Here is a 115,343-nt window from a genome sequence, read left to right as displayed (position 1 = left end):
GGACGGATCTTGCTCCAGCGCTTGTTGGCCACGTCGCCGGCGATCAGCAGCGTGGAATGCTCCTCGGGGCTGCGCGACAGCTGGCCGAGCCGGCCCAGCACCACGTCCATCTGCTCCTTGCTGCCGGTGAGGAAGATCCAGTTGGGATCGTCCGCGCCCTGCTTGCGCGCATAGGCCTTGAGCGCCTGCGGCGAATCGTTCTGCGGGTCGCTGGTCAGCGAGATGAAGTGCACCCGCCCGGCATCCTCGCCCAGGGCCTCGCGCACCTCGCGCAGCTTGCGGGTGATCAGCGGACAGGCGTCCTCGCAGCTGGTGAAGATGACGTTGAGCAGCACCACCCGCCCCTGCAGCACATCGCTGTAGAAGCGCACCTGGCGGCCATCCTGGTCGAGCAGCGGGGTATCGGTGAAATAGCTGCGCGCATCCAGGGTGCCGCCGCCCTTCACCTCCTGCGCCACCGGGCCGGCGGCGGGCGGCGCCTGGTGGCCGGCGTGCTCCTCGTGGGCCTGCAGCAGGCCAGAGCCCAGGCAGGCGGCCAGCGCCAGGGCGATCCGGCGGCGCCGGCTCATGGCCGCTCTCCCTTGACCATGAAGCTCTGGTGCCCCTCATGCCCCTCATGCCCCTCATGCCCCTCATGCCCCTCGTGGCCCTGCCGCTGGGCGCTCAGCTCCTCGACCTTGGCCAGCAGCACCGCCGGATCGGTGAAGCCGTAGAAGCGCGTCCACTGCCCGCTGCGCGCGTCGCCGACGAGGATCACCGGCGTGTGGTTCTCGAAGTCGGCGCTCCAGGTGCCCAGCCCCTTGAGGGTGTCGTTGACCGCCGGCACCGGGCCGGTCAGCCAGGTCCAGCCCGGCCCGGCCTTGTAGAGGCTGGCGTACTCGCGCAGGCGCGCCGGCGTGTCGCGCAGCGGGTCGACGCTGATCGACACCAGCTGCACCTCGCGCCCGGCCCGTTCGCCCAGCTGCATCTGGACCTTCTGCATGATCGCCGACACCACCGGGCAGACCGTGGTGCAGCTGGTGTAGACGAAGCCCATCACCACGATGCGGTCGTCCACCACCTCGTCCCCGAGGCGTACCTGGCGCTCGTGCTGGTCGGTCAGCAGCACGTCGGCGAAGCGCACCCGGGTGTCTTCCGGCGGCGTCGGCGCGGCGGCATGGCGGGCATGCCCCGCGTGGCCCTGATGCCCGGCATGTTCTTCCGGCGAGTGGGCCTGGGCCGGCGCGGCGGCGAGGCCGAGGCTGCACAGGGCGATGGCCAGGGCCAGTTGCAGTCGTTGGAGTCTTTGCATGTTGTTGTTCTCCGCTGTACCCGGGCGGCTGCCGCCCGGGATCATGGTTGTGTCCCGGTGGCCCTGGTGGCGCGCAGGCTGACGTAGGGCTGGTCGCCGTACTTCATCCCCAGCGAGTCCGAGCCCACGTGCAGGTACCAGGCCCCGACCTCCGGCACGTCCACCGTGACCTCGTAGACGCCCTCGCCGACCTCGCTGGCCGCCACCTCGCGCGGGCGCGAGGCCGGGGCGAGGAAGTAGCGCACGCGCAGATCCTGTATCCCGGTCCGCGGCTGGCTGGGGCTGCCCTGGACGACGCGGAAGCGCGCCTTCACCTGCGAGCCGGCGCGCACTGTCGGGCTGTCGAGGAGGAACTCCACCCGCGGCGCGCCCAACTGGCGCTGCAGCTCGGGGTTGGCCTCCACCTCGGTGGCGAAGCAGTGGGTGATCTGCGGCTGGTTGAGCAGGAAGGCGACGTCGAAGCGGCCGGCCGCCGGCAACTGGACCCGCGCGCCGAACACGCCGGGCTCCAGCTCGCGCAGGCTGCGATCGACCACCGTGGCCGCCCGCGAGGTATGCCCGCGGTTGAGGTAGCCGGACATCGGCGCGTTCATGCCCTCCATGTAGAAATAGGTGGTGTTGTCCACCGGGTTGACCACGAACACCGCGGCATCGTCGCGCGCCGCGGCGATGCCCGAGGCCAGCGGCAGGTCGCCGGCCAGCTTGGGCGCGGCCGGACCGGCGTCGAAGCCCAGCACGCCGGGCTGGCGGTCCTTGCCCAGCGAGGCCAGGTCGACCATGGTCACCTTCGGCGAGGCCAGCCCGCGGATGTAGGCGAAGCCGCGGGTGAAGGCGATCTGCCAGGGCTCGGCGGCGACCTCCAGGGTGTGCAGGACCTCGTCGCTGGCGGCGTCGAACACCGTGGCGGTGTTCTCCAGGGTGTTGAGGACGAAGCCGTAGCGGCCGTCCGGGGTGAAGCGCAGCGGGCCGATGCCCTGCTTCGCCTGGATGGTCTTGCGCAGCTTCAGGCTGCCGGCGTCGATCACGCTGATGGTGCCGGCCTTGCCGTCGGCCACGTAGACGGCCCCGGACAGCGGCGAGAAGGCCACCGCCAGCGGCATGGGGCCGGTGCGGATCTCGCGCACCGTCTTCAGGCTGGCCACGTCGAACACCGTCAGGGTGCCGGCATCGCGGCTGCCGACGAAGGCATGGCGCGAGGCGGTGTCGAAGGCGATCTCGTGGTGGCCCTTGCCGGTGGCGGCGCTCAGTACCGGCTTGAGGGTCTGGGTGTCGATCACCGTCACCCCGCTGTCGCCCTCGCGGCGCGCGTTGTTGCCGACCCACAGGTAGCGGCCGTCGGGCTGCAGGGCGAGGCGCACCGGGTCGTGGCCGGCCTTGAGGTTGTCGATCACCTTGAAGCTCTCGGTATCGACCACCGCCACCTCGCCGGCATCCGGCATGGACACGAACAGGCGCTTGCCGTCGGCGCTGGCGACCCAGTCCATGGGCGCGCGCCTGAGCTGGATGCGCCCGAGCGTGCTGGTGATGCCGCCCACCGAGGTCTGCGGGTCGATCACCGAGATGCTGGGGTCCTTGTTGAGGATCAGCAGGTAATAGCTGTTGAGGTCGAGCATCGGGCGCATGCCCGGCGTGCCCTTGAGGAACAGGCCGACCTTGGCCCGGCACGACATCGCCTCGCGCTTGTCCCCGGCGACGGCGGCCAGGTCCAGCCAGGCACCCGGCGTCTGGCCGGTCAGCGGCTGCCCGCTGTTGGCATCGGTCAGCCGGAAGCGGATGTCGGCGAACCCACCTTCGAGCAGCCGGGCGGTATCGACCGGCCTGGCCTCGAACTCTATCGCCACGCCGTTGCGCACCAGGCGGTTGGGATTGCCCGGTTGCGCCGCCGCGCCGGCGCCGGGCTCGGCAGCCAGGCTGGCGGAGGCCGCCAGGCCGAGTGCGGATAACAGCAAGAGAACGCCAAATCCATTTCTGCCTACGGGTTTCACGATCGTCGCCCCCATTCGCTCCTGCAAGCGGCCGGCCTGGCTGACAGCTCCAGGCCGGCCGAACGCACCGTGTTGTTGTTATGCGTTATGCGGTCAGCGCCTCCGTGGGGTGGTAGTGGTGGTCGTCGTGGCGCTCTGCTGGTTGATCACCCGCAGCAGCCCCCACATCCCGCCGGTATTGCCGAACACCGCGAAGTCCCGGTACAGGTAGTCCCCCGGTATTGCGTTCATCCCCCCTGCGCTCGGATACACGAAGTTGAAGTGCGCGGCCGGCAGCACGCTTTCCTGGGTGCCGCTCCAGCGCGACAGCGGGTTGTTGCCGATGCGTACCGAACCGATGCCCGCATACTTCAGAGGGTAGCCACTGGCGTCGTTTTTTTCCGACTGATACGGCTCCTGCGGGTGAATATGCCCATCCAGCTGCCAGGTCGCCCCGCGACTGCCGCCCGCCGGCATGGTCACGTGGGTGCGGAACGGCTGGCCCGGCGCCACCGTCAGGATCGGCGTGACCGGGTCGCCGCCCACCAAGGCGTTGCTGTAGGCCATGTGGGCATTGGGGATGTCGCCCCAGCCGGTATGCCCGAAGGGCGCGTCGGGTGCCTTGGCGAAGCGGTACCACAGGGGTTCGCTCTTGTAGTTGACCGCCATGGCCGAGTTGTCCTTCGGATCGTTGGGCACGCCTATGCCTTCGGTCGACATGCTCTCCACCGGCCGCCCGTTGGCCCAGCGCATGTTCAGCCCCTTCTGCCAGATCAGCGAGAAGTCGCGGAACGTCGTCTGCCCCGGCGCCTGCACCGTGGCCGCGGCACGCATGCCGGGGTCCTCGGTCCAGGTGGAGCCGACCGGCAGGATCGACATGGCGCCGGACAGACCCTTCTGCGCCTGCTTGATCGGGTCCGCCGGCAGCAGGTTCAGGCCGCCGAACTCGATGGGCGTGGCGTTGATGTTGTCGACGTTGCGCACCACCTGCGACACCGGCTTGCCTTCGCGCTCCAGGTGCCCGGCGTAGAACTGGTAGCTGCGGGTCGGCCAGGCGCTCTGGCCGGCGGCGCGCGGCGGCACCGTCTGCACCGGGTTGATGCCGACGTTGACGCCGTCCGACCTGGTGATGTCGTACGACAGCAACTGGGCATGGAAGCCGGCATGGCTGGATGGGCGCATCAGGTTGTTGTTGAAGGTCGTCGAGCCTTGCGGGCCGTTGCGGTCGCGCTTCACCACGCCCTGCATGATGGCGTAGGTCGGCAGGTCCGGCATGGCTTCCGGCAGACGGTTCTCCAGGGTCACGGTGATGCAGTCGCCGGCCGCGGCGCGCAGGATCAGCGGCTCGACCGGGGCGCCGGCCTTGAGCTTGCCGGTAGCCGGATCGAGGTCGTCCTTGCGCACGTAGAGCACCGCGGTCGGGTCGTGCAGCGGGCCGCTCTGGCCGCCGACGGTGGTCACCTGGCCGGTCTCGTCATCCACCACGCTGACCTGCGGGATGCTCACCTGCCGCGGGTTGAACACCAGGGTGCCGCCGTTGGCCTTGAGCGGGCCGCCAACATGGTCGGCCGCGCCCTGCGGATCGCCGATGGTCAGCCCCAGCGGGTTGTCGAGAATGTCGTTGGCCAGGGCCACCACCACCTCGATGTTGCGCTTGGGTGTCGGCCGGGTACCGCTGCCGGTCGGGTTGGGGCTGTAGCGCGGGCACACGCCGTCGAAGGCCACGGTATTGCGCGCGGCCACCGGACGCGGGTTGTTCGGCAGGGCGAACAGGTCGTTGCGGCTGGTCGAGTAGTTGCGCATCACCCCCCACATGCCGCTCCAGTAGCCCTCCAGGGAGGCGTCCATGGAGTACAGGTAGTCGGCGGTCTCGGCGGCGGCGCTGGACATCATCGCCACCGGGGCGACGAAGCCGAACTGCTCGGAGATGCCGACCATCTGCGAGGCCTTCCAGCCCGAGTTGGAGCTGGTGCCGTAGCCGGTGCCGTTCTGCAGCCACTTGACGCCGTGGATGGTGACGTTGTGTTCCTCCTCGTGGCCGCCGGCGTGCATGCGTACCCGCACGTTGTCGCCGGTGTAGGTGCGCAGCAGCGGCGTGAAGGGGTCGCCCGGCTGGTCGCCGGCCGCGTTGATGTGCGGCGGGAAGGTGGTGGTGCCACCGGTCGGTCCGACCGCCTGGGTGACCGCGCTGGGCGCCAGGTTGAGCGCCGCGATGGCCCGGTCGGTACGGCTCTGCAGGGCATAGGCCAGGTCGCCGGCCAGGCCGGCCGCCTGCATGCCCGGCTTGCCGTCGGGCGCGATGCGCTGCGGGTCGAAGATCCGCAGGCCCACCGGTTCATGCCGGTAGTTGACCACGAAGATCCCCGGGTCGTCGGCCGAGATGGCCTGCGGGCACGGGCGGGTCGGGCAGCCGATCACCTGGCCGCCGGCCACTTCCACCATCGACTCCAGCAGCCGGGCGGAGTTCTTGCGCATCGGCGGGTTGACCGCGTAGCGGAAGCTGTTGGCGGTCGCCGGGTAGGCCGTCGGGTTGGGCACCCCGTCCGGGCCGGCGCCGACATACACGCCCGCCTCGTAGGCATGCTGGAAGTCGCTGTACTCCATGAAAAACTCGCGGAAGCTGTCGTTCTTGCCGTCGCCCTCCAGGTCGCCGGTGGCGATCACCGCCTGCCAGGAGGTCGGGCCGCCATCCTGGCGGGTGTACAGCGGCGTGCCGGTCTCGGCATGGAACCACTGCGAACCGGCCGGCTCGGTCAGCACGGTGGCGTAGAGGCCGACCTGCTGGTGGGTGGACGGGCCGAAGTGGTCGTGGGTGAAGATGTTGCCCAGGCCACGGTCGACGTTCCAGCGGTTGACCACCGGGTCGGCGAACCAGCGCTGCATGGTGGTGCGGGCGCCCAGCCAGTCGGCCCGGTTGTAGCGGCCGAAGTACGGGTGCTGCTTGGCCACCGGGCAGTCCGCGGTGCCTTCGCGGGGATCGTTGGCCGTGCAGTCGTTGTACTCCCGGATGGCGCGGATGCGCTCGACCACGGCGACCGGCGAGAGCACGCCGTCCTCGTAGTTCCAGCCGTTGCCGGAGCCGTCGGCGGAGGTCAGGTCCCACTTGGGCAGGTGGATGTGCTGGCCGATGATGTCGGTCGGCGTACGCACCTGGTAGTCGTCCAGCTCGTAGAACGCCGGCACCAGGTTGGTGTGGTGGTACATGGTGCAGTCGAAGGTGTTCATCCGCATCACCAGCGGCTCCGGCGGCTTCTGCTTGTCGATCACCGGGACCGCGTCCTCCCACAGGGTGAGGATGCGCGCCTGCGGGAAGTGATAGCCGACCTTGTTGAACACGGCGTCGAACTGGATGTTGGCCGCCTTGTAGACCCGCGGCCGGTCCGCGGTGAAGGTCGAGGAGCCGGTGAACGACAGGCCGCTGCCGCCGAAGAACTGCCCGGCGCCCGCCGAGGAGGTCAGGCGTACGCCGCGGTCGTCCATGCACGGCTCGAAGAACGGCGCCCCGCCCACCGGCAGCGCGCCGTTGGTGCGGAAGTTCTTCGCCACCACGCTGCGATCGGGCATCACCGCGAAGCTGGGATGCTCGGGCTTGGCGTGGAAGGCCATGGCGGCCTGCTCGACCTCGGTGCCCTCTTCGGGGAAGTAGATCGGCTTGGCCTTCTCGATGATCTTGGAGAAGTCCAGGGCGCTGGTGGTCACCTCGGCTTCGCCGCCGGCCGACCAGCCGTCCAGCGAGTGCCGCGGCAGGCCGCCGTCCCAGCCGCCGGCCTGCGTCGGGTCGAGGTTGGCCCACAGGGCCTTGCCGCTGTCCCTGAGCACCTGGGCCTTGACCGGATCGAGCATGTCCAGCGGCGGGGTCGGCGGACGCTGGCCGACGCTGCTTTCCATGCCGCCGATCCAGAACGGGAAGCCCGGGTTCTTCAGGGTGCCGTCGGCGTTGCGGTTGGTCTCGCTGCGGTCGACCCTGGCCAGCGAACCGACGATCCGCCCGTCGTCATCCTCGCCGCCCTGGGCGATCTTCGGCACCACGGTGACCTTGCCCGGCATCGGCGGCAGCGCCTTGCCCGGCAGCGGCACGATGGCCGGGATCGGCGTGCCGGCGACGATCTCGCCGTCCGGCAGCGCACGGGCGCCGGGCGCCGGCAGGCCGCTGCGCAGGGCGAACGGCTGCTCGTGGAAGCCGTCGTCGCCCTCCTCGGACACCGCCAGGCGGGTGCCCTCCTCGAACACGTCATGGACCCGCCACATGTTCCACATGCCCTGGGCGAAGTGCGGGTAGAAGTGGCAGTGGTAGATGGCATCGCCGGCGGTGCGGTTGCGGTTGCCCGAGCCGCCGTAGGCGATCTCGTAGGTGTAGCCCGCACCCGGGCCGATGCCCTGGGCGTCCATATAGTCGGAGTTGTCGTCGTTGGGGTTGTACAGCCACTGGTGACCGTGCAGGTGGAAGACGTGCTGCTCGTGGCCCACGTGGGTGTTGCGGATCTTCACGAAGTCGCCGGTATAGCTGTGGTTCACGTTCGACGGCTCGGACGGGTACAGGGCCATGGAGGCCTTGATCCCGGTCGCCTCCGGCGGCGGCACCTGCCCCGGCGCCAGGCCTTCCAGGCCGACGTTGGCCGGCACGTCCACCAGCATGGCGGCGTCGCCGACCGTGTGCGCACTGAGGAAGAACTCCTCGTAGGCACAGGACAGGCAGTCGTGCATCGGCCCGACGCCCAGGCGGTTGGCGATCACCTCCGCACCCACGCCGTTGGCCCCGTAGTTGATCATGAAGGCATCGCGCACCGGCTGCAGCACGTGCGCGAACACCGGGTCGCGCCAGTAGCCGGGGAAGGCCTGGGCCGCGACGGCCTCGTCCTGGAAGCTGGCGGAGAAGTCGCGGAACGCCTCCAGGCGGTTGGGCAGCGCCGGGTTGCGCTGGCCCATGCGCTCCAGCGGATAGGTGCTGGCCGGGAAGCTGCCGTCGGCGTTGGGGCCCATGACGATCGCATCGGTCTCGCTGGAGACGATCTGGCTGCCGTCGACCATGGCGACGATCGGTGCCCCGGCCTTGCCCTCGCTGATCCACGGTTCGCGCATCGGGTAGCGCGCCTCGTAGTCGATGATCGGCTGGCCGGCCTGGGTACGGCCGGTGGTGGCCAGGCGCATCTCCTCCTCGGTCAGGGTGTTGCGATAGGTCTTGCCGCCCTTGGGCACCACCACGATCTGGCCGAACAGGCCGTTGGAGATGTTGCCGGCGGTGCCCTCGCCACCGAAGGTCGCGCCGTCGCTGATGGCGACGAACACCCCTTCCTTCTCGGCGTACAGCTTGTAGCTGCGGCTGGCGCCGGGCGCCAGCAGGAAGTTGCCGTTCTTGCCGGTGTTGGCGGAAATGTCGGCGATGGAGTTGACCGCCTGCATGCCGGTGACCTTGAAGCCGATGTGGCGGTCGGTCACCTGGTCGTCGATCTGCAGCTCAGGCACCACCTCGCCCTTGCGCGGGTTGGCCCGGGTGGCCAGCAGGTTCTGCAGGTTGACGGTCAGGCAGTCGCCCTCGGCGACCCGCAGCACCAGCGGCTTGGGCCGCTTGTCCGGGCGCAGCAGGACCCGCCCCGGCAGCGCGCGGCCGCCCTTGTGCAGCGGCCTGTCGTCCTCGTCGATCACGTCGCGGCGCAGCGCGAACATCATGCCGTTGACGTTCTGCGCGCCGAGGCGGTTGAACATCAGCGGCTGGTCGATCGCCACCACGTCGGCCACCAGATTGCGCTGGCAACTGATGGCCGCCTGGACGGAGCCGGCCATCGCCAGCAGGACGCCACCGAGCAGCAGCGCCGCATAACCTGCCCGATGCCCGGGCCTGCGCCCCGGACTTCCACCCGGCGATTGTTCGAAAGAGTCGTTGGTGTTCATTGCTCTGCCTCCGCTCACCCTGGGCACGGGACAAATGCCTCGTCACCGCACGCGATAACAGCCAGTTGAGATACGGCAAGAGCCGTGCCAGCGCGCCGGCCCGCGATTTGTCGAAGGTTGCGGTGATGGCAGGATGAAATCGGGGAAATTGCCCCACCCGATCCCCCACTGTTTCCCCCAATGGCGGGGCAAATCGCAGGGGGCGGGACAGGGACGGCCGCGCGGGCGTCTAGCGTCCGCTCGCCTGCAGCCGGTTGAAGTGCTCGATGACCCTGGGCACGTAGCTGCGGGTCTCGGCATAGGGAGGAATGGTGCGGCCGCGGCTGAGCACCGCGCCGGGACCGGCGTTGTAGGCGGCCAGGGCGAGCTGCAGGTCGTTGTCGAACATCGCCAGCAGCCGCTTGAGATAGCGCGCCCCGCCGCGGATGTTGGCGGCCGGGTCCCAGGGATCGGCCACCCCCAGCTCGCGGGCGGTGTCCGGCATCAGTTGCATCAGGCCGATGGCGCCGCGCCCGGAAATCGCCCGCGGATCGTAGTTCGACTCGGTACGGATCACCGCATGCAACAGGGCCTCCGGCAACTCGTGCTCGGCCGCCGCCGCCGCGACCTGCGCGGCGTAGGGCAGCTTGCCGGACAGGGCCTGAGCCTGCGGCGAGCGGGCGGCGGCGACCGGCCTGGCCCTGGCCGGCGGCGGCTTCGGCGTGCTGCGGATGCGCACGTAGTTGTGCCCGCGCCGGTAGACGTTGGTGAGGATCACCGTGCCGTCCGCCGACACCCCCCGGTAGATGTCCGCCCGCACCGGCAGCGCCGCAAGGGCAGCCAGGATGCCCAGACAGATCCACGTCAGTCGCCGCATGTTCGTCGCGCCTCCTGCCTGTTCCGATCCGGAGGAAAACCCTCTCGGCGAAGCAAGCGGCATGCCGGCCTCCCGTGATGCGGGTCGCGTTTGACGCTCCTCCGATCCTGACCTTAGCTGACAGCTAATCGCCGCACAGGGAGATCGGAGCGATGAACACTCGCCTGCATGTTCAACGGCACGGACGCGGCTTCACGCTGCTCGAACTGCTGGTCGTACTGGTGGTGCTGGGCCTGCTGGCCGGCATCGTGGGGCCGAAATACTTCTCCCAGCTGGGCAAGTCGGAGGCGAAGGTGGCCCGGGCGCAGATCGAGGGCCTGGCCAAGGCGCTCGACCTGTACCGCCTCGACGTCGGCCGCTACCCGACCTCCGAGCAGGGCCTGATGGCACTGGTCGCCCGCCCGAGCGACGAGCCCAAGTGGGATGGCCCCTACCTGCAGAAGGGCGTGCCCCTCGACCCCTGGAGCCGCGAGTACCTGTACCGCTCGCCGGGGGAGAACGGCGAATACGACCTGCTGTCGATGGGCAAGGATGGCCAGCCCGGCGGCGACGGGGAAAACGCCGAAATCGCCAACTGGCAGTGAGCGGGGCCGAACGCCATGCGCTTTCAGGTCAAGGGAGTGGACAAGCAGTCGGCGGTGGTTTCGCTGCGGCTGGATGCGCCGAGCGCCAGCGACGCCCGCCGCCTCGCCGAGCATCAGGGCCTGCGCGTGCTGACCCTGCGCGCCGAGCGGCGCTGGGCGGCGCTGCCCTGGCGCTCGCGCGAGGTCTTCCCGCTGGTGCTGTTCAGCCAGGAGCTGACCACCCTGCTGGGCGCCGGCCTGGCGCTGATCGACGCCCTCGAGAGTCTGGCCGAGAAGGAAGCCGATCCGCAGGCGCGCAAAGTGCTGTCCGACGTCGTGCGCCTGCTCTACGAGGGCAAGTCGTTCTCCCAGGCGCTCGGCCAGTTTCCCGAGGTGTTCCCGGCGCTCTATGTGGCGCTGGTGCAGTCCAGCGAGAAGACCGGCGCGGTGGGCGATGCGCTGGGCCGCTACGTGGCCTACCGCAAGCGGCTGGACGAGGTGCGCCAGAAGATCGTCAGCGCCGCGGTCTACCCGGCGCTGCTGTTCGTGGTCGGCTGCGGCGTGCTGCTGTTCCTGATCGGCTACGTGGTGCCGCGCTTCAGCCTGGTGTTCGAGGGCGTCGGCGCCGAACTGCCGTGGCTGTCGCGCGTGCTGCTGACGGTCGGGCAATTCCTGCATGCCCACCAGGCCGCGGTGTTCGGCGGCCTGGCGCTGGGCCTGCTGGGCGCCGCCCTGCTGCTGCGCCAGGGCGCCGTGCGCCGCGCCCTCGGCCGGCTGATCGAGCGGGTGCCGACCATCCACGAGCGCCTGTTCATCTACGAACTGGCGCGCTTCTACCGCTCGCTGGGCATCCTGCTGCAGGGCGGCATCCCGATCCTCGGTGCCATCGCCATGGTCCGCGGCCTGCTCGGGGTGAACAGCCGTGCGCGCCTCGACCGCGCCGCCGAGCGCATCCGCGAGGGCCACTCGCTGTCCCAGGCGCTGGAGGAAAACCAGCTCGCCACCCCGGTCTCCCTGCGCATGCTGCGCGCCGGCGAACAGTCCGGCAATCTCGGCGCGATGATGGAACGCACCGCCGATTTCTACGATGAGGAAACCGGCCGCTGGGTCGAGTGGTTCGTGCGTCTCTTCGAGCCGCTGCTGATGGTGTTCATCGGCCTGATCATCGGCGTCATCGTGATCCTGATGTACATCCCGATCTTCGAACTGGCCTCCAGCATCCAGTAGGTCGCAACTCCCCTTCCCTCACGGTTACCCAAGGTTCCACCGCCCGCTTGCGCAGGCGGTGGAACCTGTCGTTCGTCATGGTGCACCGCAGGCCTCCCGGCATTGCGTACCTCGCCCCCCCACTCCCCACCGGAAATCCCCCACTTGTGGGGACTGACCCCCACTTTCCGGGCCTTGCCGCGCCGCCACAAATCTTCCGCAAGCCATTGTTCTGCAATGGATTTTCCGATCTCGCCGGGGCCTGCGAACGGTGGTACGGATATTGCCATTCATGCTTAGCAGCAAATCCGTGACGCAAGCACGGCACAACCCGAGACGACGTCCATCTGCAAGAAAGGGCAAAATCATGCACAAACCATCATCGAAAATGGCGGCCTTGCTCGGACTCGGGCTACTGGCCGGCTCTGTCCAGGCGGCGCTGAATGCCGTGGATCCCGGTCCCTATACCGCGGCTACCGCCGGCTATCCAGCCTGGTTCCAGGACACCCACGGTCGGGCTCTGGACCTGTGCCTGTCCAAGGCGGTCAGCTCCCGCGTGGCAGGAACACCGGATGCGCCCAGCTACATGTGCTCGCTGCTCCCGGAGCCGGGGCTCGATCTCAGCCAGCCATTGGTACTGCCGGGCAACTTCCCCGGCGAAACCTTCTGGTTCACCGGCGACGCCTTCATCCAGGACGCCGCCACCGGTATCGACCTCGGCTACATCTCGGCCCTGGAAGCCGCATTCGCGGCCGAAGAGCCCATCGACGGCGATCAGGTCGGCTTCGCGCGCATCCGCATCCGCGTGGATGTGCCGGTGGCCGGCACCTACATCGTCACCCACCCCTACGGGGTCGAGGTGTTCAACGTCGACGCCCCCGGCACCCGCGCCATCAACATGACCCGCGACATCGGCATCGGCGCTCCAGGCGTGTTCACCGGCGCCCTGAAGGGCGACATCGGCCCCTTCCTGCGCAGCGTCAACGGCCCCTACACCGAGACCAACCCGGACACCGGCGCCAGCGAAACCTTCATCGGCGACCCCAACCTGGAAGAGGAGGTCACCGGCAGCCCGTTCGGCACCAACTACGTACGCATCCAGGGCCCGAACGGCATCGACCTGCGCACCAACCTGTTCGCCGTCTCCGGCAAGCTGTCCAGCGTGCAGCTGCCGACCCCGCTGCTGGTCAACCGCAGCACCTATGCCCGCAGCGGCAGCGTGGTGCAGCAGGACGTGTTCGTCCAGGCGCCGCCGCCGCCCGGCAAGGCCAGCTTCGTCGACACCGCCGGCGCCCCCGCGGTGGAGATGAGCGAAGCCACCGCCACCGGCAACTGGTACGGCCAGTCGACCAGCACCCCGACCCCCGGCGCCAACGTCAGCATCACCGCCGACAACAGTGTGGCCATCGCCACCAGCACGCCGACCACCAGGGTTTCGCCGCTGGTCGACCACGTGTCCATCAGCCGCGCCGAGTACAGCCTGTCGTCCGGCCAGCTGGTCATCGAGGCCCGCTCCAGCGACGAAACCGTCCTGCCTTCCCTCAACGCAACGGCCACCAGCAGCGGCGCAGCCATCGGCGCCCTGGGTGGCGCGGGGGTGGTCAAGTCGCTGTCGGCCAGCATCTCGCCGATCCCGCCGGCCAAGGTCACCGTGACCTCGGCCAGCGGCGGCAGCGACACCGAAGAAGTGGTCATTCTCCCCTGAGGCAGCAACACCCGAGACAAGCTCACTCGAATTCGAGCCTGGAGGCATCATGAACAAGCAGCTAGGAATAGCAGTGACCGCTCTGGGGCTGTTCGCCTTGACCGGCACTGCGCAAGCGGTACTCAAGGCCGTCGACCCCGGCCCCTACACGGGGGCGACCGGCGGATTTCCCCTCTGGTACCAGGACAACAACGATCTCCAGCTGGAACTGTGCCGCTCCAAGGCGGTGCTCGGCGGTCCCGGCAACTACCTGTGCACGCTGATCCCCGAACCGGGCGTGTTCGACGACACCCAGCCGCTGATCTTCCCGGCCAACTGGCCGTCAGAACTGTTCTGGTTCCTGGCCGAGACCACCATTCCTGCCGGCGCCGTCGCCGGCTACTCGCTGGATGCCTACGTCGCCGGCATCGAGGCAGCCTTCGGCCAGGAACTGCCGCAGGAAGGCGACCAGGTGAGCTTCAGCCGCATCCGCATCCGCGCCTCGGTGCCGGTGGCCGGCACCTACACCATCACCCACCCGTATGGCGTGGACACCGTGGTGGTGACCACCCCCGGTCGGCGGGCGATCAACATGACCCGCGACATCGGCATCGGCGCTCCGGGCGTGTTCACCGGCGCCATGACCGGCGATGTCGGCCCCTTCCTGACCCGGGTCGGCGGGCCGATCACCGCCACCAACCCGGAAACCGGCGAGACCGAAACCTTCATCGGCAACCCCAACCTGCCGGAGCAGGTGACCGGCGGCCTGAACGGCGTCAACTTCGTGCGCATCCAGGGCCCGGCGGGCACGCTGCAGACCAACCTGTTCACCCTGTCGGGCAAGGTCGCCGACACGCGGGCGCCGACCCAGGTGGAGGTCGAGCGCAGCACCTACAACCGCACCAGCGCCGGCACCCGCATCTCGGTGTTCGCCAAGACCCCGCCGGCCAACGCCAGCACCAACGTCTGCTACCGCGAAACCCTGGCGCTGGTCCCCGGCACCACCCCCTCGCCGTGCCTGTTCAACCTGACCAGCAACAACAACGGCTACTTCTTCGCCAACAACCCGCCGCAGCAGGCGCTGCCGCCCTTCCTGGTGGTCACCGCGACCGCCCCTAACGGCACGACCCGACCGACCGCGCTGTCGAGCCGGCTCACCGACGTGGTGAAGATCGGCACCGCCCGCTTCTCCTGGGCCAACCGCACCCTGACCATCGAGGCCCGATCGAGCGACGAAGTGGTGGTGCCGGACATGGCCGCGGACGGCTACGGCCGCCTGAGCAAGTCGGGAACCCTGCAGACCCTGACCGTGACCAACCTCGAGCAGCCGCCGGCCAGCGTCACCGTGAAGTCGGCGGCCGGCGGCTCGGACACCGAAATGGTGACGGTGGTCGGCAGCGCTCCGGTGGTCGGCGCCAACCAGCTGCCGCTGGCCGTGGCCGACTCGGCCTCCACCACCGCCGGGGTGCCGGTGACCATCAACCCGCTGGCCAACGACAGCGATCCCGACAACGACACGCCGCTCACCTTGATCGACCTTTCGGCCCTGGCGCCGGCCCCGGCGCGCGGCAGCATCACGCGCAGCGGCAACTCGGTGGTCTACACCCCGCCGACCGTGGTCAACGGCGCACCGCTGGTGGAAACCTTCACCTACCGCGTGCAGGACGCCCGTGGCGGCCAGTCGACTCCGGCCACCGTCACCGTCACCGTGGCGGCCAACCGGGCGCCGACGGCGAACAACGACACCGCCGCCGCCTCGACGGCACCGGTGACCATCGCCGTGCTGAACAACGACACCGACCCGGAAGGCAACGTGCCGCTCAGCGTGGTCAACCTCTCCGCGGTGACCGGCGGAGGCACCGTCAGCACCGACGGCACCACGGTGACCTACACGCCGCCGGCCACGGTGACCACCGCCTTCAACGCGACCTTTACCTACCAGGCCCGCGACTCGCTCGGCGCCGTCTCGGCGACTCCGGCGACCGTGACCGTGGCGGTCACCCCGCCGCCGGCCGTGGCCGAGAACCTGACCGTGGCGACGGCCACCGTGACCCGCCGCACCGGCAACCGCTTCCGCTGGGATCTGAGTGGGCAGACCTCGCGGGCCAACGGCAACACCATCACGGTCAGCGTCTCCACCACCGCCGGGCCGCTGAACCTCGGCACCGCCACCCTGACCGCCGCCGGTCGCTGGCGGTTGTCGGTGGAAACCACCGGGGCCGGGCCGTCGGCCAACCCCACCGCCACCGTTCGTTCGGCCTTCGGCCGGGTGGTGACAGTACCGCTGCAGGTCCGCTGAGCCCTGCACCAGCCTCCCGCTCCTCAGGTCGCCCGGTAAGCGCCTGAGTCGGGAGGCCGGTTCGGCTTCTCGAGGCTGAGAAGCCACACGACATCGAATCCGGACAGATGGTCACGTCCGGGTGGTGAAAGGACGGTGAAAGGATATTGCCATGCCACCGCTTACCCGCTTTGACAGGCGTTGCTTCGCGGCCCTGCTCGCCCTCTGCCTCGGCAGCACGGCCGTGCAGGCTGCAGACCTGATGGAGAACTTCGATCTGGCAGGCAATGCCGATCTGTTCGAGCAGTTCAACCTTCCCGCTTTCCTGCCGCCCGGCCAACAGGCCGTGGTGCGGCAGCAGGGCGAGGCCAACCGGGCCACGCTGACCCAGAACGGCCAATCCCTGCTGGGCCAGATCGTTCAGGACGGCAGCGCCCAGGAAGCCTTCATCCTCCAGCAAGGCACGGACCAGTTCGCCCTGATCAGTCAGCAGGGCACGGGCAATCGCGCCGCCATCGTGCAGAACGGGTCCGACAACCAGGCGCTCATCGTGCAGAACGGCGCCTACAACTCCGCTCGCATCGAGCAGTCCGGAGCAGGGCTGCACAGCAGCATCGCGCAATACGGCAACAACCAGAGCGTGCTGATCCACCAGTACCGCTGAGGTCGGTGACTCTCTCGTCATGCGTCAACAAAAGGCATACCAGGAGGCAACACCATGTTCCAGTTCAAACCCCTCGCCGCAGCAGTACTGGCCGTCATCAGTGTCCAGGCCATGGCCGACGACAGCACGTCCAGCCAGAGCCAGAGCGGCAACTACAACCTCGCCGACGTGATGCAGAGTTCGGCCAGCTACAGCACCGCCGAGCAGAGCCAGAACGGCAGCCACAACGGCGCCGCCATCTGGCAGAGCTACACCACCAGCACCGCGACCCAGACGCAGAAGGGCAGCACCAACACCGGCTTCATCGAGCAGGACGGCGACTGGATGAGCCTGACCGAGCAGAAGCAGAACGGCTCCGGCAACGATGCCGCCAGCAGCCAGATCTTCGGCACCCTGGAGAGCCTCTCCAGGCAGGTGCAGCGCGGCCCGGACAACGGCGCCTACACCTGGCAGGAAGGCACCCTCTACAACGAGGCGGTCATCCACCAGGAGGGCCATGCCGTCGGCGGCAACACCGCCAATATCGACCAGATCGGCGGCATGGACAACGTCGCCCACATCCGCCAGGAGGGCGACCTGAACCGGGCAGCGACCCTGCAGGACGGCAACGCCCTGGCCAGCCAGATCGAGGTGAAGCAGTACGGCGAAGGCAACGATGCCTATGTCGAGCAGATGGGCGGCGAGGACAACTACGCGCGCACCAACCAGAAGGGCTACAACAACTACGCGACAACCTGGCAGGAGAACCAGTACCAGAGCGACGCCTCCATCCGCCAGGACGGCAGCCTCAGCGAGGCGGTGATCGACCAGACCGACGGCGCCTGGAACCAGGCCTCGGTGGTGCAGCTCGGCGACGAGAACGCCGTGCAGGTGGAGCAGTACGACGCCCTCGGCATGCGCGCGGAAGTCTTCCAGAGCGGCATCGGCAACCTCGGCTACGTCTACCAGGAAGGCAGCGACCACATCCTCACCGCCTCCTCCCGCGGCAATGGCAACCAGATCTACGCCGGCACCTCGCTGGATCCGAACAACGGCGGCCAGTACGGCAGCTACCAGTACGCCTCGCTGCGCCAGAAGGGCAGCGACAACGTCATCAGCATGCGCCAGGACGGCAGCGACCAGACCCTCGACCTGAGCCAGCGCGGCAACGGCAACCAGGCCACGGTGGCCCAGACCGACAGCTACAACGAGCTGTATTTCGAGCAGGAAGGCAGCGGCAACATGCTGGTGGTCAACCAGAGCGGCAGCTACAACTATGCCGGCGGCACCAGCAGCGGCACCGACAACATGGTCGAGCTGGATCAGTCGGGCAGCGGCAACGTCGCCGAGGTCGCCCAGCTGTACGGCGACAACAACCTCGCCAGCATCGTGCAGAGCGACAGCGGCAACTATGCCATCGTCACCCAGGGCGGCTCGGGCAACGAGGCCTACGTGAACCAGGTGAACTTCGGCCACACCGCCTACGTCAGCCAGTTCGGCACCGGCAACGTCGCCAACGTCAACCAGAACTGAGCCTGCCGTCCTTGCCTGCCGCCCCTCGCGGGCGGCATTTTTCTGTCCAGCGGAGGTAGGCACGCATGCCGCTTCTCAGCCTGACCGGGTTGCTGCTGGCCGCGACCGGCAGTGTCGCCGTCGACTTCGAACTGCGCCAGCCGGCGCCCCGCCAAGCCGCGGTACACCTGTGCTTCCGCGGCACGGGCCAGCAGGTCCGCTACGAACTGGAGGTACTCGCCCAGGGGCCGGCGGGACGCAGCCGCTCGCGCCAGGCGGGCCGGCTCGAAGCGGGCGAGGAGGCGCGCTGCCCGCTGGCCGACGGCGTGCGGATGGCCGGCGCCAGCCGGATCGAGGGCCGCTTGCTCTGGTGGGTGGATGGACTGGAGCAGCCCGCCGAAACCCGCGAGCTGCGACTCGAATAGCCGCAGCCCACGGGCCGGCCATGGGCGTCTGGGCGCTACTGCGCGGCGGCGGTGGCCTGCCCGTGGGTCATGTACTTGGGCAACGAGGTATTCTCGAAGGTGCCGGCATCCGCGGCCTGCCACAGGCGCCGCTCGATGCCCTGGGCCACCAGGTGGGCGACCGCCGCCTCGATGGCCGACAGCACGCACAGCTGCGCCGGCTCGTTGGTGGTGTAGCCGGCCTCGGCCTCGAGCAGCTCCTGGAACTCGATGAACTTGAACACCCCGGCGCTGCGGCTGACCGAGTAGATGGTCTTGCTGGTCATCACGTTGGCCAGCACCTGGCCGCTGCGCACGTCCACCGCCCGCAGGTTGACCGACACCTGGTCCACGCGGTACTCGGCGGACAGGCCGATGCCCAGGTAGCGGGCACCCTCGCCACCGCTGCGCACGTTGGTGTCGTAGGCGACTATGCCGCCCTCCAGCAGGATGTTGGCCGCCTGCAGCGAAGGCAGGTTGGCCTGGATGTTGGCCGGGGTGTCCGGCTTGCTCTGCGAGGCGCGGATGATCTTGCGCTCGGTGAGGACGTTCTGCAGGCCCTCGCGCTCCAGCACCACGAACCAGCCGCTGGCCTGCAGCGCATCCACCAGCATGCTGGCGCCGCCCTGGGTCACGCTGGTGGAGAAGGAGCTGGCCGGGGTCGGCTTGTACTGGCCGGTCTGGTCGCGGAAGCCGTACACGGCGGCCACCAGGCGCCCCTTGGGACGCGGCAGGGCGAGCAGGTCGTAGTAGGTGGAAGCCCGTGGGGTGAGGGTCGGAATCTCCGGCTCCTTCTCGGCGGGCATCGGCTCGCGCAGGGCGCACCCCTGCACGGCGGCTAGCAGCACTGCCATCGCGATGATCTTGTTCATGGTCCTGAGCTTCCTGCTTCTATGCCAGCGGCGGTCGATTGATGGGCTAGAGTCCGTCGACGATGACCTCGGCGACCTCCCCCGTCAGCCGGTCGGTGATCACGATCGTCAGGGAACCGTCGACATCCACGATATCGATGAGGAAGGAGTCGGTGGTCAGGCTGCCGGTATTGCCGTTCTGGATGTTGGTGAGCAGTTGCGAAAGCAGGCGCGACTCCAGCTGGCTGGTGAAGCGCTGCAGGGCCGTGGTGCCGGTCCCCGTGCCCCCCAGGTCCGGGTCCTTGTGGTCGTTCTGCGCCTGGGCGTTGGCCAGCAGCCAGGGGCCGTTCAGCGGGTTGCCGCCGAAGGCCGGGTTGACCGGGGTGTAGACCAGTTCGGTGGCCTGCACCGGCGCCAGCAAGCAGACACCGGTGAGCCCGAGACAGGCCGCGAGAGGGCGTTTTTTCATGGTCATAGCTCATCCTTGTCCAAGTCGTAGGTGTCTTGCAGCAGGCTCTCCAGCTTCTGGCGCGTGACGGCTTCCTGGATCAGGTCGGCGGCCTCGTAGGCCACCGGCTGCACTTCGGAAACGTTCGGCGCCAGAAAGCGCCGGTACAGCGTGCGGCCCTCGTACTCGACCCATACCAGGCTCCCCCAACGCGCCGAAGGCCGTTCCCTGACCACCAGGTTGAAGTCCAGCCGGCTGGTGTCGCGCAGTCGCTCGGAGAAGTAGCGGTAGAACTCGTGGCCGATGTGGGAAATGCTGTTGTCGACGATGAAGCCACGGATCTCGTCCTCTTCTTCAGCCGCCTGCAGGGGCGCCTGCAGGGGCGCCGCCAGCAGCGCGCAGGCCAGACCGAAGGCGCGGAAAAGCGCTGGCCTGCGCAGCAGGCAGGCCAACACGCAACCAGACGAATCCCCCGTTGATGGTCTTTGAGTTTCCATGGCGTTTCCCGCCTGTTTTTTGTTTCCCCATTTCGAGCGTAGTCCATCGCCCCTGATGCGCCAGTAGCAAAAAACTGCTGGTCGGGCCGACTCGCGCCCTGCGCCAGGCGGACTATGCTCAACCCTGGAAGAAGACCTGCGGGGGACGGCGCCGCCCTGCGCCGTGCAGCAGACACGGAAAGCCATCATGTACAAGCAGCATTTCGGCCTCACCGAGACGCCCTTCTCGATCTCGCCCGACCCGCGCTATCTGTTCATGAGCGCGCGGCACCGCGAGGCGCTCGCCCATCTGCTCTACGGCCTGCGCATCGACGGCGGCTTCGTGCTGCTCACCGGCGAGGTCGGCACCGGCAAGACCACCCTGTGCCGCTGCCTGCTGGAGCAGGTGCCGGAACACTGCGACATCGCCTTCATCTTCAATCCCAAGGTGAACGTGCTGGAGCTGCTGCGCACCCTGTGCGACGAACTGCATATCGAACTGCCCGCCAACCTGCGCGGCCTCAAGGCGCTGGTCGACCGCCTCAATGCCCACCTGCTGGCCAGCCACGCCCGCGGGCGCAAGACGGTGCTGATCGTCGACGAGGCGCAGAACCTGTCCAACGACGTGCTGGAGCTGCTGCGCCTGCTGACCAACCTGGAGACCAGCCAGCGCAAGCTGCTGCAGATCATCCTGCTCGGCCAGCCGGAACTGCGCGAGCGCCTGGCGCAGCCGCAGATGCGCCAGCTGGCCCAGCGCATAGTCGCGCGCTACCACCTGGAGCCGCTGTCGAGCCAGGAGGTCAGTACCTACGTGCAGCACCGCCTGGCGGTGGCCGGCGCGCGCGCCACCCTGTTTCCGCCGCGCGTGCTGCAACGCCTCTACCACCTGAGCGGCGGCACGCCGCGGCTGATCAACCTGATCTGCGACCGCGCCCTGCTCGGCGCCTACGTCAGGGGCCGGCAGGCCGTGGACAGCGCCACCCTGAAGCGCGCCGCCCGCGAGGTGCTGGGCGAACCCGTCGGCAGACCGCCGGCACGCCTGCCGCCGACGCTGACCACGGCCCTCGCCGTGGCCGTGCTCGCCGGGCTGGCCGTGGCCATACAGCACGGCCTGCCCGTCCCGCAGCTGCCGCGCCCCGCGCCCCCGGTGCAGATCGAGCAGCGCAGCGAAGCGACCGCGCCGGTGGCCGCGGACCGCCCCGCCCCGCCGCTTGCCGTCGTCCCGGCAGCGGACCGCGGACCTGCGTCGGCAGAGCAGGAGACGCCGCCGCTGGCGGCCAGCGACAGCGCTCCCGCGCCGGCCACTGCCGAGCCGCTCGCCAGTAGCGGGCCTGCCGCCGACACGGCAGAGCCCGCGCCGCCCGCAGAGCGGCAACCCGCCAGCAGCGAGAGTTCTGCCGGCATCATCGCCGCCCCGGGCCGCGAGGAGCACTGGCTGCACGAGGCCATGGCGGTACGCAGCCTGTTCGCCCAGTGGCAGATCGAGGTCGCCGAACCGACCGCCCTGGAGGACGCCTGCCGGCGCGCCGGCCAGGTGGACCTGCACTGCCTGCCGATGAACGACGGCCTCGCCTCGCTGCGCAGCTTCAACAGCCCGGCCATCGTCGAACTGCGCCAGGCCGACGGTCCCGACTTCCTCGCCACCCTGCTTGAGCTGGGGCCGGAGCAGGTCCGCCTGGCCGTGGCCGGCAAGATTCAGGAAGTGCCGCTGGACAGCCTGATGCGCCAGTGGACCGGCCGCTACACCCTGCTCTGGCGCGCCCCCGAGGGCTGGGGCCGCGGGCTGGGCATCGGCGCCCGCGATCCGGCGGTAGCCTGGATCGACCAGCGCCTGGCGCGCTGGGAAGGTACGCCCCCGCGCGGCAGCGCCGGCAACCTGTTCACCGAGGAACTGGCCCGGCGGGTGCGTGACTTCCAGCGTGCCCACGGCCTCAAGGCCGACGGCCTGGTCGGCCGGATGACCCTGGCCCGCCTCGCCGCCCTCACCGACGCCGAAGCGCCGGTTCTGGCCCAGCAGGACCACTAGCCATGTCCTACATACTCGAAGCCCTGAAGAAGTCCGAATACGCCCGCCAGCAAGGCCGGGTGCCGGATCTCGCCACCCTGCCCGCCGCGGAGGCGCCGGCCACCCTGCCGTTCGCCGCCAATCGCCTGCCACTGCTGACCGGCGGCGCCCTGCTGCTGGCGGTGGCGGTGACCGGCTGGTGGCGCCCCTGGCAGTCGCCGCCGCCCGAGGCGACCGTTGCCCCGGCCGCCTCGCCCGTCGCCGCCATGCCGGCTCCAGTGGCCAGCGCCGCGCCGGTCGCGGCGGCGCCCGTCGAGCCACCGGCCGGGACGACGAGCGCCCCGGCGGTGCAGACGCTGGTCGCTGCGCCGCCGCCGAGCGCTCCCGCCGCGCAGCCAGCCATTGCGCCAGCCGCGGAGCCGCTGCCGGCTCCGGCGCAGGTCGCGCTGCCGGTCCAGCCGGCACCGGCGCCCAGAACCGTGCTCCCCGCTCAGGAACCCACGCCCATCGCCGCCAGGTCCCTGCCCGCCGCCCCGCCCCCGGCACAGCCGGCGCCGGCCGCCGCGCTCCCCGCCCCACCCAACCGGGTGCTGGCCTTCTACGAGCTGCCGCCGACGGTGCGCGAGCGCATCCCGCCGCTGTCCGTGTCCGGATTTTCCTACGCCGAACAGCCGGACCTGCGCATGGCGGTGATCAACGACAAGGTGCTGCGCCAGGGCGAAAGCGCCGCGCCGGGCATCACCCTGGAGCGCATCGCCAGCGACGGCGTGGTGCTGAGCTTCAGCGGCTACCGCTTCCGTCCGCAGCGCTGAGGGCGGGGAAACCCAGCTCGAAGCGGGTCAGTCCGTCGGCCGAGGTGCAGCGGATGCTGCCGCGGTGGGCCTCGACGATGGAGCGGGTGATCGCCAGCCCCAGCCCGGCGTGGCCGCCCTCGCGGCGCGCCGGGTCGACCCGGTAGAAGCGGTCGAACAGCCGCCCCAGATGCTCGGCGGGAATCGTCGGCCCGGGATTCTCCACCTCCAGCAGCACCTGCCCGCCGCGCTGCCCGATGCTCACGCGGATGCAGCCGCCGGCCGGCGTGTAGCGCAGGGCATTGCCCAGCAGGTTGGACAGCGCACGGCGCAGCATCCCGGGCTCCCCCTCGATCCAGCCCTCGCCTCCCTGCGCCAGCTCGACCCCGGCCTCCTCGGCCAGCAGACGGTAGTAGTCGAGCAGCTGCTCGACCAGCTCGTGCAGCGCCAGCGGCCGTCGTTCGGGGGCGATCAGGCCGTTGTCGGCCTTGGCCAGGAACAGCATGTCGTCGATCATCCGCGCCATGCGCTTGAGGTCGTCGAGGTTGCCGTACAGCGCCTCCCGGTATTCCTCCAGGCTGCGCGCGCGGCCGAGCACCACCTCGGTGTGGGTCATCAGCTGGGTCAGCGGCGTGCGCAGCTCGTGGGCGATGTCGGCGGAGAAGTTGGACAGCCGCACGAAGGACTCTTCCAGGCGCTCGAGCATGCCGTTGAACGAGGACACCAGCGGACGCAGCTCCACCGGCAGCGTCTGCTCGGGGATGCGCTCCTTGAGCGAGCGCGCCGACACGCCGGCGGCCACCTGGGTCACCTCGCGCAGCGGGCGCAGGCCGCTGCGCGCCACCAGCCAGCCGAGCCCGGCGCTGAGCAGGGCGCACACCCCCAGGGCGATCCACAGCCAGCGCTGCAGCGCCGCGAAGAAGTCCTCGTGGTGGGTCACGTCCAGCGCCAGCAGCAGGGTCAGCGACTGCCCCGGCTCGGCCAGCGCCACCTCGGCGGTCATCCCGCGCAGCAGACGCTCGCCCTCCCACCACTCCCACAGCCCGTCGAGCCGGGTGCGAAAACGCGCGGGAATTGCCGCCTCGGAGGGCTCGGCGAACAACACCCGGCCGTCGCCGGAGAGGATCTGCGCGCGCAGGTCCTGGTGCGCGCCGAGCAGCGTGTGCAGCTGCGGGCCCAGGGCCTCCAGCCGGTCCGCGCGGCCCAGGCTGCCCAGCAGGCGCCGGCTGGCCTGCAGCTTGTCGTGCAGGGCGTGGCGATCGAGGTCGAGGAAGTGCTCGCGGCTCAGGAGGTTGACCGTCAGCCCGGCGGCCAGCAGCACGCCGGTGAGGGCCAGCATGAACAGCAGGCCGAGGCGCGCGGTGAGCGACAGGCGGGCGATCACTCGGACACATCCAGCACGTAGCCCATGCCGCGCACGGTGTGGATCAGCCGGGGCTCGAAGCCGTCGTCGATCTTGGCCCGCAGGCGGCGGATGGCCACCTCGATGACGTTGGTGTCGCTGTCGAAGTTCATGTCCCACACCTGCGAGGCGATCAGCGACTTGGGCAGCACCTCCCCCTGGCGGCGCAGCAGCAGTTCGAGCAGGGCGAACTCCTTGGCGGTCAGGTCGATGCGCTGGCCCGCGCGGCTGGCGCGGCGCTTGAGCAGGTCCACCTCCAGGTCGGCGACCTGCAGGCGGGTCGGCGCCGCACTGGCCTGGCCGCGGCGCAGCAGGGTGCGCACCCGCGCCAGCAGCTCGGCGAAGGCGAACGGCTTGACCAGGTAGTCGTCGGCGCCCATCTCCAGCCCCCTGACCCGGTCCTCGATGCCGTCGCGCGCGGTGAGAAACAGCACCGGCTCGCCCTGCCCGGCGCCGCGCAGGCGGCGCAGCACCTCCCAGCCGTCGAGGCCGGGCATCATCACGTCGAGGATCAGCAGGTCGTAGCGCTCGCCCAGCGCACGGTGCAGCGCTTCGGACCCATCCGCGACCCCGTCGACGGCGAACCCCGCCTCGCTCAGGCCCTGCCGCAGGTAGGCACCGATCTTCGGATCGTCCTCGGCCACCAGGATCTTCATCGCGCTACTCTCCACAAGTTCCGGCCACAAGTTCCGGCCAAAAGTGCTGGCCATCAGTGCCAGGCGAATTGTGCAACCGGCCGCCCGCGACAGCCAGAAGCTGACGCGAATGTAATCTGCCCGCCCCGGGTCGCTGCACCATCGCGGAGCACAGATCATTGGCATGAGCGCTCCCCCCTGAATATGATGCGGGCCGAATCACCCCGGCACCCGGGGCTGGAAGTTCCACCGAGCGGGACGCCGATGCACGCGACAGACCACGACACCCCGACCGGTGCGTCACTCTTCACGCCTCCGGGCAGCCGGCGGCATTACCTCTGGAAGGTGCTCGCCCTCACCGGTCTCTACCTGCTGACCGGCATCGTCGGCGTCCTGCTGAGCCAGTCCACCGGCTATGCCTCGCCGATCTGGCCGGCGACCGGCATGGCCACGGCGGGACTGCTGGTCTGGGGTTGGCGCTGCTGGCCCGGCGTGTTCCTCGGCGACCTGCTGATCGACCTGTCGCGCGACGCGTCGCTGCAAGGCATCGGCCTGGCCAGCCTCACCGCCGCAGCCGCGACCATCCAGACGCTGCTCTGCGTCTGGCTGGTGCAGCGCTACCTGCAGGGACGCTGGCAGGTCGCCCGCGACCGCCGGCTGGTGTCCATCCTGTTCGCCGCCGGCCCGCTGACCTGCCTGATCGCGCCGACCCTCGGCAGCGCCGTGCTGGTCGCCGGCGGCAGGATCGCCAGCGACGACCTGTTCAACGAGTGGCTGCGCTGGTGGGCCGGCGACACCCTCGGCGTGCTGCTGTTCGCGCCGCTGGCGCTGCTGCTGTGGCCGGGCCGCCGGACCCTGCGCGGCGGCGAGGGCAACCACCGCTTCGCCCTGCCGCTGGTGGTCACCCTCACCCTGCTGATCGTCGGCCACCTCGGTCTGTCGCAACTGGAGGACCTGCGCGCCCGCAGCGAGGCGCGCACGCTGATGGAGGTGATCGGCGACAGCATCACCCAGGACGTCGCGGAAACCCTGCTGCCGCTGGAAGGCCTGGCGCACTTCATCGCCACCAGCCCGGAGGTCACCCGCGAGGAGTTCCGCAAGTACACCCAGAGCTTCGTCCAGCGCCCCGCCATCCTCTGGGTGGACTGGGCGCCGCGGGTCGGCGCCCGGCAGCGGGCCGGCTTCGAGGCCGCCGTCGCGGCCAGCGGCTTCCCCGGCTATCGCATCGTCGAGCTGGACAGCCGCGGCCGGCTGCAGCCGGCCGCCGAGCGCGCCGAATACTTTCCCGTCCTGTACAGCGAGCCGCTGGCGCTGGGGCGCACGGTGCTGGGCCTCGACCACGGCTCGGAGCCGATGCGCCACACGGCGATGAGGCAGGCCTTCGACCACGGCAAGTCCATCGCCTCCGACCGCATCCGGCTGGTCCGCAGCGCACGCCAGGCATCGCTGCTCTTCGTGCCGGTGCACAGGCTCGACGCCGCTGCGCAACAAGCGCCGGTCGGCTACGTGGTCGGCGCCCTGGACATCCAGCAGCTGTTCGCCCCGCTGCGGCGCAAGGCGGAGGAGCGCCAGTTCGCCCTGCGCATCTCGGACGTCACCGCCGGCATGCCCCGGCGCATCCTGAGCGACTCGCTGCCGGCCGGGGCCGAGCCCGACTGGCATCGCGACGTCCACGCCAGCGGGCGCGTCTGGCGCCTGGAAATGTACCCAAAGCTCCCGCTGTGGCGGCCCGGCTCGACGGCGGAGGAGCGCCTGTTCCTCGGTTTCGCCGTGCTCACCGCCTTTCTCGCCACCTTCGCGACCCTGGGCAGTGCCGGACGGCATGCGCTGGTCTCGCGCGTAGTCGCCGAGCGCACCGCCCAGCTCGCCGAGCTGAACAGCCAGTTGCAGCAGCGCATCGAGGAGCGCGGCCAGGCCCTGACCGACCTGCACGCCAAGGAGGCGGAGATCCACGCGGTGCTCGACCACCTGCTCGAGTGCGTGATCACCATCGACAGCCGCGGCATCGTGCAGAGCGTCAATCCGGCCATCGAACCGCTGCTCGGCTACCGTCCCGAGGAGCTGGTCGGTCGCAACATCTCCTGCCTGATGGCCTCGCCGTTGCGCGAGCACCACGACGACTACATCGCGCGCTATCTGCAGACCGGCGAGCGGCACATCGTCGGCTCCAGCCGCGAGGTCAGCGGCCGGCACAAGGACGGCCAGCCGATCGCCCTCGAACTCAGCGTCTCCGAGTACCGCGTGCACGGGCAGCGCTTCTTCATCGGCACCCTGCGCGACATCCGCGAGCTCAAGGCGCTGATCGCCAGCCTGACCCAGGCCCGCGAGGAGGCCGAACAGGCCAGCCGCGCCAAGTCGGCCTTCCTCGCCACCATGAGCCACGAGATCCGCACGCCGATGAACGGCGTGGTCGGCCTGATCGACGTGCTCACCCAGGACCAGCTGCCGCCCCACCAGGCCGACCTGGTCCGCACCATCCGCGAATCATCGGGCACCCTGCTGGGGGTGATCGACGACATCCTCGACTTCTCCAGGATCGAGGCCGGACGGCTGGAGATCGAGCATGCGCCGCTGAACCTGGTCGAGCTGCTCGATAACCTGTGCGATACCCTGCGCCCGCTGGCCGTCACGCACGGGGTGCGTCTCGACGCGGAGATCGCCGCCGGGGTGCCGCCCTGGATCCGCTCCGACGCCATGCGCCTGCGGCAGATCCTCTTCAACCTGATCGGCAACGCCATCAAGTTCTCCGGAGGCCGCGACGAGCAACCCGGCCGGGTCGTGGTGGGCGTGCGTCCGGCCGCGGACGACCCGCAGCGCCTGCTCATCGATGTGACGGACAACGGCATCGGCATCGCCGCCGAGCATCTCGGCCAGCTGTTCCAGCCCTTCAGCCAGGCGGAGTCCTCGACCACCCGCCGCTTCGGCGGCAGTGGCCTGGGCCTGGCCATCTGCCGGCGCCTGGTCGAGCTGCTGGGCGGCGAGATCGCCGTCGCCAGCACCCCGGGGCACGGCACCCGCTTCACCGTCAGCCTGCCGCTGACCCTGGCCAGCGCGCCGCAGCCGGCCGCCGAGCCAGCGGCACCGGCCGCACCGGTCGCCGGGGCCCCCGCCAGCCGGCGCCTGCTGGTGGTCGAGGACGACGCGGTGAACCGCAAGGTCATCCGCCAGCAGCTCGCCCTGCTCGGCTACGACTTCACGCTGGCCAGCCAGGGCAGCGAGGCCCTGAGCCTGTGGCGCCAGGGCGGCTTCGACCTGATCCTCAGCGACCTGCACATGCCGGAAATGGACGGCTACCAGTTGGCCAGGCGGATCCGCGCCGAGGAAGCCGGCCAGCGCCGCATCCCGATCCTCGCGCTGACCGCCAACGCCATGCGCGGCGAAGCCGCACGGGCGGTGGAGGCCGGCATGGACGAGTACCTGACCAAGCCGATCCGCCTGGCCACCCTGCAGACCGCCCTGGCGCGCTGGCTGCCCCAGCAGGCCCGCCCGGCGCCGGCTGACGCCGGGCCGGGGCCGGACGACCAGCCGCTGGTCGACGCGACAGTCCTCGCGGCACTGGTCGGCACGGACCGCGAGATGATCCGCGAGATTCTCGGCGACTACGCCGAGTCGCTGCGCAGCCTGGCGCCGCAATTGCTGCAGGCCTTCGCCCGCAACGACTGCGACAGCATCGACGCCATCGCCCACCGCCTCAAGTCGTCGTCCCGCGCGGTCGGCGCGGTGCGCCTGGGCCAGCTGTGCACGGCACTCGAACAGGCCATCAAGGACAGCGACAGTGCCGCGCTGGCCCACGGCATGGCCGAGTTCCATCCCCTTCATCACGCCACGGCAGCATGGATCGACCGGTTGCTGAAAGAAGGCAACCCAGTCTGAGCAGGAGGCAATTCCGATGAGAATCCTGGTGGTCGACGACGACCCGTTCATCCGCAAGCTGCTGGTCCGCCAGTTGAAGACCCTCGGCTACCAGCAGGTACTCGCCTGCGAGCGGGCCCAGGCCGCGGTCGAGCACCTGGAGCGGCAGCCCGACGGCACCGATCTGATTCTCTGCGATCTGCAGATGCCGGGGATGGACGGCATCGAGTTCATCCGCCACCTGGTGCGCCTGGGCTACCCCGGCGCCCTGGTGCTGGTCAGCGGCGAGGACGAGCGCATCCTGCAGAGCGCCGAGCGCCTGGCCCGCGGTCACCGCCTGCGGGTCGCGGGCGCGCTGTACAAGCCGGTCTCCAGCGAGCAGCTGCAGCGCCTCCTGCAGGCGTTGCCCGGCGGCGATGCCCCACGGACCGGCGAGGCACGCAGCTACGGCGCCGAGGAGCTGGCCAACGGCATCCGCGCCGGCCAGCTGGTCAACCACTACCAGCCCAAGGTCGACTTCGCCAGCGGGCAGGTCAGCGGGGTCGAGACCCTGGTGCGCTGGCAGCACCCCGAGGACGGCCTGGTCTACCCAGACCGCTTCGTCACCCTCGCCGAGGAGCACGGCCTGATCGACGCGCTGATGCTCGACGTGCTGCGCAACGCCCTGGCCGATGCGCGGCAGTGGCGCGCCCGGGGCATCGAGCTGCAGGTGGCGGTCAACGTGTCGATGGACAATCTGGTGGGGCTGGACTTCCCCGACCTGGTCGAGCAGGAAGCACTGGCCGCCGGCGCGCCACTGACCAGCCTGGTGCTGGAAGTCACCGAGAGCCACCTGATGAAGAACCGCCAGGCCGCCCTCGACATCCTCACCCGCCTGCGCCTCAAGCGCATCGGCCTGTCGATCGACGACTTCGGCACCGGCCACTCCTCGCTGGTGCAGCTGCGCGACATCCCCTTCAACGAGCTGAAGATCGACCGCAGCTTCGTGCACGGCGCCTGGCGCGACAAGTCGCTGGACGGCATTCTCGGCGCCAGCCTGGAGATGGCCCGCCGGCTGGGCATGCGCACCGTGGCCGAAGGCATCGAGGACCGCACCGACTGGGATCACCTGCGCAGCGCCGGCTGCGACGTCGCCCAGGGCTGGTTCATCGCCAAGGCGATGCCCGCCGAACGCCTGCCGGCCTGGCTGGAAGGCTGGGAAGCACGGCGCAGCGAGCTGGTCTGAACCACCCCGCATGCCCACCCGGGCGATGCGGCTGCTCAGGGCTTGGGTTTGGCCAGCATCTCGCGGTGCGCACGCAACTGCTCGAGCATCTGCTCCATGTGCTGGATGCGCAGATCCACCTGCTCGACCGTATCCATGCTCGCCCAGCCGCCGCCCATGCCCGGCGCCATACCCTGGCCCATGCCCATCCCCATGCCATGGCCACCGCCCATGCAGCCGCCCATGCTCTGCATGCCGCGGCCCATGGCCTGCCAGTGCTGCTCCATCAGCTTCTGGCGCTCCTCGGGCGTCTTGCCGGCCATCCAGTTCTGGTGAAGCGTGCGCATCTCGGTGATGTGCTGCTGCCACTGCTGCTCGGGCGGCGCCGCCTGCTCTTCTGCCCAGGCGCTACCCGCTGCAGCCAGCAGCAGGATGGCGCCACAAAGAATCGTCCGGTTCATGTGCAAGCCCTCTCGAAGGCTGGTTGGGAATTTCACTCTAGCCCCGGGCGCCGGACGCTGCGGGTAGCTGACGGAAATGTAATCCGCCGCTCAGCCTTCCGTAAGCAAGGGCCGTCTAGCATGACGATGCAAGTATTTCTGTCTGGCATTGCCCCTTCGGACAATCGGCGTCCACTGGACGCCGTTTCTTTCAGGAGATCCCACCATGCATCCAGGCCACGCCCCGGGCGAACCGTCCCGCTCATTCTGGCGCAGCAAGCCCGGCATCGTGCTGGGCATGCTCGCCGTCATCGCCCTGTTCTACCTGGCGCGCGAACACTACGCCCACGCCGCCGGGCTGCTGCCCTACCTGATCCTGCTGCTCTGCCCGCTGATGCACCTGTTCGGCCACTCCCACAGTGGCCACACCCATCGCTCCGCGCAGCGTGACGATCCGGAGCGGAAAAGGAACTAGCGCATGACCTCATCGTCTCCCCACCCGCACGACCACGCCGGCCATCATGAGCATGCGCACGCGGCGCCCTCGCCCACGGCGGCCCAGGCTGCAGCCGGCAGCGAATACACCTGCCCGATGCACCCGGAGGTGCGCCAGATCGGTCCAGGCACCTGCCCCAAGTGCGGCATGGCCCTGGAGCCGGTGATCCCCGAGCTGGAAGAGGAGGAAAACCCCGAGCTCAAGGACTTCCGCCGGCGCTTCTGGTGGAGCCTGCCGCTGACCGTGGTCGTCACCGTGCTGGCGATGGCCGGCCACCAGCTGATGCTGTTCCATGGCGCTACGCAGAACTGGGTGGAGCTGGCACTGGCCACCCCGGTGGTGCTGTGGGCCGGCTGGCCGTTCTACGTGCGCGGCGTAAAGTCGGTGCTCAACCGCAGCCCCAACATGTGGACGCTGATCGGCCTGGGCACCGCCGCCGCCTGGCTGTACAGCGTCGCCGCCACCCTGGCACCCGGCGTGTTCCCGGCCAATTTCGTGATGGACGGGCGCATCGGCGTGTACTTCGAGGCCGCGGCGGTGATCATCTCGCTGACCCTGCTCGGCCAGATCCTCGAACTCAAGGCGCGCTCGCAGACCTCGGCGGCAATCAAGGCGCTGCTTGGGCTGGCGCCGAAGACCGCGCGGCGGATCAATGCCGACGGCTCGGAAGAAGACATCCCGCTGAGCCACGTACACAGCGGCGACAAGCTGCGCGTGCGCCCCGGCGAGAAGGTGCCGGTCGACGGCCGCGTGCTGGAAGGCGAAAGCGCAGTGGACGAGTCGATGCTGACCGGCGAACCGCTGCCGGTGACCAAGCGCGCCGGCGACACGCTGATCGGCGCCACCCTCAATCGCCACGGCAGCCTGGTGATGGAAGCCCAGAAGGTCGGCAGCGCGACCATGCTCGCGCAGATCGTGCAGATGGTCGCTCAGGCCCAGCGCTCCAAGGCGCCGCTGCAACGCCTGGCCGACGTGATCGCCGGGTATTTCGTGCTGGTGGTGATCGCCATCGCCGTGCTGACCTTCCTCGGCTGGGGCCTGTGGGGACCGCAGCCGAGCTGGGTGTTCGGCCTGATCAACGCGGTGGCGGTGCTGATCATCGCCTGCCCCTGCGCCCTCGGCCTGGCCACACCGATGTCGGTGATGGTCGCCACCGGCAAGGCCGCCACCAGCGGCGTGCTGTTCCGCGACGCCGCGGCCATCGAGCACCTGCGCCGGATCGACACCCTGATCGTCGACAAGACCGGTACCCTCACCGAGGGCCGCCCGGCCTTCCACAGCGCCCTCGCCGCCCCCGGCTTCAGCGACGACGAAGTGCTGCGCCTGGCCGCCAGCCTCGACCAGGGCAGCGAGCATCCGCTGGCCCATGCCATCGTCGAGCAGGCCCGCGCCCAGGGCTTGGCGCTGAGCACGCCGCAGACCTTCGAGTCCGCCTCCGGCATCGGCGTGCGCGGCCAGGTCGACGGCCGTCCCTTGCTGCTCGGCAACACCACATTGCTGGAGGACGCCGGCGTTACCACCGCGCCCCTGCAGCCCCAGGCCGAAGCGCTGCGCGGCGAGGGCGCCAGCATCATGTACCTGGCGGTGGACGGTGCGCTGGCGGGCCTGCTGGCGGTGGCCGACCCGATCAAGCCGACCTCCAAGCTGGCGGTCGAGCGTCTGCAGGCGGCTGGCGTGAACGTCATCATGGCCACCGGCGATGGCCTCACCACCGCCCGTTCGGTGGCCCGCCAGCTGGGCATCGAGGAAGTGCACGGCGAGGTCAAGCCGCAGGACAAGGAGCGCCTGGCCGCCCGCCTGCAACAGGAAGGCCGCCGCGTGGCGATGGCCGGCGACGGCATCAACGACGCCCCGGCGCTGGCCCGCGCCGACGTCGGCATCGCCATGGGCACCGGCACCGACGTGGCGATGAGCAGCGCCCAGATCACCCTGGTCAAGGGCGACCTGCTCGGCATCCTGCGTGCACGCAGCCTGTCGGTGGCCACGGTGAAGAACATGCACCAGAACCTGACCTTCGCCTTCCTCTACAACGCCATGGGCATCCCGCTGGCCGCCGGCCTGTTCTACCCGCTGACCGGCCACCTGCTGTCGCCGCTGATCGCCGCCCTGGCGATGAGCGTCAGCTCGGCCTCGGTGGTGTTCAACGCCCTGCGCCTGCGCCAGGCTCGGATCGACTGAAGAAAAACCCTTGACCTTGCCACGAGGTCAAGGTCGAAGATGATGGCAAGGCCGGAATCGCCGGCCACCATGAGAGGAGTTCCACGATGAGCAGCATCGAACTGAACGTCCAGGACATGACCTGTGGTTCCTGCGTCAAGCACGTCACCCAGGCCCTGAGCCCGCTGCCCGGTGTCGAGGCGGTGGAAGTCGACCTGCAGGCCGGTCGCGTGCTCGTCAGCGGCAGCGCCGACGGCGCCGCCCTGATCGCCGCCCTGGATGACGCCGGCTACCCGGCGCAACTGGCCGGCCCGGCCAGCGCACCGGCAGCCGCCAAGACCGGCGGCTGCGGCGTCGGTTGCGGCTGTCACGGTTAACCAACGGAGGATTCTCATGCACGCCAAACTGCGTATCGCCACCCTCGCCGCCCTGCTGATGAGCGGCGCCGTCCAGGCCGCCGACGCCCTGACCATCGACGTCCACCGCGACGCCAACTGCGGCTGCTGCAAGGACTGGATCAAGCACCTGGAGGCCAACGGCTTCAGCGTGCGCGACCACGTCGAGCCGGACATGAGCGCGGTCAAGCAGCGCCTCGGCGTGGCGCCGCGGCTGGCCTCATGCCATACGGGGGTGATCGACGGCAAGTTCGTCGAGGGCCACGTGCCGGCGGCGCAGATCCTCGAACTGCGCCAGCGCCCCGACCTGCTCGGCCTCGCCGTGCCGGGCATGCCGGCCGGTTCGCCGGGCATGGAATACGGCGACCGCCGGGACGCCTACCAGGTGATCGGCCTGACCAGGGACGGCACCGACGAGGTGGTGGCCGACTACCCGGCCAAGTGACCGGCTGCGCGGCTGCCGGCCGAGCCGTGTAGGCCCCGGCAACCGGCCAGGCTCAGGCCAGCAGGCTGCGGTCAAAGACGAACACCTCGCCCTTCGGCGGGCAGTGCTCGTAGATGACCTGCGGCCGGCCCATCGGCGGCCGGTTCTTCTCGCCGGTGTCGCGAATCCAGCCCTGGCTCTTCATCTTCTCCAGCCGCCCGCGCAGGGTGGTGTGCTGCACCGCCTGGCCGAGGCAGGCCTCGAAGGCGGTCAGCGCCTCGCCGACGGTGAAGCGTGGGCCGAGCAGGTACAGCGGCAGCGCGGTGTACACCGACTTGCCGGCCAGCCGCTCGGCCACCCGGCGTACCAGCTGGGCGTGGTCGAACGGCAAGGGGAAGCTGCCGTCGAGGATCTGCCCGAGCGGCACGAAGCGCAGGTCGGCCTCCTGGAGCGTGGGCTGCGGCGCCAGCAATGCCAGATAGAAGGTGGTGATCGACCAGCCGCGCGGGTCGCGCACGTCGTTGCCCTCGGTGCCGACCTGCTCCAGGTAGGCCGGCTCGATATGCGCCTTGAAGGTCAGTGCCCGCACCACCGCATCCTCGAGGGTGCGGTCACTCTGCAGACCGTTGATCAGCACGCCCGGCAGCGCCCATTTGCCGGGATAGGGGATCTCCGTGCTGTCCGCACGCAGGCGGAGCAGCACCTCCAGGCCCTCCCCGCCCAGGCGCAGCGCCACTATGTCCACGCTCGCCAGAATTTCCGCCGAATTCATCCATCCTCCCGAACCGTCGATGCCATCTGTTTGTATTCTGCCACTTTTTACGCAAGAAGAAATAAATCCATTGCCGCGCATCGCCGACGCAAGTGGCTGTAGGGGCGAATTCATTCGCCTGACAGGGCCGAGCTGGCGAATAAATTCGCCCCTACAGGTTGATCAGGTGCTACTCGCGGGGAAAGCCCAGAAGCCGCGATCTCGAGCAACGCTTGACTACTTATTTCATTAGGTGAAATATATATAGCCACACCCCAAGCCGAGACCCCGGTCATGCGCATAGCCAGCTTCGATGTCGATGCCCAGAAAGGCTTCACCCCGCTCTGCCCCGACGAGCTGCCGGTGCCCGGCGGCGACCAGATCGCCCCGGCGCTCAACCACCTGGCGAGCAAGGCGCATCTGCGCCTGGGCAGCAAGGACGCCCACAGCCCGGCGGCGGCCTGGCAGGTCGCCAGCCACGCGGAGATGCTGCAGCCGCTGGCGCTGGCCAACGCCGACCTGACCTGGGTCAGCCACTGCGTGACCGGCACGCCCGGCTTCGAGCTGCTCGACACGCTGCCGGCGCCACTGGACTACGACTACTTTGTCTGGAAAGGCATCGAGCCGGACCTGCACCCCTACGGCGCCTGCTACCACGATCTGGCCGAGCGGCGCAGCACCGGCGCCATCGAGTTCCTCCGCCAGCAGGCGGTCGAGCTGGTGCTGGTCGGCGGCCTGGCGCTGGACTACTGCGTGCGCACCACCGCCCTGCAGCTGCGCCGCGCCGGCTTCGCGGTCGGCGTCTACCTGCCGGCCTGCCGCGCGCTGGCTGAGGACAGCGCGCGCATCGCCCTCGCCGAGCTGGAAGCCGCCGGCGTCGCCCTCTACCCCACCGCGCAGGCGCTGGACGCCGCCTTCGCCACCGCCCGGGAGCACTGAGATGGCCGAGAGCGTATTCGCCGAACGCATCGTGCAGAGCCTGCTCGACACCGACTTCTACAAGCTGACCATGATGCAGGCGGTGCTGCACAACTATCCCAACGCCGAGGTGGAGTGGGAGTTCCGCTGCCGCAGCGACGAGGATCTCAGCCCCTATCTCGCCGAGATCCGCCATCAGATCGGACGCCTCGAGGAACTGTCCATGAGCGCCGACCAACTGGCTTTCCTCGAGCGCATCCCGTTCCTCAAGGCCGATTTCCTGCGTTTCCTCGGCCTGTTCCGCTTCAACCTGCGCTACGTGCACACCGCCATCGAGGATGGCCAGCTGGCGATCCGCGTGCGCGGCCCCTGGCTGCACGTGATCCTCTTCGAGGTGCCGTTGCTGGCCATCGTCAGCGAGGTGCGCAACCGCTACCGCTATCGCGAGGTGGTCCTCGAGCAGGTCGCCGAACGCCTCTACGCCAAGCTCGACGCGCTGCGCCGCGAGGCCACCCCCTCCGAGCTGGCCGGTTTCCAGCTGGCCGACTTCGGCACCCGCCGGCGCTTCTCCTACCGCACCCAGGAAGAGGTGGTGAACATCCTGCGCCACGACTTCCCCGGCCACTTCGTCGGCACCAGCAACGTGCACCTGGCGCGCGAGTACGGCCTCAAGCCCATCGGCACCATGGCCCACGAGTGGCTGATGGCCCACCAGCAGCTCGGCCCGCGGCTGATCGACAGCCAGCGCGCCGCGCTGGACTGCTGGGTGCGCGAGTACCGCGGCCTGCTCGGCATCGCCCTGACCGACTGCATCACCATGGATGCCTTCCTCGCCGACTTCGACCTGTACTTCGCCAAGCTCTTCGACGGCCTGCGCCACGACTCCGGCGACCCGCTGGCCTGGGCGGAGAAGGCCATCGCCCATTACGAGAAACTCGGCATCGACCCGCGCGGCAAGACCCTGGTGTTCTCCGACGGCCTCGACTTCCCGCGCGCGCTGGCCCTGTACCGCCAGCTGCGCGGGCGGATCAACGTCAGCTTCGGCATCGGCACCAACCTGACCTGCGACATTCCGGGGGTGACGCCGACCAACATGGTGATCAAGATGACGGCTTGCAACGGCGAGCCGGTGGCTAAGATCTCCGACGCCCCCGGCAAGACCCAGTGCCGCGACCCGAACTTCGTCGCCTACCTCAAACACGTGTTCCGTGTCCCCAGCGCCACAGAAGGAGCCTGAGATGAACGAGCTGCAACAACGGATCGCCGCCGAGCTGGCGGTGGTGCCCCCCTTCGCCGATGCCGCCGCCGAACTGGCGGAAATCGACCGGCGCAAGGCCTTCATCAAGAACTGCCTGCGCGAGACCGGCCTCAAGGTGCTGGTGCTCGGCATCAGCGGCGGGGTCGACTCGTCGACCGCCGGGCGCCTGGCCCAGCTCGCTGTCGAGGAGCTGCGCGCGGAAACCGACGATGCCGACTACCGATTCATCGCCGTGCGCCTGCCCCACGACACCCAGCACGACGAGGCCGATGCCCAGGCCGCCATGCGCTTCATCCGCACCGACGAGGAACAGACGGTGAACATCGGCGGCGCCGTGCGCGGGCTGGTCGACCAGGTCGCCGAACTCGATCCGCTGACGCCCGGACGCCGCGACTTCGTGGTCGGCAACGTCAAGGCGCGGGTGCGCATGGTCGCCCAGTACGCCATCGCCAACGCGCGCAACGGCCTGGTGATCGGTACCGACCACGCCGCCGAGGCAGTGATGGGCTTCTTCACCAAGTTCGGCGACGGCGCCTGCGACCTGGCACCGCTGACCGGGCTGGTCAAGCACCAGGTGCGCGCCCTCGCCGCCCGCCTCGGCGCGCCGGCCGAGCTGGTGCACAAGGTGCCGACCGCCGACCTCGAGGAACTGCGCCCCGGCCGGCCCGACGAGGAAGCCCACGGCGTCAGCTACGCCGAGATCGACGCCTTCCTGCACGGCCAGCCGGTATCCGAGCGCGCCGCGGACATCATCCGGCGCACCTGGGCGGCCACCACCCACAAGCGCGCGCTGCCCAGGGTGCCGTGACACCGCGCCGAGCGGTCAATCGCTCCAGACCAGGCGCAGGCTCTCGAACTGCTCGAACATGTGCCGGTCCATCAGGCGGACCAGCTCGGGGTCGAACTGCCGCCCCGACTGCTCGCGGATGTAGAGCTGCGCCTCCTTCACGGTCCACGCCGGCCTGAACGGCCGCGGGGTGCGCAGCACGTCGTACACGTCGCAGAGCGCGACGATGCGCGCGGACAGGGGGATGGCCTCGCCCTTGAGCCCCGCAGGGTAACCGCTGCCATCCCAGCGCTCGTGATGGTGCAGCGCGACCTCCGCGGCGAGCTGCAGCAGCGGATTGGCCGCGGAGTCGCTGAGGAACTGGTGGCCCAGCTGCGCATGCCGGCGCATCACCTGCGTCTCCGCCTCGTCGAGCGGGCCGGGCTTGAGCAGGATGTAGTCGGGAATGCCAACCATGCCGACATCGTGCATGGTCGCGGCCACCCGCAGCTGGCCGACCCACTCCTCCCGGCAGCCGCAGGCACGCGCCAGCAGGGCGACGCTCTCGCCGATGCGCATCATGTGGTGGCCATTCTGGTTGTCGCGGTATTCGGTGACGCGCACCAGACAGCGGACGATGGTTTCCGTGGCCTTCTCGAGCTCGCGGCCGTGCTCCTCGACGCGCTGCTCGAGCCAGCGCCGCTCCTGGTCCAGCTCGAGACGGGTGAACCAGAGGTTGAGGTGGTTGCGCAGACGCAGGAGCATCTCCCGGTGGTCGACCGGCTTGCACAGATAGTCGCTGACGCCCAGGTCGAGGGCGCGGTGGCGGCTCTCCACGTCGTTGCGGCAGGAAACCGCGAGTATCGGCTGGTTTTCCGGCAGGTACTTGCGCAGCAGCCGCAGGATCTCGAAACCACCCGGGCGGGACATGTCGAGATCGAGCAGCAGCAGATCCCAGGTGTTTTCCAGCAGCCAGGCCAGACCGTTCGCGGGATCGGCCAATACCCGCGTGTTCTTCAGGCCGGCCGCCTCGAGGGCATCCTGCAGCAGGCTCAAGCTGCCGGCGCTACTCTCCAGCAAAGCGATGCTGGCCTGGCGCAGGTGTTCGGGAATGTTCGGCATGAGCTTCCGTCCTTTGAAATCGAGCGCCTGAGCCCCGAAGATCCCGGATCTGACGGGATGGGGTCAAGCTGCGAAGTCCCTGGCGCCGAGGCGCTCGAAAGGATGTCCGGACAGCGGCGCTGTTCAAGCCGCCATCTGCAGCCAGTATGGCACATGGCTGCGGCCGGCAAGGCCGGGGCGCCCGCTCCTGATCGGCAACCTGACAAAAGCGTAATCTTCGTCTCAGCTTCCCGACAGCTTGCGCCGGCTATGGTGTGACCATATCGAGGGAATTCCGCCGCAGGCGGATCAGCCCGGGAGCGCCGCTGCGCGCCCCCGAAAAGACGGGACAGGAACAGCATGCCATCTCTGACTTCACGACGAACCTTCCTCAAGGGCCTGGCTGCCGGCGGCGTGCTCGCCGGCCTCGGCCTGTGGCGCCAGCCGGTGTGGGCGCTGGACCGGCCCGGCCAGCCGGGCGTGCTGGCCGGCACCCAGTTCGACCTGACCATCGACGAGCTGCCGGTCGACTTCACCGGCAAGGCGCGCACCGCCGTGGCGGTCAACGGCAGCCTGCCGGCGCCGCTGCTGCGCTGGCGCGAGGGCGACGTGGTGACCCTGCGGGTGCGCAACCGCCTCAAGGAGGACACCTCGATCCACTGGCACGGCATCCTGCTGCCGGCCAACATGGACGGCGTGCCGGGCTTCAGCTTCGCCGGCATCGCCCCGGACGGCATGTACGAATACAAGTTCAAGGTGAAGCAGAGCGGCACCTACTGGTACCACAGCCATTCCGGCTTCCAGGAACAGCGCGGCCTCTACGGCCCGCTGGTGATCGACCCGCTGGAGCCGGAGCCGTTCCAGTACGAGCGCGACTACGTGGTGATGCTCTCCGACTGGACCGACGAGAACCCGGCGCGGGTGCTGGCCAAGCTGAAGAAGCAGGCCGACTACTACAACCAGCACCGCCGCACCGTCGGCGACTTCATCCGCGACGTCGGCGAACAGGGCTGGAGCGATACCTTCAGCGAGCGCTGGGCCTGGGCGAAGATGAACATGAGCCCGACGGATCTGGCCGACGTCAGCGGCGCCACCTACACCTACCTGCTCAACGGCCAGGCACCGGACGGCAACTGGACCGGACTGTTCCAGCCGGGCGAGCGCATCCGCCTGCGCCTGATCAACGCCGCGGCGATGACCTACTTCGACTTCCGCATCCCCGGCCTCAAGCTCACCGTGGTCGCCGCCGACGGCCAGAACGTCGAGCCGGTCGAGGTCGACGAGATCCGCCTGGGCGTGGCGGAAACCTACGACGTGATCGTCACCCCGGATGGCAGTCAGGACGCCTACACCCTGTTCGCCCAGTCCATGGACCGCAGCGGCTACGCCCGCGGCACCCTGGCGCTGCGCGAGGGCCTCTCCGCACCGGTGCCGGCGCCCGATCCGCGCCCCGAACTGAGCATGGCCGACATGGGCCATGGCGATCATGGCGCGCATGGCAGCCATGGTTCAGCCACGACCGGCATGGACCATGCCGCAATGAACCACGGCGACATGAGCCACGGCGCAGCGACGCAGGGCGGCATGGCGCACGCGGCCATGGCCGGGATGGATCACGGGCAGATGGCGGGCATGGACCACGGCAGCATGGCCGGCATGAATCACGGTGCGCCGGCCGGCGCGGCCATAGCCATGCAGGGTCACCCGGCCAGCGAGGCGAACAATCCGCTGATCGACATGCAGACCATGGCGCCCACCGCCAAGCTGGACGATCCGGGCATCGGCCTGCGCGACAACGGCCGCCGCGTGCTGACCTACGCCGACCTGCGCAGCCGCTTCGCCGACCCGGACGGCCGCGCCCCGAGCCGCACGATCGAGCTGCACCTGACCGGCCACATGGAGCGCTTTTCCTGGTCGATCGACGGCGTGCCCTTCGCCCACGCCGAGCCGATCCGCCTCAAGTACGGCGAGCGCATGCGCATCGTGCTGGTCAACGACACCATGATGCACCACCCCATCCACCTGCACGGCCTGTGGAGCGACCTGGAGGACGAGCAGGGCAACTTCAGGGTGCGCAAGCACACCATCGACATGCCGCCCGGTGCGATCCGCAGCTACCGCGTCACCGCCGACGCCCTCGGCCGCTGGGCCTACCACTGCCACATGCTGATGCACATGGACCTCGGCATGTTCCGCGAAGTCCGCGTCGAGGAATGAGGAGACACCCGATGACCACCTTCACCAAGCGCAACACCCTGCTCGCCTCCGCCCTGGCCTTCGGTCTGCTGGCCGCCCTGCCCCTGTCGCAGGCCGTGGCGCAGAACGAGCACGAAGGGCACCACCCGCAGAACGCACCGGCCGCCGCCAGGCAGGCCCAGGGCAACATGGGCAAGAGCCAGCAGATGCCGCAAGGCGGCATGATGGATCACAGCCAGATGGGCCATGGCGGCATGAGCCACGAGCAGATGATGCAGCAGATGCACGAGCAGCACATGAACAACGGCCAGATGGACCACGGCAACATGGGCCAGGGGCAGATGAACCACGGCAGCATGCCGCCGGCCAAGGCCGCGCCCCAAACCAAGGACGGGAAAAATGGCCAGTAAGCTTCCCCTCGCCCTGGCCCTGAGCCTCGGCCTGATCGCCGCCGCGCAGGCGGCCGAGCCGGAGGATCACTCCAGCCATGCCGGCCATGGCGAAACCGCTGCCGAGGCGGCATCGGCCGAGAGCGACGAGCACAGCGCCCATCACCCGCAGACAGCCGCACCTGCAGCGGCGCCGGCGGCTGCAGGCATGCCGATGATGGATCACGGGCAGATGGGCCATGGCGGCATGGGCCATGAGCAGATGATGCAGATGCATCAGCAGCACATGCAGCAGATGCAGGGTGGCCAAGCGGGCCACGGCGGCATGAGCCACGAGCAGATGATGCAGATGCATCAGCAGCACATGCAGCAGATGCAGCAGATGCAGCAGATGCAGCAGATGCAGGGCGGCCAGGCGGGCCACGGCGGCATGAGCCACGAACAGATGATGCAGATGCACCAGCAGCACATGCAGCAGATGCAGGGCCAGCCGCAGGCAGCGCCGAGCGGCGCGGAGCACGCCGGCCACCACCCCGCCGGCTACCCGGGCAGCCCGGTGCCGCCGGTCACCGACGCCGACCGCGCCGCCGCCTTCCCCGATCTGCCGCCCCACGCCATGCACCAGGGCGGGATCAACTACCTGTTCGTCGCCGACCAGCTGGAATGGCAGGACGCCGACGAGGGCAGCGCCCTGAGCTGGGACCTCAATGGCTGGGTCGGCGGCGACATCGACCGCCTCGCCTTCCGCTCCGAAGGCGAGCGGCTCAATGGCCACACCGAGGAAGCCGAGCTGCAGCTGCTGTGGAGCCACGCCATCGGCCCCTGGTGGGAAACCGTGGCCGGCGTGCGCCAGGACTTCAAGCCGGGCTCGCCGCAGACCTGGGCCGCCTTCGGCGTGCAGGGCATGCCGCTGTACGGCCTGGAGACCGAGGCCACCGCCTTCCTCGGCGAGGCCGGGCAGAGCGCCCTGCGCCTCAGCGCCGAGTACGACATCCTGCTGACCAACCGGCTGATCCTGCAGCCCGCCGCCGAGGCCAACCTGTACGGCCGCAACGACGACGAGCGTGGCGTCGGCTCGGGCTTCAGCGACCTCGAACTGGGCCTGCGCCTGCGCTACGAGATCCGCCGCGAGTTCGCCCCCTACATCGGCGTCAACTGGCATCGCGCCTACGGCAACACCGCCGACCTGCTGCGCGAAGACGACGAGGATGTCAGCGAGGCTCGCCTGGTCGCCGGTGTGCGCTTCTGGTTCTGAGGCAGATAAATGAAAAGAACAATAACCACCCTGACGCTGGCCGGCCTTGCGGCCACCGCGGCCGGCGCCGGCATCATCTGGTCCGGGCTGATCAACGTCGGCGCCGACGATCCGCACCTCGACAGCGTGCACGCCCTGCTGAGCGCCACCCGCGAGCGCTCGATCGCCGTGCGCGCCGCCGACATCCCGGTGCCCGATCTCAGCGCCCCCGAACTGATCCGCCGCGGCGCCGGCAACTACCACTCCATGTGCATCGGCTGCCATCTGGCACCGGGCATGGCGCCTACCGAACTCAGCCAGAACCTCTACCCGGCGCCGCCGAACCTGGCGCAGATCGGCACCAACGGCAATCCGTCGGTCGCCTTCTGGATCGTCAAGCACGGCATCAAGGCCACCGGCATGCCGGCCTGGGGCAAGAGCATGGGCGACGAACACATCTGGGGCATGGTTGCCTTCCTGCAGCAGCTGCCGAGCCTGGACGCGGCGCAGTACCGCGCCCTGGTGGCGGCCAGCGACGGCCACTCGCACGGCGGCGGGGAAGGCGACATGCACGACCACAGCCGCCAGCACGACCACTCCGGGGCAACGCCAAGCCCGCAACCACAGGCGGCATCCCACCACGGTGATGACCACGACCAGGAAGTCGCCAACGCACCGGCAGCCCCGGAGAAGAAGGTCCACGTGCATGCCGACGGCAAGGAGCACGTCCACCACTGAGGCAGGCGCCGTTCCTAATGGTGCCGATCCGGCCGCTCCAGCCCCAGCTTCTCGATGCGATAGCGCAGCATGTCGCGGCTCAGGCCCAGCAGGCGAGCCGACTTGGTGACGTTCCAGTCGGTGCGCTCCAGCGTGCGCAGCACCAGCTGGCGCTCCACCTCCGGCAGGCTGGGCGGGTCGTCATCGACCGGGGCGGCGAGCGGCGGCGGGCAATCCTCGACATGGACGGGACTGCCGTCGTGATACCCAGCCAGGCTCAGCTGGTCGGGGGTGATCCGCGTGCCGCGGGCGAGCAGCACGGTCTGCTCGAGCATGTTGCGCAGCTCGCGCACGTTGCCCGGCCAGTCGTAGCTTCTCAGCAGGGCCTCGGCCTCGACGGTGAACTGCAGGTCGGACTTGCCGTAGCGGCGGCCGTGCAGGGCGAGGAAATGGCGGGCCAGGGTGAGAACGTCGCCACCGCGCTCGCGCAGCGGCGGCACCTGGATGGCGATGATGCGCAGGCGGTAGAACAGGTCGCGGCGGAACCGCCCGTCCCTGACCATCTGCTCCAGGTCGCAGTTGGTGGCGCTGATGATGCGCAGGTCGACCTTGCGCTCCTTGACCGAGCCCAGGCGGCGGATGGTGCGGTCCTCCAGCAGCTTGAGCAGCTTGGCCTGCAGCGCCAGGTCGATCTCGCCCACCTCGTCGAGGAACAGGGTGCCGCCGTCGGCGGCCTCGACCAGGCCGGCACGGCGCTCCTTGGCGTCGGTGTAGGCGCCCTTCTCGTGACCGAACAGCTCGGCCTCCAGCAGGTGCGAGGGGATCGAGGCGCAGTTGACCTCGACGAACGGCCCGTCGCGACGCACGCCGTCGTAGTGCAGGGCGCGGGCGATCAGCTCCTTGCCGGTGCCGGTCTCGCCGTTGATCAGCACCACCGGCAGGTCGCTGTCGGTCATGTGGCTTTCCGCCTCCAGCACCTGGTGCACCATCGCCTTGAGCGCCCGCATCGGCGCCGACTCGCCGATCAGCGCGTCCAGCCCGGCGCCGCGGGCATCGCGATGCTGGTAGAAGGACAGACGATGCTCGAGCTGGCGGGTCTCGATGGCCCGCTCGATCAGCAGCTTGAGCTCGGCCAGCACCACCGGCTTGGTGAGGAAATCGTAGGCGCCGGCCTTCATGGCCTCGACAGCGCACTCGATGTTGCCGTGGGCGGTCATCATCACCGTCTTCACCTGGGCGTCCAGGCTGCGCACCTGGCGGATCAGCTCGATGCCGGTCATCCCCGGCAGGCAGTGATCGGTGAGCAGCACGTCGGGATGCTGGCAGGCCAGGCAATCCAGCGCCTGTTCGGCACTGGAGCAGACCTGCGCCTCGTAGCCCTTGCGCTCGAGGTAGGTGCGGATGTTGTCCGCCAGGGTTTCGTCGTCCTCGACGATCAGTACGCTGTGCTCCACGACGTCAGCCTCCCTCGGCCACCCTGAAGCTCAGGCACACATGGGTGCCTACCTGCTCGCGGCTGGTCAGGCTGACCGCGCCGCCGAATCGCTCCATGATCCGCTTGACCAGCGACAGGCCGACCCCCAGCCCGCCGCGCTTGGTCGAATAGAACGGCTTGAACGCCAGCACCTGCTGCTGCTCGCTCATTCCGATACCGGTGTCGCTGACGCTCAGGATCAGCCGCTTGCGGCGCTGGTCGCGGGTCAGCTCCAGGCGCAGGCGTCCGCCCTTGGGCATCGCCTCGAGGGCGTTGGCCAGCACGCTGTTGAGCGCCTGGTTGAGCAGCACCGGATGGCTGAGCACCTTGGGCGCCGCCGCCGGCGACCACTCCAGCTGGATGCCGGCCTTGGCGATCTGCGGCTCGAAGGTGTTCAGCACCTCGTTGACCGCGCCGACCAGGTCCACCGCCTCGTGCTCGTCGTTGAGCTGACTGGAGCACAGCAGCAGCTCGCGCACCCATTTCGACAGGCGGTCGACCTGCAGGACGATGTCGTGGATGTTCTTGCGCGCCGGCGAGCAGTCCAGGTCCAGCGCCAGTTCGGCACTGGTGCGGATGGCGGCCAGCGGATTGCGCAGGCCGTGGGCCACCGCCGAGGACATCTCGCCGAGGGCCACCAGGGTCTCGTTCTCGATCAACTGGTGCTGCTGCGCGGCCAGCAGCCGCGAGGCGCGCCGCACGATCCAGAACAGGCCGAGATAGATCAACCCGCCGCCCAGCCCCGCCGCCAGCCACAGCAGCAGGTAGGCGCGCTCCATGCGCGCGATCAGGTCGGCCGGCTCCTTGTAGATCTCCACCACCGACACCACGTTGCCGGCATTGTCCGTCAGCGGGATGTAGTTCTCGAAATAGAGGCCCTGGGGACTGCGGATGAACTGCTGCTCGGTGCGACCGCCTTCCACCCGCCAATGGGCGTGGGCGACATGGGTCTTGACCTCGAATGCCTGCTCGAGCTCCTCGCGGTCGAGCAGGCGACGGCCGACCAGCTCCGGATTGGTCGACCAGACGATGGTGCGGTCGGGAGCGAAGATGTTGGTCTGCAGGGCATCGGGCAGGCTGGAGACATGGTCGAAGAACTCGCGGCGCACCCGCTCCAGATGCAGGCGGTCGATACCGTCCGCCGAGCCATCCTCGCGGGAATCGAGGAACTCGCCCATGGTCACGCCCGGCCCGAAGTTGGCATGGCGGATCTCGCCCTCGGTGAGGGCGCGGATGAACTGGGCGGTAAGCAGAGCGTCGCGCTCGATGCTCTCGACGACGGCGTAGCGCGTTGCGCTGATCGCCAGCGACACGGCGACCGCGGCGATCAGGCCGAAGCTGACCAGCGAGAACCATCTGAGCAGATTGAATGGTTGCGGACCCGACACCATCACCATCCCCTTGTTTTTTATTATGGCGGGAGGACAGCCCCCTCCACTTGCCCCCGGCTGTCTTCCCGCACGGTTCCCTGTGTGCTCTGTCACAAACATAGTCCAGCGCGGACGCTGCCAAGTGGCCATCAGTGCCCGGCTGGGGAAAAACACCCGTTTGCCGACGGGCGGCAGTGCGGGGAATGCCGCCGGCAAAGCTGGTAGACTGTCGCGGTTTTTTCCAGCCCGTGAGTGTCGCCGTGGAACTGTTCAAGGAATTCACCTTCGAAGCCGCCCATCTCCTGCCCCACGTTCCCGAGGGTCACAAGTGCGGACGCCTGCACGGCCATTCGTTCCGCGTGGCGATCTACATCGAGGGCGAAGTCGATCCCTACACCGGCTGGATCCGTGATTTCTCCGAGATCAAGGCGATCTTCAAGCCGATCTACGACCGCCTCGACCACTACTACCTGAACGACATCCCCGGCCTCGAGAACCCCACCAGCGAGAACCTCTCGAAGTGGATCTGGCAGCAGCTCAAGCCGCTGCTGCCGGAGCTGTCGCGGGTGCGCGTGCACGAGACCTGCACCAGCGGCTGCGAATACCGCGGCGACTGATCCGCAGGCTGCGCCGTGGCGGTCGCTGCCGATGCCCATGCGCCGAGTTCGCCGTCGCTGCCGCAGGCGCGCGAGCGCGGCCTCGACCTGGTCAAGTGGCTGGCGCTGGCCAGCATGGCCGTCGACCACCTGCGTTTCCTGATTCCCGGCCACGCCCTGCTCGGCTGGAGCTTCGTCCCCGGCCGGCTGGCCTTCCCGCTGTTCTGCCTGGCGCTGGCCGCCAACCTGGCGCGCCGCCCGCCCGGCGCGTTCGGCGCCAGCGAGCGCCGGCATCTCGGCGCCCTGCTGCTGTTCGCCGTGCTCAGCGAGCCGGCCCACGACCTGATGCTGGGCAACGCGCACAAGTTCAACATCCTGGTCAGCCTGGCCATCGGCTGGGGCATCGCCTGGGGCTGCAACGCCCTGCAGCGCGGGCCGCTGCTGCTGGCCGGCCTGCTCGCCGCCGGCGCCGCCTGGCTGCACGGCAGCCTGACCTACGGGATGCTCGGCGTGCTCTTGCCGACCCTGTGCCTGCTCGCCCTGCAGCGCGGCGGCCCGTGGCCGGCGCTGGCGACCCTGACGGTGCTGCTGGCCAACCTGACCCCGCGGCTGTCCGCCGCCCTGCAGGCCGGAGAGCCGCGCGACTGGCTGATCGCCGGTGCCTGCCTCGCGGCCCTGCCGCTCGGCCTGTGGCTGCTGCGCACGGCGCTGCCGGTGACCCTGCGCGTCCCGGCGGTCGGCCGCTGGGCCTACTTCTTCTATCCGCTGCACATGCTGGCGATCGCCGCAGCCGCCTGGCTGCTGCGCATGCCTTGAGGGAGCGAACCATGCGCCTGATCCACACCTCCGACTGGCACCTGGGGCAGACCCTGCACGGCCAGGACCGCGACTGCGAACACGCCGCCTTCCTCGCCTGGCTGCTCGATACCCTGGTGGACCAGCGGGCCGACGCCCTGCTGATCGCCGGCGACCTCTTCGACACCGTCAACCCGCCGCTCAGGGCCCAGGAGCGCCTGTACGACTTCGTGGTCGAGGCGCACCGCCGCCTGCCGCGCCTGGACATCGTGATGATCGCCGGCAACCACGACTCGGGCGGGCGCATCGAGCTGCCGGCGCCGCTGATGCGCCGCCTCAACGCCCACGCCCTCGGCCGCGTCGAGTGGCTGGACGAGGACGCGCTGGACAGCGACCGCCTGCTGCTGCCGCTGCACCGCGAGGACGGCGAGATCGGTGCCTGGTGCCTGGCGCTGCCGTTCCTGCGCCCGGCCGAGGTCACCGGCGGCGCGGTGGGCGACGACTACCTGGCCGGCATCGAGCGGGTGCACCGCGAGCTGATCGCCGCCGCCGAGGCGCGCCGCACGTCGCAGCAGGCACTGGTGGCGGTCAGCCACGCGCACATGGCCGGGGCGGCGGTGTCCGAGGACTCCGAGCGCAACATCGTGATCGGCAACGCCGAGGCGCTGCCGGCCAGCCTGTTCCCCGAAGCCATCGCCTACGTCGCCCTCGGCCACCTGCACAAGCCGCAGCAGGTCTCAGGTCAACCACGCATCCGCTACAGCGGCGCGCCGCTGCCGCTGTCGTTCGCCGAGGTCAACTATCCGCATCAGGTGCTGCTGGTCGAGCTGGACGGCGCCGCGCTGCACGGCGTCGAGGCGATCCGCGTGCCGCGCGCGGTGGACATGCTGCGCATCGGCCCAGCGCCCCTTGCCGAGGTGCTGGAACAGCTCGCCGCCCTGCCCGCCAGCGCGCTTGAGCGCGAACGCCAGCCCTGGCTGGAGGTGCGCGTGCAGCTGGAGCAGCCGCAGCCCGACCTGCGCCAGCAGATCGAGGCGGCGCTGGACGGCAAGGGCTGCCGCCTGGTGCGCATCGCCAGCGAATACCGCGGACGCGGCGAGGAAGCCGCCCCGCTGGTCGGCCTCGACCAGCTCGACCCGCAGGAGCTGTTCCGCCGCAGCTGGCAGGCCGAATACGGCAGCGAGGCCGACGCCCAGGTGCTGGAGGACTTCCTGACCCTGCTGCAGACCGTGGAACTCGAAGGAGAGCCGGCATGAAGATCCTCGCCATCCGCCTGAAGAACCTCGCCTCGCTGGCCGGCGAGCAGGAAGTCGACTTCACCGCCGAGCCGCTGGCCAGCGCCGGGCTGTTCGCCATCACCGGGCCGACCGGCGCCGGCAAGAGCACCCTGCTCGACGCCCTGTGCCTGGCGCTGTTCGGCGAGACGCCGCGCCTGCAGCACGCCAGGGCTGCCCTCAAGGTGCCGGACGGCAGCGACAACGAGGCCCTCGGCAGCGACGACGGCCGCAACCTGCTGCGCCGCGGCGCCAGCGGCGGCTTTGCCGAGGTGGACTTCGTCGGCGTCGACGGCAAGCGTTACCGGGCCCGCTGGGAAGTGCGCCGCGCCCGCGACAAGGCCAGCGGCAAGCTGCAGAACAGCCAGCAGAGCCTGCGCGACCTGGACGGCGACCAGCTGCTGGCCACCGCCAAGCGCGAGTTCGCCGAGCAGATGGAGCAGCGCCTGGGCCTCAACCTGCAGCAGTTCACCCGCGCCGTGCTGCTGGCGCAGAGCGAGTTCAGCGCCTTCCTCAAGGCCGACGACAACCAGCGCGGCGAACTGCTGGAGAAGCTCACCGACACCGGCGTGTACAGCCGCATCGGCAAGGCCGCCTACGCCGCCGCCAAGCGCGCCCGCGAAGCGCTGGAGGAGCTGGAGCGCCAGGCCGGCGGCATCCGCCCGCTGGCCGACGAGGAGCGCCAGGCACTGGAGCAGCAGCACGCCGATGCCGCCGCCCGGCTCAAGGCCGAGCAGGCCGCCCTGCAGAATCTGCAGCAGCAGCGCCAGTGGCTGGCCGAGCGTGATCGCCTGCAGGCCGAGCAGCAGGCGGCGCAGGGCCAGCTGGACGCCGCCCTCGCCCATCAGGCGAGCCTGGCCGGCGAACGCCAGACCCTCGCGCTGCTCGAACAGCTCGCCCCCGAGCGCCACCGCTTTGCCCGCCAGGGCGAGCTGGGGCCGCTGCTGGCCGGACTGGAATCCGACCTGCAGCGCCATGGCGAGCAGCAGCAGGCGCTGCAGCAGCGCCTGGGCGAGCGGGAAGCGGCTGCCCGACAGACTGCAGCCGCACAGGAAACCGCCGAGCAGGCCCGCCAGCAGGCCGAGGCGCCGCTGCGCCAGGCCTACGGCGAGGAGCAGCGCCTGACCGAACTGCAGCAGGAGCTGACCCGGGCGCAGCAGACCGAGCAGCAGGCGCGCGACGCCTGGAGCGCCGGGGAAACCGCGCTGGCGCAACTGCAGGAACGGCAGACCCGCCTGAGCGGCCAGCAGGCCGCACTGGCCGAGGGCCTGCAGCGCAGCAGCGCCCTGCACGCGCTGGGCGCCGCCTGGGACGGCCACCGTCCGCGCCTGCAACAGGCCGTGCAACTGGCCAACCAGCTGAGCAAGGGCCGCGAGGAACTGCCGGCGCTGGAGTCTGCCGCCACGGCGGCAGAGCAGCAGCTGCGCCACGCCCGCCAGCAGCTCGACGCCCTGCAACAGCAACTGGGCGGCGACAGCCCCGCCGAGCAGCTCGACCGCCTGCAGCAACAGCTCGACGGCTGGCGCCCGCGACTGCACAGCCTCGACCAGACGCAACGCCACTGGCTGCGCCGCGAGGAGCTGGCCGTCAGCCTGGCCACCGTGCAGACGCGCAGCGCCGAACTCCAGGCCGAGCGCGAGCAGTGCGTGGCCAGCGGCAAGGCGGTCGGCGCCGAGCTGCAGAACGCGGAGCAGGCGCTCAAGGTCACCCTCGAGCTGCTGGAACGCCAGCGCCTGGCGCGCAGCGCCAGCGTCGAGGCGCTGCGCGCGCAATTGCAGGACGGCGAGCCCTGCCCGGTATGCGGCAGCGCCGAGCACCCGTATCACCACGGCGATGCGCTGCTCGCCGCCCTCGCCAGCCAGGACGAGGCCGAAGCCAGCCGCGCCCGGCAGCAGGTCGACCGGCTCCGCGAACAGCGCGCCGGGCTGGCCGCCGAATACAAGGGACTGGAGCGCCAACTGGCCGACGCCGCTCAGGAACAGCAACGCATCGGCAGCGAACTCGCGGCGCTGGACGCCACGCTCGCCAGTCACGACGCACTGCTCGCCCAGCCGGCCGCGCAGCGCAGCGCCTGGCTGGCCGGACAACTGGCCGAACTGCGCCAGTCCATCCAGCAGGCCGAGCAGCGCCAGGGCGAGCTGCTGGCCCAGCAGCGGCGCAGCGAACAGCTGCAGGACCAGCTGCGGGCGGCCGACAAGGCCAGCGAGACCGCCCGCCAGCAGCTGGAGCACCAGCGCCAGCGGCTTACCGCCGACCAGCAGCGCCTGACCGCCGAGCTGCAGACCTTCGCCGACCTGCTGCCCGGCGACTGGCTGCAACGCTGGCAGGCCGAGCCGGCGCGCAGCTTCATGGAACTGGACCGCCAGGTGGCGGAACGCCTGCAGCAGCTGGACGAGCAGCGCGAGCTGGACGCGGAATACCGCGAGCGGCAGACCGTTCTGGACAAGGAACGCAACGACCAGTCCCATCGCCAACGGGCGCTGCAGGCCTGCAGCGCCCGCCTGGGCGAACTGGAGCAACTGCGCCAAACGGCCGAATCCAGCCTGCGCCAGTGCCTGGGCGAACAGCACAGCGCGGCCGCCTGGCAACGCCAGCTGGAGCAGGCGGAAAGCCAGGCCCACGCTGCCGCCAACGCCGCCGGCGAGGCGCTGCAGCAGGCCCGCCAGCAGCAGATCAAACTCGCCGGCGAGGGACACAACCTGCGCCAGCGCCAACAGGCGCTGCACACCGAGCAGGCCGACCTGCAGCGTGAACTGAGCGCCTGGCGCGCCGGCCACCCGCAGCTGGACGACGCCACCCTCGCCGCCCTGCTGGCCCGCCCGGCCGGCGATCTCGCCTTGCTGCGCGAGCAGCTGAAGGCCGCCGAGGATGCCGTGACCCAGGGCCGGGTGCGCCTGGACGAGCGCAGCCAGCAACTGACCGCGCATCTGGCCAGGGTCGACGCAGCCCCCGAGCCGGCCGCCCTGGAGCTGGCGCTGGACGAGCAGCACCTGCGCTGCGAGCAGGCCGAACAGCAGGCCACCGACCTGCGCGCCTCGCTGGTCGAGGACGACCGCCGCCGCCAGCAGAGCCGCGAGCTGCTCGAACGCATCGCCGCCGCACAGGCCGAACACCTGCGCTGGGGGCGGATCAGCGCGCTGATCGGCTCGGCCGACGGCGCCACCTTCCGCAAGATCGCCCAGGGCTACAACCTCGACCTGCTGGTGCAGCACGCCAACCTGCAGCTGCGCCAGCTGGCCCGGCGCTACCGCCTGCAGCGCGGCGGCAGCGCGCTGGGCCTGCTGGTGCTGGATACCGAGATGGGCGACGAGCTGCGCTCGGTGCATTCGCTGTCCGGCGGCGAGACCTTCCTGGTCTCGCTGGCCCTGGCGCTGGGCCTGGCGTCGATGGCGTCGAGCAAGCTGCGCATCGAGTCGCTGTTCATCGACGAGGGCTTCGGCAGCCTCGACCCCGAGTCGCTGCAACTGGCCATGGACGCGCTGGACAACCTGCAGGCCCAAGGCCGCAAGGTGGCGGTGATCTCCCACGTGCAGGAGATGCACGAGCGCATCCCGGTGCAGATCCGCGTGCAGCGCCAGGGCAACGGGGCGAGCGCGTTGCGCGTGGTCGGCTGAAAACGGTGCGCACGGCGCACCCTACGGCGTGTGCCGGGTAGGGTGCGCCGTGCGCACCAGAAGGCAGGGTGGGAAACAGCCACCGGCATTTCCTACCGGCGGAGCCGCTCAAGGTGGAAAATCGCTACGCGAGTTTTCCACCCTACGCAGGTGTCGAGCAGCGTAGGGTGGACAACGGAGCAGCCTTGTCCACCAGCGTGGCCAACGGTGGGCAATCGCTGCGCGAGTTGCCCACCCTACGCCGTTACACCGACGCCTTGACGCTCGCCCGCTGCCGCTCCAGCAGCCTGCGCAGCTGCTGGTCGAGCTTGTCGAGGCTGCCGGCGGGGTCGAGCCAGTAGTCGGTGGACCACAGCCGCAGGATCTCCCAGCCGAGGCCGCGCAGCACGCTCTCGCGGATCTTGTCGCGGTCGCGGGCGGTGGCCGAGCGGTGGTAGGTGGCGCCGTCGCACTCGATGCCGGCCAGATAGCGCCCCGGCACGTCGGGGTCGACCACGCCCAGATCGATGCGAAAACGTGACACGCCGACCTGCGGGTGCAGCACCCAGCCCTTCTCGGCCAGGGCGCGCGCCACCGCTTCCTCGAACGGCGAGTCGAAGCCGCCCACCGAGCCGTGCACCGCCTCGTCCAGCGCGCGCGCGCCGCGCTCGGCGAATTCGAGGAAGTGCCGCAGATCCTTCACTCCCTCGGCGGCGCTGCGCGACAGGTCGATCTGCTCCGGGCGCAGACTGGTGAACACCTTGAGTTCGCTGCGCGCACGGGTGATCGCCACGTTGAGGCGGCGCTCGCCGCCGCTCTTGTTCAGCGGGCCGAAGTTCATGCTGACCAGGCCGAGGCTGTCCGGGCCGAAGGTGGTGCTGAACAGGATCAGGTCGCGCTCGTCGCCCTGCACCGATTCGAGGTTCTTGACGAACACCGGCTCGATCAGCGCCTCGTCGAAGTGGCGATCCAGCGCCGGGTTGCGCCGCCGCGCGGCGTCCAGCAGGTCGAGGATCAGGGTCTGCTGCTTCTGGTTGAAGGTGACCACGCCGAGGGTCAGCTTGCCCGGCTCGACGTTCTCCAGCCGTTGCTCGATCTCGGCGACCACGGCGTCGGCCTCGGCGCGGTTGGTCTGGCTGCCGCCGCGGTCGTAGCTGCCGGCGACGTACTGCAGGTTGACCGCGCGGTCCTCGGTGGCCGGCGACGGGAAGGTGATCAGCCCGCCCTTGTAGTAGCGGTGGTTGGAGAAGGCGATCAGGCTCTCGTGCCGCGAGCGGTAGTGCCAGGACAGGCCCACGGTCGGCAGGTTGGCGCCGAGCAGTTCGTCGAGGATGCTCTCCAGATCCTCGTCGTCGCTGCCCTCCTCCTCGCCGGCCTGCGCCGCGGCGAAGAAGCTGGTCGGCGGCAGCTGCTTGGGATCGCCGACCACCACGGTCTGGCGGCCGCGGGCGATGGCGCCGATGGCGTCCCACACGGTGATCTGCGAGGCCTCGTCGAAGATCACCAGGTCGAAGGCCTGGCCGGCCGGCAGGTACTGGGCGATGGACTGCGGCGACATCAGCAGGCACGGGGTCAGCGCGCCGATGGCACTGGGCGCCTCGGCGAGCAGCTGGCGCAGCGGCTTGTGGCGGGTCTTTTTCTCCAGCTCGCGGCGGACGATGCCGAACTCGCTGGACTTCTGCGCGTCCTCGCGGTCGACCAGGCCCTGGCGGATGCGCATGCGGATGCACTGCGCGGTGATCTCCCGCACGCGGTCGTCGAGGGCGCGGAAGCTGGCGATCTTGCGCTCGTGCTCGACTGATACGAAGTTGCGCAGCGCCGGGGTGGCATCGATCTTCTGCACCAGCCACCAGCGCGCGTAGTTGACCTCCAGAGCGCGCTGCGCCTGGCCGGCCGGCACGCGGCCCTGCTCGAGGGCCTCGACCAGCGGCAGCAGGCCGAGCGCCAGCGCCTCGCCGCGCACGCGCAGCCAGGCGCACCAGGCGTGCAGGCGGCCGTGGCCGGCCTGCAGGCGGGCGGTCAGTTCCAGCAGGCTTTCCAGGCCGGCGAGGCCGGGACTGTACAGCTCGTCGACGCTGCGCCCGGCCAGGCCGGCGAACTCCTCCAGCGCCTCGGCGAAGTCGCCCTGCAGCTGCAGGTAGCGGCCGCACAGGCGGCCGACCGGGGCATCGGCGGCGAGCAGTTCGTTGGCGTCGACCACCAGCAGACGCAGGCCGCTGCGCAGCGCGGCGAGCTGCTCGGGATCGGTGGCCAGCGCGGCGAGCAGCTGGCGCAGGCGCCAGGCGGTGTCGGCCAGCGCACGCAGCTGCTGCGCATCGGAGTCCAGGCCGCGCCAGCCGGGCAGGCCGTCGAGGCGGGCGAGCAGCGGCTGCAGCTCGCCATTGACCACCTGCAACTCGCACAGCGCCGGCAGATCGGCGTCGATCCGCGCGGCCTCGCCGACGCCGGCCTGTTCGTGCAGCCAGGCGTGGAACTGGCGCAGCTTGAGGATCTTCAGCGGCCACCAGCACTCGCTGGCCTCGCGCCAGCGCCGCTCCATGGCAGCGAGATCGAGGGCCAGCAGGCGCTCGCGCGGCCAGGGCACCGACAGCTCGTCCTCGGCCCTGGCGAAGCGCTCGAGCAGGCCGACCGCCCGGTTGAGCGCATCGAGGCGCTCCAGCACGTCGGCCTGGAAGGCGAAGCCCAGCTCCTTGCCGATGGTCTGCGGCAGCAGGTCGAGCAGCTGCTCCAGGGCGGCGAGCTGGCCGCGGCCATTGAGCGGGCGGATCAGGCCGAGGCGCTGACTCAGCTCGATGAGCGCACCCTGCAGGGTGCGCGCGCGCGCCGCCAGGGTCTCGGCCTGCTGCAGCAGCGCTTGCTGCCAGGCCAGGCTCCACTCCTCCATCTGCACGAAGGCCAGCGGATGGCCGGCGAGGTCGCCCAGTTCGGCAGCGTTGAGATCGATGCGCTCGGCCACCGCCAGCAGCTGCTCGCGCGCAGCGGCGTCGTGCTGGTCGGCGCTGGCCCAGCGCAGGCGCACCTCCGGAACCTGCGCGCCGGCCACCACGGTGGCCAGCGCCTGGCGGACGCTCAGGCCGTTGCGGCGGGGCTCGTGCAGGGCCTTGACCAGTTGGTTGAGCTCGTCGCGCAGCAGGCGCAGGCGCTGGGTCTCGCGCTCCCACTCGCCCGGCCCCAGCTCGGCCCCGGCCTGCCAGGCCGCGCCGAGCTGGCGGATCACGTCCTGCTTGCGCGCCTTGTTGGAGTGCAGCTCCAGGCAGAACTCGCCGAGGCCGTGCTCGCGCAGGCGGCGGTAGACCACTTCCAGCGCCGCGGCCTTCTCGGCGACGAACAGCACGCTGCGGCCGAGCGCCAGGTTGTGGGCGATCATGTTGGCGATGGTCTGCGACTTGCCGGTGCCCGGCGGGCCGATCATCACGAAGTTGCGCCCCTCGGCGGCGGCCACCACCGCGGCGAGCTGCGAGGAATCGGCGGACAGCGGAGTGAACAGCTGCTCGGGGCTCAGCCGGCGGTCCAGCTCGCGCGGCTCGACGAACTCGCCGCTCTGCGCGAACGGCTCGCGCGGGGTGTCGAGCAGATGGCGCACCACCGGGTTGTCCTTGAGCTGCTCGACGCGGTCGACCAGATCCTTCCACATCAGGTACTTGGCGAAGGAGAAGGTGCTCAGCAGCACCTCGTCGACCACCTCGAAGCCGTCCAGCTCGAGCACCTCGCGGCGCAGGCGGGTGAGGATGCCGGCGATGTCCAGGCCGCGCTCGTCGGTGGGCAGCAGGGCGTCGAAGCCCTGGATGTCGAGAGCGAAGTCCTGGCGCAGCATCTCCAGGAGGGTGGTGTTGAAGCGCGGCTCGTCGTCGCCGAGGCTCAGGCGGATGCCGGCGTTGATCGACTTGCGGGTCAGGCTCACCGGCACCAGGATCAGCGGCGCGCGGTAGCTGCGCTCCGGCTCGCCGGGACGCCGCCAGCGCAGCATGCCGATGGCGAGGAACAGGGTGTTGGCGCCGCCCTCCTCCAGGTCGGTGCGCGCCTTGCGGTACAGCTCGACCAGGGTGGCATCGAGCTTGTCGGCCTCCAGCGGTGCGAACAGGCGGCCCTTGGCCAGCGCGGCGAGCGCCGCCTGCGCCTGGCCGGCGGCCTCCTCGGGCGTCGCGGGGCCTTCAGCGCTGGCGGGACGCCTGGGCAGCGGATCGACGGCGAAGCTCCTGCCGTCGGCCAGCAGGTCCTCCAGCGCCGCCGGATCGGGCGACAGCAGCGGGATGGCGACCTTGCTGTCGCGCAGGTTGAGCAGCGGATTGCGCAGGGACAGGTCGAGCAGGCGGCGCTGCCACTGCGCCAGGCGCCCGCCCGGACCGGCGGGCAGCTCGTCGTCCGCCGCAGCCGGCACGGCCAGCTCCGGCGCTTCCAGCACGCGCGGGTCGGCGGCCGGCATGGCGGGCGCATCCAGCGGGCGGATCTGCGCGGTGCGCGCCTGGACGAGATCGAGCACCAGCACGAAGCGCTCGTCGTCATTCAGGCGCTGCTGGGCGGCGCGGATCGCCTCCTTGAACGGCACGCCCTGGCCGAGCAGGCCCGTGTCGAACAGCAGCACTTCCTTCAGTTGCACGCGCTTGCGCAGGGCCAGCACGTCGCTGGTGCAGATGCGCGGGAAGCCGCCCTCGCCGTTCAGCCACAGGCCGGCGTAGGCATGCTGGTCCTCCAGCACGATCAGCGGATGCAGGCCGAGGCGTTCGAGCAGCGCGGCGCACAGCAATGCCGTGTCGAGGACGCTGGCGCTGCGGCCCTGGACGATCTGCGCCGGGCTGCGCAGGCGCTGCGCCTCGCCGAGCGGCGCGGGCAGCGCCAGGCCGTCGAGGCGCAGGCTGAGCAGCACGTTCCACAGCGCCGCCGTCTGCAGGCCGAGGCGCGCGGCATCGGCGGCCGCGTAGCCGTGCAGGCTGGCGTCGTGGCCGTTGCGCCTGAGCAGTTCGCCGGCCAGCGCCAGCAGCTTGTCCAACACGCCCTGGCCGGGCAGGCAGAAGGCCGCCAGGCGCTCGGGGGCTTCGCGATAGCCGGGCCACGGGTGACGTTCGGAGCCGGCGATGTCCGTCGCCCCGGACGGCTCGTTCTCCGCGCTGCGGCTCTGCTCCGGGGCAAGGGCGTGTTCGGACATCCGGGGTCTCCAGCGGCGGGCCGCGCTACGACGGCCCGGTGCCGGCGCAACGGCGCCGGCAGCAGTGTTCATGGGGGAAAGGCGCCAGGCACCTGTACGGGCGAACAGTATCCGCGGCTGCCGTGCAGGTAAAGGTTTTTTCCAGCAAAGTCAGGCAGTTGGACCGCACTGTTGAGAAGAAATTGCAGGAAAGGCGATGGGCGGGCAGGCTCGCCCGGATTGCGGCACAATCGAGGGCACCGCCGCCGCCGGAATCGACCATGCAGATCGACGAAGAACTGACCTTCAAGAAGCTGGAAATCTTCCTGGCCTTCATGCGCAGCGGCAACCTGTCGCGCGCTGCCGCCGAGCTGGACACCAGCACGGTCAGCGTGCACCGCGCCATCCATTCGCTGGAGAGCGCCCTGCGCTGCCCGCTGTTCAAGCGCGAGGGACGCAAGCTCACCCCGCTGGAGAGCGCCCACGTGCTGGAGGACCGCGCGCAGAAGCTGGTCGCCGACATGCTCGACACCGTGCGCCTGACCCGCGAGGCGGCCGGCTTCTCCGCCGAGCGCTTCAAGCTCGGTGCGCTCTACTCGCTGACGGTGAAGACGGTGCCGCAGCTGATCATGGGCCTCAAGCTGCGGCGCAGCGAGCTGAACATCGACCTGATCCTCGGCTCCAACGTCGACCTGCTGTACAGGCTGAAGAACCTCGAACTGGACGCCATCCTGGTGTCGCTCAACGACAGCGTGGCCGACCCGGACTGCGAGTCGCTGCCGCTGTTTCGCGACGATATCTTCCTCGCCGTGCCCACCGACTCGCCGTTCGCCCACCAGGCCGAGGTGGACCTGGCCGACCTCAGCGAGGCCACCTTCATCACCCTGACCCAGGGCTTCGCCACCCACCAGGACGCCCAGCGGGTGTTCCAGCAGGCCGGTTTCGCGCCCAGGGTGGCGATGCAGGTCAACGACATCTTCACCCTGCTCAGCATGGTCAGCTCCGGGGTCGGCTACGCCCTGCTGCCCGGGCGCATCGCTGCGGTGTACGAGAACCGCGTGCGGCTGATTCCCCTGCAGGCGCGCTACCGCCTGCAGCAGCAGATCGGCGTGGTGTTCCTCAAGAGCCGCGAGCGCGACCCCAACCTGCTGGCGCTGCTGGCCGAGTGCCGGATGTATGCCAAGCGGCACGCGGGCTGAATACGCCAGGCACCGATTGCAGGCGAAGCGGAAATTGACTACCGTCCGCGCCCGAAATCGAACCACCCTGCGGTGAAGCAAGCATGCGCGCACTCCGAGACGAAGACGACTACGACGACTATCCACGCCGTGCCCCGGCGCCGCGCCGCGAGCGGCGCCTGGCCTGGGAGATCGCCCTGGGCATCTGGCTGGGCGGCATGGCCCTCGCCGTCACCTCCGGACTCGGCTGGCTGCTGGTCGGAGCCCTCGCCATCACCACCCTCAGGTTCGGCATCTGAACCCGGTCCTGTCGCGGCGGGCGCCAGGTAGATCGTCGACTGGGAGCTGAAGTCCATGGCACCCCGCCGGTGAGCAGGTATTTGCCCCACAGCACCAGCGCCGTCAGCATGAAGAACAGGGTGATGCCATTCTTGCCGCCGGCAATCCGCGCGGTCACCGTGCAATAGGCCGCCCAGAGATGGCACCGGCAAAGGCCAACCCGTAGCTGAGCGGGTTGTCCCGGATGTTGGCGGCCATCCCGGAGAAATCCAGCCCCTGCTCGCCGCCCCGCCCCCAGCGCAGCAGCAGGCCATGCACGCTCATGCCCTACTCCTCCGCGTCTGCGCCACTGCGCCGGCGGAACAGCGGGCGCGGTTCGAGCACCGAGCGGCCGTACAGCACGCTGATGCCGCTCAGGCCCTTGAGCGCGTCGGCGGCCGACTTGTCCTCACGCACCGCGAAGGCGTCGAAGCCGCACTGGCGCATGTGGCTGAGCTGGTCGCGCAGCACGTCGCCCACCGCGCGCAGCTCGCCCTGCCAGCCAAGGCGGGTACGCAGCAGGTAGGCCTGGCTGTAGGCGCGGCCGTCGCGGAAGCTGGGGAATTCCAGGGCGATCAGCGGCAGACCGGCCAGCCAGGGCGCCAGCTCCTCCGGCTCGTCGTCGGGTGCCAGCCAGATACCGTCGTGGGTATCGGCGCGCCCGGCCAGCACGTCCGCGCTCTGCCGCTCCCTCCACAGCGCCAGCGGCAGCAGCAGCGGGCCGTCCGGCAGCGGTTCGAGCGGCTCGCGCACCCAGCTCCACGGATCGTCGGCGACCAGGCGCGCGCCCTCTGCGCCCAGCTTGATCAGGTTGTTCATGCCGAAGCCTCCTGCTGGCGGTAGACCCGCTCCTTGAACGGCTCCAGGCCGATGCGCTGCACGGTGTCGACGAAGGGCTCGTCGCCCTCGCGGTAGGCAACGAAGGTGTCGACCAGCCGCTCGATGACCTCGGGAATCTGCTCGGCGCCGAACGCCGGGCCGATCACCTTGCCCAGTGCGCTGGCCTTGCCCTGGGCGCCACCGATGGTGACCTGGTACCACTCGCTGCCGTTCTTGTCGACGCCGAGGATGCCGATGTTGCCGATGTGGTGGTGGGCGCAGGCGTTCATGCAGCCGGAGATGTTCAGGCTCAGCTCGCCCAGATCGTGCAGATGGTCGAGGTCGGCGAAACGCTCCTGGATGGCCTGGGCGATGGGGATCGACTTGGCGTTGGCCAGCGAGCAGTAGTCGCCGCCCGGGCAGGCAATGATGTCGGTGAGCAGGCCGATGTTGGGCGTGGCCAGGCCCAGCTCGCTGGCGCGCTGCCAGACGGCATACAGGTCGGCCTTGCGCACGTCGGGCAGCACCAGGTTCTGCTCGTGGGCGATGCGGATCTCGCCGAAGCCGTAATGCTCGGCCAGCTCGGCGACACCCTCCATCTGCTCGGCAGTGACGTCGCCCGGCGGCATGGCCGGCCCGGGCTTGGTGGACAGCACCACCGCGGCGTAGCCCGCCACCTTGTGCGGCTGCAGGTTGTGTTCGGCCCAGCGGGCGAACGCGGCATCGCTGGCCAGCGCGCTGCCGTAGCCGAGGTCGGCATCGTCCAATACGGCATAGGCCGGCGGCGCGAAATGGGCGGCGACGCGGCGGTACTCGGCCGCGGTCAGCTCGGCCGGGCCGTCCTTGATGTGCTGCCACTCCTCCTCCACCTCGCGGGCGAAGGCCTCGACGCCGAGCGCCTTGACCAGGATCTTGATGCGCGCCTTGTACTTGTTGTCGCGCCGGCCATGGCGGTTGAACACCCGCAGGATGGCCTCGACGTAGGACAGCAGGTGGCGCCAGGGCAGCGCCTCGCGCACCTGCTGGGCGAGGATCGGCGTGCGCCCGAGGCCGCCACCGACCATCACCCGCAGCAGCAGCTCGCCGGCCTGGTCGCGGTAAAGGTATAGGCCGATGTCGTGCATCATGATCGCCGCGCGGTCCTGCTCGGCCGAGCAGATGGCGATCTTGAACTTGCGCGGCAGGTAGAGGAATTCCGGGTTGACCGTCGACCACTGGCGGAGGATCTCGGCCAGCGGCCGCGGGTCGAGCAGCTCGTCGGCGGCGACCCCGGCGAAGGCCTCGGTGGTGATGTTGCGCACGCAGTTGCCGGAGGTCTGGATGGCGTGCATCTCCACCTCGGCCAGGCGCTCGAGGATGTCGCCGACCTGCTCCAGCTCGATCCAGTTGAACTGGATGTTCTGCCGGGTGGTGAAGTGGCCGTAGCCGCGATCAAAGTGACGGGCGATGTGCGCCAGGGTGCGCAGCTGATCCGCCGACAGCGTGCCGTAGGGGATGGCCACGCGCAGCATGTAGGCGTGCTTCTGCAGATACAGGCCGTTCTGCAGGCGCAGCGGCAGGAACTCCTCCTCGCTCAGCTCGCCGCTCAGGCGCCGGGCGATCTGGTCGCGGAACTGCGCGACGCGCTCGAGCACCAGGGCGCGGTCATATTCGTCGTATTGGTACATGGGCTACCTCGTCCGGCCGGCCCGCGCCGTCGCGGCAACGGGCACTCAGGGCGGCGACTATGCCCAGCGGGAGCGCGCAAAAACAGCGTCAGATCCCGCTGAAAAAACCGTATCAGTCCACCTACGCGGCAGCTGTTGCCGGTCGCACTTGCTCATCTGATCCGCTTTTTATCGATGGATCTGAGCCTGTTTCCCCGGCAGTCGATCTCCGATCATGGCCCCATCTTTTGCAGGCCCTTTGGAGCCATCCCATGAGCGAACGCATTCCCGCCCGGATCGTCGAGACGGTCGAGCCGCGCGCCACGCGCCTGACACCCGCCCAGGCCGGCGGTCCGATCCACACCCGCAGCTTCACCGGCCTGTACCGCAACCTGCGCCTGGCCGGCGCTGGCGCGCTGTTCCTGCTGTTCTTCGGCACCGCCTGGCTGAACTGGAACGGGCGCCAGGCGGTGCTCTGGGATCTGGCCGGGCGCAAGTTCTACATCTTCGGCGCCACCTTCTGGCCGCAGGATTTCATCCTGCTCTCGGCGCTGCTGATCATCTGCGCCTTCGGCTTGTTCGCCATCACCGTGGCCGCCGGGCGGGTGTGGTGCGGCTACGCCTGCCCGCAGAGCGTGTGGACCTGGATCTTCATGTGGGCGGAGAAGGTCACCGAAGGCGACCGCCAGCAGCGCGTCAAGCTCGACGCAGCGCCCTGGTCGGTCGGCAAGCTCGCGCGCCGCGGCGCCAAGCACGGCCTGTGGCTGGCGGTCAGCCTGGTCACCGCGCTGGCCTTCGTCGGCTACTTCACGCCGATCCGCGCGCTGGTGCACGACCTGTTCACCCTGCAGCTCGATGCCACCGCCGCCTTCTGGGTGTTCTGCTTCGCCGCCGCCACCTACCTCAACGCCGGCTGGCTGCGCGAGAAGGTGTGCCGCGACATGTGCCCCTACTCGCGCTTCCAGAGCGTGATGTTCGACGCCGACACCCTGGTGGTCTCCTACGATGCCGCGCGCGGCGAAAGCCGTGGCGCGCGCAAGAAGGAAGCCGATCCCAGGGCCCTCGGCCTCGGCGACTGCATCGACTGCACCCTGTGCGTGCAGGTCTGCCCGACCGGCATCGACATCCGCGATGGCCTGCAGCTGGAATGCATCGGCTGCGGCGCCTGCGTCGACGCCTGCGACAGCATCATGGACAAGATGGGCTACGCGCGCGGCCTGGTGCGCTACGGCTCCGAGCGCGAGCTGGCCGGCGGCAAGACCCGCTGGCTGCGCCCGCGCCTGGTCGGCTACGCCGCCGCGCTGCTGCTGATGTTCGGCGCCTTCGGCTGGGCCCTCGACGCACGGCCGCTGGTGTCTCTGGACGTGACCAAGGACCGCGGCCTGTACCGCGAGAACAGCGCCGGGCAGATCGAGAACATCTACCGCCTCAAGGTGATCAACAAGACCCAGCAGGCGCACCGCTATGCGATCTCGCTGGTCGAGCCCGGGGCCTTCGTGCTGCAGGGCGCCGAGGAGCTGCAGCTGGCGCCCGGGGAGATAGTCGACGTCGCGCTGAGCGTGGCGCTGACCGAAGGGCGCGCCGAGGCGAGCACCACGCCACTGCGCTTCGCGGTGGCGGATCTGGACGATCCCGCGGTACGCGTCGTCGCCAACAGCACCTTCGTGTCGCCGCGCCATCGCTGATTGCCAAGCATGCCTGCAGGGGCCCGGGCAGGTAGGGTGCGCCGCGCGCACCAGGCACGGCACGCTGCCGGGTCCCTCAGGTGTGCAGATGAGAGCGGTGCGCGCAGCGCACCCTACAAGATTGGTGCGATGGCCTTGGGAGCCAAGCCATGAGCAGCGGCAAGCAGTTAGACTACCTCACGCCCATCCGCAGGCCGCTGAGCCCGGACAAGATGAAACGCTACGAGAAGTTTGCCGACGAGATCGCCGAGCTGATCCGCTCCGGCATCCTCGCTCCCGGGCAACGGGTGCCCTCGGTGCGGCATGCCAGCAGCACCTACGGGGTCAGCCCGTCGACGGTGTTCCAGGCCTACTACCTGCTGGAGAGTCGCGGGCTGATCGTGGCCCGGGCACGCTCGGGCTACTTCGTCCGCGAGCTGGCCCAGCGCCCGCTGCCGGAGCCCGGCATCAGCGCCCGCGAGGCGCAGACCAGCGTGGTCGACGTCAGCGAACTGGTGTTCTCGGTGCTCGGCTCACTGAAGGACCCGAACACCGTGCCGTTCGGCTCGGCCTTCCCCAGCCCCGACCTGTTCCCCCTCGCCCGCCTGGCACGCTCAATGAGCCACGCGGTGCGCGAGCTGTCGCCGCGCGGGGTGATCGCCGACATGACCGAGGGCAACGCCGACCTGCGCCGGCAGATCGCCCTGCGCTACATGGTCAGCGGGGTGATGCTGCCACTGGAGGAGCTGGTGATCAGCACCGGCGCCATGGAGGCGCTCAACCTGTGCCTGCAGTGCGTGACCCGCCCCGGCGACCTGGTGGCCATCGAGGCGCCGGCGTTCTACGCCACCCTGCAGGTACTCGAGCGCCTGGAACTCAAGGCGGTGGAGATCCCCGTGCACCCGCGCGAGGGCATCGACCTGGCCAGCCTGGAGGACAGCCTCCGGCAGTTGCCGATCAAGGCCTGCTGGTTCATGAGCAGCCTGCAGAACCCGCTCGGCGCGAGCATGGCCGAGGACCGCAAGCGTGCGCTGTACGAGCTGCTGCAGCGCCATCAGGTGCCGCTGATCGAGGACGACGTCTACGCCGAGCTGTACTTCGGCAGCCAGCCGCCCAAGCCGGTGAAGAGCTTCGACCGCGAGGGCCTGGTGATGCACTGCGGCTCGTTCTCCAAGTGCCTGGCGCCGGGCTACCGGGTCGGCTGGGTGGCAGGCGGGCGCTGGGCCGAGCAGATCCGCAGGCTCAAGCTGATGACCACCATTTCGCCGTCGGTGCCGGCGCAGGCGGCCATCGCCGACTACCTGCAGCACGGCGGCTACGACCGCCACCTGCGCCGCCTGCGCCATGCGCTGGAGAGCCAGCAGGCGTCGATGCTGGCCTCGGCGGCGCGGCACTTCCCGGCCAGCACGCGGGTGACCCGGCCGAGCGGCGGCTATTTCCTGTGGTTCGAATTCCCCGAGCAGGTCGACTCGCTCAAGCTGTTCCAGCTGGCCCTGGCCCAGGGCATCAGCCTGGCGCCGGGACCGATCTTCTCAGCCACCCGGCGCTTCGGCAACTGCGCGCGGCTCAACTACGGCCATCCGTGGGACGCGCAGAGCGAGCGCGCCATGGAAGTGCTCGGGCGCATCATCGCCTCGTTCTGATCCGGTCGAACAGCTGGGGCGCCTTCTGCCCCAACGCCAACGGCCCACACAAGGCGGGCCGCTGACGAAGGCATTGCCGATCAGCCGAACAGGCCACGCATCAGGAAGTAGATCAGCGACGGACCGAGCAGGCAGCCGAGGGCGGTGTAGAAGGCCGCGGTCAGGCAGCCGTAGGGCACCAGCTTGGGATCGGTGGCCGCCAGGCCGCCGGCCACGCCGCTGGAGGTGCCCATCAGGCCGCCGAAGATCACCGCGGCGCGCGGGTTGTTCAGGCCGATGAAGGGCGCCACGAAGGGGGTGGCGACCATCACCACGATGGCCTTGATCAGGCCGGCGGCGATCGACAGCGCCATCACCTCGGAGCTGGCGCCGATGGCCGCGCCGGTCACCGGGCCGACGATGTAGGTCACCGCGCCGGTGCCGATGGTGGTGAGGCTGACCGCGTCGGTGTAGCCGAAGGCCAGGGCCACGCCGGCGCCGGCGACGAAGGAGGCGAAGATGCCGACGAACAGCGCCAGCACCCCGCTGGCCCCGGCGCGCTTGAGTTCGGCGGGATTGACGCCGAAGCCGGTGGCGATGATGGCGAAGTCGCGCAGCATGGCGCCGCCGAGGATGCCGATGCCGGACAGCAGCGGGATGTCCACCAGGCCTTTCTGCCCGCCGGTGTACAGGCCGCCGACATAGGACAGCACCAGGCCGATGAGGATGGCGATGGCCGAGCCGTGCAGGCGGCCCTTGGTCAGCCTGGCGGACATCCAGTAGGACAGCCACATGGTCGCGCCGATCACGGCGAAGCCGCTGATCATGCCGTAGCCGTTGAGTACCTTGGTCAGGGATTCGAGGATCATGGCAATCACCGTTGGGCGCAGGAGGTGGCGGGTTTGCTGGCAGGGGCGGCGGGCTTGGCGTCAGGCTCCGGGGTCACTTCGTCCTTGCGGCCGAGGCGGTCGAGCACCGGCACCAGGGCGAAGCTGATGGAGACCGCCGCCAGGCCGGCGAGGATCGCCGCCGGACCGCCGGACAGCGCGCCGAGCACGTTCTGCTGGGCAGCCATGGCGACCACGATGGGAATGTAGATGGCGCTCCAGAACTCGATGCCCTGTTCGGTCTTGCCGGCGAGCAGGCCGCGCTTGCTGAGCCAGCCGCCGCCGAAGATCAGCAGGATCATGGCGATGCCGACACCGCCGACGTTGGAGGGCACACCCATGAGCACGCCGAGCAGGTCGCCGACGAACAGGCCGGCCAGTGTGCAGATGGACAGCAGGGCTACACCGTAGATGATCATTGTTGTTGTCCTTTAGTGGATCGAAGTTGTTGTTCTTGTACTTCGCGAAGGGGCTGTCAGCGGTCGGCGCAGCCCTCCTCGCGCAGCAGCGCGATCAGGGTGTCGAGACGGGCGCCCTGGAAGGCAGCCACGGTTCCCTGTCTCATGACCCGGCGGGCCAGTCCGCTGAGGACCGTGCCCGGAGGCAGTTCGATGTGCAGGCGCACGCCGCGTTCCCAGGCGTTGCGCAGGGCGCCCTGCCAGTCGACCAGGCGGCACATGTTGAACGCCAGGTCGTCGCGCAGGGCGCTCGGCTCCATGACCAGGCGTGCCGAGCTGCTGCTGAGATAACGCAGCGTCGGGCAGCGCAGCTCCACCTGAGCGAAGGCGGCGGCCAGTTGCGCCGCCGGCGCTTCCAGCAGCGCGCAGTGCGACGGCACGCTGACCGCCAGGCGCTTGACCGCGCCGGCGCCGAGGGTCCGGGCCCGCTCGCCGACCGCCGCCATGGCCGCCTCGCTGCCGGCGATCACCAGCTGGTTGGCGGCGTTGACGTTGGCCAGGTACACCGGGCTGTCGGCGCCGTTCACCTCGGCCAGCAGGCCTTCCACCACGGCCCGTTCCAGGCCGAGGATGGCGGTCATTCCGTAGCCGCTCGGCCAGGCGCGCTCCATCAGCTCGCCACGCAGGGCGACCAGGCGCACCGCATCGCCGAACGCCAGCGCCCCGGCGGTCACCGCCGCGGCCCAGGCGCCGATCGACAGCCCGGCCACGTAGTCGGGCCGCGCGCCGCGCGCCATCAGCAGGCGGGCGCAGGACACCCCGGCGAGCAGCAGGCACAGCTGCACGGCGCGGGTGGAACGCAGGGCTTTCTCACTATCCAGCGCCAGCACGTCCTCGTCCAGCACCGCACTGGCCTCGCGCAGACAGGCGGTCACCTCGGGGTAGTCCGGCAGTTGATGAAGCATGCCCGGCTGCTGGGCGCCCTGGCCGGGGAAGGCGAACAGACTGCTCATGCCGCCACCTCCTGCCAGGGATCGCGCACCAGACACGGGCCTTGCTGAGTCTTGAGCAGCACCTGCGGCGCCGGGCCTGCCCATTCGCGCAGGGCGATGGCGCCCACCGGGGTTTCCAGCTGCAGGTCGACCCGGCACGGCGCGCGGTCGAGCAGGGCCAGCAGTTCGGCGGCAGCGGTTCGCTCCAGCGGCTGCGGCGCGCGCAGCAGCAGGTCGAGGTCGCTGTTGGCGTGCAGCACCGGCGCTCCGGTGGCCAACTGATAGCCGGCGCCTCCGGTGACGCCCCAAGCAAGATCCAGGGCGTCCAGCTGCGGCGCCAGCCAGGCCAGCGCACGCAGGGCCGGCCAGGCGTCCTGCCCTGCCCCGCCGCCGGTCAGCTGCTCCGGCGTCACGCGGCGGCGGATCGCCGCCAGTGGCATCCAGCTGGCGTAGCGCTGCTCGCGGCCGCGGCCGCGCACGCCCACCGCGACCTGCCCCTGCGGCGCCGGGCCACGGCGCACCACCACCGGCAGGCCGGCGGCGAGCACCTCGCGCGCCCAGTCCGGCGCGCCGGCGTCGAGCTGCGCGGGGTGCATGCCCCAGAGCAGGTCGTGGGCTTGCGGCTGGAAGTCGATGGCGGGCATGGGCGTTTCCTCCCGGTTACCACTGCGCGCGCAGCAGCTCGCGCACGCGCTGCGAGGCGGCGCGGTTGGCGGCGCCGAGGCGGCCGCGCAGATCCGAGCCCTTGTCGCGGATGTCGGCCTGGGCCTGTTCCAGGCAGGCCTGCACCCGCGCCAGGTCGTCGCCCTGCGGCGTCTCGATGGCGTCCACCGAGAGGCTTTCCCAGAGCAGGCCGAGGCTGGCGTAGCTGTCGAGGTCGTAGGCCATCGGCGGCACCTTGGCGGCGAAGGCTTCCAGCTCGTCGACCGTGCGCAGGGTGACCCGCGCGGCGGATTCCTTGCCCATGGCGTGGACCATCACCCCCGGATCGCGCAGGGCGACGATGCGGTTGGCCTGGTAGCCGTGGGCGAGGAAGGCGCCGGACATGGCCTTGCCGACCAGCAGGGCGATCACCGGATGGCCGGCCAGGCGGGCGCGGGCGTAGCCGTCCACCGCGCCGGCCAGTGCCTGGTGGATGCCGAGGGCTTCCTCGCGGCGGCCGTAGGCCTGGCTGGGCACGTCGACAACGGCGACCACCGCGCGCTTCACTGCGGCATCGCGGTCGGCGGCGATCACCTCGTCCAGCGCACGGCCGAGGCTCCAGCCTTCGAGCAGGCCGACCTCGCCGCTGCGGGCGCGCGGGAAGCGGTTGGCGGCATCCGGCACCACCGCGATGTAGCGGGCCGGCTGGCCGCCGAGGCGGGCGTCGACCACGCGGACCGAGGCCGGGTAGCCCGGCTGCTCGGCGGCATTGCCGGTCAGGGCGCGCAGCCAGTTCAGGCCGCGTTGCGAAAGGACGGTGCTCATGCCTGGTCTCCTTGGTAGAGGGCGCGCACGGAGGCGGCGTCGGCCTGCGGCGTGGCGTCGAAGCGTGCCAGCAGGTCGAGGAAGCGGGCGTACTGGCGACTGCGCGGCAGGGCATCGCCGGGCTGGGCGAGGGTTTGCAGCAGGCGCTCGCGGATCGCGTCCACCTCGTCGGCGACGTAGGCGTCGACCAGACCGCAGGCGAAGCGCTGCTCGCCGCCGGTGAGGCTCCAGATGAACGGACGGTCGCGCGAGTCGTACTCGTCGAGGCCGGCTTCCTGCTCGATCACCTGCGGGCCGTTGAGGCCCAGGCGCGCCTCGCGGGTGACCAGCAGGTGGCTGCACAGCGCGGCGGCGATCGACATGCCGCCGAAGCAGCCTACCGGGCCGGCGACCACGCCGATCACCGGCTGGTACTGGCGCAGCTCGACGATGGCGGCCTGCACCTCGGCGATGGCGGCCAGGCCCAGGTTGGCTTCCTGCAGGCGCACGCCACCGGTTTCCAGCAGCAGCACGGCGCAGGTGGGGATGCCGTTGCGGTTGTCCTCGGCGGCCAGCTCCAGCGCGCCGGCCAGCTTGGCGCCGCCGACCTCGCCGAGGCTGCCGCCCTGGAAGTTGCCCTCGATGGCGGCGATCACCGCCGGGCGGCCGCCGAGGCTGCCCTTGGCCACCACCACGCCGTCGTCGGCCTGGGCGACTATGCCCTGGGCCTCCAGCCACGGCGACTTGACGCGGGCGAAGGGGTCGAGCAGCTCGCGCATGCTGCCCTGATCGAGCAGGGCCCTGGCGCGCTGGCGGGCACCGAGTTCGACGAAGCTGCGGCTGTGCAGCAGTGCATTCAGGTCAGACATCGCTCACCTCCTCCAGCGCCTGCTCCAGACGCAGCCGCACCACACCGGGGGTGGCGCCGAAATCGTGGATATCGACGTTCAGGGCCGGCGGGTTGCCACCGGCGAACATGCGCTCGAACAGGTGGCGCCAGCGCTCGGCGCTGCCGTTCACCGAGGTGACCACCTGGATGCTCAGGGTGCCGGCCTGGCCGGGTTCGAGCAGCACTTCCAGGTCGCCCGAGCCGACGCAGCCCACCTGGGCGCGCCGGCTTGCCGGCAGGCCGGCGGGAAAGGCAAAGGACAGGGTTTCCATGTTCACAGGCTCCCAATCTGCGCCCGGAGCTGCGGCTCCAGGCGGTCGAGGAATAAAGTCGCGGCGAGCAGATCGGCTGCACCGCCGGGCGAGGCATTCAACCTCAAGAGACAGACGTCCAATTCCCTGAGCCGGCGGCGGCCGGCCAGGCTGGCGCTGCCGCCAGATTCCAGTACCGCGCGGGCCCCGTCCTGCATGCAGGCCAGCCCTGCGCTGCCGGCACGGTGCAGCACGCAGGTGTCGTCGAGCTGGGCCATGATCGCCAGCAGCGCGTCCAGGCGGGCGTGGCTCTCGCCGGCGCCGGCGGCGCGGCTGCGCTTGAGCTGCGGCAGGCCGTGGTGCAGTGCGCCGGGGAAGCCGGCCTGCGCCTCGGCGCGCGCGCCGCCGACGCCGTAGCGCTGACGCACCCGCTCGCCGTTGCTCGGCGCGCGCTGCGGGATATGGCGATCCTCCAGACGCGCCAGCCGTGCGGCGCGCAGGGTCACGCCTGCCGCACTCGGCTGCGCTTCCTGGGCGGCGGCAGTGACCAGCAGGCCCAGCGCCCAGATCGCTCCGCGGTGGGTGTTGACCCCGCCGGTGACCTCCAGCATCTGCGCCTCGCCGTCGCGACCGAGGCGGCCGAGGGTCTCGCGCAGGGCCACATCGACCTGCCCGGCTTTCTCGCCGGCGGCGGCCATGTCGTGGAAGGTCGCCCACAGCGACCAGGCCGAGGCGTGCATCAGCTCCAGGCTGAGATCGTGGTGGGCGCCGCTGCCGCGGCGGTCGACCAGCGCCGGCTTGGGCGACAGCTCGACCTCGTCGATCAACGCCTCGACGGCCAGATCGGCGAGCGCCTCGGCCAGACTGAGTTGCGGGCGTGCCGCAATCCGGGCGTTCATCACCAGCTCCTGAACTTGGCGGGCGGGTTGTACAGGCCGCCGGACCAGTCGACCAGCTCGGCGATGCTCTTGGCGGCGAGCAGCTCGCGGGTCGCGTCGGTGCGGCGGATGCCGAGATCCTCCGGCAGGGCGATCAGCCCTTCGCGGCGCATGCGCTCGGTGTCTTTCGGATCATGGCGCAGGCCGATGCTGGTGACCCCGGCCACCGCGGCGATCATCGCCTGGCGCTCTTCCAGCGAGCGCGCCTTGTACAGGTAGGCGATGCCCTCCTCGGTGAGCAGGTGGGTGACGTCGTCGCCGTAGATCATCACCGGCGCCAGCGGCATGCCGACCTTGCGCGCCACCTCCACCGCGTCGAGCTGCTCGACGAAGGTGGGTTTGCCGCCCTCCTGGTAGGTCTCGACCATCTGCACCACCAGCTTCCTGCCGCGCTCGAGCAGGGTCACCGGCTCGGTCATGTCCAGCCAGGCGGGGGTGGCGTGACGGCGGCCGCGCGGGTCGTGGCCCATGTTCGGCGCGCCGCCGAAGCCGGCCAGGCGGCCGCGGGTGACGGTGGACGAATGACCGTCGCCGTCGACCTGCAAGGTCGCGCCGATGAACAGGTCGACCGCGTACTGGCCGGCCAGCTGGCACATCATGCGGTTGGAGCGCAGCGAGCCGTCGCGGCCGGTGAAGAACACGTCCGGGCGCGCCGCCACATAGTTCTCCATGCCCAGCTCGGTGCCGAAGCAGTGCACGCTCTCCACCCAGCCGGTCTCGATGGCCGGGATCAGCGTCGGGTGCGGGTTGAGCGTCCAGTTGCGGCAGATCTTGCCCTTGAGGCCGAGGCGCTCGCCGTAGGTCGGCAGGATCAGCTCGATGGCCGCGGTGTTGAAGCCGATGCCGTGGTTGAGCGACTGCACCTTGTGCTTCTCGTAGATGCCGCGGATCGCCATCATCGCCATCAGCACGTGCACCGGCTTGATGTGGCGCGGATCGCGGGTGAACAGCGGCTCGATGTAGAACGGCCGGTCGGCCTGCACCACGAAGTCGACCCAGCTGGCCGGGATGTCCACCCGCGGCAGGTCGCGCACGTCGTCGACGATCTGGTTGACCTGGACGATGACGATGCCGTCGCTGAACGCCGCCGCCTCGACCAGCGCCGGGGTGTCCTCGGTGCTCGGTCCGGTATAGATGTTGCCCGCGCGGTCGGCGATGAAGCCGGCCACCAGGGCGACGTTGGGGATCAGGTCGACCAGCAGGCGCGAGTACAGCTCGATGTAGGTGTGGATGGCGCCGACTTCGAGCAGGCCGTCCTCCATCAGCTGGCCGATGCGCAGGCTCTGCGGGCCGGCGAAGGAGAAGTCCAGCTTGCGGGCGATGCCGCGCTCGAACAGATCCAGATGCTCGCTGCGGCTGACGCTGGGCATGATCATGTGCAGGTCGTGCAGCTTGCCCGGATCGGCCTTGGCCAGCGAGCGCGAGAGGAAGTCCGCCTGCTTCTGGTTATTGCCTTCCAGTACCACGCGGTCGCCGGGGGCGAGCAGCGCTTCCAGCGCGGCGACGATCCTGTCGGTCGGCAGGACCACGCCGTCGGCCAGCTGGCGCACCTGGGCGAGGCGGCGCTGCTTCTCGCTGCGCCGGCGCGACCACTGCGGCGGGGGGGAAATTGTTGTTGTCATGGCTACTCCACGAGGTTCCGCTGTCGTGGAGTCACGGTAGGGTTCGGAGCGGGGGCGTTCAATCAAGCCCGGCGGTCGATCGTTACGCTCAGGTTAACGATTACTTTGACGACCGGCTGCGCAGAGCCCCATAACGCCCAGCCGCACTCCGTTCGCCGCTGGGCGGGCAAGGCCCTAGATCAGTGGATCCCAGCGCTGCGACCAGTCCCGTTCCTGCCGGGACACCTCGCGCAACAGCGCGAAGGCCTGCTGCAGCTCCGCGGTGTCGCGCTCGCGGACGTAGACCAGATACACGGGGTAGCTGAACTCGGGAGCCCGGGGCACCCGCTCCAGCAGGCCGCGCTCCAGGTAGGCCTGCACCACCCGGGTGCGGAAATAGCCGGTGCCGCCCTGCTCCAGCAGGTACTGCAGGGCCAGCGGACCGAGGTTGAAACTGAGCCCGGCCCGCGCATGTTCGGGCAGGGCCGCGTCGTGCCCGCGGCGGAAATCCTCGCCCCAGTCGATGTACAGGTAGGGTTCGGGGTTCTTCACCGAGCGCACCAGGACGAGGCGCTCCTCCAGCAGCGGCTCGACCTGCAGGCCGGCCCAGTAGACGGGGCTGTGGACCAGCGCCGCATCCAGGCGGCCATCCTCGAGCTGCTCCAGCAGTTGCGCGGGAGCGCCGGTCTCGGCGCGTATGGCGTGCTGCGGGAAGCGCTCGCGCAGGCGCCGCACCCACTGCAGCAGCAGCGGGCTGCTCAGGCTGACCTCGCCTCCCACATGGAGCAGCTTGCGGTACCCCTCGGGCAGGGGCAGATCGCGCTGGGCGGCCTCCCAGGTCTGGATCAGCTGGTTGGCGTAGGCGACGAACGCCGTGCCGTTGGCGGTGAGCGTGGCACCGGAGCGGTTGCGCACGAAGAGCTTGCAGTCGAGCTGCCCCTCCAGGTTCTGCACCCGCGCGGTGATCGCCGTCTGGGTGACATGCAGCCGCTCGGCGGCGGCGATGAAGCTGCCGCAGCGGACGATTTCGAGGAAGGTGCGGGCAAGTTCGATGTCCATTTTTTGCGCGTTCCGGTGGAGGCTGCCAAGTGTGGGCGGGGGCCTTGCGGTGGTGCATGGCACCCGGCCAACCATCAAAAATAATGCATTTATAGCTCACAATTATTAGTTTGTTGAATTATTCCGTGCGCGCCAGACTATCGCGGCCTTGCCAAGGCCCGATTACAGGGCAAAAACCCAAAAACCTGCGTGCATCCGGAACATCCATGACAACTGAATTCGTTCCCGACTCCGAAGCCACCTACAACTACAGGGTGGTCCGCCAGTTCGCGCTGACGACCCTGTTCTGGGGGGTGTTCGGCATGGCCATGGGCGTCGTCATCGCCGCCCAGCTGGTCTGGCCCGAACTGAACCTCGGCCTGCCCTGGACCAGCTTCGGTCGCATACGGCCGATCCACACCAACCTGGTGATCTTCGCCTTCGGCGGCGGCGCCCTGTTCGCCACGTCCTTCTACGTGGTGCAGCGCACCAGCCGGGTACGGCTGATCTCCGATCGCGTGGCCAGCTTCGTGTTCTGGGGCTGGCAGGCCGCGGTGGTGGCCATCCTGTTCAGCTATCCGCTGGGCTTCACCACCTCCAAGGAATACGCCGAGATGGAGTGGCCCATCGCCCTGTGGGTGACCATCGTCTGGATCGCCTACGCCTGGCTGTTCTTCGGCACCATCGCGCGGCGCACGGTGCGCCACATCTACGTCGGCAACTGGTTCTACGGCGCGTTCATCATCGTCACGGCGATGGTCCACATCGTGAACCACGCGGTCATCCCGGTGGGCCTGCTCAAGTCCTACCCGCTGTACTCGGGCGCCACCGACGCGATGATCCAGTGGTGGTACGGCCACAGCGTGGTGGGCTTCATCCTCTCGGTGGGCTTCCTCGGCATGATGTACTACTTCGTGCCCAAGCAGGCCGAGCGGCCGATCTACTCCTACCGCCTGTCCATCGTGCACTTCTGGGCGATCATCTCCCTGTACATCTGGGCCGGTCCGCACCACCTGCACTACACCGCGCTGCCCGACTGGGCGCAGACCCTCGGCATGGTGATGTCGGTGATCCTGCTGGCACCGTCCTGGGGCGGCATGATCAACGGCATGATGACCCTCTCCGGCGCCTGGCATAAGCTGCGCACCGATCCGATCCTGCGCTTCCTGGTGGTGTCGCTGGCCTTCTACGGCATGTCCACCTTCGAGGGCCCGATGATGGCGATCAAGACCGTCAACGCCCTGTCCCACTACACCGACTGGACCGTCGGCCACGTGCACGCCGGCGCGCTGGGCTGGGTGGCGATGATCAGCATCGGCACGCTCTACCACATGATCCCGCGCCTGTACGGCCGCGAGCGGATGCACAGCATCGCGCTGATCAACGCGCACTTCTGGATGGCGACCATCGGCACCGTGCTGTACATCGCCGCCATGTGGGTCAACGGCATCTCCCAGGGCCTGATGTGGCGCGCGGTCAACGCCGACGGCACCCTCACCTACTCCTTCGTCGAGGCGCTGGAAGCCAGCCATGCCGGCTACGTGGTGCGCCTGATCGGCGGCGGCATCTTCGCCAGCGGCATGCTGCTGATGGCCTGGAACGCCTGGTGCACCGTGCGCAGCGGCGAGCGGGTGGCGCCGCGTATCCCTGCCGCCGTCGCGCACTGAGGAGAACCGCCATGCTGATCCTGTCCTGCCTCACCCTGCTGAGCCTGTTCGGCCTGTACCGCAGCCTGAAGGGCCATTCCGCCGAGGAGCTGGACGCTGCCGCGCACCTGCCCTTCGCCGACGATCCCCAGGCCATGTGGCGCCTGGCCGCTGCCGAGTCGCGCCGGCTGGTCGCCTGAGGGCCAGCCGCCAACCGGGTGTTCCATGCCATGGATGGCGCCCCGTCCCACGAGGACGCCTTGGAGCCCGCCGCTACCCGCGCGCGGGCTCGTCTTTTCCCCGACATCTTCGGCAACCTGGCCGGCGGCAAGGGGGATGACGAGCGGGCGGCCGGGAGTTCAGCGCAGAGACGTTGACTCCGTCACATTTCCCGCTCCCCTGCGCATGCGCTAAAGTCGCGCCCTGCTTGGATTTTTCACAGGGACGAGGCGATTCATGGCGGTGCCTGCGCAACCGAAGTGTCTGGTATTCGATCTGGAGGTGGTGCCGGCAACTGCCGACCAGCCGGCGCGGATCATCAAGCTCGGCGCCCTGCGCCCGGACACCGGCGCGGAGCTGGAGCTCGACACCCCGTCGCCCCAGCGCCTCGACGCCGCCCTCGGGCAGCTGGACCAGTTGGCCGAGGGCGCCAGCTTCCTGCTCGGCCACAACCTGCTGGCCCACGACCTGCCGCTGCTCGAGGCGGCCGCTCCCGGCCTCGCCCTGCTGCGCCTGCCGGCCATCGACACCCTGCGCCTGTCGCCGCTGGCCTTCCCGCAGAATCCGTACCACCGGCTGATCAAGGACTACAAGCTGATCCGCGCCAGCCTCAACTCGCCGCTGGCCGACTGCCGGGCGACCCTGGCGCTGTTCCTCGACCAGCAGCAGGCGTTCCGCCAGCTGCACGCGAGCCGCAACGAGGAGCTGCTCTGCTACCAGGCGCTGGTCGCGCCGCAGGTCGGCGCCGGTCTCGGCAATTTCTTCATGCACATGAGCGGCCAGCGGCCGCTGCCGGTCGAACGCCTCGGCGAACTGCTGCCGGCGCTGCTGCGGGAAAGCGATCCCACCCTGTCCCGCGATCTCAAGGTCTGCCGCACCCGTCTGGCCAGCCTGATTGCCCATGACCTGCACCAGGCAGAGCGGCACTGGCCGCTGGCCTACGCCCTCGCCTGGCTGCGGGTGGCCGGCGGCAACTCGGTGCTGGCGCCCTGGGTGCGCCACCAGTTCCCGGCGGTCGCCCAGTTGATCGGCGAGCTGCGCGACCAGCCGTGCAGCGATCCCGCCTGCCAGTACTGCCGCAGCGCCCACGACCCGCGCCACGAGCTCAGGCGCTACTTCGGCTTCGACGACTTCCGCCGCGAGGCGGGCGGCGCCAGCGCGCAGGAGGACATCGTGCTGGCCGGCATGCAGGGCCGCTCGGTGCTCGCGGTGCTCGCCACCGGCGGCGGCAAGTCGCTGTGCTACCAGCTGCCGGCGCTCAACCGCTACCACCGCAACGGCAGCCTGACGGTGATCGTCTCGCCGCTGCAGTCGCTGATGAAGGACCAGGTCGACGGCCTGCTGGCGCGCAACGTGCAGTGCGCCGCCGCGCTCAACGGCCTGCTGACCCTGCCCGAGCGCGCCGACGTGCTGGAGAAGCTCCAGCTCGGCGACGTCGGCCTGCTGCTGGTGTCGCCCGAGCAGTTCCGCAACAAGGCGCTGCGCAGCGCCCTCGCCCAGCGCCAGATCGGCGCGTGGATCTTCGACGAGGCGCACTGCCTGTCGAAGTGGGGCAACGACTTCCGCCCCGACTACCTGTACGTCGCGCGCTTCATCCGCGAATTCAGCGGCGACACGCCGCTGGCGCCGGTCGGCTGCTTCACCGCCACCGCCAAGCTCGACGTGCTGGAGGACATCCGCAGCCACTTCCGCGACGCGCTGGACATCGAGTTCCGCGAGTTCATCGGCACGCCCGAGCGCAGCAACCTGAGCTTCGAGGTGCAGCCGGTCGGCGCCGGCGAGAAGTGGCCGCGCACCCACCAGTTGCTCGAGGACGAGCTGGCCGGCCGCGACGGCGGCGCCGTGGTGTTCGTCGCCAGCCGCAAGAACGCCGAGGGACTGGCCGAATTCCTGCAGCGCCAGGACTGGGCCTGCCGCCACTTCCACGCCGGGCTGCAGCCCCATGAGAAGAAGGACATCCAGGACGCCTTCAAGGACGGCCGGCTGCGGGTGATCGTCGCCACCAACGCCTTCGGCATGGGCGTGGACAAGCAGGACGTGCGCCTGGTGATGCACGCCGACATCCCCGGCTCGCTGGAGAACTACCTGCAGGAGGCCGGCCGCGCCGGGCGCGACCAGCAGCAGGCGCGCTGCGTGCTGCTCTACGACCCGCAGGACATCGAGACCCAGTTCGGCCTCAGCGAGCGCTCGCAGCTCAGCCAGCGCGACATCCAGCAGATCCTCAGGAAGCTGCGCGACGAGAGCAAGCGGCGCAAGGGCGGCCAGCTGGTGATCAGCGCCGGCGAGATCCTCCAGGGCGTGCAGACCAGCTTCGACGCCGACGACCGCGACGCGGAGACCAAGGTGGTCACCGCCATCGCCTGGCTGGAGCGCGGCCGCTTCCTGCGCCGCGAGGAGAACCACACGCGGGTGTTCCCGGCGCGCCTGAGCCTGCCGGAAGACGAAGCCGAGGCGCGCCTGAAGCAGGCCCGCCTGCCGGCCCACCGTCTGGAGGAGTTCCGCGCCATCCTGCAGTACCTCTACGCCGCGGAGGCCGACGAGCGCGTCAACACCGACCGGCTGATGACGCTCACCGGGCAGACCGCCGAGGAAGTCGCCGGCAGCCTGCGCCAGCTGGAGGAGCTGGGTCTCTTGGAGAACGACACCCAGCTGACCCTCTACCTGCGCCACGCCATGGCCGACGCCTCGGCCGAGCGCCTGCGCCAGTCGCTGCAGCTGGAACAGGCCCTGCTGGAAACCCTGGCCGAACTGGCGCCGGACGCCGGCGAGGGCGACTGGCAGGACCTGCACCTGCCCGCGCTGACCGCCCAGCTGCGCGAGACCGCCACCCTGCCCGGACTGCTGCCGCTGCACCTCCTGCGCCTGCTGCACAGCCTGGCGCAGGACCGCGACGGCGACCGCCAGCAGGGCAGTTGCCTGGAGCTGCGCCAGCTCAACCGCGACTACCTGAAGCTGCGCCTGCGCAATGGCTACGGCTGGCGCCAGGTGGCCGAACTGGGCGAGAAGCGCCGCGCCATCGCCGCGGTGCTGCTGCCCTTCCTGCTCGGCAAGCTGCCGGCCGGTGCGCGCGGCAAGGACCTGCTGGTGACCACCACCTTCGGCGAACTGCGCGGGTTGCTCGAGACCGACCTGGAGCTCGGCCCGCGCATCCGGCCGGAGCAGCGCCAGGCCGCCCTCGAGCACGTGCTGCTGTACCTGCACCAGCAGGAGGTGCTCACCCTCAACCACGGCATGAGCGTGATGCGCCGGGCGATGACCATCGCCATCGACCCCGAGCGCGACAGGCAGAACTACCTCAAGGAGGACTTCCAGCGCCTCGACGAGCACTACCGCGAGCGGCGCATCCAGGTGCACGTGATGCGCGAGTACGCGGAGATCGCCCTGCGCGAGATGGCCGCGGCGCTCAATCTGGTGCTGCACTACTTCAGCGACAGCAAGCAGGCGTTCCTGCGCCGCTACTTCGCCGGCAGGGACAAGGTGCTGGCGCTGGCCACCAGCGAGGCCTCCTGGCGGGCGATCACCGGACCGCTCGACGCCACCCAGCGCGACATCGTCACCGACGGCGAGCGCAACCGGCTGATCCTCGCCGGCCCCGGCTCCGGCAAGACGCGGGTGATCGTGCATCGCATCGCCTACCTGCTGCGCGTACGCCGGGTGCCGGCCAGCGCCATCATCGCGCTGACCTTCAACCGCCACGCCGCCAACGAGATCCGCCGGCGCATGCTCGAACTGGTCGGCCAGGAGGCCTTCGGCCTCACCGTGCTGACCTACCACGCCATGGCCATGCGTCTGACCGGCACCAGCTTCACCCGCCGCGACAAGGTCGACGAGCGCGAACTGGAAGCCCTGCTGGAGCGCGCCGCCGAACTGCTCGAGGGCCGCCAGTTGGTGGAGGGCGAGGAGGACGACCTGCGCGAGCGCCTGCTGCGCGGCTACCGCTACATCCTGGTCGATGAATACCAGGACATCGACGAGCGCCAGTACCGCCTGGTCAGCGCCCTGGCCCAGGCCAGGCGGCGCAGCGAGGATGGCGACGCCGACCTGTGCATCCTCGCCGTCGGCGACGACGACCAGAACATCTACCAGTGGCGCGGCGGCAGCAACCGCTACATCGAGCGCTACCGCGCACAGTACGGCGCCGAGATCAGCTACCTGGTGGAGAACTACCGCTCCAGCCAGGCGATCATCGTCGCCGCCAACCGGCTGATCGAAGGCAATCCGGGGCGGCTCAAGGCCGCGCAGCCGATCCGCATCGACCGGCAGCGCCAGGCCGAGGCGCACGGCGGCCGCTGGCAGACGCTGGATGCGCAGCGCCAGGGCCGCGTGCAGCTCCTGCAGCTGCCGGCGAGCGACCGCGAGCACGGCAACCTGCAGGCCCAGGCGCTGCTCGGTGAGCTGCAGCGCCTGCTCGATCTGGAGCAGTGCAGCGACTGGCAGGGCTGCGCCGTGCTCGCCCGTACCCGCCGCTACCTGCAGCCGCTGCAGGCCTGGTGCGAGCAGCGGGGCGTCGCCTACCACCTCGCCGACGACCAGGACAGCCTGCCGCTGACCCGCCAGCGCGGCTTCGTCCGCGCCATCGAGCGGCTGCGCGCGGGCGATGCGCTGCCGGACGTCGCCGGGCTGCGCGCAAGCCTCACCGAGTGGGCGGCCGGGGCCGAGTGGCGGACGTTCTTCGCCACCGCCCTGGAGCAGCTGCAGGGCGAGCTGGGCGACTGCCGGCTGTCGCGCGCGGCGCTGATCGACTGGCTGTACGACTACGCCCGCGAACTGCGTCAGCAGGCGCGCCCCGGCCTGTACCTGGGCACCGTGCATTCGGCCAAGGGCCTGGAGTTCCGCCACGTGGCGCTGCTCGACGGCGGCTGGCAGCAGCGCCCGGAGCAACTGGAGGAGGAGCGCCGGCTGTACTACGTGGGCATGACCCGGGCGCGGGAAACCCTGACCCTGGCCGCCTTCCAGCCCGTCAACCCGTTGTCCCGCGCCCTCGCCGGCGAGGTGCAGGAACGGGACTTCGCCGGCCGCCACGACCCGCGGCTGGCGACCCGCTACCGCACGCTCGGCCTGCAGGAGATCGACCTCGGCTTCGCCGGCCGCCACCCCGCGCAGGCGCCCATCCACCAAGCCATCGCCGAGTTGCAGCCCGGCGCCCCACTGCAGCTGCGGCAGGACGGCGAGCGCCATCTGCTGCTCGACGGCCAGGGCCGCTGCGTCGGTCGCACCTCGCTCGCCTTCCGCCACGACCTGGAAGTCGGGCACTGCGAGGTGGCCGGCATTCTCACCCGCTACGCCGAGGACGAAGCGGAGGAGTTCCGCAGCGGCCTCAGGTGCGCGCAGTGGGAGATCGTGGTGCCGCGCCTGCGCGGGCGGGAGCGCGGCGCCTGATGACGATGGGCGAAGATGCTGACAAGCTTACGCCCCCACATTTTCCAGGCATGACGACGGCCCGACCACTGTCCCCGAGACGCAGGCTGTCGCCGAGGCCGGAGGATTACACTTGTCATCGGACAACGCTGCCAGCGACGAAGAGTGAAGCCATGACCGCATCCCCCACCGGCCAGCCCGCACCCGGCTGGCTGCCCTCCCCCGCCCTGCTGGCCCTGCTCGACGGTCTCGGCGAGGACGACTTCCTCGACCGTTTCCTCGACTGGGTCCACGCCGTGCTGGGCGCCGACCAGTGCATGCTGTTCTTCTGCGCCGCGGACAAGCGCGTCTCCACCCTGCTGTACAAGGACTTCGCCCAGGACGAGTCGGCCCGCGCCCTCGCCCACTCCTACATCAGCGAGCGCCGCTACATGCAGGACCCCAACTTCGCCCTGCTCAAGGAATGCCCGCCGGGCGAGCTGCACGTGCTGCACCTGGAACACCTGGGCAACGAGATGGGCCCCAACTACCGGCGGCGCTTCTTCGACGAGCCGGGCTTCAAGGACAAGCTGTCGATCATCCGCGGCCACGCGGCGGGCAACTACTACCTCAACCTGTACCGCCGCGCGGGCAGCTTCAGCGAGGTGTTCCGCGATCCCGAGGACGAAGCCGCCGCCGCGCGGATGCTCAGCAGCCTGCTGGTCAAGCACTACCTGATCAACCAGAAGATGCTCGCCCAGGGGCCGCTGGCCTTCCTCTCGCACCGCGAGCAGCAGGTCTGCCAGGCGGTGCTGCAGGGCAAGAAGAGCGAGCTGATCGCCGACGAACTGGGCGTCTCGCTCAACAGCGTGGCCACCTACCGCAAGCGCGCCTACGAGAAGCTCGGCATCTCCAGCCGCGCCCAGCTGTTCGCTCTCTGCCAGTGAGCTGTCACCATTTTCAGGTGACAACCCCCGCCGACAGGCTCCATTAACCTGATCTCTTCGTAGTAGTCACCCACTACAAGAATCGAGAGAGAGCGTGCCCATGAAACCCGAGAGCCACATCAAGCAAGCCGGTCGTCCGTTCAATGGCGAGGAATTCCTCGCCAGCCTGCGCGACGGTCGCGAGGTCTACTACGCCGGCGAGCGCGTCGAGGACGTCACCACCCACCCGGCGTTCCGCAACTCGGCACAGACCGTGGCCTCTCTCTACGATGCCCTGCACGCCCCGGAAACCAAGGACAAGCTGTGCTGGGCGACCGACACCGGCAACGGCGGCTACACCCACAAGTTCTTCCGCTACGCCCGCTCCCGCGAGGAGATGCTCGAGCAGCGCGACGCCATCGCCGAATGGGCGCGCATGAGCTACGGCTGGATGGGCCGCACCGCCGACTACAAGGCCGCCTTCGGCGACACCCTGGGCGCCAACCCCGAGTTCTACGGCCGCTTCGAAGGCAACGCGCGGACCTGGTACAAGCGCATCCAGGAAAACTGCCTGTACCTGAACCACGCCATCGTCAACCCGCCGATCGACCGCAACAAGCCGAGCGACACGGTCAAGGACATCTACGTCCACGTCACCCGCGAGACCGACGAGGGCATCTACGTCAACGGCGCCAAGGTGGTGGCCACCAACTCCGCGCTGACCCACTACAACTTCATCGGCCAGACCGCGGCCCAGGAGATCGGCGACGATCCCGACTTCGCCCTGTTGTTCATCACCCCGATGAACGCCAAGGGGGTCAAGCTGATCTCCCGCGTGTCCTACGAGAAGAACGCCACCGACACCGCCTCGCCGTTCGACTACCCGCTGTCCTCGCGCTTCGACGAGAACGACGCGATCCTGATCCTCGAGAACGTGTTCATCCCCTGGGAAGACGTGCTGATCTACAAGGACAAGCAGAAGCTGGTGCAGTGGGGCTTCGCCGCCGGTTTCGGTCGCCTCTACCCGCTGCAGGCATGCACCCGCTTCGCGGTCAAGCTGGACTTCCTCGCCGGCCTGCTCGAGCAGGTGCTGGAGTGCACCGGCGCCATCGACTTCCGCAGCGTGAGCGCCGATCTGGGTGAAGTGGTGGCCTGGCGCAACCTGTTCTGGTCGATCACCGACCACATGTGCCTGGCCGCCGAGAAGTGGCAGAACGGTGCCTACCTGCCGCCGACCGAGTCGGCATTCAACTACCGCACCTTCGCGCCGATGGCCTACGACAAGATCTTCCACATCATCAAGACCACCGCGGCCAGCGGCCTGATCTACCTGCCGGGCAGCAACGTCGACCTGCAGAATCCGGAACTCGACGCCGCCCTGGCCCGCTACTGCCGCGGCTCCGGCGACATCAAGCACACCGACCGGATCAAGATCATGAAGCTGATGTGGGACGCCATCGGCACCGAGTTCGGCGGCCGCCACCACCTGTACGAGCTGAACTACGCCGGCACCGCCGACGCCATCCGCATCCAGTGCCTGGGCAGCGCCCGCGCCACCGGCGAGATGAAGAAGATGCGCGAGCTGTCGCAGAAGTGCATGAGCGAGTACGACGTCAACGGCTGGAAGATCCCCGGCCTGAAGTAACCGCCCGCCCCACGAAAAAAGCCGGACCCTGTGTCCGGCTTTTCTTTTGTGTGCCCCGCAATCGCCGCCGCCCACCGCTCCCAGCATCGATCATGCCACCCCAGGCAATTCTCGCCTAAAGTCGTAGAAGAGTTTCAAGTAAAACAACAGGCTGTGTGATATTTTCGCCACCCGTTTGAAACCGGCGGCCTGACGTCCTGCACTCCTGCAGCCAGTCCGGTGTCGCCGCGGTGTCAGGACGATTGCCAGGAGGCGCCTTACCCACCTGTTGTCCCGCAGTGTCCTCGCTCGTTCGCAGACATGCAGACCATGCAGTCCAAGGTCAGGGCTCTCCTGTTTGTTGAACGTAGATGCGAGGCACTTCTTTATGAGCAATACCCGGGTCCAGTCCCATCAGGATCAGGTCGCAGCGGAGTCCGTCGATTCGTCGGGACTGGAGGTCACGCGCCTGAGCTTCCTCGAGGCCGTGGCGATGATCGTCGGCACCAACATCGGCGCCGGCGTGCTGTCCATGGCCTACGCCAGCCGCAAGGCCGGCTTCATGCCGCTGCTGATCTGGCTGGCAGTTGCCGGCGTGTTCACCACCATTTCCATGCTGTACGTGTCGGAAACCGCGCTGCGCACCCGCACCCACAGCCAGCTCAGCGGCCTGGCCCAGCGCTACGTGGGCTCGTTCGGCGCCTGGGCGATCTTCGTCTCGGTGGCGGTCAACAGCATCGGCGCGCTGATCGCCTACATGAGCGGCAGCGGCAAGATCCTCAGCGCTTTCCTCGGCATCGACCCGGCGCTGGGCAGCCTGCTGTTCTTCGCGCCCGCAGCGCTGGTGCTCTACCTCGGCCTCGGCGCCATCGGCAAGGGCGAGAAGTTCATCAGCATCGGCATGGTCAGCATGATCGTCATGCTGGTCATCGCCACCCTGGTCCACGACAACACCGACGTCGCCCGCCTGTTCGAGGGCGACTGGGTGTACATGGTGCCGGTGTTCAACATCGCCGTGTTCTGCTTCTCCGCCCAGTACATCGTGCCGGAGATGGCCCGCGGCTTCAGCCACGCGCCGGCACGCCTGCCCAGGGCGGTGATCACCGGCATGGCGCTGACCTTCGTGCTGCTGGCCATCGTGCCGATGTCGGTGATTTCCCTGACCGGCCTGGAGAACCAGACCGAGGTGGCCACCCTGGCCTGGGGCCAGGCGCTCGGCCAGTGGGCGTTCTACACCGCCAACACCTTCGCCCTGTGCGCCATGCTGACCTCCTACTGGGGCCTGGGCGGCAGCTTCCTGACCAACATCTTCGACAAGTTCCACTCCCTCGGCGCGGAAACCCAGCCCAAGACCCGCCTGGTGGTGCTCGGCCTGGTGTGCGTGCCGCCCTTCGTGCTGGCCTACAGCGGCATGGTCGGCTTCGTCAACGCGCTGTACTTCGCCGGCGCCTTCAGCGGCGTGATCCTGTCGATCATGCCGATCCTGATGCTGCGTGCCGCGCGTCGCCACGGCGACCTGCAGCCGGCCTGGCAGTGCGGCTGGATCGCCCATCCGGCGGTGCAGGCGACCATCGTGGCGATCTACCTGGCCAGCGCCGCCTACGCGGTCTGCAGCGCCCTGGACCTGCTGCCGGCCGGCTGGTGATCCCGCCCCGCAGGAGCCCGCAGAGCGGGCTCCTGCGTCTATCCGCCACTCGCCAGGACAATCCTTGATCCGCACCATGCGCTACCCGCACACAGCGCGGCACACGACGAGCCAGCGATTCCCGCCGCATGGACTTCCATGCGTTGCGGATACTGGCCATGCAGCCCCAGGAGACGACTCATGAAGCATGGTGTCATTTACGGCGGCCTGGCCGGCGCCGCCTGGGGGCTGGTGTTCCTCTCGCCGGCCCTGCTCCCCGACTTCTCGCCCCTGCTGCTCAGCTGCGGGCGCTTCCTCATGTACGGCCTCATCGCCCTGCTGATCGGCCTGCCGCTGGCACGCAGCCTGTGGCGCCGGCTGACCCTGGCCGACCTGCTGGCGCTGGTGCGCCTGTCGCTGACCGGCAACGTCGTCTACTTCATCCTGCTGGCCGCCGCCGTGCAGCGGGTCGGCATCGCACCCGCCTCGCTGGTGATCGGCGTGCTGCCGCTGACCATCACCCTGCTCGGCCGCAACGAGGCCGACGCCCCGTCCCTGCGCCGGCTGCTCTGGCCGCTGCTGGCGGTGCTGGCCGGCATTGCCTGCATCAACCTGGAGGCGCTGCTGCTCGGCGGCGCTCCGGAACAGCCGCTGGGCGAGCGCGTACTGGGCATGCTCTGCGCGCTGCTGGCGCTGGCCTGCTGGAGCTGGTTCGCCGCCGACAACGCACGCTGCCTGAAGCGCCAGACGCACTTCAACAGCAACGAGTGGTCGCTGCTCACCGGTGTGGTCACCGGCCTGCTGGCCGGCGGCCTGTGGCTGGCAGCCGACCTGCTCGGCCTCGCCGCCGCCCGGGTCGAACTGCCCACCGAGCGCTGGCAAGCCTTCTGGCTGGTCAACCTGACCCTCGCCGTGGTCGCCTCCTGGCTCGGCTACACCTTCTGGAACGCCAGCACCCGCCGCCTGCCGCTGACCCTGTCGGGACAGATGGTGGTCTTCGAGACCCTGTTCGCACTGGTCTACGGCTTCGTCTACCTGCAGCGCCTGCCCAGCCTGCTGGAGGCCTTCGCCATCGTCCTGCTGCTGGGCGGAGTCTGCGTTGCGGTGACGCGGCACAGCCGGCCGTCCGCTGCGGGCGCCAGCACCTGACGCCACACCTCGATGCAAACAGGGAGAGGCTGAAAAAAACTTCCACATTTCAGAAGCTTAGTGTATAGTCACCCTAGTTTTCCGGCATACGGAAACACTTCGGGGCGTAGCGCAGCCTGGTAGCGCACTTGCATGGGGTGCAAGGGGTCGAGTGTTCGAATCACTCCGTCCCGACCAAAAATCCCTAGAAAATCCAAGCACTTACGGGTGCTTGGATTTTTTTATGCCTGCCGTTTGGGGTGACCAGTGCGCAATGAGCCTTTTTGGTCACCGTTGGGTCACCGTTAGCAAAAAGCTTCGTGAAGCCGCGAGCGAACAGCTATCAGCCCTGCTGCCAGGTGACTGATTTCTCTTCCCGTGATGCTGCTGGCTCGCACACAACGATGAAGCTCGCCCTTGAATACATTCACCAGATCAGCTGCTAGGAGTCCTGCACAGTTTCGGCCAGCCTCTGACTTCGGAAGGAAGTCGAACCTATTAACTTTAGGCGGCATCCAGGGCGCCGTGCTGGTCGCTGGTGGAGAGTTTTGAGGTGTCCTGCTCGGCTGGCCAGCTCACGGGGCATCAGCCGGATGCAGCCTCAGGTGCGCGTGGAGCACATGGTCAAACAATGATGCAATGTCGTCTTCACCCATGGGGCCGGCTTGATGATGATGCGCTGGCCGCAGCACCGTTGTGCCGCCTCTGGTCTTCCAGTCAAACACAAAAAAGTGCGCCCCTTCTACTTCACTCAATGGCTTCACTAGTTGCCAGGTCCGGGTGCTGATCGCATAGAAGGCCAAAAACAGGCTGAGCGCCTGTCGACTGCGCTCATCAGGCACAGGCAGAGCATCGTACTCACACAGCGTGTCGGCCAAGATGTCCCCAGGCTGCGGGAAACGTCGAACCAAATCCCCCATCAGGTCACGGCGCGACATCATGCTCCGGTACAGGCGAGCTCCGGCTTGCGTCACAAGTCTCGGGCCGGCTTCGATGTTCACGCTATACAGCCACAGTTTTACGGGGTTGATGGCGAGATCTAACGAGTCTAGATTCCACCCAGCATCCTTATGAATGCGACTCAGCATCGCGAGGCGGTAGCGGTCAAGGTCGCTCCCATGAGTCATCGTCTTCCTCCAAAAAACAAAGGTTGGAAGCTGGAAGCCTCCGGGGATACAGGATTGCTCGTGTGCCTGGCTGCAGGGCTGGACCTTCCGGGAAAGCAGGCGACCTGAGGGCTACGTCCCTCTCTCGCGAAGGCGAAAGGCTGTCGAGGAGCATGGCGATATGGCAGTATCATGCATGATTGAAGGGTGAAACTGATACGGACCATAGGGAGCTGGCATGGATTGGGATGCCCTAGTGCAACGCTTGTGGGGAGTAATCGAGTCCCGAGGGTTCGAGGCGTTCTCAGCACGTCTGCGATCTGCGTTGCCGGATAGGTCGTGTGAGGCACTGACACAGGCCGTCCGGTGTCTCCATGCAAGTGGTCATTCTGACATCGCCCAGTCCCTGTTGGGTGAGTTCCTGTCGCATCACGCATATTCGAGCGGGATCAAGCGTCGACTGCAGATGCTCCTGTTGTTCGAGACGCGCTATACGCCTGAAGGACATGGCACTCCCTCGGACATCGAATCCGTGATGGCGGAGGTCCGGCATCTGCTTGACTCGAGCAGTTTCGACAAGGCGACCAAGCTGATTCTTGACGCACTGGAAATGTGCGATGACCCCTACCTCCTCGAGCTGCTGGGGCGCGTTCATGCGTTGCAGCACGCATCAGGAAAAGATACAGAAAATGTTTCGCCCCGCACCGCTGCGTCCATGGCTGCCGCCCCTCAGGATCAGGACGACTACTCAAGAGATGAAGTCGACGATCTTGACTTCGTCTGGCAGGAGACATCCCTCTCTACGCAGCAGGCTCATGACAGCGAGTGCGTGAAAGCTGCCGAAACAGTGCAGGCAGTCATCTCCGCCAGTATTCCAAGAGCTCCAGATGCCATCGAGTGGCTGGTCGAGCTCGATGACGAAAGTGACGCCCCATTTCTGGAGGCTCGTGGCTCAACGCCTGTCATCGCCAACGAGAAAGCTTCAGTTGCAGCCAGACTGCCTTCATTCCCAGATGAATGGCAGGCGGATGATCATGCTCACCCTGTTTCGTCCCCCAAGTTAATCACCACCCAAAAGCGCTCCAAGTTTTACCAGCAGGAGCAACAGGCCTTGGCCTTCATTCAGGCTCATCCGGCGTGCTTGGTCGCGGATCTGGCTGCGGCCCTAGAGCTGCCCATGGAGCTGGCCAACTACCTTGCAGCAACCCTACAGACTGACTGGATCGAGAAAGACCGACTGGGCCGACTCACGATCAAGCGGAAGCCCCAACTGCCTTCTACAGAGCCCGAGTCCGTCAGAGATGATCGGGATGGCGCCGGAGCCATGCCGTCCCAACATGAGGATGACACCCCGGCATCTACGGGCAGCGCCAGCAAACCGGCCACAGATATTGCTGCCAAATGCGCTGCACTGCCAGAACGATCAAGGCAATTGCTTCGCTACGTCATCGACAACCCCGGGCAGACAACACATACCGTTGCAGAAGCGCTCGGCCTCAGTCTTGCAGTAGTGCACAACCTGCTGAACGGTGGGCTTGGCGAGTATCTGGAATGCACCAACTTCGTGGTACACCCTCGCCCGGAGGTTGCTGCTGCTCCGAAGGGCTCTCAGCTTGAGACTTCGCATCCGGCGGCGGCGCTACAAGGCCAACGGAGCATGACGTCTACCGCAGCGTCCACACCGGGGCGAGAGCTACCAGATGACCTGGATGTGTCTTCTGCCGATATTGCAAAAGCTGCAAAGCTGTCACGCCTTTCTCCCTCAAGCAAAAGGCTCCTGGGACTCCTCCATACGGAGCGACAGGCTCTAAGCAAGGATCTTGCCCAGAAGCTTGGCCTTGAGATCGAGCAGGTGAATCAGGCATTGCTCGGCGCACTCAGCGAACATGTCACTGTGAAGCACAGCTTCTGGCGCTTGGATGAGCGAGCCGTTCCAGCACTCAGGCTTGCCGGCATCATCTAGATGGAATTCCTGCCTTCGGGTACGGGCCATGCGATGAACGGCAGCTCCGAGCCGCGGATGAACTCATACAGCCACGCCAGATCCGGAGCCGGAGTCCTGAGACCACATTCCCACAGCTCGATGACCCGCCAGCCGTCCATCAACAACTGCACCCGACTCCTTGCATCACGCTCCACGTTCTGGTGGAACTTTTGCTGCCAGAACTCAGGTCGCGTTGCAGGGACAGTCGAGTATCGACACCCTTCGTGGCGATGCCAGAAGCATCCATGTACGAAGATGCAGACCCTGTATCTTGGGAGAACGATATCGGGGGAGCCTGCAAGGTGCCTCACATGCAGCCGATACCGGAAGCCCTGTGCATGCAGCAATCTGCGCACCTTCATTTCCGGCCGGGTATCCTTACCGCGGATGCGGGACATCATGCGGGAGCGGACTTCTCTGCTGACTATGTCCATTCGTAATTTCCCCGTATTCGGGTCCGAAACTCACATCAAGGCGTCATGAATCGCGTGCAACCAATCCAGGTAGTGGATCTCTTTGCCGGCCCGGGAGGGCTTGGGGAAGGTTTCTCATCATATGACAACGGCCAGAGGTTCGAGATTGTTGTCTCGGCGGAAAAGGATCCCGTGGCCCACCGAACCCTGCGGCTTCGTGCATTTTTCAGGCTGCTGAAGCAAAACAACCCTGAAGCCTTGAGTGACTACTACGCCTACTGCAATGGTCTTGCCAGTGAGCCTTGGTCATCACGTAGCGAGCATGAGTGGAAGGAGGCCGGGGATGAGGCGCGCTGCATCACTCTCGGCTCGGAGAAGGGAAACGAAGAGCTCGATTCGATACTGCAGCGGCGCCTGGACCGAGAGCTACCATGGGTACTCATCGGCGGACCACCCTGTCAGGCCTATTCGCTGGTGGGGCGAGCCCGCAATCGAGGTAATGCCGACTATCGCCCGGAAGATGATCACCGCCACTTCCTCTACCGCGAATACCTGCGCATCATCCAGCGCTATCGGCCTACAGTGTTCGTCATGGAGAACGTCAAGGGCATCCTTTCCTCCAAGGTCGGCGGGAAGGCCATCTTTCCCGAGATCCTGCAGGACCTCGCCAACCCCGATGTCGCTCTTGGGTTCACCGACGTGGGCCGGCGCTATCGCATCTGCTCGCTGGTCACCGATGAGACATACACTGCTGGCACCGATCCTGCCACGATCGACTCGAGTGGGTTCGTCATCCGCGCAGAGCGGCATGGGATCCCGCAGGCACGTCACAGAGTAATCCTGCTCGGGATCGCCGAGGACGAACAAGGCATGGTCCCTGAGCACGGCAAGCTAGATTTGCGTGGCGAAGTGACGGTCGGCAAGGTTCTAGAGAAACTCCCCCCTCTGCGCAGCAGCCTGTCCAGGGGGCGCGATTCCAACGAGGCCTGGTACACGGAGACATGCGACCAGCTGGACCTTCTGTACAGGGAGCTGCAGGAACGCCCGTTCAAGAGCGGCTCGGATAGCAAGCTCCTGCTGGCCATGGAGCTGCAACAGATTCGCAGGGACATGCTCAACAAGGCTCCGGACGATATCGGTGGGCTGCGCTATCGCAGATACGAGAGCGAGGGCCGAACCGGAGATCGCGAACTGGATCGCTGGTATCTGGATGATAGGCTGCAGGTCTGGCTGAATCATGAAGCTCGTGGCCACATGCCTTCCGACCTCAGGCGCTATGTCTATGCTGCAGCCTTTGCGAAAGTGGCGGGTTACTCGCCAAAAGGCCATCTGGAATTCGACCTGCCCAGCCTTGCCCCGGAACACAAGAACTGGGAAAGCGGCAAGTTCAGTGACCGCTTCAGGGTGCAGCTGAGGAACGCGCCATCAACTACCGTCACCAGCCACATCTCCAAGGATGGTCACTACTTCATCCATTACGATCCTGTGCAATGTCGCAGCCTGACAGTCCGAGAGGCCGCAAGGTTGCAGACCTTCCCAGACAACTACTTCTTCCAGGGTAACCGTACCCAGCAGTTCCACCAGGTAGGAAATGCCGTCCCCCCGCTCCTGGCAGCAAAGATTGCTGCCATCGTTGCCGGCGTGGTCGATAAAGGGCATCGGTCAATTGCGGATGCTGCCGACAGACCGGAGGTGCTCGATGCTCGATAGTGGTGTTTACAACGTGGCCTCGAGACATGCTCCGCCGCGTGCAAGTGCGATGATCGAAGCACTGAGAGGCCTCGGCTACAATACGGCAACGGCACTGGCAGACATCATCGACAACAGCATTGCCGCAGGTGCCGATCTGGTGCAACTGCAGTTCGACTGGCATGAAGATGCCAGCCGGATACACCTGCTGGATAACGGTCGAGGCATGTCGTCTGCCGAGCTGGACAAGGCAATGCGACTCGGGGAGCGCAGCCCACTCGAGGTCAGGGAGGCTTCGGACCTCGGCCGCTTCGGCCTTGGATTGAAGACGGCATCCTTCTCACAGTGTCGTCGCCTGACGGTTGCAACCATAAATCAGAACGGACTTGAGTGTCTGCGCTGGGATCTGGACGTGCTGGCGGCCAGCGCCGATGACGGTTGGCATCTGCTGGAAGGTGCCCACGCAGGATCAGAACGGTTTCTCCAGCCACTCGTCGACGCAGGCAAAGGCACCATGGTCCTGTGGGAAGTACTGGACCGGATAGTTACCAAAGGATACGCGGTACAGGACTTCATCGACTTGACGTACCAGGTGGAGCAGCATCTCGGAATGGTCTTCCATCGCTTCCTTGCCGACAAGCGTCTGCGAATCCTGCTCAATGGCCGCGCAGTCCGGGCATGGGATCCATTCCTGACCGGCCACCCGGCCAAGCCCTGGAGTCCTCCCCCAGCTGCCTGCCCGGTCGCGCGGGAAGTAGTTGCACAGTGTCATGTGCTGCCGCACCGTGACCGCCTTTCGAGCAAGGAGTACGACGATGCAGCGGGCCCCAGAGGCTGGACAGCCCAGCAGGGCTTCTACATCTATCGGAACGAACGCCTGCTGGTAGCTGGAAGCTGGCTCGGGCTTGGCTCGGGTCGTGGCTGGACCAAGGACGAAGCCCATCGGCTGGCTCGCATTCGACTCGACATCACGAATACCGCCGATACCGACTGGAAGATCGATATCCGCAAGTCGACAGCCAGACCTCCGGTAGCCATGCGCGCATGGCTGATCCGCCTTGCCGAGGTGACACGTGCAAGAGCACGCAGGGCCTTCGCACACAGGGGCAAACCGGTCGGCGTCGCCCAAGGGAAGCCGATCATCGAGGCCTGGAAGTCAGAGAAGTTCAGCGGCGGCACACGATACCGCATCGATCTCGAGCACCCGTCCGTGCGAACCGTACTGGACGAGGCAGGCTCGCTGCTCCCTCAGATTCGGGCCATGCTGCGGATCATAGAAGAAACGGTACCAGTCCAGCGCATATGGGTCGACACTGCCGAAGACAAGGAAACACCGCGCACCGGATTTGCCGGGGAGCCTCCTGCCGAGGTGTCCTCGATACTCGAGGTCATTTACGGCAACCTGATAACACACAAAGGCTTCTCGCCCGAACGGGCCCGAGAGAAGCTGTTGCATACGGAGCCTTTCCACAACTTTCCCGAGCTGATCGCCGCACTGCCGGATCAGCCCTGAAACAGGACAACAGCAGGAAGCAAGGATGTCTGAAGAAAGCAAGAAGAGCGTCATCAAGATCGTGCAGGAGTTGCTGGTAGCACAGAACACCGACGCCGAAGTGACCCCCGGCATGATCAGCGAGATGATCGACCGGGTACTGCTGCTGAACCCGGCCTGGGGGAGCGGTCTTGATCGCGATGCGGTCACCGACGAGCTCATCCGGCGCTTCAGCGTCTGGGTCGGACAGGATGCGACACTGGTCGACAATACCGATCATGTGCCGTGGTTGACACCTGACAGGAAGAGAGACTGGCGCTACTGGCAGCGCTATCGGGAGTGGCAGGAAAACAAGCTGCCATGGTCTGCCGTGGAGTCCATGGAAAAGTCCACCGATGCGGTCCTTGGGCTGCTGGAGGATCCGAAGCGCGATGGCCCCTGGGACAGACGGGGGCTTGTGGTAGGTCATGTGCAGTCGGGAAAGACCGGCAACTATACCGGACTCATATGCAAGGCGGCCGATGCCGGCTACAAGATGATCATCGTGCTTGCCGGCCTGCACAACAACCTCCGCTCGCAGACCCAGATGCGTCTGGATGAAGGTTTCCTTGGGTACGAGACGGGGTCAGACCCTGAGGCAACCCAGCTGATCGGGGTCGGGAAGATCGATGGCTCCCCGTCAATCAGACCGCACTACGCCACGAACAGGACTGAGACGGGAGATTTCAACACCAGGTTTGCGAAGAACCTCGGCATCTCACCTGAGGAGCGCCCTTGGCTGTTCGTAGTCAAGAAGAACAAGGCTGTACTGACCCGACTGCTCGACTGGTTGCAGAAGCATGTGGCCAACAGTCAGGACAAGGAAACCGGCAGAAAACTGATCAGTCATCTTCCCCTGCTGATGATCGATGACGAGGCGGATCACGCCTCCGTGGATACCGGTGAAAAGGTGGTTGGCGAGGATGGCTTGCCGGATCTCGAGCATGAGCCGACCACGATCAACCGGCTCGTACGACGGATACTGCACACCTTCACCCGCAAGGCCTATGTCGGGTACACGGCCACGCCTTTTGCCAACATATTCATCCACGAAAAGGGCAACACTGCCGAAGAAGGGCCAGACCTTTTCCCGGCAGCCTTCATCACCAACCTTGCTGCCCCATCGTCATATGTCGGTCCGGCGCGGGTCTTCGGGCTGTCTGGCGAGGATGGCCGTGAAGGTGGGCTGCCGCTCATCCGAACCGTGACGGACCACTGTAGCGAGGATGGCCGTACCGGATGGATGCCGCTTCGTCACAAAAGCTCTCACCTGCCAGCTTATCCCGGGCCTCATGGCATGCCGGAGTCCCTGGTCGAGGCGGTCAATGCATTCATCCTTGCCTGTGCCGTCCGCAACCTGCGTGGGCAGGGTGCGGAGCACTGCTCGATGCTGGTACACGTGACACGCTTCAACAAGGTACAGGAAGTCGTCCATCGTCAGATCGAGGCCTATGTCGGGAGAGTCAAACAGCGCCTTGCCCGTGGCATCGACAGCGCTACTCTGCTGACGGAGCTGCATCGACTGTGGCTGCAGGACTTCGCACCGACCAGTGACAGGATTGTCTCTGAACTGGAGCTCACGGATGAGTGCGTAATCCCTGACTGGACTGAGGTGCAGGCCCAGCTGCTTGATGTACTCGACGCGTTGGATGTTCGCATGATCAACGGCTCCGCCAAGGATGCTCTCGACTACGCAGACAGTCCGGTCGGACTCAAGGTCATAGCAATCGGTGGCGACAAGCTGGCACGGGGTCTCACCCTGGAGGGGCTCGCAGTCAGCTATTTCCTGCGTGCCTCGAAGATGTACGACACCCTGATGCAGATGGGCCGCTGGTTCGGATATCGTCCGGGCTATCTCGATCTCTGCCGCCTCTACACCACTGCCGACCTTGTGGAGTGGTTCGGACACATCGCCGATGCCTCGGAGGAGCTGCGAGAAGAGTTCGACTACATGTGCGCGAGTGGCGGCAAGCCGATCGACTACGGGCTCAAGGTAAAGTCGCACTCGGTACTCATGGTGACTTCGCGCCTGAAGATGCGTTCGGCAAAGCCCCTGTACCTTTCGTTCAGCGGCCAGATCTCAGAAACGATTGCCTTCTTCAGGGAGCCGGATGCCCTGAAGAGAAATCTTGTGGCATTCGAGCGTTTTGCGGGTCAACTCGGTGTAGCCGGCCCCATCCCGGTACAGAAGCGAAACGGCAAGACGGACACTTGGCAGGGGGCACTGTGGAGCAACGTCGAAGCAGAACACGTCGTCTCCTTCCTGCATGACTACGAGACCCACCCTGAATCCCTGAAGGTGAACAGCAAGCTGCTGGCGAGATTCATCGATGAGATGAGCAGAAGCGGTGAGCTTACACGCTGGACGATAGCTGTGGTCTCGGGCGGCAGCCAGAAGAGTTACCTGGCAGGCGGGCAGGAGGTTTTCCTGATGAAGCGGAGTGGCAAACAGTTGGCGGATCGCTATGCGATCGGCAGGCTGCTTTCACCCCGGGATGAAGCCCTAGATCTTGATGAGGCTGCATGGACTGCTGCGCTCAAACTGACCCAAGATGCATGGCACGCCGACGAAGGCCGCCGAAAGAGCAAGGAGTTGCCTGATGCACCCAATGGAATTGCCATCCGCCGGGTTCGCGGCTTCGGTGCCGAGGGTGTCGTCCCCCATCCGGAGCGCGGCCTACTGATCATCTCGCTGCTGGATCCGCAGCAAGCCGAAGAAGGCTTCGCTCCGGATACTCCGCCTGTGGTTGCATTCGCGATCAGCTTCCCCGGAAGCAACTCGAATACCAAGGTCGAGTACATGGTCAACAACGTCCTTCTGCAGAGCTGGGAGCAACTGTATGGCGCGTGTGACTGAGTCGGAATTGCTGGCAATCTGGCGCCCCTTGGCAGGAGGCGGCCTCGAAGAGGGCTGGCGTAGCATCGCCATGGCCGAATATGGCAGCTGCCGGGTTAGAGCTGCCCGCCGCTTTCCGGGCAACGAGGAGGCTCTGCTGATCGGCTTTCCTTCCCTGAAGCTGCCGGCGCAGAATCAGCTGCCGCAGGGGCGTGGCTTCCGAGTGGAGAGAGTCAACCTCGGAGATGCCGGACGAGGCTTGGGCTGGCTTTCCTTGGTGCGGCAGTCTGCCGGCAGCCTCGAGCTCTTCGCCAAAATGGTTGTCGATATCCTTGCTTCGCTGGAGGAGTGCGCACAAGCCGGAGAGGAAGTCCTTTTCCAGCGATATCTGGGCCGGATACGTGCGTGGCAGGATTTCATGCGCAAGGGCCGAGATGGCCTGAGTCCGGAAGAGGAGCTCGGGCTGATCGGAGAGCTGGAGTTCCTGAGCCAGCTGCTAGGTGAGGATATCCCGCTGTACACGGCAGTAGATGCATGGAAAGGCCCACTGGACGGACTGCATGACTATGAGCTCGGGAATGGCTCCATCGAGATCAAGACGACCACCGCCAGTGAAGGCTTTCCAGCAAAGATCGATTCATTGGAGCAGCTTGACGACTCACTGCGATGCCCGCTCTACCTGGCGGGTGTCAGGCTGCAACTGAATGAGGATGGACTCACCCTCCCACAGCAGATCGCCCGGATTCGCGAGCTGGTGAAGTCGGATCCTGAGGCCACCAGGTACTTCGAGAATGCGCTGCTACATGCGGGCTATCTGGATGCTCATGCAGACCTCTACACACGGCCGTTCCTGCTGGCGGAGCTGGCGATCCATCGTGTGGGTGACGGCTTCCCCAGGCTGACACCGTTCAATGTACCGCTTGGCGTGCTGCGCGTGAGATATGAAATCGATCTCGGACTCGTTCAGTCTGAAAAGGTCGGGATCAAGGACGTATTGCAAGAAATTGGAGTATTTTGAAATGGAACTCGTGGAGTATCTCAAAGAATTGCAGGCAGAGATCCGGGAAGCTGAGCTCGCATTCGACGCCCCCGGTGAAACATATCCGTACCCCGAACAGGTATTTACCGAGAAGGTCATGCAGCACATGGCCGAATTCGGCATGACCTTCGAGCCTCAGCTCTGCTACTACGAAGCACAGGCTGCTACACGAGGAAACCCGAAGCTTAAATTAAATGGTTACTCTTTCTCTGAAACCGATGAAGATGAAGCGCCTGAGCAACTGGATCTTTTTATAAGCTTGTACAGGGGTGCCGATGAAGTCATTACAGCCCAGCAGAGCGATATGCAGTCCGCAGCAAAGCAGTGCCTACGCTTCCTGCAGCACTGTGTCGACGACAGGCTCGACATGGACGAAACCAATGAAGCCTATCCGCTGCTTCTCAGCATCAAGCGTTACTTTTCAAGCCTTGAAAAGATACGAATTTTCGTGATCACGGACATGTACATGGCAAATCGGTCAGAATTTGCCCAGACGGATTACCGGGGGAAAGCTGTTCAGCTGGAATTAATGGATATCCAGCGTCTTTTCAATCGCATCAAAGAGCACAGGCCGCGAGCCGAGATATTGATAGATTTTGCAGAAATTTCCGGAAGCCCACTACCTTGCGTTTGGGTTCCCGGGGATACTGGGGAATATGACTATGCACTGACAGCAATACCGGCCGAAGCACTGCGCTACATATACGACAAATATGGATCACAAGTTCTCGAGGCCAACGTAAGATCCTTCCTCAGTGCCACGGGAAAGATCAACAAGGGAATACGCGACAGCCTGCGCGAAGAACCAGAACGATTCATGGCTTACAACAACGGCGTTGTGCTTGTGGCTGATGGAATCGGCGTGACCCGGACCGCCGATGGTTCCCCCGGTATTCACTGGCTGAAAGGCATGCAGATCGTTAATGGCGGTCAGACCACAGCATCCATCTACTTCACGAAGAGGAAATATCCGGACACCGACCTATCCAAGGTCAGGGTGCCCGCCAAGCTGATCATTCTGCACGCCTCTGAGGATGAGGAGGAAGAAGATCTGATATCCAACATTTCGCGCTATGCAAATAGTCAGAATGCAGTCAAGGCATCGGACCTGTCAGCAAACCATCCCTTCCACACCGAACTGGAGGCCATTGCCAATCGGACCTACTGCCCGGATGGTGTCGGCCGCTGGTACTACGAACGATCAGCAGGCAGCTACAAGGTCATGCTGGAGCGGGAGGGGAAGACCCCGGCAGGGATCAAGAAACTTCAGAAAAGCATTCCGTCGACCCGTAAGATTACCAAGACTGATCTGGCAAAATATCTGAACACATGGGCCCAGAAGCCTCATCTCGCAAGCTTGGGTGGTCAGAAGAACTTTAATGCCTTCATGGAGGAGATTGATAAAAGTCAAAATAGCGGGCTCGCGAGAGTACCGAGCTCCACCGAATTCAAGCAGGCAATGGCCAAGGTCATCCTATTCAAGGATGCCCAGAAGATAATCCGCCCGCTGTTCCCCGCATTTCAAGGGAACGTGACGATCTATACACTATCCCTCCTGTCTCAGAGGGCAGGCGGATCCTTCGATCTGGACATGATCTGGCAGAAACAAGGTATTTCGCCTGAGCTTTCCAGGCAGATCGAGAAATGGTCCAGAGAAGTCAATGAAGCCCTGCACCGTGGCGCAACGGGCCGGATGATCTCGGAGTGGGCGAAAAAGCTGGAGTGCTGGTGGTTCGTTAGGGACTACAAATATTCGGAGTTGGCTACGGGAATTCCAGAACTGAGGGTTACTGCAGAGGCAAGAGTGTAAGTCTCAGAACTGCCCTGCCGGAGTTTTCGCTGAGGGCCATCGGTGATGGGGTGGAGCTGTCTGCCGTGACAACCAGAGCGCAACGTTGCACTCAGATTGTCCTGATGAGCACGCGGCTCCTGCCCCAGCTGAGCTTGCCTGCGCCATGAGCTACAATCGCGGCATCTGCCTACAGGTTGCCTGTCATGTCACGCAAGAAGCTGCCCATCGGTGTCCAGACCTTCGCCCGCATCCGCGAGGATGACTGCTACTACGTCGACAAGACCGGCATCGCCCTGCAGCTGATCGAGGAAGGCAACTACTACTTCCTCTCTCGCCCGCGGCGCTTCGGCAAGAGCCTGTTCCTCGATACCCTGGCCGAGCTGTTCGAGGGCAACGAACCGCTGTTTCGTGGCTTGGCGGTGCATGGGCAGTGGGACTGGAGCCGGCGCTTTCCGGTGATCCGTCTCAGCTTCGGCGGCGGAGTGATCCGTGATGCAGCGGATCTGGGTACCAAGATCGACGAGCTGCTGGGCATCAACGAGCGCCGACTGCAGGTCAGCTGTACACAGCGCGATAACCGTGGCCGCTTTGCCGAGCTGATCCGCGAAGCCGAACGCCTGCATGGCCAGCGGGCGGTGATCCTGGTCGATGAGTACGACAAGCCGATTCTCGACAACCTGACCCGCCCCGAGATCGCCCGCGAGATCCGTGACGGGCTGCGTGATCTGTATTCAGTGATCAAGGACAGTGACGCACACATCCGCTTCGCCATGCTCAGCGGGGTGTCCAAGTTCAGCAAGGTCAGTCTGTTCTCGGGGCTGAACAACCTGCGCGATATCACTCTGTCACCCGGCTATTCCGCCATCTGCGGCTACACCGACGAGGACGTGGATACGGTATTCGCCCCGGAGCTGGCCGGCCTGGATCGGGATGAAGTCCGCCAGTGGTACAACGGCTACAACTGGACCGGCACCTCGGTTTACAACCCGTTCGATTTGCTGCTCTTGTTCCGTGAACGCGAGTTCCGCCCGTTCTGGTTTGAAACGGGGACGCCGACCTTTCTTGTAGACCTGCTGACGACACGACGAACCTTCACGCCGGATCTGGAGCGGGTCATGGCGCTGGAAACCCTGCTGTCCAGCTTCGATGTCGACCACATCCCCGTCGAAGCGCTGATGTTCCAGGCCGGCTACCTGACCATCGACAGCGTGCGGCGCTTGCCGGGGCAGTTGCACATGACCCTACGCTATCCAAATCTCGAGGTTCGTAGCTGCCTGAACAGCGCCCTCCTACAGGCTTGGAGCGACGATCCGGCGCGTTGCGGCGTTCATATGCCACAGCTCTACGACCGGCTGCTGGCCAACGACTTCCAGGGCCTTTCGGCACTGTTCACATCTTTCTTCGCCAGCATTCCCAACGACTGGTATCGCAACAACCCTATTGCCCAGTACGAGGGCTACTGGGCGAGCGTTTTCTACAGCCACTTTGCTGCGCTGGGACTGGATATCCGCCTGGAGGATGCGACCAACCGTGGACGCATCGACATGGCCGTGCTGTTCAATAGTCAGGTCTATCTGTTTGAGTTCAAGGTGGTGGAGCTGGCGCCCGAGGGCAAGGCGCTACAACAGATTCGTGATCGCGGCTACGCAGAGAAGTATCGCTCTCGGGGAGAACCGATCCATCTGATCGGCGTGGAGTTCAGCCGCGAGAGCCGCAGCGTGGTGGGGTTCGAGGTCGAGCGAGACTCAACGCACTGAGCAGCGCGAGCTCTCTGGCAGAGACGGGCTCATAACGGCTTGCGGAGGATCTGCAGAACCCCCTCCAGTTCGACGATCATCTGCCGGATCAACTGGTGGTACTGACTGCTGTCGTCGCGCGCTTCGGCGCCGGAGAGACGCTGGCGGGCGCCACCGATAGTGAAGCCCTGCTCGTAGAGCAGTGCGCGGATCTGACGGATGGTCAGGACATCCTGGCGCTGGTAGTAGCGGCGGTTGCCGGCACGCTTGACGGGACTGAGCTGAGGAAATTCCTGCTCCCAGTAGCGCAGCACGTGCGGTTTGACCGCACACAGCTCGCTTACTTCGCCGATGGTGAAGTAGCGCTTGCCGGGAATCGGCGGCAGTTCGTGGTTATGGCTTGTCTCCAGCATGGGCCTCGACCCTCGCCTTGAGTTTCTGCCCAGGACGGAAGGTGACCACGCGACGGGCGGTGATGGGAATCTCCTCGCCCGTCTTGGGGTTGCGGCCCGGCCGCTGGCGCTTGTCGCGCAGGTCGAAGTTGCCGAAGCCGGACAACTTGACCTGCTCGTTGTGCTCCAGCGCCTGACGAATTTCCTCGAAAAACAGCTCGACCAGCTCCTTGGCTTCCCGCTTGTTCAGGCCCAACTCCTCATGGAGGCGTTCGGCGATCTCGGCTTTCGTCAGGGCCTTCATACGCTTACTTCCTTAACGTGGCTTGGAACCTTTCTCCCAGGGAAGCAATGATACTTTGCAGGTTTTCATTGACTTCTTCGTCGTTAAGAGTGCGCGATGGATGCTGCCAGGTCAAGCCGACTGCCACACTTTTGCTATGTGGATCAATACCTTTGCCCTGGTAGACGTCGAACAGCCGCAGGTCGGTGAGGCACTCGCCGGCCTGGGCGCGGATGTCGTCCAGCAGGCTCTGTGCCGGCACCTCGCGCCCGACCAGCAGCGCCAGGTCGCGACGCACTTCGGGGAAGCGCGACAGCTCGCGGAACTGCGGCAGGCGACCGGCGGCCACCTCGGCCAGCACCAGCTCGAACAGGTACACCGGCTGATCCAGGTCCAGCGCCTTGGCCAGTTCCGGATGCAGGGCACCGAGGAAGCCGACCAGCTGGCCGTCGCGCTCGATACGTGCGGTCTGTCCCGGATGCAGGGCCGGATGCTCGCCGATCGTGAAGGAAAAGGCGGAGCCGGCGCCGGCGTAGCCGAGCAGCGCCTCGACGTCGGCCTTGAGGTCGTAGAAGTCCACACCCTCCTTGCCGTTGGCCCAGCCTTCCGGCAGACGGCTGCCGCAGATCACCCCGGCGAGCATGGCCTCCTGCTTGAGGCCGTCGAGCTGGCCGACGAAGCGCAGGCCCGACTCGAACAGGCGCACGCGGCTCTGCTGGCGGTTGAGGTTGTGCTGCAGCGCCTTGACCAGCCCCGGCCACAGCGAGGCGCGCATGGCGGCCAGGTCGGCGGAGATCGGGTTGGCCAAGGTCAGCGGTGCGACGCCCGGGTGGAACAGCTCGAACCACTTGGGATCGATGAAGCTGAAGGTGACCGCCTCCTGGTAGCCGCGGGCGACCAGCAGGCGGCGCAGCTGGCCGAGTTCGGCGCGCGCCTCGCTCTGCGGCTGCGGCGCCAGGCGCGCCTCGGGGTAGCGCACCGGCAGCCGGTTATAGCCGTACAGGCGGGCCAGCTCCTCGATCAGGTCCACCTCGATGGACAGGTCGAAGCGGTGGCTGGGAATCTCCACCTGCCACTGCCCTGCCCCGTTGGCGGCAACCTTGAGGCCCAGCGCGGTCAGCAGGCGCTCGACCTCGACGGCCGGAAGCGAAAGGCCGAGCATCTGCTCGATGCGCTCGGCACGCAGGGTGACCGGGGCGACCTGCGGCAGGTGCTCTGCGCTGACCACCTCGACGATCGGGCCCGGCTCGCCGCCGACGATCTCCAGCAGCAGCGCGGTGGCGCGCTCCATGGCCTCGCGGGCCAGCTGCGAGTCGACGCCACGCTCGTAGCGGTGCGAGGCGTCGGTGTGCAGACCGTAGGAGCGGGCCTTGCCGGCGATGGTGATGGTGTCGAAGAAGGCGCTCTCGAGGAACAGGTCGCGGGTGCCGGCGGCCACGCCACTGTGCTCGCCGCCCATCACGCCGGCGATGGCCAGGGCGCGCTCGTGGTCGGCGATCACCAGGGTGTCGGGACGCAGCTCAACTTCCTGGCCGTCCAGCAGCACCAGCTTCTCGCCGGCCTCGGCCAGGCGCACGCGCACGCCGCCCTTGATCTCGGCGAGATCGAAGGCATGCATCGGCTGGCCCAGTTCGAGCATCACGTAGTTGGTGACGTCGACCGCCGGGTCGATGGCGCGCACGTCGGAGCGGCGCAGGCGCTCGACCATCCACAGGGGGGTCGGCCGCGACAGGTCGACGTTGCGGATCACCCGGCCGAGGTAGCGCGGGCAGGCGCTGGGCGCCAGCAGCTCGACGCTGCGCACCTCGTCGTGCGCAGCCGGCACCACGGCGATGGCCGGACGGCTGACCGGAACGTCGTACAGGGCACCGACCTCGCGGGCCAGACCGGCCAGCGACAGGCAGTCGCCGCGGTTCGGGGTCAGGTCGACCTCGATGCTGGCGTCGTCGAGGTTGAGGTAGCTGCGGATGTCCTGACCGACCGGCGCATCGCCAGCCAGCTCGAACAGGCCGGAGTCGTCGTCGCTGATCTGCAGTTCGGAGGCCGAGCAGAGCATGCCGAACGATTCGACGCCGCGCAGCTTGGCCTTCTTGATTTTGAAGTCGCCCGGCAGTTCGGCGCCGAGCATGGCGAAGGGGATCCTGATCCCCGGACGGGCGTTGGGGGCACCGCAGACCACCTGGAAGGTCTCGCTGCCGTTGCTCACCTGGCAGACGCGCAGCTTGTCGGCGTCCGGGTGCTGTTCGGTGGCGAGGATCTCGCCGACCACCACGCCGCTGAAGACTCCGGCGGCCGGGGTGACGCTGTCCACCTCGAGGCCGGCCATCGACAGGCGGGCCACCAGTTCATCGCGCGACACCTGCGGGTTGACCCAGGTGCGCAGCCATTGTTCGCTGAATTTCATCCTGTTCTCCTGAAAGCGGGTTGACCGGTCGACCTAGCGGAATTGCGCGAGGAAGCGCAGGTCGTTGTCGAAGAACAGGCGCAGGTCGTTGACGCCGTAGCGCAGCATGGCCATCCGCTCGACGCCCATGCCGAAGGCGAAGCCCTGGTACTTCTCCGGATCGATGCCGGACATGCGCAGCACATTCGGGTGCACCATGCCGCAGCCCATCACCTCCAGCCAGCCGGTCTGCTTGCACACGCGGCAGCCCTTGCCGGAGCACATCACGCACTCCATGTCGACCTCGGCCGACGGCTCGGTGAAGGGGAAGAACGACGGACGGAAACGCACGCCCAGCGGCTTCTCGAAGAACACGCGGAGGAACTCCTCGATGGTGCCCTTGAGGTCGGCGAAGCTGACGTTCTCGTCGACCAGCAGGCCTTCGACCTGGTGGAACATCGGCGAGTGGGTGATATCGGAGTCGCAGCGATAGACGCGGCCGGGGCAGACGATGCGGATCGGCGGCTGGGTCGACTCCATGGTGCGAACCTGTACCGGCGAGGTATGGGTGCGCAGCAGCATGTTGGCGTTGAAGTAGAAGGTGTCGTGCATCGCCCGCGCCGGGTGGTGGCCGGGGATGTTGAGCGCCTCGAAGTTGTGGTAGTCGTCCTCGACTTCCGGGCCCTCGGCAACGTTGTAGCCGATGCGGGTGAAGAACTGCTCGATGCGCTCGAAGGTGCGGGTCACCGGGTGCAGGCCGCCACTGGCCTGGCCACGGCCCGGCAGGGTCACGTCGATGCGCTCGGCGGCCAGCCTGGCTGCCAGCGCGGCGGACTCGAGGTCGGCCTTGCGCGCATTGAGGGCATCCTGAACGCTGGTCTTGGCGGCGTTGATCAGGGCGCCAGCCTTGGGGCGCTCCTCGGCCGAGAGCTTGCCCAGGGTCTGCATGAGCTGGGTCAGCTCGCCCTTCTTGCCGAGGTAATGAACCCGGAGCTGCTCCAGGGCATTCACATCTTCGGTGTGTCGCACGGCCTCCAGGGCTTGGGAGACCAGCGCATCCAGGTTTTCCATGTACGGACTCCAGATACAAAATAGGGGAAGGGCACAAAGGCCCTTCCCCTATCGGTGACGTTGCCCGGGCCCGAGGACCCGATGATTGTCGTGGGGCTTAGGCCAGAACGGCTTTGGCTTTCTCGACAATCGCAGCAAACGCCGCTTTTTCGTTCACTGCCAGATCGGCCAGAACCTTGCGGTCGATCTCGATGGAAGCCTTCTTCAGGCCAGCGATCAGACGGCTGTAGGACAGGCCGTTGACGCGTGCGCCGGCGTTGATACGGGCGATCCACAGAGCGCGGAACTGACGCTTCTTCTGACGGCGGTCACGGTAGGCGTACTGGCCGGCCTTGATCACCGCCTGCTTGGCAACGCGGAATACGCGCGAACGCGCACCGTAGTAGCCTTTGGCGAGTTTCAGAATCTTCTTGTGACGACGACGGGCGATGACGCCACGCTTAACACGAGCCATGTTGTAACCTCTTGATTATCTTGACCGGATTAACGAACGCGCAGCATGCGCTCGACTTTGGCAACGTCCGATGCATGCATCAGCGAGGTGCCGCGCAGCTGACGCTTACGCTTGGTAGTCATCTTGGTCAGGATGTGGCTCTTGAAAGCGTGCTTGTGCTTGAAGCCGTTTGCAGTCGGCTTGAAGCGCTTCTTGGCACCGCTCTTGGTTTTCATCTTTGGCATGTTTAGTACTCCGCATTCAGTGATTACGCATAACCGCAAGGCCTGCCAGTGCCCTGGAGGTTACTTTCTCTTTTTGGGGGCGATGACCATGATAAGTTGGCGTCCTTCCATCTTCGGATGCTGCTCAACGGCGCCGTATTCGGCGAGGTCGTTTTCGACCCGCTTCAACAGCTCCATGCCCAGCTCCTGGTGGGCCATCTCACGACCGCGGAATCGCAGGGATACCTTGGCCTTGTCCCCCTCGCTAAGGAAACGTACCAGGTTGCGTAGTTTTACCTGGTAATCCCCTTCTTCCGTACCGGGACGGAATTTCACTTCCTTGACTTGTGCCTGCTTCTGGTTCTTCTTCGCCTCGGCAGCCTGCTTCTTCTTCTCGAACAGGTGCTTGCCGTAATCCATGATCCGGCATACAGGCGGAACCGCGTCAGCAACGATCTCAACCAGGTCGAGCTTGGCGTCTTCGGCAGCCTGCAGGGCTTCGTTGAGAGAAACCACGCCGACCTGTTGACCATCCACACCGATCAGGCGAACTTCGCGGGCGGTGATGTTTTCGTTGATCGGGGGCCGGGACTGTGCTCGCCTGTCTTGTCTCATGTCGCGCTGCTTAATAGTGATTACTCCAATGGGTTACCGACCGCGCCGCGATACGGCTTCGGCCAGCAGATTCTGGAACTCGCCTACGGTCATGGAGCCCAGATCCTGTCCGTCGCGCGTACGCACGGCGACGGTCTTCGATTCGACTTCGCGATCCCCGATCACCAGCAGGTAGGGAACCTTGAGCAAAGTATGCTCACGGATTTTAAAGCCGATCTTCTCATTTCTCAAGTCGGCCTTGGCACGATAGCCATTGGCCTCGAGATCTTTTGCCACCTGAGCGGCAAATTCACCCTGCTTGTCGGTGATGTTCAGCACCACCGCCTGGGTCGGCGCCAGCCAGGCCGGGAACGCGCCCTCGTAGTGCTCGATGAGGATGCCGATGAAGCGCTCGAAAGAGCCGAGCACCGCGCGATGCAGCATCACCGGGTGCTTGCGGCTGTTGTCCTCGCTGACGTACTCGGCACCGAGGCGGATCGGCAGGTTGAAGTCGAGCTGCAGGGTACCGCACTGCCAGACACGGCCGAGACAGTCCTTGAGGGAGAACTCGATCTTCGGACCATAGAAGGCGCCCTCGCCCGGCTGCAGCTCCCACGGCAGACCGGCGTTGTCCAGTGCCGACTGCAGGGCGGCCTCGGCGCGATCCCACAGCTCGTCGGAGCCGACGCGCTTCTCCGGACGGGTCGACAGCTTGAGCTGGATGTCCTTGAAGCCGAAGTCGGAGTAGACGTCGAGGGTGAGCTTGATGAAGGCCGCCGCCTCGTCCTGCATCTGGCCCTCGGTGCAGAAGATGTGCGCATCGTCCTGTACGAAGCCGCGCACACGCATGATGCCGTGCAACGAGCCGGACGGCTCATTGCGGTGGCAGGCACCGAACTCGGCCAGACGGATCGGCAGCTCGCGGTAGCTCTTCAGGCCCTGGTTGAACACCTGCACGTGGCACGGGCAGTTCATCGGCTTGACCGCGTAATCGCGGCTTTCCGACTCGGTGGTGAACATCAGGTCGCCATAGTTGGCCCAGTGACCGGACTTCTCCCACAGCACGCGGTCGACCACCTGCGGCGTCTTGATCTCCAGATAGCCGTTCTGGCGCTGCACGCGGCGCATGTACTGCTCGAGCACCTGGTACAGGGTCCAGCCGTTGGGATGCCAGAACACCATGCCGGGGGCCTCTTCCTGAGTGTGGAACAGGTCCAGGCGCTTGCCGATCTTGCGGTGATCGCGCTTCTCGGCCTCCTCCAGGCGATGCAGGTAGTCCTTGAGGTCCTGCTTGCTGCCCCAGCAGGTACCGTAGATGCGCTGCAGCATCTTGTTCTTCGAGTCGCCACGCCAGTAGGCGCCGGCCACCTTCATCAGCTTGAACGCCTGCAGCTTGCCGGTGGACGGCACGTGCGGGCCGCGGCACAGGTCGATGAAATCGCCCTGGCTGTAGAACGACAGCTGCTCGTTGCCAGGAATCGACTCGATGATCTCGACCTTGTACTTCTCGCCGAGCCTGTCGAAGAAGGCCACCGCCTCGTCGCGCGACATCAGCGAGCGACTGACCGGGAAGTCGGCCTTGGCCAGCTCGTACATCTTCGCCTCGATCTTCTCGAGATCCTCGCTGGTGAAGGGACGCTCGCAATCGAAGTCGTAGTAAAAACCGTCGTTGATCACCGGACCGATGGTGACCTGGGTGCCGGGAAACAGCTCCTGCACAGCCATGGCCATCAGGTGAGCACAGGAGTGACGCAGCACGTCGACGCCCTCGGCATCCCGGGCGGTGATGATCGACAGCGCGACGTCAGCCTCGATGACATGCGAGGTGTCGACCATCTGGCCGTCGACCTTGCCGGCCAGGGCGGCCTTGGCCAGGCCGGCACCGATGGACTGGGCCACCTCGGCCACGCTGACCGGCTGCTCGAACGAGCGCTGACTACCGTCGGGAAGAGTAATGATGGGCATGGCGCCTCCTCTCTCAGTGGTGACCCCTACCAAAGGCCACATGGGGTGGGATGAGCCAGTAAGCGGCGCCCGACGGGAAAACTGCCTCACGATGGCAGGACCGGAAAAACGGCCTTCCCGCACACAGGCGGAGATCACTGGAAAAATTAGCCCGACATCGTTTCAGAAAAGCCGCTCAGGCGCAAGCAAAGCGCCATCCAGCCGGTCAGAGCGACTCGAGGAACTCGCCCACCAGGCGATTGAACAGCGCCGGACGCTGCACATTCATGCCATGCGACACCCCCGGCAAGAGCACACAGCGCGCCCCCACCAACTGATGCTCGAGCATTCGCAATATTGCCGGGAACGGCTGCGGGCTGCGCTCACCGCCCAGCAGCAGGACAGGACAACGAACCCCGGCCAGCAGCTTCGCCGATATCGGCTCCGGCCCATCCTCGACCTGCCCCACCAGGGTGAAGGCATTGTCCAGCGCCATGTGCCGGAAACGCGCCGAGGAGCGCTGCCAGATACCCGCACCGCTGACGGTGTCGACGAACAGCTGCAGGCCAGCCTCGGCCTGCCCCTCGCGAATCAGGCGCAGAGCTTCGAGGCGGAACTGATTGCGCTCGCCTCCGGCAACCGGCGCCGGCACCCCGGCCGCCGCGAACAGCCCGGACGCATAGTCACCACCCGGATCGGCAAGGGCGAGCGAGCGCACCAGATCCGGACGCTGCGCGGCAAGGCGCAGGGCAATGTTGCCGCCACGGGAATGGCCGAGCACATGCATGGGCTCGCCGTGGCGCTCGATCAGCTCGACCAGGTCGGCCACATGCTGCCCGGTGGAGAAACCGCCGCCCCGGCCATCCCAGCGCTCCGGAAAGCAGCGCCGCAGGCTCGGCGCCAGCACCCGCCAGCGCTCCGCCAGCACCGGAAGCTGCGCCGACCAGAAGCGGTGGTCGCACAACGAGCCATGCACCAGCAACAGCGGCACTCCATCGCCCAGCTGGACACCCTTCAGCGCGTAATCCGCCAGATGCCATACCGCCGTTTCCACCCACACACCTCACGCAGCAATTCCAAGACGCAGAAAACAGAAAAGCCGGTCAAAATGACCGGCTTTTCTGTAATTTGGTAGGCACAATTGGACTCGAACCAACGACCCCCACCATGTCAAGGTGGTGCTCTAACCAACTGAGCTATGTGCCTGCAATTTGGTAGGCGCAATTGGACTCGAACCAACGACCCCCACCATGTCAAGGTGGTGCTCTAACCAACTGAGCTATGCGCCTGCAGTGGCGCGAATACTACGGAGCATCCCCAACCCCGTCAACACTTTTTTCGCTAAGCCACTGAAAAAACTCCATCTTTTGGTTCTCCGGGCAATTTCAGGCCGTGCTGCCCCCCGGTGGTCGCCACGGCCAATCCGGCGTAGGATCGAAACGCTCGTAAAGGATATTCGACAGAGGCTCAAGATGACGCACACCTCCTACCCACAGTCCTATTACGCCTTTTCCGCCCACCCGGCTCCGGAACGTCCGGCGCTGCAGGGCGAACAGGAGACCGACGTGTGCATCATCGGTGCCGGCTACACGGGGCTGTCCACCGCGCTGTCCCTGCTCGAGCATGGCTTTCGCGTCATCGTGCTGGAGGCAGCCAGGGTCGGCTTCGGCGCCTCCGGACGCAATGGCGGCCAGATCGTCAACAGCTACAGCCGCGACATCGATGTCATCGAGCACAGCACCAATGCCCCTGCCGCACGCTTGCTCGGCGAGATGGCCTTCGAGGGCGGACGGATCATCCGCGAGCGCATCCAGCGCTATGGCATCCAGTGCGACCTCAAGGACGGCGGCGTGTTCGCCGCCTTCACCGCCAGGCAGATGCACCACCTGGAAACCCAGAAGAAGCTGTGGGAGCGCTACGGCCATACCCAGCTCGAGCTGCTGGGCCGCCAGGAGATCCGCCAGGCGGTGGCCACCGACAGCTATGTCGGCGGCCTGCTCGACCGCAGCGGCGGCCATATCCATCCGCTCAATCTGGCCCTCGGCGAGGCCGCGGCCGTGGAGTCGCTGGGCGGTGTCATCCACGAACAGTCGCCGGTGCTGCGCATCGAGCGCGGCAGCAGCCCGGTCGCGCATACGGCAGAGGGACGCGTGCGGGCGAAATTCCTGGTGGTCGCCGGCAACGCCTATCTGGGCAACCTGCTGCCGGAGCTGGCGGCCAAGTCGATGCCCTGCGGCAGCCAGGTGATCGCCACCGAACCGCTGGGCGAGGAGCGCGCACGCGCCCTGCTGCCGCAGGACTACTGCGTCGAGGACTGCAACTACCTGCTCGACTACTACCGCCTTTCCGCCGATCATCGGCTGATCTACGGCGGCGGCGTGGTCTACGGAGCCCGCGATCCGGCCGACATCCAGTCCATCATCCGCCCGAAGATGCTCAGGACCTTCCCGCAATTGAAGGACGTCAGGATCGACTTCGCCTGGACCGGCAATTTCCTGCTGACCCTGTCGCGCCTGCCGCAGGTAGGACGCCTGGGAGACAACATCTACTATTCGCAGGGCTGCAGCGGCCACGGCGTGACCTACACCCACCTGGCCGGCAAGGTGCTCGCCGAGGCCCTGCACGGCCAGGCCGCGCGCTTCGACGCCTTTGCCGGCCTGCGCCACTACCCGTTCCCCGGTGGGCGGCTGTTCCGCGTGCCCTTCACCGCCATGGGCGCCTGGTACTACCAGCTGCGCGATCGGTTCGGCGTATGACCGGGAAGCGACAACGGCCCCGGGAGGGCCGTTGTCGTTCATGACTACCGCCTAGCGGGGACAGCCCTCCAGAGTCGGGCAGACACCCGCCCCCTTGGCCGCTGGCAGCGCCTCGGCAAACCGCTTGTCCTGCGGCGCCAGTTGCCGGGCGCACTGCCGCGCCCGCTGCGCCTGCTGCGCACAACCCTGTTCGGCCAGCACGTGGGCAAGGTTGCCCCACGCCGGCGCCCAACGGGGAGCTGCAGTGGTCGCCTTGTGCAAGGCAGCCTGCGCCCCCTTGAGATCGCCTGCTGCGTATCGGGAATTGCCCAGGGCAAACCAGCTCATCCCCTTATCGGGCCATTGCTGTACCGCCAACTGGTAGGCACGCCGCGCCGCCTGGGCATGCCCCGTCTGCTCCAGATCGGCCGCAGCCTGCAGCCAGGGCGTCAGTTCGGCCTGCGCCGGCAGCCGGTCGGGTGGTAGCGTCAGCACCGCCCAGCGCCCCCCACGCGCCCAGGTGGCGTCGAAGCTGGCGAAGTCGGTCACCCAGCGCCGCGTGGTGCCGGAACGCAGAATCAGCTGCTGCGCCTTGCGATCGAAGCCGACCAGCACGGCAAAATGCCAGCGCGGGTACCAGTCGAAGGCCAGGTTCTGCAATACCAGGACCGGATTGCCAGCCGCGACCTCGGCCAGCAGGGCGTCCAGGCGAGGCGCCAGGGGATAGGCCAGCAGGTCGTGGTCGCGCGCCGCCGCCACCAACTCGACCTGCAGGCTGCCCTGGCGACCAGGCAGGAACACGCGGTCCTTGAGCAGCCCTGGGGTGGTGGTCACTCCACGCTGGTTGAGCATGGTGGCCAGAGCCGCCGGGCCGCACTGGTACTGCGCCTGAGGGAAGAACGGCACCTCGCTCAGTTCGACTCGCTCCGGCAACCGCTCGACCTGCGGCGACAGCCTCGGCGCCGTCGCGCAGCCAGCGAGCAACAGCAGCAGTCCCGCCCCCAGCAATCTCAGCGATTGATGCATTTGACGAAGGTGAAGAGGTCGGTGGCGCAGAGCAGGTCAGTGATGATGAAGATCACCAGAAACAGCACGATGATGCCGATGATGCCGCCGGCCGGTGCCTCGCTGAGCTGCTGGTTGAACTGCGCCAGCTCGGCATTGGTGAGGCTCTGGATGCGCTGCTCGACCTGCTCCCGCTCGACGCCGAGGGAGGCCAGCTTGTCTCGCACCCCCCTGTCATCCAGCATGGCCAGCAGCTGCTGGCGATCGACCTGCTGTTGCTGAGCCTGCAGGACCTCGCCGGTACCGACCATTGCCGCCTGCGCCAGCGGTACCTGAGCCACCACCAGCAACTGGGATGCCACCAGCACGCTAGCCAGCCGGCGAGAGAATGCTCGCTTGTACATGAAACGCTCCTTCTTCTAGATCCGCACTAAGACTATCGCCAAGCGACAGGGTTCCTCCGCAGAATAGGTTAAGAGACCCCAGCGCGTGCTCCGTCACGTCCGGAACCCTCGCAGATACGCACATGATCATCATCCGGAACGAGAACCCCGCCCACCGTGCGCCGGCAGTCCGCCCATTGCACGGAAGCCACGAGCGGCCCAGCATGGTCGCCCCTATCAATCGGCCGACTGCGCCACCCACGCGCGGCGCGCGCCCAAGGATCCGGTGACGATGACACCCAGCAATCCCCCAGAACACGCCAGCATCTCCCCGCTGAGTCGCTCCCCGCGGGTACGCGGCGAGTTCGCCGTGATCGCCGACCTGCTGCCCTACCTGCGTCCCTACCTGGGGCGCATCTCGTTGGCACTGGGCCTGGTGGTGGCCGCCAAACTGCTCAACCTGCTGGTTCCCATTCTTCTCAAGCAGATTGTCGACGACCTCAATGTCGAACCCAGTCTGCTGCTGTTGCCGGTCGGACTCCTGCTGGCCTACGGCGCGGCACGCATCGGAGTCACCCTGTTCACCGAACTGCGCCAGGTGGTGTTCGCCCGGGTCATGGCGCGCACCTCGCGCCAGGTCACGCTCCGGGTGTTCCGCCACCTGCACGGGCTCAGTCTGAAATTCCACCTCGGGCGGCGCACCGGCGGCGTGGCGCGGGATGTCGAACGGGGCGGCAGTGCCATAGCCGATCTGCTCGACTGGACGCTGTACTCGATCATCCCGATCCTGCTGGAAGTGTTGCTGGTCACTGCCGTGCTGGTCTGGGCCTACGACTGGCGCTTTGCGGCCGTAACCCTCGCCACCCTGCTGGCCTACGGGGCATGGACCTTCGCCGTCACCGAATGGCGCACCCGTTACTACCGCGCCTCGGTGGAGGCCGACACCCGTGCCAACGAGCGGGCGGTGGACTCCCTGCTCAACTACGAGACCGTCAAGTACTTCAACAACGAGGAGCACGAGGCGATTCGCTACGACGAGAACCTGCGGCATCTGGAGGATGCCAAGGTCAAGGCGACGGTCAGCCTGGCCGTGCTCAACCTCGGCCAGGCGGTGGTGGTGTCGGCCGGAGTCACCGCGATGATGTGGCTGGCTGCCGCCGGGGTCGTCGACGGCAGCATGACGGTCGGTGACCTGGTGCTGGTCAACGCCTATCTACTGCAGCTCTCCGCCCCCCTGTTCCTGCTCGGCATGATGTATCGCGAGGTCAAGCAGGCGCTGACCAACATGGAGCGCCTGTTCGGCCTGCTCGATGAGCGCCAGGACGTGCAGGATGCGCCCGATGCCAGAGCGCTGGTCACCCGCCAGCCCCAGGTGCGCTTCGAGGATGTGCGCTTCGGCTACGACCCGCGCCGGCAGATCCTCCAGGACATCGCCTTCGAGATCCCCGCCGGCGGCACTGTGGCGGTGGTCGGCCACTCCGGTTGCGGCAAGTCGACCCTGGCACGTCTGCTGTACCGCTTCTACGACGTCGACGGCGGTCGGATAACCATCGACGACCAGGATCTGCGCCAACTGACCCAGGCCTCCCTGCGCGCCGCCATCGCCATCGTTCCGCAGGACACCGTGCTGTTCAACGACAGCATCTACTACAACATCCTCTACGGCCGCCCGGAAGCCAGTCGCGAGGAAGTGGAGGCCGCCGCTCGTGCCGCACATATCCACGAGTTCGTGGAGAACCTTCCGGACGGCTACGCAACCCAGGTCGGCGAACGCGGCCTGAAACTCTCCGGCGGCGAAAAGCAGCGGGTGGCGATCGCCCGAGCAATCCTGAAGAATCCGGCCATCCTGATCTTCGACGAAGCCACCTCCGCGCTGGACTCGCAGTCCGAGCGGGCCATCCAGGCGGAACTTGAACACATCCAGATCGGGCGCACTACCCTCGTCATCGCCCACCGCCTTTCCACCGTGATGAATGCCGACCAGATCCTGGTGATGGACAGCGGCCGCATCATCGAGCGCGGCCCCCACACGCAGTTGCTCGCCATGAACGGCCAGTACGCGCAGATGTGGCACCTGCAGCAGCAGCGCAGCGAGCAGTCGACGCCCTGACGATGCAGCTGGCAGAAACGGCGGCTACCCTCAGGAGCAGGCCACCCTTGTGAAGTGCGAGGTTGCTGCAGCATGCCTGCCCGACTGCTGGCCCTTCAGGCCGATATCACCAGCCTGGCGATAGATGCCATCGTCAATGCCGCCAATCCATCGCTCCTCGGCGGCGGTGGCGTTTCCGGAGCCATTCTGCGCGCGGCAGGCCCCGAACTGGTCGAGGCGTGTCGCCAGCTCGGCGGCTGTGCCAGCGGCGAGGCGAAGCTGACTGCCGGCTATCGGCTGCCAGCCCGCTTCGTCGTGCACACCGTCGGCCCGATCTGGCAGGGTGGCCAGCAGGGCGAAGCACAGGTACTGGCCTCCTGCTATCGACGCTCCCTCGAAGTCGCCGCAGCGGCCGGCGCCCGCAGCCTGGCCTTCCCGAGCATCAGCACCGGCATCTTCAGCTATCCCAGCGCCGCCGCCGCAGCCATCGCCGTGGCCACCGTGCGGGCCAGGGTCGCGACATTGCCGACCATCGAGTCGGTGGTGTTCTGCTGCTTTTCCGCAGCGGATCTGCAGATCTATACCCAGCTGCTCGAAGCCGGAACCTGAAAGTCCGCCCAGACGCTACCCTACCAGACCTGGCTTGCCCCGCAGCTTGCTGCACAGCGTCACCAGCACGACCACCAGGGCGCCAACCAGCACGCCGAAGGTGGCATCGAGCAGTGTGGGAAGCAGGGCCTCGGCGACAGCGCCGACTGCGGCGAGGCTACCGCTCGCCTGAGCGAGTTGCTCGATGGCATGATGAACCGGGGATATGCCGTGAGTCAGGATGGCGCCGCCAACCATGAACATCGCGGCCGTCCCCACCACGGACAGCCCTTTCATCAGGTAGGGGGCAGCGCCGAGGATGGCGCCACCGAAGCGCTGTGCCAGACGCGACTCCCGCTGTCGCAGATGCAGGCCGAGGTCATCCAGCTTGACGATCCCCGCTACCAGGCCATAGACCCCTACCGTCATGACGACGGCAATCAGCGACAGCACCAGCACCTGCTTCAGAAAGCTGGCCGCAGCGACAGCCCCGAGCGTGATGGCAATGATCTCGGCCGAAAGGATGAAGTCCGTACGGACTGCTCCTTTGATCTTGTCCCGCTCGAACGCCACCATGTCGATGGCCGGGTCATTGAGCGCGTCAAGCTGACGGGCATGATTGGCTTCCTCCTCCGCCTTGCTGTGCAGGAACTTGTGAGCCAGTTTCTCGAAGCCCTCGAAACACAGGAAGGCGCCGCCCAGCATCAGCAGAGGCGTGATCGCCCAGGGCGCAAGCGCGCTGATCAGCAAGGCCGCGGGAACCAGGATCAGCTTGTTGAGCAGTGAACCCTTGGCGACCGCCCATACCACCGGCAACTCTCGCTCTGCCGCAACGCCGGTGACCTGCTGGGCGTTCAAGGCCAGGTCATCGCCAAGCACCCCGGCGGTCTTCTTCGCCGCCACCTTGGTCATCACCGAAACATCGTCGAGGATGGTAGCAATGTCATCGATCAATGCCAGCAGACTGCTTCCGGCCAAGTTCGTACTCCCTGTATGCAGGTTGAGGTATTTGACTACGCGCCAAGCATACGGCCGATACAAGTCATTTTGCCGTGTCATGGCGCACTTACGCGCAGTTTCCGGAGCGAAAGGACGAAACCCCGACCAGCGTGGCTGGTCGGGGTTTCTGTGTAGGTGCTTGACGATGACCTACTCTCACATGGGGAAGCCCCACACTACCATCGGCGATGCGTCGTTTCACTGCTGAGTTCGGGATGGGATCAGGTGGTTCCAACGCTCTATGGTCGTCAAGCAATTCGGTTGGGGCATCGCCATGGCGCTACCCCGAATTGGGCAAGTGATAGTGTATCAGATTCGGTAATTTGCGGTTCTGCAAGCTTTCGGCCTGTCGCACCCACTGTGATCCTGGGATCGCAGATTGTTTGGGTGTTATATGGTCAAGCCTCACGGGCAATTAGTACTGGTTAGCTCAACGCCTCACAA

Annotated in this window: 90 protein-coding genes, 3 tRNA genes and 1 rRNA gene (1 of these 94 running past the window's edge); 48 read left to right on the top strand and 46 right to left on the bottom strand. The window is 67.6% G+C overall.

Annotation, left to right across the window (positions count from 1 at the left end):
* The 5 genes from RA210_RS19150 to RA210_RS19130 form a co-directional block, all read right to left on the bottom strand.
* Positions 1-569, bottom strand: the 5' portion of a protein-coding gene (locus RA210_RS19150; RefSeq protein WP_201487679.1) for an SCO family protein. The gene continues 67 nt to the left of window position 1, outside the view; 569 of the gene's 636 nt are visible here — the first part of the coding sequence; the start codon lies at positions 567-569; the stop codon falls past the left edge of the window.
* The gene (locus tag RA210_RS19145; RefSeq protein WP_201487678.1) at positions 566-1,291 is read right to left on the bottom strand and encodes an SCO family protein; all 726 of its coding nucleotides are present in this window, start codon (positions 1,289-1,291) and stop codon (positions 566-568) included. Before RA210_RS19145 ends, RA210_RS19150 begins: the two co-directional genes overlap by 4 nt.
* Before the next feature lie 41 nt (positions 1,292-1,332).
* A complete protein-coding gene (locus tag RA210_RS19140) occupies positions 1,333-3,291 on the bottom strand; it encodes a YVTN family beta-propeller repeat protein (RefSeq protein WP_201487677.1) in 1,959 nt (652 codons plus the stop codon).
* Between the two features lie 78 nt (positions 3,292-3,369).
* A complete protein-coding gene (gene mnxG, locus RA210_RS19135) occupies positions 3,370-9,036 on the bottom strand; it encodes a manganese-oxidizing multicopper oxidase MnxG (RefSeq protein WP_201487712.1) in 5,667 nt (1,888 codons plus the stop codon).
* 337 nt (positions 9,037-9,373) lie between these two features.
* Positions 9,374-10,000: a lytic transglycosylase domain-containing protein gene (locus tag RA210_RS19130; protein WP_201487676.1), complete on the bottom strand. Its 627-nt coding sequence runs from the start codon at positions 9,998-10,000 to the stop codon at positions 9,374-9,376.
* 152 nt (positions 10,001-10,152) lie between these two features.
* Between RA210_RS19130 and gspG the strand changes: the two genes are divergently transcribed.
* The 7 genes from gspG (at position 10,153) to RA210_RS19095 (ending at position 18,311) form a co-directional block, all read left to right on the top strand.
* Positions 10,153-10,584: a type II secretion system major pseudopilin GspG gene (gene gspG, locus RA210_RS19125; protein ID WP_136490600.1), complete on the top strand. Its 432-nt coding sequence runs from the start codon at positions 10,153-10,155 to the stop codon at positions 10,582-10,584.
* A gap of 15 nt (positions 10,585-10,599) precedes the next feature.
* Positions 10,600-11,790 carry a type II secretion system F family protein gene (locus tag RA210_RS19120; RefSeq protein WP_201487675.1) on the top strand — a complete coding sequence of 397 codons (1,191 nt, stop codon included), beginning with the start codon at positions 10,600-10,602 and terminating at the stop codon, positions 11,788-11,790.
* A gap of 346 nt (positions 11,791-12,136) precedes the next feature.
* Complete coding sequence (locus tag RA210_RS19115) at positions 12,137-13,474, top strand: hypothetical protein (protein ID WP_136490602.1); 1,338 nt, start codon at positions 12,137-12,139, stop codon at positions 13,472-13,474.
* Positions 13,475-13,523: 49 nt separating this feature from the next.
* Positions 13,524-15,752 (top strand): Ig-like domain-containing protein, encoded by a 2,229-nt coding sequence (locus RA210_RS19110; protein WP_201487674.1) that lies wholly within the window; start codon positions 13,524-13,526, stop codon positions 15,750-15,752.
* A 151-nt stretch (positions 15,753-15,903) separates the two neighbouring features.
* On the top strand, positions 15,904-16,395 hold the full coding sequence (locus RA210_RS19105) for a curlin (protein WP_136490604.1): 492 nt from the start codon (positions 15,904-15,906) through the stop codon (positions 16,393-16,395).
* A 54-nt stretch (positions 16,396-16,449) separates the two neighbouring features.
* Complete coding sequence (locus RA210_RS19100) at positions 16,450-17,907, top strand: curlin (RefSeq protein ID WP_201487673.1); 1,458 nt, start codon at positions 16,450-16,452, stop codon at positions 17,905-17,907.
* 65 nt (positions 17,908-17,972) lie between these two features.
* Entirely contained in the window at positions 17,973-18,311 is a 339-nt protein-coding gene (locus RA210_RS19095) for a hypothetical protein (RefSeq protein WP_201487672.1), read from the top strand.
* Between the two features lie 35 nt (positions 18,312-18,346).
* Here RA210_RS19095 and RA210_RS19090 read toward each other — a convergent pair whose 3' ends face one another.
* From RA210_RS19090 to csgE, 3 genes are read right to left on the bottom strand one after another with little or no spacing between them, the layout of a single operon-like run.
* On the bottom strand, positions 18,347-19,201 hold the full coding sequence (locus tag RA210_RS19090) for a CsgG/HfaB family protein (RefSeq protein WP_136490607.1): 855 nt from the start codon (positions 19,199-19,201) through the stop codon (positions 18,347-18,349).
* Positions 19,202-19,247: 46 nt separating this feature from the next.
* A complete protein-coding gene (locus RA210_RS19085) occupies positions 19,248-19,649 on the bottom strand; it encodes a curli assembly protein CsgF (protein ID WP_201487671.1) in 402 nt (133 codons plus the stop codon).
* Positions 19,650-19,651: 2 nt separating this feature from the next.
* Positions 19,652-20,083 carry a curli production assembly/transport protein CsgE gene (gene csgE / locus RA210_RS19080; RefSeq protein ID WP_442963409.1) on the bottom strand — a complete coding sequence of 144 codons (432 nt, stop codon included), beginning with the start codon at positions 20,081-20,083 and terminating at the stop codon, positions 19,652-19,654.
* A 229-nt stretch (positions 20,084-20,312) separates the two neighbouring features.
* Here csgE and RA210_RS19075 point away from each other — a divergent pair, with 229 nt between their 5' ends.
* A complete protein-coding gene (locus tag RA210_RS19075; protein ID WP_201487669.1) occupies positions 20,313-22,130 on the top strand; it encodes an AAA family ATPase in 1,818 nt (605 codons plus the stop codon).
* Positions 22,131-22,132: 2 nt separating this feature from the next.
* Positions 22,133-22,921, top strand: coding sequence for a general secretion pathway protein GspB (locus RA210_RS19070; RefSeq protein ID WP_201487668.1), 789 nt, complete (start codon positions 22,133-22,135; stop codon positions 22,919-22,921).
* On the opposite strand, the gene RA210_RS19065 is transcribed toward RA210_RS19070, so the two are convergent.
* Both RA210_RS19065 and RA210_RS19060 read right to left on the bottom strand, forming a co-directional pair.
* Positions 22,890-24,281: a heavy metal sensor histidine kinase gene (locus tag RA210_RS19065; RefSeq protein WP_201487711.1), complete on the bottom strand. Its 1,392-nt coding sequence runs from the start codon at positions 24,279-24,281 to the stop codon at positions 22,890-22,892. The two genes, RA210_RS19070 and RA210_RS19065, sit on opposite strands and share 32 nt — an antisense overlap.
* Entirely contained in the window at positions 24,281-24,958 is a 678-nt protein-coding gene (locus tag RA210_RS19060) for a heavy metal response regulator transcription factor (RefSeq protein WP_201487667.1), read from the bottom strand. The genes RA210_RS19065 and RA210_RS19060 overlap by 1 nt, the downstream gene beginning before the upstream one ends.
* A gap of 243 nt (positions 24,959-25,201) precedes the next feature.
* Between RA210_RS19060 and RA210_RS19055 the strand changes: the two genes are divergently transcribed.
* Positions 25,202-28,810, top strand: a complete 3,609-nt coding sequence (locus RA210_RS19055; protein WP_201487666.1) for a CHASE domain-containing protein — start codon at positions 25,202-25,204, stop codon at positions 28,808-28,810.
* 16 nt (positions 28,811-28,826) lie between these two features.
* On the top strand, positions 28,827-30,014 hold the full coding sequence (locus RA210_RS19050; protein ID WP_201487665.1) for an EAL domain-containing response regulator: 1,188 nt from the start codon (positions 28,827-28,829) through the stop codon (positions 30,012-30,014).
* A 35-nt stretch (positions 30,015-30,049) separates the two neighbouring features.
* Here RA210_RS19050 and RA210_RS19045 read toward each other — a convergent pair whose 3' ends face one another.
* Entirely contained in the window at positions 30,050-30,454 is a 405-nt protein-coding gene (locus tag RA210_RS19045; protein WP_201487664.1) for a hypothetical protein, read from the bottom strand.
* A 205-nt stretch (positions 30,455-30,659) separates the two neighbouring features.
* On the opposite strand from RA210_RS19045, the gene RA210_RS21945 reads away from it, so the two are divergent.
* The 4 genes from RA210_RS21945 (at position 30,660) to RA210_RS19030 (ending at position 33,926) form a co-directional block, all read left to right on the top strand.
* A complete protein-coding gene (locus RA210_RS21945; RefSeq protein ID WP_236574813.1) occupies positions 30,660-30,908 on the top strand; it encodes a DUF2933 domain-containing protein in 249 nt (82 codons plus the stop codon).
* Positions 30,909-31,025: 117 nt separating this feature from the next.
* A complete protein-coding gene (locus tag RA210_RS19040) occupies positions 31,026-33,107 on the top strand; it encodes a copper-transporting P-type ATPase (RefSeq protein ID WP_268932807.1) in 2,082 nt (693 codons plus the stop codon).
* An 86-nt stretch (positions 33,108-33,193) separates the two neighbouring features.
* Positions 33,194-33,463, top strand: a complete 270-nt coding sequence (locus tag RA210_RS19035; protein WP_201487663.1) for a heavy-metal-associated domain-containing protein — start codon at positions 33,194-33,196, stop codon at positions 33,461-33,463.
* A gap of 16 nt (positions 33,464-33,479) precedes the next feature.
* A complete protein-coding gene (locus RA210_RS19030; RefSeq protein WP_201487662.1) occupies positions 33,480-33,926 on the top strand; it encodes a DUF411 domain-containing protein in 447 nt (148 codons plus the stop codon).
* 52 nt (positions 33,927-33,978) lie between these two features.
* On the opposite strand, the gene RA210_RS19025 is transcribed toward RA210_RS19030, so the two are convergent.
* Positions 33,979-34,677 (bottom strand): NUDIX hydrolase, encoded by a 699-nt coding sequence (locus tag RA210_RS19025; RefSeq protein ID WP_201487661.1) that lies wholly within the window; start codon positions 34,675-34,677, stop codon positions 33,979-33,981.
* Between the two features lie 273 nt (positions 34,678-34,950).
* Between RA210_RS19025 and RA210_RS19020 the strand changes: the two genes are divergently transcribed.
* Genes RA210_RS19020 through nadE form a run of 3 tightly spaced genes read left to right on the top strand, consistent with a single transcriptional unit; the run spans position 34,951 to position 37,640 of the window.
* Entirely contained in the window at positions 34,951-35,595 is a 645-nt protein-coding gene (locus RA210_RS19020) for a nicotinamidase (RefSeq protein ID WP_201487660.1), read from the top strand.
* A gap of 1 nt (position 35,596) precedes the next feature.
* A complete protein-coding gene (pncB, locus tag RA210_RS19015) occupies positions 35,597-36,811 on the top strand; it encodes a nicotinate phosphoribosyltransferase (protein WP_201487659.1) in 1,215 nt (404 codons plus the stop codon).
* A 1-nt stretch (position 36,812) separates the two neighbouring features.
* Positions 36,813-37,640: an ammonia-dependent NAD(+) synthetase gene (nadE, locus tag RA210_RS19010; RefSeq protein ID WP_201487658.1), complete on the top strand. Its 828-nt coding sequence runs from the start codon at positions 36,813-36,815 to the stop codon at positions 37,638-37,640.
* A gap of 15 nt (positions 37,641-37,655) precedes the next feature.
* Here nadE and RA210_RS19005 read toward each other — a convergent pair whose 3' ends face one another.
* Positions 37,656-38,720 (bottom strand): response regulator, encoded by a 1,065-nt coding sequence (locus RA210_RS19005; protein ID WP_201487657.1) that lies wholly within the window; start codon positions 38,718-38,720, stop codon positions 37,656-37,658.
* A gap of 339 nt (positions 38,721-39,059) precedes the next feature.
* Between RA210_RS19005 and RA210_RS19000 the strand changes: the two genes are divergently transcribed.
* The 4 genes from RA210_RS19000 (at position 39,060) to RA210_RS18985 (ending at position 43,256) form a co-directional block, all read left to right on the top strand.
* Entirely contained in the window at positions 39,060-40,916 is a 1,857-nt protein-coding gene (locus tag RA210_RS19000; RefSeq protein WP_201487656.1) for a copper resistance system multicopper oxidase, read from the top strand.
* Between the two features lie 11 nt (positions 40,917-40,927).
* Positions 40,928-41,305: a hypothetical protein gene (locus RA210_RS18995; protein WP_236574812.1), complete on the top strand. Its 378-nt coding sequence runs from the start codon at positions 40,928-40,930 to the stop codon at positions 41,303-41,305.
* A 304-nt stretch (positions 41,306-41,609) separates the two neighbouring features.
* Entirely contained in the window at positions 41,610-42,539 is a 930-nt protein-coding gene (locus RA210_RS18990; protein WP_442963410.1) for a copper resistance protein B, read from the top strand.
* Positions 42,540-42,548: 9 nt separating this feature from the next.
* A complete protein-coding gene (locus tag RA210_RS18985; protein WP_201487655.1) occupies positions 42,549-43,256 on the top strand; it encodes a c-type cytochrome in 708 nt (235 codons plus the stop codon).
* Positions 43,257-43,270: 14 nt separating this feature from the next.
* Here RA210_RS18985 and RA210_RS18980 read toward each other — a convergent pair whose 3' ends face one another.
* Positions 43,271-44,689 (bottom strand): sigma-54-dependent transcriptional regulator, encoded by a 1,419-nt coding sequence (locus tag RA210_RS18980; protein WP_201487654.1) that lies wholly within the window; start codon positions 44,687-44,689, stop codon positions 43,271-43,273.
* Between the two features lie 4 nt (positions 44,690-44,693).
* Complete coding sequence (locus RA210_RS18975) at positions 44,694-46,100, bottom strand: sensor histidine kinase (RefSeq protein ID WP_305956030.1); 1,407 nt, start codon at positions 46,098-46,100, stop codon at positions 44,694-44,696.
* 239 nt (positions 46,101-46,339) lie between these two features.
* Here RA210_RS18975 and queD point away from each other — a divergent pair, with 239 nt between their 5' ends.
* From queD to RA210_RS18955, 4 genes are read left to right on the top strand one after another with little or no spacing between them, the layout of a single operon-like run.
* Complete coding sequence (gene queD / locus RA210_RS18970) at positions 46,340-46,696, top strand: 6-carboxytetrahydropterin synthase QueD (RefSeq protein ID WP_136489051.1); 357 nt, start codon at positions 46,340-46,342, stop codon at positions 46,694-46,696.
* A gap of 15 nt (positions 46,697-46,711) precedes the next feature.
* Positions 46,712-47,491 (top strand): TraX family protein, encoded by a 780-nt coding sequence (locus tag RA210_RS18965; protein ID WP_201487653.1) that lies wholly within the window; start codon positions 46,712-46,714, stop codon positions 47,489-47,491.
* Between the two features lie 11 nt (positions 47,492-47,502).
* Positions 47,503-48,726, top strand: coding sequence for an exonuclease SbcCD subunit D C-terminal domain-containing protein (locus RA210_RS18960; RefSeq protein WP_136489049.1), 1,224 nt, complete (start codon positions 47,503-47,505; stop codon positions 48,724-48,726).
* Complete coding sequence (locus RA210_RS18955) at positions 48,723-52,358, top strand: AAA family ATPase (RefSeq protein ID WP_201487652.1); 3,636 nt, start codon at positions 48,723-48,725, stop codon at positions 52,356-52,358. The genes RA210_RS18960 and RA210_RS18955 overlap by 4 nt, the downstream gene beginning before the upstream one ends.
* Positions 52,359-52,602: 244 nt before the next feature.
* On the opposite strand, the gene RA210_RS18950 is transcribed toward RA210_RS18955, so the two are convergent.
* The gene (locus RA210_RS18950; RefSeq protein ID WP_201487651.1) at positions 52,603-57,480 is read right to left on the bottom strand and encodes a DUF4011 domain-containing protein; all 4,878 of its coding nucleotides are present in this window, start codon (positions 57,478-57,480) and stop codon (positions 52,603-52,605) included.
* A gap of 260 nt (positions 57,481-57,740) precedes the next feature.
* Here RA210_RS18950 and RA210_RS18945 point away from each other — a divergent pair, with 260 nt between their 5' ends.
* A complete protein-coding gene (locus RA210_RS18945) occupies positions 57,741-58,658 on the top strand; it encodes a LysR family transcriptional regulator (RefSeq protein WP_201487650.1) in 918 nt (305 codons plus the stop codon).
* An 83-nt stretch (positions 58,659-58,741) separates the two neighbouring features.
* On the top strand, positions 58,742-58,936 hold the full coding sequence (locus tag RA210_RS18940) for a hypothetical protein (RefSeq protein WP_168772479.1): 195 nt from the start codon (positions 58,742-58,744) through the stop codon (positions 58,934-58,936).
* A 154-nt stretch (positions 58,937-59,090) separates the two neighbouring features.
* Here RA210_RS18940 and RA210_RS21940 read toward each other — a convergent pair whose 3' ends face one another.
* Genes RA210_RS21940 through RA210_RS18925 form a run of 3 tightly spaced genes read right to left on the bottom strand, consistent with a single transcriptional unit; the run spans position 59,091 to position 61,441 of the window.
* Positions 59,091-59,240 (bottom strand): hypothetical protein, encoded by a 150-nt coding sequence (locus RA210_RS21940; RefSeq protein ID WP_236574811.1) that lies wholly within the window; start codon positions 59,238-59,240, stop codon positions 59,091-59,093.
* A 3-nt stretch (positions 59,241-59,243) separates the two neighbouring features.
* Entirely contained in the window at positions 59,244-59,774 is a 531-nt protein-coding gene (locus RA210_RS18930) for a DUF934 domain-containing protein (protein ID WP_136489045.1), read from the bottom strand.
* Complete coding sequence (locus tag RA210_RS18925; protein WP_201487649.1) at positions 59,771-61,441, bottom strand: nitrite/sulfite reductase; 1,671 nt, start codon at positions 61,439-61,441, stop codon at positions 59,771-59,773. The genes RA210_RS18930 and RA210_RS18925 overlap by 4 nt, the downstream gene beginning before the upstream one ends.
* 251 nt (positions 61,442-61,692) lie before the next feature.
* On the opposite strand from RA210_RS18925, the gene ccoG reads away from it, so the two are divergent.
* On the top strand, positions 61,693-63,105 hold the full coding sequence (gene ccoG, locus RA210_RS18920; protein WP_201487648.1) for a cytochrome c oxidase accessory protein CcoG: 1,413 nt from the start codon (positions 61,693-61,695) through the stop codon (positions 63,103-63,105).
* A 212-nt stretch (positions 63,106-63,317) separates the two neighbouring features.
* Positions 63,318-64,727 (top strand): GntR family transcriptional regulator MpaR, encoded by a 1,410-nt coding sequence (mapR, locus tag RA210_RS18915; RefSeq protein ID WP_201487709.1) that lies wholly within the window; start codon positions 63,318-63,320, stop codon positions 64,725-64,727.
* An 80-nt stretch (positions 64,728-64,807) separates the two neighbouring features.
* On the opposite strand, the gene madM is transcribed toward mapR, so the two are convergent.
* From madM to RA210_RS18865, 10 genes are all read right to left on the bottom strand, one after another.
* Positions 64,808-65,572 carry a malonate transporter subunit MadM gene (gene madM / locus RA210_RS18910; protein WP_201487708.1) on the bottom strand — a complete coding sequence of 255 codons (765 nt, stop codon included), beginning with the start codon at positions 65,570-65,572 and terminating at the stop codon, positions 64,808-64,810.
* An 8-nt stretch (positions 65,573-65,580) separates the two neighbouring features.
* The gene (gene madL, locus RA210_RS18905; RefSeq protein ID WP_201487647.1) at positions 65,581-66,012 is read right to left on the bottom strand and encodes a malonate transporter subunit MadL; all 432 of its coding nucleotides are present in this window, start codon (positions 66,010-66,012) and stop codon (positions 65,581-65,583) included.
* Positions 66,013-66,068: 56 nt separating this feature from the next.
* Positions 66,069-67,004 (bottom strand): malonate decarboxylase subunit epsilon, encoded by a 936-nt coding sequence (gene mdcH, locus RA210_RS18900; RefSeq protein ID WP_201487646.1) that lies wholly within the window; start codon positions 67,002-67,004, stop codon positions 66,069-66,071.
* Positions 67,001-67,627 carry a malonate decarboxylase holo-ACP synthase gene (locus tag RA210_RS18895; protein WP_201487645.1) on the bottom strand — a complete coding sequence of 209 codons (627 nt, stop codon included), beginning with the start codon at positions 67,625-67,627 and terminating at the stop codon, positions 67,001-67,003. The genes mdcH and RA210_RS18895 overlap by 4 nt, the downstream gene beginning before the upstream one ends.
* Positions 67,628-67,643: 16 nt before the next feature.
* Entirely contained in the window at positions 67,644-68,450 is an 807-nt protein-coding gene (gene mdcE, locus RA210_RS18890) for a biotin-independent malonate decarboxylase subunit gamma (protein WP_201487644.1), read from the bottom strand.
* Positions 68,447-69,298, bottom strand: coding sequence for a biotin-independent malonate decarboxylase subunit beta (locus RA210_RS18885; protein ID WP_201487643.1), 852 nt, complete (start codon positions 69,296-69,298; stop codon positions 68,447-68,449). Before RA210_RS18885 ends, mdcE begins: the two co-directional genes overlap by 4 nt.
* Positions 69,291-69,590, bottom strand: coding sequence for a malonate decarboxylase subunit delta (locus tag RA210_RS18880; protein WP_090347661.1), 300 nt, complete (start codon positions 69,588-69,590; stop codon positions 69,291-69,293). The genes RA210_RS18885 and RA210_RS18880 overlap by 8 nt, the downstream gene beginning before the upstream one ends.
* Before the next feature lie 2 nt (positions 69,591-69,592).
* A complete protein-coding gene (locus tag RA210_RS18875) occupies positions 69,593-70,468 on the bottom strand; it encodes a triphosphoribosyl-dephospho-CoA synthase (RefSeq protein WP_201487642.1) in 876 nt (291 codons plus the stop codon).
* Entirely contained in the window at positions 70,468-72,129 is a 1,662-nt protein-coding gene (gene mdcA, locus RA210_RS18870; RefSeq protein ID WP_201487641.1) for a malonate decarboxylase subunit alpha, read from the bottom strand. The genes RA210_RS18875 and mdcA overlap by 1 nt, the downstream gene beginning before the upstream one ends.
* A 174-nt stretch (positions 72,130-72,303) precedes the next feature.
* Positions 72,304-73,167: a LysR family transcriptional regulator gene (locus RA210_RS18865; protein ID WP_136489040.1), complete on the bottom strand. Its 864-nt coding sequence runs from the start codon at positions 73,165-73,167 to the stop codon at positions 72,304-72,306.
* Between the two features lie 206 nt (positions 73,168-73,373).
* Here RA210_RS18865 and ccoN point away from each other — a divergent pair, with 206 nt between their 5' ends.
* The 8 genes from ccoN to RA210_RS18825 all read left to right on the top strand — a co-directional run bounded on the left by ccoN (position 73,374) and on the right by RA210_RS18825 (position 85,848).
* The gene (gene ccoN / locus RA210_RS18860; protein ID WP_136489039.1) at positions 73,374-74,813 is read left to right on the top strand and encodes a cytochrome-c oxidase, cbb3-type subunit I; all 1,440 of its coding nucleotides are present in this window, start codon (positions 73,374-73,376) and stop codon (positions 74,811-74,813) included.
* An 11-nt stretch (positions 74,814-74,824) separates the two neighbouring features.
* Positions 74,825-74,992 carry a hypothetical protein gene (locus RA210_RS18855; RefSeq protein WP_168772482.1) on the top strand — a complete coding sequence of 56 codons (168 nt, stop codon included), beginning with the start codon at positions 74,825-74,827 and terminating at the stop codon, positions 74,990-74,992.
* A 256-nt stretch (positions 74,993-75,248) separates the two neighbouring features.
* The gene (locus RA210_RS18850) at positions 75,249-80,390 is read left to right on the top strand and encodes a RecQ family ATP-dependent DNA helicase (RefSeq protein ID WP_201487640.1); all 5,142 of its coding nucleotides are present in this window, start codon (positions 75,249-75,251) and stop codon (positions 80,388-80,390) included.
* A gap of 152 nt (positions 80,391-80,542) precedes the next feature.
* On the top strand, positions 80,543-81,295 hold the full coding sequence (locus RA210_RS18845; RefSeq protein ID WP_201487639.1) for a helix-turn-helix transcriptional regulator: 753 nt from the start codon (positions 80,543-80,545) through the stop codon (positions 81,293-81,295).
* Positions 81,296-81,395: 100 nt separating this feature from the next.
* The gene (locus RA210_RS18840; protein WP_201487638.1) at positions 81,396-82,919 is read left to right on the top strand and encodes a 4-hydroxyphenylacetate 3-hydroxylase N-terminal domain-containing protein; all 1,524 of its coding nucleotides are present in this window, start codon (positions 81,396-81,398) and stop codon (positions 82,917-82,919) included.
* A gap of 367 nt (positions 82,920-83,286) precedes the next feature.
* Positions 83,287-84,543, top strand: coding sequence for an aromatic amino acid transport family protein (locus tag RA210_RS18835; protein ID WP_136489035.1), 1,257 nt, complete (start codon positions 83,287-83,289; stop codon positions 84,541-84,543).
* Between the two features lie 180 nt (positions 84,544-84,723).
* On the top strand, positions 84,724-85,671 hold the full coding sequence (locus tag RA210_RS18830; RefSeq protein WP_201487637.1) for a DMT family transporter: 948 nt from the start codon (positions 84,724-84,726) through the stop codon (positions 85,669-85,671).
* 100 nt (positions 85,672-85,771) lie between these two features.
* Positions 85,772-85,848, top strand: a tRNA-Pro gene (locus RA210_RS18825).
* Positions 85,849-86,225: 377 nt separating this feature from the next.
* Here the strand turns inward: RA210_RS18825 and RA210_RS18820 are convergent.
* Positions 86,226-86,651, bottom strand: coding sequence for a hypothetical protein (locus tag RA210_RS18820; protein WP_201487636.1), 426 nt, complete (start codon positions 86,649-86,651; stop codon positions 86,226-86,228).
* 514 nt (positions 86,652-87,165) lie between these two features.
* Between RA210_RS18820 and RA210_RS18815 the strand changes: the two genes are divergently transcribed.
* On the top strand, positions 87,166-88,719 hold the full coding sequence (locus tag RA210_RS18815) for a hypothetical protein (protein WP_201487635.1): 1,554 nt from the start codon (positions 87,166-87,168) through the stop codon (positions 88,717-88,719).
* On the opposite strand, the gene RA210_RS18810 is transcribed toward RA210_RS18815, so the two are convergent.
* The gene (locus RA210_RS18810; RefSeq protein ID WP_201487634.1) at positions 88,716-89,174 is read right to left on the bottom strand and encodes a very short patch repair endonuclease; all 459 of its coding nucleotides are present in this window, start codon (positions 89,172-89,174) and stop codon (positions 88,716-88,718) included. The genes RA210_RS18815 and RA210_RS18810 overlap by 4 nt on opposite strands.
* Before the next feature lie 45 nt (positions 89,175-89,219).
* On the opposite strand from RA210_RS18810, the gene RA210_RS18805 reads away from it, so the two are divergent.
* The 6 genes from RA210_RS18805 (at position 89,220) to RA210_RS18780 (ending at position 99,797) form a co-directional block, all read left to right on the top strand.
* Complete coding sequence (locus tag RA210_RS18805) at positions 89,220-90,863, top strand: DNA cytosine methyltransferase (protein WP_201487633.1); 1,644 nt, start codon at positions 89,220-89,222, stop codon at positions 90,861-90,863.
* Positions 90,864-90,912: 49 nt separating this feature from the next.
* Positions 90,913-92,355 carry an ATP-binding protein gene (locus RA210_RS18800; RefSeq protein ID WP_201487632.1) on the top strand — a complete coding sequence of 481 codons (1,443 nt, stop codon included), beginning with the start codon at positions 90,913-90,915 and terminating at the stop codon, positions 92,353-92,355.
* A gap of 25 nt (positions 92,356-92,380) precedes the next feature.
* A complete protein-coding gene (locus RA210_RS18795) occupies positions 92,381-95,230 on the top strand; it encodes a Z1 domain-containing protein (RefSeq protein ID WP_201487631.1) in 2,850 nt (949 codons plus the stop codon).
* Positions 95,214-96,227 (top strand): PD-(D/E)XK motif protein, encoded by a 1,014-nt coding sequence (locus RA210_RS18790; protein ID WP_201487630.1) that lies wholly within the window; start codon positions 95,214-95,216, stop codon positions 96,225-96,227. The genes RA210_RS18795 and RA210_RS18790 overlap by 17 nt, the downstream gene beginning before the upstream one ends.
* A gap of 1 nt (position 96,228) precedes the next feature.
* Entirely contained in the window at positions 96,229-98,058 is a 1,830-nt protein-coding gene (locus RA210_RS18785) for an AIPR family protein (protein ID WP_201487629.1), read from the top strand.
* A 185-nt stretch (positions 98,059-98,243) separates the two neighbouring features.
* Positions 98,244-99,797: an ATP-binding protein gene (locus RA210_RS18780; RefSeq protein WP_236574810.1), complete on the top strand. Its 1,554-nt coding sequence runs from the start codon at positions 98,244-98,246 to the stop codon at positions 99,795-99,797.
* Between the two features lie 29 nt (positions 99,798-99,826).
* On the opposite strand, the gene RA210_RS18775 is transcribed toward RA210_RS18780, so the two are convergent.
* The 11 genes from RA210_RS18775 to RA210_RS18725 form a co-directional block, all read right to left on the bottom strand.
* Positions 99,827-100,189, bottom strand: a complete 363-nt coding sequence (locus tag RA210_RS18775; RefSeq protein ID WP_136489032.1) for a MerR family transcriptional regulator — start codon at positions 100,187-100,189, stop codon at positions 99,827-99,829.
* Positions 100,170-100,472 (bottom strand): integration host factor subunit alpha, encoded by a 303-nt coding sequence (gene ihfA, locus RA210_RS18770; RefSeq protein WP_136489031.1) that lies wholly within the window; start codon positions 100,470-100,472, stop codon positions 100,170-100,172. The genes RA210_RS18775 and ihfA overlap by 20 nt, the downstream gene beginning before the upstream one ends.
* Before the next feature lie 4 nt (positions 100,473-100,476).
* Positions 100,477-102,855 carry a phenylalanine--tRNA ligase subunit beta gene (pheT, locus tag RA210_RS18765; protein ID WP_201487628.1) on the bottom strand — a complete coding sequence of 793 codons (2,379 nt, stop codon included), beginning with the start codon at positions 102,853-102,855 and terminating at the stop codon, positions 100,477-100,479.
* Positions 102,856-102,888: 33 nt separating this feature from the next.
* Positions 102,889-103,905 (bottom strand): phenylalanine--tRNA ligase subunit alpha, encoded by a 1,017-nt coding sequence (gene pheS, locus RA210_RS18760; RefSeq protein WP_136489029.1) that lies wholly within the window; start codon positions 103,903-103,905, stop codon positions 102,889-102,891.
* A 97-nt stretch (positions 103,906-104,002) separates the two neighbouring features.
* Entirely contained in the window at positions 104,003-104,359 is a 357-nt protein-coding gene (gene rplT / locus RA210_RS18755) for a 50S ribosomal protein L20 (protein ID WP_090313179.1), read from the bottom strand.
* Positions 104,360-104,388: 29 nt separating this feature from the next.
* Complete coding sequence (gene rpmI / locus RA210_RS18750; protein WP_090215844.1) at positions 104,389-104,583, bottom strand: 50S ribosomal protein L35; 195 nt, start codon at positions 104,581-104,583, stop codon at positions 104,389-104,391.
* Between the two features lie 60 nt (positions 104,584-104,643).
* Positions 104,644-105,177, bottom strand: coding sequence for a translation initiation factor IF-3 (gene infC / locus RA210_RS18745; RefSeq protein ID WP_136489028.1), 534 nt, complete (start codon positions 105,175-105,177; stop codon positions 104,644-104,646).
* Positions 105,178-105,210: 33 nt separating this feature from the next.
* Complete coding sequence (gene thrS, locus RA210_RS18740; protein ID WP_201487627.1) at positions 105,211-107,121, bottom strand: threonine--tRNA ligase; 1,911 nt, start codon at positions 107,119-107,121, stop codon at positions 105,211-105,213.
* Positions 107,122-107,326: 205 nt separating this feature from the next.
* Positions 107,327-108,154, bottom strand: a complete 828-nt coding sequence (locus tag RA210_RS18735) for an alpha/beta fold hydrolase (RefSeq protein ID WP_236574809.1) — start codon at positions 108,152-108,154, stop codon at positions 107,327-107,329.
* A gap of 75 nt (positions 108,155-108,229) precedes the next feature.
* Positions 108,230-108,306, bottom strand: a tRNA-Val gene (locus RA210_RS18730).
* A 6-nt stretch (positions 108,307-108,312) separates the two neighbouring features.
* Positions 108,313-108,389, bottom strand: a tRNA-Val gene (locus tag RA210_RS18725).
* A gap of 183 nt (positions 108,390-108,572) precedes the next feature.
* On the opposite strand from RA210_RS18725, the gene RA210_RS18720 reads away from it, so the two are divergent.
* Complete coding sequence (locus tag RA210_RS18720; protein ID WP_168772481.1) at positions 108,573-109,856, top strand: NAD(P)/FAD-dependent oxidoreductase; 1,284 nt, start codon at positions 108,573-108,575, stop codon at positions 109,854-109,856.
* A gap of 51 nt (positions 109,857-109,907) precedes the next feature.
* Here the strand turns inward: RA210_RS18720 and RA210_RS18715 are convergent, their stop codons facing one another.
* Together RA210_RS18715 and RA210_RS18710 are read right to left on the bottom strand one after the other, a co-directional pair.
* Positions 109,908-110,861 (bottom strand): PA2778 family cysteine peptidase, encoded by a 954-nt coding sequence (locus RA210_RS18715; RefSeq protein WP_201487625.1) that lies wholly within the window; start codon positions 110,859-110,861, stop codon positions 109,908-109,910.
* The gene (locus RA210_RS18710) at positions 110,846-111,244 is read right to left on the bottom strand and encodes a PA2779 family protein (protein ID WP_136489024.1); all 399 of its coding nucleotides are present in this window, start codon (positions 111,242-111,244) and stop codon (positions 110,846-110,848) included. The genes RA210_RS18715 and RA210_RS18710 overlap by 16 nt, the downstream gene beginning before the upstream one ends.
* A 271-nt stretch (positions 111,245-111,515) precedes the next feature.
* On the opposite strand from RA210_RS18710, the gene RA210_RS18705 reads away from it, so the two are divergent.
* Both RA210_RS18705 and RA210_RS18700 read left to right on the top strand, forming a co-directional pair.
* Positions 111,516-113,333: an ABCB family ABC transporter ATP-binding protein/permease gene (locus RA210_RS18705; protein WP_201487624.1), complete on the top strand. Its 1,818-nt coding sequence runs from the start codon at positions 111,516-111,518 to the stop codon at positions 113,331-113,333.
* 72 nt (positions 113,334-113,405) lie between these two features.
* A complete protein-coding gene (locus RA210_RS18700; RefSeq protein ID WP_201487623.1) occupies positions 113,406-113,921 on the top strand; it encodes an O-acetyl-ADP-ribose deacetylase in 516 nt (171 codons plus the stop codon).
* A 15-nt stretch (positions 113,922-113,936) separates the two neighbouring features.
* Here the strand turns inward: RA210_RS18700 and RA210_RS18695 are convergent, their stop codons facing one another.
* Together RA210_RS18695 and rrf are read right to left on the bottom strand one after the other, a co-directional pair.
* The gene (locus tag RA210_RS18695; protein WP_136489021.1) at positions 113,937-114,878 is read right to left on the bottom strand and encodes a DUF808 domain-containing protein; all 942 of its coding nucleotides are present in this window, start codon (positions 114,876-114,878) and stop codon (positions 113,937-113,939) included.
* Positions 114,879-115,036: 158 nt separating this feature from the next.
* Positions 115,037-115,152 (bottom strand): 5S ribosomal RNA (rrf, locus tag RA210_RS18690).
* Between the last annotated feature and the right edge of the window lie 191 nt (positions 115,153-115,343).

Origin of the sequence: Pseudomonas sp. OF001 (assembly GCF_904426495.1) — a bacterium.
Lineage (GTDB): Bacteria > Pseudomonadota > Gammaproteobacteria > Pseudomonadales > Pseudomonadaceae > Geopseudomonas.
The sequence above is the reverse complement of the archived record's forward strand: the minus strand, read 5'-3'. Positions and strand labels throughout refer to the sequence as shown.

Bases quoted from the DNA above. Each gene is read 5' to 3' on its own strand.
- RA210_RS18940 (WP_168772479.1), top strand. From the start codon at position 58,742: ATGCGCGCACTCCGAGACGAAGACGACTACGACGACTATCCACGCCGT.
- RA210_RS18945 (WP_201487650.1), top strand. From the start codon at position 57,741: ATGCAGATCGACGAAGAACTGACCTTCAAGAAGCTGGAAATCTTCCTG.
- RA210_RS18955 (WP_201487652.1), top strand. From the start codon at position 48,723: ATGAAGATCCTCGCCATCCGCCTGAAGAACCTCGCCTCGCTGGCCGGC.
- thrS (WP_201487627.1), bottom strand. From the start codon at position 107,121: ATGCCCATCATTACTCTTCCCGACGGTAGTCAGCGCTCGTTCGAGCAG.
- RA210_RS19075 (WP_201487669.1), top strand. From the start codon at position 20,313: ATGTACAAGCAGCATTTCGGCCTCACCGAGACGCCCTTCTCGATCTCG.
- RA210_RS18850 (WP_201487640.1), top strand. From the start codon at position 75,249: ATGGCGGTGCCTGCGCAACCGAAGTGTCTGGTATTCGATCTGGAGGTG.
- RA210_RS19140 (WP_201487677.1), bottom strand. From the start codon at position 3,291: ATGGGGGCGACGATCGTGAAACCCGTAGGCAGAAATGGATTTGGCGTT.
- RA210_RS18880 (WP_090347661.1), bottom strand. From the start codon at position 69,590: ATGGAAACCCTGTCCTTTGCCTTTCCCGCCGGCCTGCCGGCAAGCCGG.
- RA210_RS19090 (WP_136490607.1), bottom strand. From the start codon at position 19,201: ATGAACAAGATCATCGCGATGGCAGTGCTGCTAGCCGCCGTGCAGGGG.
- RA210_RS18795 (WP_201487631.1), top strand. From the start codon at position 92,381: ATGTCTGAAGAAAGCAAGAAGAGCGTCATCAAGATCGTGCAGGAGTTG.
- mdcE (WP_201487644.1), bottom strand. From the start codon at position 68,450: ATGAGCACCGTCCTTTCGCAACGCGGCCTGAACTGGCTGCGCGCCCTG.
- mnxG (WP_201487712.1), bottom strand. From the start codon at position 9,036: ATGGCCGGCTCCGTCCAGGCGGCCATCAGTTGCCAGCGCAATCTGGTG.
- RA210_RS19095 (WP_201487672.1), top strand. From the start codon at position 17,973: ATGCCGCTTCTCAGCCTGACCGGGTTGCTGCTGGCCGCGACCGGCAGT.
- rpmI (WP_090215844.1), bottom strand. From the start codon at position 104,583: ATGCCAAAGATGAAAACCAAGAGCGGTGCCAAGAAGCGCTTCAAGCCG.
- madL (WP_201487647.1), bottom strand. From the start codon at position 66,012: ATGATCATCTACGGTGTAGCCCTGCTGTCCATCTGCACACTGGCCGGC.
- RA210_RS18925 (WP_201487649.1), bottom strand. From the start codon at position 61,441: ATGTACCAATACGACGAATATGACCGCGCCCTGGTGCTCGAGCGCGTC.
- RA210_RS19070 (WP_201487668.1), top strand. From the start codon at position 22,133: ATGTCCTACATACTCGAAGCCCTGAAGAAGTCCGAATACGCCCGCCAG.
- RA210_RS19050 (WP_201487665.1), top strand. From the start codon at position 28,827: ATGAGAATCCTGGTGGTCGACGACGACCCGTTCATCCGCAAGCTGCTG.
- rplT (WP_090313179.1), bottom strand. From the start codon at position 104,359: ATGGCTCGTGTTAAGCGTGGCGTCATCGCCCGTCGTCGTCACAAGAAG.
- pncB (WP_201487659.1), top strand. From the start codon at position 35,597: ATGGCCGAGAGCGTATTCGCCGAACGCATCGTGCAGAGCCTGCTCGAC.
- RA210_RS19130 (WP_201487676.1), bottom strand. From the start codon at position 10,000: ATGCGGCGACTGACGTGGATCTGTCTGGGCATCCTGGCTGCCCTTGCG.
- gspG (WP_136490600.1), top strand. From the start codon at position 10,153: ATGAACACTCGCCTGCATGTTCAACGGCACGGACGCGGCTTCACGCTG.
- mdcA (WP_201487641.1), bottom strand. From the start codon at position 72,129: ATGACAACAACAATTTCCCCCCCGCCGCAGTGGTCGCGCCGGCGCAGC.
- RA210_RS18785 (WP_201487629.1), top strand. From the start codon at position 96,229: ATGGAACTCGTGGAGTATCTCAAAGAATTGCAGGCAGAGATCCGGGAA.
- mapR (WP_201487709.1), top strand. From the start codon at position 63,318: ATGAAACGCTACGAGAAGTTTGCCGACGAGATCGCCGAGCTGATCCGC.
- mdcH (WP_201487646.1), bottom strand. From the start codon at position 67,004: ATGAGCAGTCTGTTCGCCTTCCCCGGCCAGGGCGCCCAGCAGCCGGGC.
- pheT (WP_201487628.1), bottom strand. From the start codon at position 102,855: ATGAAATTCAGCGAACAATGGCTGCGCACCTGGGTCAACCCGCAGGTG.
- RA210_RS18715 (WP_201487625.1), bottom strand. From the start codon at position 110,861: ATGCATCAATCGCTGAGATTGCTGGGGGCGGGACTGCTGCTGTTGCTC.
- RA210_RS21945 (WP_236574813.1), top strand. From the start codon at position 30,660: ATGCATCCAGGCCACGCCCCGGGCGAACCGTCCCGCTCATTCTGGCGC.
- infC (WP_136489028.1), bottom strand. From the start codon at position 105,177: ATGAGACAAGACAGGCGAGCACAGTCCCGGCCCCCGATCAACGAAAAC.
- RA210_RS18845 (WP_201487639.1), top strand. From the start codon at position 80,543: ATGACCGCATCCCCCACCGGCCAGCCCGCACCCGGCTGGCTGCCCTCC.
- nadE (WP_201487658.1), top strand. From the start codon at position 36,813: ATGAACGAGCTGCAACAACGGATCGCCGCCGAGCTGGCGGTGGTGCCC.
- RA210_RS18930 (WP_136489045.1), bottom strand. From the start codon at position 59,774: ATGAACAACCTGATCAAGCTGGGCGCAGAGGGCGCGCGCCTGGTCGCC.
- RA210_RS18805 (WP_201487633.1), top strand. From the start codon at position 89,220: ATGAATCGCGTGCAACCAATCCAGGTAGTGGATCTCTTTGCCGGCCCG.
- RA210_RS19055 (WP_201487666.1), top strand. From the start codon at position 25,202: ATGCACGCGACAGACCACGACACCCCGACCGGTGCGTCACTCTTCACG.
- RA210_RS19105 (WP_136490604.1), top strand. From the start codon at position 15,904: ATGCCACCGCTTACCCGCTTTGACAGGCGTTGCTTCGCGGCCCTGCTC.
- RA210_RS18875 (WP_201487642.1), bottom strand. From the start codon at position 70,468: ATGAACGCCCGGATTGCGGCACGCCCGCAACTCAGTCTGGCCGAGGCG.
- RA210_RS19000 (WP_201487656.1), top strand. From the start codon at position 39,060: ATGCCATCTCTGACTTCACGACGAACCTTCCTCAAGGGCCTGGCTGCC.
- RA210_RS19030 (WP_201487662.1), top strand. From the start codon at position 33,480: ATGCACGCCAAACTGCGTATCGCCACCCTCGCCGCCCTGCTGATGAGC.
- RA210_RS18960 (WP_136489049.1), top strand. From the start codon at position 47,503: ATGCGCCTGATCCACACCTCCGACTGGCACCTGGGGCAGACCCTGCAC.
- RA210_RS19115 (WP_136490602.1), top strand. From the start codon at position 12,137: ATGCACAAACCATCATCGAAAATGGCGGCCTTGCTCGGACTCGGGCTA.
- RA210_RS19045 (WP_201487664.1), bottom strand. From the start codon at position 30,454: ATGAACCGGACGATTCTTTGTGGCGCCATCCTGCTGCTGGCTGCAGCG.
- RA210_RS18985 (WP_201487655.1), top strand. From the start codon at position 42,549: ATGAAAAGAACAATAACCACCCTGACGCTGGCCGGCCTTGCGGCCACC.
- RA210_RS18895 (WP_201487645.1), bottom strand. From the start codon at position 67,627: ATGCCCGCCATCGACTTCCAGCCGCAAGCCCACGACCTGCTCTGGGGC.
- RA210_RS18810 (WP_201487634.1), bottom strand. From the start codon at position 89,174: ATGGACATAGTCAGCAGAGAAGTCCGCTCCCGCATGATGTCCCGCATC.
- RA210_RS18705 (WP_201487624.1), top strand. From the start codon at position 111,516: ATGACACCCAGCAATCCCCCAGAACACGCCAGCATCTCCCCGCTGAGT.
- RA210_RS18835 (WP_136489035.1), top strand. From the start codon at position 83,287: ATGAGCAATACCCGGGTCCAGTCCCATCAGGATCAGGTCGCAGCGGAG.
- RA210_RS19035 (WP_201487663.1), top strand. From the start codon at position 33,194: ATGAGCAGCATCGAACTGAACGTCCAGGACATGACCTGTGGTTCCTGC.
- RA210_RS18995 (WP_236574812.1), top strand. From the start codon at position 40,928: ATGACCACCTTCACCAAGCGCAACACCCTGCTCGCCTCCGCCCTGGCC.
- RA210_RS21940 (WP_236574811.1), bottom strand. From the start codon at position 59,240: ATGAGCGTGCATGGCCTGCTGCTGCGCTGGGGGCGGGGCGGCGAGCAG.
- RA210_RS18865 (WP_136489040.1), bottom strand. From the start codon at position 73,167: ATGGACATCGAACTTGCCCGCACCTTCCTCGAAATCGTCCGCTGCGGC.
- RA210_RS19040 (WP_268932807.1), top strand. From the start codon at position 31,026: ATGCACCCGGAGGTGCGCCAGATCGGTCCAGGCACCTGCCCCAAGTGC.
- RA210_RS18710 (WP_136489024.1), bottom strand. From the start codon at position 111,244: ATGTACAAGCGAGCATTCTCTCGCCGGCTGGCTAGCGTGCTGGTGGCA.
- RA210_RS18975 (WP_305956030.1), bottom strand. From the start codon at position 46,100: ATGGTGTCGGGTCCGCAACCATTCAATCTGCTCAGATGGTTCTCGCTG.
- RA210_RS18885 (WP_201487643.1), bottom strand. From the start codon at position 69,298: ATGTCTGACCTGAATGCACTGCTGCACAGCCGCAGCTTCGTCGAACTC.
- RA210_RS18855 (WP_168772482.1), top strand. From the start codon at position 74,825: ATGCTGATCCTGTCCTGCCTCACCCTGCTGAGCCTGTTCGGCCTGTAC.
- RA210_RS19110 (WP_201487674.1), top strand. From the start codon at position 13,524: ATGAACAAGCAGCTAGGAATAGCAGTGACCGCTCTGGGGCTGTTCGCC.
- RA210_RS19025 (WP_201487661.1), bottom strand. From the start codon at position 34,677: ATGAATTCGGCGGAAATTCTGGCGAGCGTGGACATAGTGGCGCTGCGC.
- RA210_RS19020 (WP_201487660.1), top strand. From the start codon at position 34,951: ATGCGCATAGCCAGCTTCGATGTCGATGCCCAGAAAGGCTTCACCCCG.
- RA210_RS19060 (WP_201487667.1), bottom strand. From the start codon at position 24,958: ATGAAGATCCTGGTGGCCGAGGACGATCCGAAGATCGGTGCCTACCTG.
- RA210_RS18990 (WP_442963410.1), top strand. From the start codon at position 41,610: ATGAGCCACGAGCAGATGATGCAGATGCATCAGCAGCACATGCAGCAG.
- RA210_RS19145 (WP_201487678.1), bottom strand. From the start codon at position 1,291: ATGCAAAGACTCCAACGACTGCAACTGGCCCTGGCCATCGCCCTGTGC.
- RA210_RS18775 (WP_136489032.1), bottom strand. From the start codon at position 100,189: ATGCTGGAGACAAGCCATAACCACGAACTGCCGCCGATTCCCGGCAAG.
- ccoN (WP_136489039.1), top strand. From the start codon at position 73,374: ATGACAACTGAATTCGTTCCCGACTCCGAAGCCACCTACAACTACAGG.
- pheS (WP_136489029.1), bottom strand. From the start codon at position 103,905: ATGGAAAACCTGGATGCGCTGGTCTCCCAAGCCCTGGAGGCCGTGCGA.
- RA210_RS18800 (WP_201487632.1), top strand. From the start codon at position 90,913: ATGATCGAAGCACTGAGAGGCCTCGGCTACAATACGGCAACGGCACTG.
- ihfA (WP_136489031.1), bottom strand. From the start codon at position 100,472: ATGAAGGCCCTGACGAAAGCCGAGATCGCCGAACGCCTCCATGAGGAG.
- RA210_RS19085 (WP_201487671.1), bottom strand. From the start codon at position 19,649: ATGAAAAAACGCCCTCTCGCGGCCTGTCTCGGGCTCACCGGTGTCTGC.
- RA210_RS19120 (WP_201487675.1), top strand. From the start codon at position 10,600: ATGCGCTTTCAGGTCAAGGGAGTGGACAAGCAGTCGGCGGTGGTTTCG.
- ccoG (WP_201487648.1), top strand. From the start codon at position 61,693: ATGAGCGAACGCATTCCCGCCCGGATCGTCGAGACGGTCGAGCCGCGC.
- RA210_RS18790 (WP_201487630.1), top strand. From the start codon at position 95,214: ATGGCGCGTGTGACTGAGTCGGAATTGCTGGCAATCTGGCGCCCCTTG.
- RA210_RS18950 (WP_201487651.1), bottom strand. From the start codon at position 57,480: ATGTCCGAACACGCCCTTGCCCCGGAGCAGAGCCGCAGCGCGGAGAAC.
- RA210_RS18700 (WP_201487623.1), top strand. From the start codon at position 113,406: ATGCCTGCCCGACTGCTGGCCCTTCAGGCCGATATCACCAGCCTGGCG.
- RA210_RS18840 (WP_201487638.1), top strand. From the start codon at position 81,396: ATGAAACCCGAGAGCCACATCAAGCAAGCCGGTCGTCCGTTCAATGGC.
- RA210_RS18720 (WP_168772481.1), top strand. From the start codon at position 108,573: ATGACGCACACCTCCTACCCACAGTCCTATTACGCCTTTTCCGCCCAC.
- RA210_RS19100 (WP_201487673.1), top strand. From the start codon at position 16,450: ATGTTCCAGTTCAAACCCCTCGCCGCAGCAGTACTGGCCGTCATCAGT.
- RA210_RS19005 (WP_201487657.1), bottom strand. From the start codon at position 38,720: ATGCCGAACATTCCCGAACACCTGCGCCAGGCCAGCATCGCTTTGCTG.
- RA210_RS18780 (WP_236574810.1), top strand. From the start codon at position 98,244: ATGTCACGCAAGAAGCTGCCCATCGGTGTCCAGACCTTCGCCCGCATC.
- RA210_RS18830 (WP_201487637.1), top strand. From the start codon at position 84,724: ATGAAGCATGGTGTCATTTACGGCGGCCTGGCCGGCGCCGCCTGGGGG.